A 91149-nucleotide genomic window follows, 5' to 3' on the forward strand; every position below is an offset into this window, starting at 1 on the left:
TACGAGGACTTCCGCCCGGCACGCCGAGAGCACGCACCAGACGCCGCGGAGCCGCCCTTCGGGCGACGACGGGAATGTGACGACAGGACCTAGGGGCCGGCCGTGGTTCAGCGGTTGGTCAGCAGGCCCTGCCGCAGCCGGCCCAGCAGGCGGTTGAGCAGGCGGGACACATGCATCTGGGAGATGCCCAGGCGCTCCCCGATCTGTGCCTGGGTGAGTTCCTCGACGAACCGCATGTGGATGATCAGCCGGTCCCGTTCCTCGAGTTCCGCGAGCAGCGGAGCCAGGCTGTGGATGTCCTCCACGAGTTCCATGCCGGTGTCCTCGGCGCCGATGAAGTCGGCGAGGACGTTCTCGCCCTCCTCGCTGCCGCTGACGGCGGCGTCGAGGGAGGAGGAGGTGTAGCCGTTGGAGGCCACCATCGCGTCGAGGACCTCCTGCTCGGGCAGGTTCATCAGCTCCGCGAGCTCCGCGGTCGTGGGCTTGCGGCCCAGCCGGCTGCCGAGCTCCTCGGTGGCCTTGGCCAACTCGACGCGGGCCTCCTGCAACCGGCGCGGGACGTGCACGGCCCAGGACGTGTCGCGGAAGAAGCGCTTGATCTCACCGACGATGTACGGCACGGCGAAGGACGTGAACTCCACCTCGCGGGCGAGCTCGAACCGGTCGATCGCCTTGATCAGCCCGATCATGCCGACCTGGGCGATGTCCTCCATCTCCTGCGGGCCCCGGCTGCGGAAGCGGCCGGCCGCATAGCGGACCAGGGACATGTTCATCTCGATCAGCGTGTTGCGGGCGTACTGGTGCTCGGGCGTGCCCTCCTCCAGCCTCGCCAGCCGTTCGAAGAACAGGCGTGACAGGGCCCGCGCGTCGGTGGGCGCGAGCTTTGAGGGGTCGGCCACCTCCGGCAGCTCCGTACGAGCCCGCGCCTTCGCCTCCGTGGTCACCGCCATCGTGCGGCCCTCCCTCTCAGCCGGAACATCCTCAGTACGCGTCCACCTTGTTGATCAAGGCGGACGCCGCAGCGCCTACCCCAGTGCGTAAACCTCACACCCACATATTTCCCCCTCTCGCGCCGACGCGCCTGCCGAGCCGGGGTGGGAGAGACCTTCCGGCGGGTGGTGCCGCCCGGGTGCGGCACGGCCGGGTCGGCGCACGGGAAGCGCCGGGCGATCTCCTCCGGGCCGTCGAACAGGAGCGTGTCGGCGGAGACGTACAGCCGCAGGCCGGCGACGGGTTTTGAGCCCGCGGATCGCGTCAACGGGGACTGTATGGGCCGGCCGTGGGAACGGGCGGCGGCCGGGGTACGCGAACGGCAGCCGTCGGAGATGTGGGGCCGCTCCCCGCGGTCGGGCCCGCGCCGCGAACGCGGCCGCCGACGCACCTTGCCGCGGCGCGGGGGCGGTGTTCGACCGTGAGTGGCGGGGAACGCGGCTGGAGCCCGTGGATGCCGACCGCCGGTGCGTGCTGCGGCGTCAACCGGGAGGAGCCTTCGTGAACGAGGAGCCTTCGTGACCAGGGACGCGCGGGCAGGCGGACGCACCGGCGATACGGCGGGACGCGATCCGAGGCGCTGGAAGGCCCTGTGGGTCACGCTCGCCACCGGATTCATGAGCCTGCTCGACGTGACGATCGTGGCTGTGGCACTGCCGTCGATGCAGCGGTACCTGAGCGCTTCGCCGGCCGCCGTGCAGTGGGTCGTCTCCGGCTACGCCCTGTCGTTCGCCCTCGCCCTGGTCCCGGCGGGCCGGCTCGGCGACGCCATGGGACGGCGCAGGATCTTCCTGTGGTCCCTGGCCGGCTTCGTGGTCTGCAGCGCCGGAGCGGGCGCCGCGCCCACGATCTCCTGGCTCGTCGTGGCCCGGATCGCGCAGGGCGCCTGCGCGGGCTGCCTCGCCCCGCAGAACTCGGCGCTGATCCAGCAGATGTTCCGCGGGGCCGAGCGAGGCCGCGCCTTCGGCCTCTTCGGCGCCACGGTCGGCATCTCCAGCGCGGTGGGACCCGTCACCGGAGGCCTGATCCTGGCACTGGCGCACGGTACCCAGGGGTGGCGCTGGATCTTCTACGTCAACGTGCCGATCGGCGCGGTCGCGCTGCTGCTGGGCCTCCGGCTGCTGCCCCGCGTGGCGCGCGGCCGCCGGGAGAGCCTGGACCTGCCGGGCGTGGTCCTGCTGGGCGCCGGGGTCCTGGGCCTGATGCTGCCCCTGGTGTTCGCCGACAGCGGGGGACTGCGCCGGCTGTGGTGGCTGTTCCCGGTGGGCCTGGCACTCCTGGTGGCCTTCGCCCGCTGGGAGGGGTGGGTCGCGGCGCGGGACGGCCGGCCGCTGCTGGATCCACGGCTGCTGACCTGCACGCGCGGCTACGCGGCGGGCACGTCGCTGGGCGCGCTGTACTTCGTGGGGTTCAGCGGGGTGTGGCTGGTGTTCGCCCTGTTCTTCCAGGACGGCCTCGGCTACGAGCCGCTGGACTCCGGTCTCGCGGTGACCCCGTTCGCCATCGGTTCGGCGGCCGCGGCGGTGGTCTCGGGCCGGCTGGTGGAGCGGTTCGGGCGGCTGCTGACCCTCTGGGGGCTGGTCACCGTCGTCATCGGGCTGGGGGCCACCGCGCTGATCCTGCGGTCGGCTCCGCCGGGCGCGGAGGCGTGGTGGGCCGCGCCCGCCCTGTTCGTGGGCGGCGTGGGCAGCGGCTGCGTCATCTCCCCGAACGTGACCATGACGCTGAGTGACGTGCCGGTGCGGATGGCCGGGGCCGCGGGCGGCGCCCTGCAGACCGGGCAGCGGCTCGGGGGCGCGGTGGGCACGGCGGCCCTGCCGGGCCTCTTCTACATGGTGCTCGCGGCGAACGGCAAGGACTACCACGATGCCGTCGCCCTCGCCGTGGGCTGCGCCCTCGTGGCCCTGCTGGGGGCCCTGGCGCTCGCTGTCCTCGACCTCCGCCGCGACCGGCACCCCCGTGGCCGGCGCGATGCGCGTGGGGTCCGCGCAGAGCACACCCGTGCGGGCCACGGCTGACACAAGCCGGTCACTCGTCGTGATCGGGAGCGTGATCGGGAGGTTTGCCCGCCGCCCCGCCGAGCACCCGAAACGTGAGACCGACAGCGATGTGCTTGGAGTGAGCGACAGTGGCTGGTGACCAGAAGGGCAAGGCCAAGAAGGAACAGATGAAGGGCAAGGCCAAGGAGACGGTCGGCCGCGCGGTGGGCAACGAGAAGATGACCGCCGAGGGACAGGCCGAGAAGGCCAAGGGCAACGCCCGCCAGGCCAAGGAGAAGACGAAGGACGTCTTCAAGAAGTGACCCCGGCGGACGAGGACGACGACCCGAGCGCCCTCAGCGGGACCCCTGCTCGTCGAGCGAGGGTCCCGCCGGCGTCTTCCCGGGCAGTGGGGCCGGTCGCAGGGCCCCTTCGTCGGGCAGCCGGTGACGGCCGCGCAGCGCCGAGGCCACCGCGGAGACGAGGGCCATCGCGGCGGCGACGCCGAAGACGATGGTCAGACCGTGGTGGAAGGGCCCGGAGACCAACTGCGGGAAGAACGTGTGCCCGGTCAGGGACTGCTGTTGCGCCGCGGACAGCCGATCGAGCGTTCCGCTCGGTCCGAGCAGGTGCTGCACCGGGTTGTCGCCGAGGAACGTGGCGAACAGCGTGCTCACCGGCGGAAGCGAGGCGGCGTGCTCGGCGGCGGCCGCCGGGACGCCGTGCGCCCGCAGCCCGTCGCCCAACGCCGACGGCAGGGAGGACGCGAGCCCGGAGATCATCAGCGAGAAGAACACGCCGATGGACAGCGCGGTGCCGGAGTTCTGGAAGGTGGAGCGCATGCCCGAGGCCACGCCCCGGTACTCCGGCGGCACGCTGCCCATGATCGACGATGTGTTGGGCGCCGAGAACATGCCCTGCCCGAACCCGCTGACCAGCAGCAGCGCCGCGAACGGCCCGTAGGCGAAGTCCACCGGCAGGGCCAGCAGTCCGAGGAAGGACGCGGTCACCAGCAGCAGGCCGGTCGTGGAGAACAGCCGGGCGCCGAACCGGTCGGAGAGATAGCCGGAGACGGGACCGGCGAGCAGGAACCCCAGCGTCAGCGGGAGCATGAACATGCCCGCCCACAGCGGGGTGTCCTCGAAGTCGTAGCCGTGCAGGGGCAGCCAGATGCCCTGGAGCCAGATGATGAGCATGAACTGCAGCCCGCCGCGCGCGATCGCGGTCAGCAGTGCGGCCAGATTGCCTGCGGCGAACGCCCGCACTCGGAACAGCGCGAGGTGGAACATGGGCTCGGGGACGGGGGTCCCCCCTGCTCGAGCGAAGCCGAGAGCTTGGGGGCGTGTCTCGATGAAGCAGAACAGGATCAGCAGGAAGCAGCCGCCCACCAGCCCGGCGAGGACCCACGGGTTGCCCCAGCCGGTGGCGTTCCCGCCGTAGGGCTGGATGCCGTAGGTGATCGCGGCGAGCAGGATCCCGGCACCCGCGGCGAAGGTGAGGTTGCCCGGCCAGTCCATGCGGCCGCGCCGCCCCGGCGCCGTCTCCCGCAGGCTCAGGTAGGACCAGATGGTGCCGCCCACGCTGATGGGGACGCTCACCCAGAACACGGCACGCCAGTCGACGGTGGCGAGCAGCCCGCCCGCGAGCAGCCCGAGGAACTGGCCGGCCAGCGCGGTGATCTGGTTGACGCCGAGGGCCATCCCGCGCTGCCCGGCGGGGAAGGCGTCGGTGAGGATGGCGGCCGAGTTCGCGGTGAGCATCGAGCCGCCGAAGGCCTGCACCACCCGCCACAGGATCAGCCACAGCGCCCCGGCCCCGGCCCTGAACGGGTCGAGGGACAGTGCGACGGACGCGCAGGCGAAGACCAGGAACCCCAGGTTGTAGATGCGCACCCGGCCGAACATGTCGCCGAGCCGGCCGAGTACGACCACCAGCACGGCCGAGACCAGCAGATAGCCCAGGATCATCCACAGCAGATAGCTGATGTTGCCCGGCGCGAGCGGGTCGAGCCCGATGCCGCGGAAGATCGCCGGCAGCGAGATGATCACGATCGAGGCGTCCATCGTGGCGATCAGCACGCCGAGTGTGGTGTTCGACAGGGCGACCCACTTGTAGCCGGGGCCCACGGCGGCGGGCGTGCGGGGGGTCACAGCCGTTCCGCCAGCCGGTCGAGCAGGGGCAGCGCGGCGGCGAGCGTGCGCTGTTCCCGCGGTGTGAGCTCCGCGATGACGTCGGCGAGCCGGCGTACGGATTCGGTGCGCCGCGCGGCCAGCATGTCGCGCCCGGCGGCGGTGACGGCCACCACGCAACGGCGCCGGTCGACGGCATGGGGGGAGCGCAGGACCAGTTCGCGCTGTTCGAGTGAGGCGAGGGTCGCCGCCATCGCCTGCGGCCTGACGCGTTCCAGTTCGGCCAGCGAGCCCGGCGAGTCCGGGCCGTCGGCGGCGAGCCGGGCCAGCACCGACATGCCGGACAGCGACACGTCACCCACCGCGTGCGCCTGCCGCAGCCGCCGCGTGATCCGGGCGACGACCACGCGCAGATCGGAGGCGAGGGGAGCTGTGCCTTCCGTGCCTTCGGGGCCTGCTGTGTCTTCCGCGCTTTCCGGGGGGCCGGCCGCTGTGCCGGCACCGGCCTGTTCGACGTCCACGTAGTAACAATAGGTTTATCAGTCTGGACTGTTGAACCAAGCGTGGGTAATCGTTGGGCCATGCACGCACATGGGCCGCGGTCAGCGGCCCGTGGCCGCGGGTCCCTTGTCCCCCGAGTGGCACCGCGGGTGCGGATCAGCGGTCCCGGAAGACCTCCGCGGCCTGGAGCCTGCGCAGTTCCTCGACGACGCGCCGCTGCCGCCGGGCCCGTTCGAGCAGGTTGTCGAGCTGGTCGCGGTCCAGGCGCGTGTCGCGGTCGGCGAGCCCGCGCAGGACCTCCCACACGCAGGCCTTGCCCTGCACGCCCATCTGCAGCAGCTCCAGCTCCAGCAGGGAGGTCAGCGGAGAACGCCGGATCAGGCCGCCGTTGCTCTTCAGCCGCGCGGCCCGTTCGCCGAGGCGGCCGGCGTACACCTTGTAGCGCCGTACGGGTATCCGGAGCCGGCGCATGATCTCCAGCAGGCTCCTGCGGTCCTCGGCGATCTCGGCCGCGATCGGGCCCATCGCGTCGCCGATCTCCGAGCCCCGGTACGCCACGGCGAGGTGGCGGGAGCGGTCCGTACCCGCGGTGGCGCCCGCCAGGTGGTCGTTGAGATAGATCCCGAGCAGGTCGTGACCGGACTGCCCGGTGAACACCGGAAGGCGGCCCCCGGCGCGGGCGTTCTCGTTCATCGCGTGTCCTCCTCGTCGCGGGAGCCGCGGTCCTCGCCGTTCAGCCGCGGCCCTCGCCGTTCATGCGCCGTTCCGGGCGGGCAGCCTGGCGCGCAGGCCGCCGACCGCGGCGGCCGGGCGAGCTGTGGCCCGTACCGAGCGGCGCACCAGCCGCGCCTCGCGCCGCAGTTCGTGGGCCGTGTGACGGCCGCGCCACAGCAGGGACGGCGCGCCGCCGGTGTCGTCGGCCGCGATCAGCAGACCGCCCAGCATGGACAGGTTCTTCAGGAAGTGAATGCGCTGCTGGACGCGCCCGGCGTCGTCCTCCGCCTCCCAGAAGCGGTGTCCGGCCAGGGTGGTGGGCACCAGCGTCGCGGCCAGGGCCACGGCCGACAGGCGCGGAAACCGCCCCAGGCCGAGCAGCACGCCCGCCACGACCTGGACGCCGCCGCTCAGCCGCACGACCTGCTCGGTGCGGTCCGGCAGTACCGCCACCCGCTCGGTGATCGGCCGTACGACGGGTTCGGCGGCCGTCGCCACCGCCTCGGGACTGCGGAGGGAGTTCATGCCTCCGGCGACGAACATGGAGGCGAGCAGAGGACGACCGGCCACGCGCAGCAGACTCATGATCCTCTCCCAGGGGTGAGGGGGTGAGGGGGTGAGGGGGTGAGGGGGTGAGGGGGTGAGGGGGTGAGGGGGTAAGGGGCGAGGGGCGAGGGGTGTGACAGGTGTATGCGGCGTCAGCCCGGGTTCCCGGGCCACGCGAGGGCAATCGGGCCGGGCGTGACCCGCGCCCGCTCGGCGGTGTGCCGGCGCCCGACGCGGGAACCCGGCGGCGGTCCAGCGGTACGACCCGCAATGCCCAGCAGCAAGGAGCCCCGCCATGGGACACGGCGGAGACGTCATTCGGGAACTGACCACCGACCACCGCGAGGTGGAGGAGATCTTCGCGCAGATGGAGGCCCTCCCGGTGGGGAACGCGCGGCGCAAGGACCTCGCCGACCAGGCCACCATCGAACTGGTCCGCCACTGCGTGGCCGAGGAGATGTACCTGTACCCGGTGGTGCGTCACTACGTCCGGGACGGCGACGCGATCGCGGACCGGGAGATCGAGGACCACGCGGAGGCCGAGCGGACCATGAAGGACCTGGAGGGCCGCGGCGCGGACGACCCGCGGTTCGACGAACTCGTCGGCCGCCTGATGCGGGAGATCCGCGAGCACGTCACCGACGAGGAGCAGAACATCTTCCCCCTGCTGCGGGAGGCCACCGGGCCCGAGGACCTGGAACAGCTCGGCGAGAAGGTGCGCTCGGCGAAGAAGACCGCACCGACCCGACCGCACCCCGCCGCTCCGGACAGGCCGCCCGTGAACAAGCTCCTCGCGCCCGGCGCGGGACTGGTCGACCGGATCCGGGACTCCGTCACCGGACGCGGCAAGACCGACTGAGGACAGGCGCCCGGCCGGCAGCGCGCAGAACGACCGGCAACGCGCAGACCACCTCGCTCACGGGGCCGTCAGGACCGTCACCGGCCGACGGCCCCGCGGCCATGCCCGTACGCGCGCCTGTGCCACGGGCGCACCCGGCGGGCGGTACTCACGGCCCGTATCCGAGGCCCGCACAGCCCGCACCCGGCGGTCCAGGTCCGCCGCGTCCGCGGTCGTCGCGCCCGGTGTGCGCGGGCCGTGCGGACCCCCGCCGCAGCCGCTACTTTCGACGAAGGCGCGTCGGAATCCGCGGGGAGGGTCCGTTCACCCCCAGGGAGGCGATGTGAGCCCGCATCACGCACAGGAGCACACGGGGGACACGGAGAACACGGGAGACGCGGGGGCGGAGCGCACGGGAAAGGGCTCCGGGCACGGCGGCCCGGCCCGCAGGCAGTTCCTCGGCCTGTGCGCCGGGGCCGGACTGGGCGCGGCGGCAGCCGCCTGCGACCCCACGTCCGCGAACCGGCCGTCCCCCGCGGCGGACAGCCGCCGTCCGGAGGCGGACCGGGGCCGCCCGGGGACCCGGGACTGGCGGATCGGCTCCCTCGGCCCGCCGGACGCGGTGGCCGGCTACACCGATCGGATCAGCGTCACGCCGGGCCAGGCGTGCGGCCTGCACGTGTCGACCACGGCGTCCTCCTTCCGCGTCTCCGCCTTCCGCGTCGGCTGGTACGGGGGCAGCCAGGCCCGGCTCGTGTGGCGCTCCGGTCCGGTGCGCGGACGCGCACAGCCGGCCGCCCGGACGCTGTCGGCCACCCGCACCGTCCGCGCCGACTGGCCGCGCACCCTGGCCTTCGGCACCGAGGGCTGGCCCGAAGGTGCCTACCTGTTGCGCCTGGACGCCGACCACGGCCATCAGCGGTACGTCCCGCTGATCGTGCGCTCCACACACGGCGCCGGCCGCACCGTACTCCTGCACGCCCCGGCGACCTGGCAGGCGTACAACCGGTGGGGCGGTTCCAGCCTGTACTCCGGGGCCTCCGGCGCGTACGCGACCCGCTCCCTGGCCGTCACTTTCGACCGGCCCTACGACGCGAACGGCGCCGAGAAGTTCCTGGTGTACGAATGGGCGGCCGTGGTCCTCGCCGAACGCCTCGGCATACCCCTCGCGTACACCACCGGAACCGATCTGCACGACGACCCCGGCGTGCTGCGCGGCGCCACCGCGCTCGTCTGCCTGGGCCACGACGAATACTGGACGCCCGAGCAGCGCCGGCACGTCGCCGAGGCCCGTGACGCGGGCACCAACGTGGCCTTCCTCGGCGCCAACACCTGCTTCCGCCGGGTCCGCCTGGAAGGGGGCGGGGCGGGGGCCGGGCGCACCGTGGTCTGCTACAAGTCCTCCTACCGGGACGACCCCTGCTATCCGTCTCGCCCGGCCCTGGTCACCACCGACTTCCGGCAGGCCCCGGGCGCCGACCCCGAGTCGTCCCTCACCGGGGTCCTGTACGAGGGCTATCCGGTGGACGCCCCCTACGTCGTGCACGCGGCGGACCACTGGCTGTACGGGGGAACGGGAGCCCGCCCCGGCGAGAGCTTCGACCACCTGGTCGGAGTGGAGTACGACCGGGTCACCCCCGGCTCGCCCGTGTCCGAACCGCTGGAGATCATTGCGCACTCGCCACTGGTGTGCGCCGGCGCCCGCAGCCACAGCGACTCGGCGTACTACACGGTGCCCAGCGGGGCGGGCGTCTTCGCCACCGGCACCATGCGCTGGGTGGAGGCGCTGATGGCCGGCACCCCCGAAGGGGGCCGCGACCACGGCATGGACGCCCGCACCCGGGCCTTCGTCACCCGTACCACGGAGAACCTGCTGCGCGCCTTCGCCGAGGGCCCCGCGGCCCGGCATCGGCCGGCACCCCGCCCCAACACGCGGCAGGTGTACGGGACACCGGGGTGACCCGATCTTTCCGGCCGTACGGGTCAGCGGGCCTCCAGAGCCGCCTCCAGGGTGGGGTAGCAGGGTATGAGCGTGTCCAAGCCGACGAGTTGGAGCACGCGCAGGACGGCCTCCTGCGGTGCGGCCAGGCGCAGCCGGGTGCCACCCGCCTGTGCGGCCCGGTGGGCGGCGATGAGGGCGTTGATCCCGCTGGAGTCCATGAAGGTCACGTCACGGAGGTCGACCACCGTGCCGGGGGCGGTCTCCGGGCAGGACAGCAGGGCGTCGCGGAGCTGTGCGCTGCAGTCGAGGTCGACCTCTCCGGCGAGGGCCACGACGCAGCTCCCGTCGTCGGCCGTGGTACGGGTGATCAGCAGCCGCTCGGGCACCGCCGGTCCCTCGGTCTCTGCCACACTGCCCTCACTTCTCGTGAACATCCGGCCATGGTCAGGGGGGTGTTGGCCATGATGTTAGGGCTTTGTGAAGTCCATGGTGGCTGGACGTTCAGGGAGCCCGGCGGGCATCGACTCTCCACGGCCCGGTGCACCACCCCTCACCTCGGTAAAGAATCCGCTCGGGCAGTCCCGGCGCCGCGGGTCGCTACCCGCCGATGCTCGCCCGCGATGCTGGGATGAATCCGGCAGAACGGGAGAAAGGGGTCGTGGTGGAAGGCGAGTTGGTGTCGGGCCCCGGGAGTGCCGCGACGGACCGCTTCGCATTGGACCGGCGGGCGGTCGCCGCGATCGGCACGACCCTCGACGACCGCAGGACGGCGGCCGAACTCGCCGCCTTCCTGGTCGACGAGCTGTGCGACTCCGCGACCGTCGATCTCTACGGCCCGCAGGAGGGCCACCGTGAACCGGACGAGTCCCTGCGCTCCGCCGCCGTGGCCGGGCGGCGCGACCTCCTCGACAGCCTGGAGAAGGCCCCGCGCGATCAGGTCTCCGTCCGCGCCCTGGACGCGGGCCACCCGATCACGGCCTCGTCCACCCATGGCGGCGCGGCCCTGGTGACCCTCTCGGTGCCGCTGCTTGCCTGGGACCGGGTCTACGGGGTCGTGCTCGTCCTGCGGGCCGGCCGGCCCTTCGACGACCACGAGACGGCGGCCGTCCACTACGCGGCACGGCTGGCCGCCGCGCACATGCGGCACGCGGAGGAGCAGCGCGAGGCAGGCCCGAGGGTGTGGGACCTGCGGAAGGTGCTGCCGGCCGACCCGGAGCGTACACACCCCGACGTGGAGCTGGCGGCCCGTCACATGCCCTGCGGCACGGGCGGGCGCGTGGGCGGCGACTGGTACGAGACGCTGCACCTGCATTCCGGCCGCGTCCTGCTGGTCGTCGGTGACGTCATGGGCCGCGGCCTGGACGCGGCGGTCGACATGAACGCCTACCGCTCGACGCTGCGGGGCGTCGCCTCCACCGACCTCGCGCCGCACGGCATCCTGCGCAGGCTGGACGCCATGATGTCCGCGGAGAGCGGCCGCCGCCCGGCGACCTGTCTGCTGGCCCTGCTGGACCCGGCGGACGGCACGGCCCTGTTCGCGAGCGCGGGGCACCTGCCGCCGGTCCTCTTCCACCACGACGGCACGGCCGGTCCGGTCCCGCTGCGGGTGGGTCCTCCGATCGGCACCGGACCCGGCACCGGGCTCGCCGCCCACGAGGCGACGAGGCTGCCCCTCGCACCGGACGACACGCTGGTCATGTTCACCTACGGGCTGATCGAGCGGCGCGGCGAGGACATCGACACCTCGCTCGCCCGGCTTTCGGGCCTGCGGACGGGGCCCGGTACGGAAGCCGGCGAACTCCTGGACGGCATCGTCGGCGAATTCCTGTGCGCCCCGGGCTCCGGCCAGGCGGGCGACGACGTCGCGGTGCTCGCGGCCCGCCTGCGCCCTCGCCCGTGAGAAGCCCGGCCATGGCCATGGTGACGGTGTCTCCGATGAGGCCGGCCGGACCCGCGTGATGGTCGACGGGACCCGGCGTGATACCCGGGGCGCGCCGTCGCCGGTCCGGCTGCCGGTGGTGGACGCCGCCGTGCCGCCCCACATCGTCTTCCGCCGGGCGGGGGCGCCCGCCGGTTTTTGTTCAGGGCGGGTCCGGCGTGGCGGCCGACTGAGACCGGCGGGGTGGCTGGCGGGACCCGCCGCGGCGGTGGCGTGATGCCCGGGGCGCGCCGTCGCCGGTCCGGCTGCCGGCGGTGGACGCCGCCGTGCCGGCCTGCGAGGGCGCTCTCCGTCCCCGTCCACCGCGAGCGCCGTCAAGGCGGGCCGGCCCGGCCACCGACGCGGAAGGGGAGGCGCGCACCGACGCGCGCACCGGCGCCGCCGCCCAACCGCCGTGGCCCACCGGGGACAATCGACCAGCGTCACCGGTCCTGCCGACCGCCACGCGCAGGATCGCCGGCGAGGCGCGCGGCCCGACCGGCCGCCGATCCGCCGTCGGAGCCGTTGGCTGATGCCGTGCCGCCGTCGCCTGCGACCAAGCCTCCGGCCAGGGGGCGGCCGTCAAGGCGAGCGCGTGGTGCCGGACCGGCCACGGGTTATTGGCCGCCCGTTGGGCTGCCTTCCTTCGCGGGCGGACACTGGAGGGCATGACCGATGGGCAGGAACGCGCGGCACGCCCGGTAGGGCGCAGAGCCGTCCTGCTGGGTATGGCGGGAACGCTGCTCGGGACGGCGGGCTGCACGGGCGCCGCATCGGAACCGAAGTCGGCCGCCTCCGGCACCCCCGCGTCCCCGGCGAACACTGGGGCGGCTCTTCCCCGTACCACCCCGTGGCGCCCCACCTCCGCCGAGATCCACCCGGAGGTGAAACGGCGGGCGGTCGACCTGGTCGCGGCGATCGGCGCCTGGCCCGCCGGCGGGGGCGGCGCGTCCGCGGCCCGTTCCAGAGTGGCCGCACAGGGCCTGCCGACCACTCTCGTGGCGCAGGCGGGGCCGCTGCTGCCGTCCGCCGACGAGGCGGTGGTGCAGGTGGTGGACGCCCAGTACGGGGGGATCCTCGCCGACTCGGCGAGCGTGCTGGTGGTGTGCCGGCAGTGGACGCGGCACGGCGGCGCCGTCCGGGCGGGCGGGACCACGGTCGACGTACGTCTGGCGCGGTCCCGGACCGGATGGACGGCCACCGCGTTGCACCCGGCCCGACCGGGCGCCCCGGAGGCCTCGCCGTCGAGCGGGGTACGGCGGGTGCTGGCGGACTCCCGGATCGTGCTGCCACCGGCGGCGGAGGCCGACCTGCGAAGCGGTCAGGTCCACGACAGCGTGCTCAACGCGATGCTGCGTCTGGCGGGGACGTACCGGATGTATGTCAGCGTGGTCCGCTCGGGGCACCCGCTGGTCGTCTTCGGCACCAGCCGGCCCAGCGACCACCCGCGTGGGCGCGCTTTCGACGTGTGGCAGATCGACGGCCACGCGGTCGTCGACCCGGCCACTTCCCGCCCCCTCGTCGAACGCTTCATGCGCGACGCGGCGGCCGCCGGTTCCTACAACGTCGGCGGCCCCGTCCTGCTCTCCGGCAGCACCCCGAACCAGTTCTTCAGCGACGCCACCCACCACGACCACGTACACATCGGCTTCCGCAGCTGAAGAGGACCCCCGCCGGCCGGGAGAAGCTCAGCCGGCATCCGGCGGCTCTGCTTCTGTCGGTGCGTCACGGCTCACGGTCAACGACCAACGCACCGCTGGGGACGCCTCGACGGCCACGACCCCGCTGCGCTCCACCCCGGAGACGGCGAACTCGTTGGAGATGGTGCTGACCTGGTCAGCACCGCACTCCAGAGGGAAGGAGACGTGCACAGGCTTCACCGCCACAGTGATCTTCCCCTGGCCCTGACAGCTCACCGCGATGGTGAGAGCGTCACCTTTCTTGCCCTGGCTGTAGGGAACGGCGGCGTTCCCCGTCGTCACCTTCTGGCGGCCGGCGAGTGATGCGCCCGGGTCCAGCTCCGGCGGCTTCCGCAGGGAGGACTGCGTGGTGTCGGCCACGGTGCCGGCCGTTGCCGGGCCCGGTGTCGTGGAGGCCTGGGGCCGCGTGGGCTGCCCGGCGTCCGAATGATCCGTGGTGCACGCGGAGACGGACAGGAGCACCGTGGCACACGCGATACTCACCGCCGCGCGGGTTCGGCAAGACATATCAGCTCTCCGAGACAGCCCAGCCGTCGTAAGGCGGCGTGCGGATGATGACGTTGCTTCGCTGTCCGGCCGGCAGCTGTCGAGATCATGTCAGTGCTGCCGGCGAACCACCAGCCTTTCGTCTCCTTTCTGATCAAGACCTGAGCTGGGCCGATCAACCTGCCGCCGCCGTGAGCGCGGTCCCTCGGCGGTCGCGCTCGCGCCGGCCCGCCGGCCGGTCAGGACAGTGCCAGCATGAGTGCGGCCGCCACGGTGAGGGCCGCCAGCGGCAGCATGACCAGGCGTGCGCGCTCCCACCAGGCCGGCCAGCCGACGCCGCTCCGGTGCCAGGGGCGATCGACGCGGAACCCGGCGTCCGGAACGGTGAGGGCCCGGCCGGAGCCGAGCAGCGAGCGGCACCAGGGGCATTCGCCGTCCTCCCACGCTTCCATGCCGCGCTCAACGACCCCCCCGGGGCCGGGCAACGCCCACGCCCACCATCGTGATGCCGCCGTCACCGAGCCGTGAGCAAGCGGTGCCCCGGGCGGTCCGGACCGGGCCCCGGGGAACAGCCCGGCCTCTTCTTCGCCCGGCTTCACAGGCCCGGGAGCCCCCGCGGCACCGGCACCGCGGGGACCGCGGGCACGACCCGCTCCGCCCCTTCCGGCGGCGGCTCTCCGGAACCGACGCCCCAAGGCCGCAGCAACGGCGTGACAGGCTCCCGCCCCGCGGACGCCCCGGCCGGTGGCGGCGCGCCGGCGTCCGCGAAGGACGCCCACTGCACTTCGGACGGTTCGGGCGCGTGCCGCCCGGTGGCCCGCGGTGGCGCCAGGTCCACGGCGCGGGGCGGCGAGTGGACCGGTGACTGGTTCGACGGCCCGCCAGTCGGTTCCGCGCAGGGCTGTTCCGCGGGGAGGTGGCCGGACGAGCGCGGCACGGCCCGAGAAGTGCTCTCCATGCCGGAGCAAACGGTGCTTGCGCCGCTTGCGTACGCCTCTTGCCGCAACCCCTCACCACATCAGGTGAGGACACCGCTCGAACGGCCGCCTCCGCTCATGCGACAAGCAGCCCAGGACGGCAGTCCGACGGGCCCTCCCCGGCCCCCGTCAGTTCTTCCCGGGGGTCAGCTCGGCCAGCAGAAGTGTCCGGTCGTCCGTGACGTCGTCGGCGCCGTCGTGACCGGAGTCGGCCAGCAGCCGCCGGCACAGCGACGGCAGGGCGTCCGGGTGCGCGGCGTTCGGGTGCGCGACGTGCGGTACGTCGTCGGTCCCGGCGTCCAGGGCGCCGGCGAGACGCGCGATGCCCTGGTCGATGTCATGGGTGCGGGACTCGACCAGACCATCGCTGTAGAGCAGCAGCAGGGTCGGCTCGGACAGGTGCAGCACGGTCGGCTCGTAGGGGCTCGTGGCCAGCCCCAGGGGGAGACCGGCGGAGGCGAGGACGACCGGCGCCGCCGGGCGGCCGGGACCGCGGATCAGGGGCGGTGGATGGCCGGCGCCGACGAACGTGCAGGTGTGCAGTTCCGCGTCCCACTCCGCGTAGATGCAGGTGGCGAAGGAGGCGCCGGGCGTCGTGCCGGCGACGGCGTCCAGCCGGTCCATGAGCTCGGCCGGGGTGATGTCGAGCGCCGCGAGGGTACGGACGGCGGTCCGCAACTGGATCATGGCCACGGCGGACTCCGGCCCGTGTCCCATGGCGTCGCCCACGATCAGGGCCAGTCGCCGGTCCCCTCGGGGCAGCACGTCGTACCAGTCGCCGCCGATGACGTTGTCCTGCCCGGCGGGCCGGTAGCCGTGCGCGACCCGGCAGCTCTGGAAGGCCTGCCCGGTCTCCGGGAGCAGGCTGCGGCGGATGGCCAGCGCCGTGCGGCGTTCGCGTTCGTAGCGGCGGGCGTTGTCGAGGGCGACGCAGGCCCGGGCGCCGAGCGACTCCACCGCCACCGCCTCGCCGCGGGTGAAGGGGGCCTTGCCCGGACCGCGTGTGCAGGCGATGAAGCCGACCGCCGCGCCGCGCAGCCGCAGCGGGACGATGAGGAACGAGGCGCTGCGCAGCAGGGCGTCCACGCCGGCGTCGTCCGGGTCGGTGCTGCGCAGCCTCTCGAAGGTGTGCCGGTCGACGCCGTCTAGCAGTTGGGTCTGTCCGGTGGCCAAGGCGCGCGCGTACGGCGTGTGGCGGGGGAAGACCAGCACCTCCCCGACCGGCAGCAGGTGCTCCCAGTCCTCCGAGGTGTCCGACCCTATGCGCAGGGCGAGCCGGCGCGCCTCGATCTGCGGCGGGTCGGCCGCCGTGCGCGAGTGCTCCTCCAGCAGCCAGCGCTGGAGCAGGTACACCGAGGCCGCGTCGCAGAAACCCGGGGCGAGCGCGTGCACGACATGACGGCCGGTCAGGTGCAGGTCGAGCTCGGAGCCGATGGCGTCGGTCGCGGGGGAGAAGTACGAACGGCGGCGGAGCGGCCCTGTGGGGGGTGGATCTTCGGGCCGGCTGCGTTCTGTGTTCCGCAGGATCGTGTGCCTTCCGGGTGGGGCCGGTGGGCCGGAGGTCCGGTGGCGCGGGGACGGACAGGCCGGTCGGACCGGTCGGGCGGTACGGCGTCGTATGCCACTGGCAACCATATGATGCACAGTCAAGGTCGTTTAATAGCAGGGGAGTTGGTCATGCGGGACGGGGACGGACTGCCGCGGGGCGTGGATCCGGGCAAGGCCAGCGTGGCCCGGATGTACGACGCCATGCTGGGCGGCGAGCACAACTTCGCCATAGACCGGGAGGCGGTGGCCGCCGTCACGGCGATCGATCCCCAGGTGCGCACCCTGGCCCGCGCCAACCGTGCCTTCCTGGGCCGCGCCGTGCGGTTCCTCGTGGACGCGGGGGTGCGCCAGTTCATCGACCTCGGCTCCGGGATCCCCACCCAGGGCAATGTGCACGAGGTCGCGCAGGCCGGCAGTCCCGGGGCCAAGGTGGTGTACGTGGACAACGACCCGGTCGCGGTCGCCCACAGCGAGGCCCTGCTCGCCGACAACCCGGACGCGGCGATCGTGGCCGCCGACATCCGTGATCCCGCGGGGATACTCTCCGCGCCGCAGGTGCGCAAGCTCATCGACTTCGAGGAACCTGTCGCCGTCCTGATGATCACGATCCTGCACTTCGTCACACCGCAGGAGGACCCGGGCGGCATCGTGGCCGCCTTCCGGGACGCGCTGCCCGCGGACGGCTGGCTGGCCCTGACCCACGCCACGGACGAGGACCGCCCGGACACGGCCGCGGCCGTCGGGCAGTTGTACCGCGACCGGGCCACCTCGCCGGTCACGGCACGCTCCCACGACGAGATCAAGTCCCTCTTCGACGGCTTCGACCTGGCGGAGCCGGGGCTGGTCTACGTCCCGCTGTGGCGCCCGGACCGGGACGAGGAGATCCCGGAGGACCCGTCCCAGTTCTGGGTGTACGCCGGAGTGGGCCGCAAGGACGCGTGAACGGCGGGTGGGGAGGCTCCGGCTCCCCGGACCTCCCCACCCGTGGCGGCCGTGACGGCTCAGGCCGGCCGTATCGCGCTGTGGATGGCCCGCGGGCCCGCGAAGAAGATCGACTCCTCGCGTATCGAAGCGCCCGGACTCGGGGCGTGGACCATGGTGCCGTTGCCCGCGTACAGGCCCACGTGGCTGACCTCGCCGTAGAAGAAGATCAGGTCCCCCGGCTCCAGTTCGGCGAGCTGGACCGCCGCGCCGGAGCCGACTTGTTCGTGGGTGGTACGGGGCAGGGCCACCCCGGCGGCCCGCCAGGCGGCCTGGGTGAGACTCGAGCAGTCGTAGGAGCCCGGACCGGTGGCTCCCCACACGCACGGCTTGCCGATCTGGGCGCGGGCGAAGGCCAGCGCCTTGGCGGCCTTCCGCTCGTAGGCCGAGACCGGGCTGTCGCCGACGCCGACGCTGGGTCCGGCAGCGGGTTCGGGGCCGGTGGCGGCTCCGGCCTCGCCCGCCGCTCCCGGGCCGCCGGCCTGGCTGGCGTCGAAGAGCGAGTTGCCGTCCAGCGGCGGGGTCGTGTCGAACAGTCCCGTGGCGTGCTGCTGCCACTGGGCCGCCTCCGGCTGAGGCGCGGGCCGGGGCTCCTCGGCCGGGCGCGCCCCCACGACGGCGGGCGGCGGCGCGCTCTGTTGCGCGGCGTGCCGGGACAGCATCTCGCCGGCCCGGGCGAGCTTGTTCCGCGTCCGCTCCTTGGCAGGCCGCTGCTCCGCGGCCTGCCGGTGGCGTGCGACCGGGGCACCCGCCCCGCCGACCGCCTCACGCCCCGCCTCGGCCACGCCCACAAACCCCGCGACGGTGCCCGCGTCCGGGGTCGCAGCGCTCGGGCTTCCGGTGCTGAGCACCTCCATGGCCCCAGTGGCCGACGCCTCCAAGGCCCCGGCGGATAGCGCCTCCATGGTGCTGGTGGGTGGCGCCTGCATGATGTCGGCGGGCAGTACTTCCATGCTGCCGGTGGGCGGTGCCTGCATAGTGCCGATGGGCGGCGGCTGCATGATGCCGACGGGGAGTACTCCCATGGTGCCGGTGGACGGCGCTTCCATGGTTCCCGCCGGGAGCGCCCCTGTGGTCCTGTTCGGCAGCGAGTCCATGGTGCCGGTGGGCGGGGGCTGCATGGTCCTGTTGGGCAACACTCCCATGCTGCCGGTGGGCGGTGCCTGCGTGATGTCGGCGGGGAGGACTCCCATGGTGCCCGTGGGCGGCTGCATGGTCTTGGTGGGCAGTACTTCCATGCTGCCGGTTGATGGCGCCTGCATGACGTCGGCGGGGAGGACTCCCATGCTGCCGGTGGGCGGCGGCTGCATGGTCCTGCTGGGCAGTACTTCCATGGTGCCGGTGGGCGCCGGTCCCGCCGTCCCGGTGGCCGGCGGTTCCATGGAGCGGGCGGTCAGCTCCGCCACGGGGGAGGCGGCCGCGGTGCGTGCGGGGGGCGACTCCGGTGGGGCGGTGTCCCGGACCGCCGCCGGCAGTTCGGGTACCGGGCCCACCGGGCCGGCGGTCAGCTCCGGCCGAGGCGCCCTGCCCGCCTCGAGGCCCAGTCCCTCGCGGACATCCGCCGGACGCCTACTCGGCGCGGTGGCAGGGGAGTTGGCCGGGTTGGGCATACGGTCCGGCGGCAGGACCGCGGGCATGGTCGGACCCAACTGGGCGCGCCCCACGTCGAACCACTTCCTGGCCACCCGGTCGAGCGCCGGATCGGATCCCCCGGAACCGCTCCAGGCAGCCGAACCGCGCCGCGTACGTGCGCTCTTGCTCATCGCGCGGGTGGCGTTGAAATTCCCCGTGGCGTTCTCCGCCTGGTCGTAGAGACTGCTGATCCGCTGCTGGACCTCGGCGCGGCTGGGCCTGTCGTCGCTCGGTCGTTCCCGCGTCAAGAAAGACGCACTCCTCCCATGGGCCGCCTACCGGTTCTGCTCTCGGCATCGGGCGGACGTTCTGTGGAAGGCGTGCCCTACGGCCCTTGTCCGGACGGACAGTTGAGCCGCTTCACCCCGAGGTTGGTCGGTTCCCCGGCTCCGGCCGCTGTGGGGGCGTACCGGACTCGGCGGAGGTCGCACGATCCGGCGCGACTCGCCGGAGGCAATCGTGCGGCCTGTTCGTCAACTTAGCGAACATGTGTGCCTGGTGTGAAGATTGAAGCGTGGAATGTCCGATACGTATTCGTGACCTTCCCGTGAGGTGCCTCACGCTCGTCCGGCCCGGATTCCTTACGGAATGCGGACGTCCGAGGGTGGGGAGGGCTTCGGGGCGGCGCGGGTGTGGGGGGTGGTGTCAGTCTGGAGGCATGCAGGAGTCGTACGAGCCCACGGGTGCCGGGTCCGGCGAGCGGCGGCCGGCCGAGGCGGCGCGGGTGCTGGTCGTCGAGGACGATGCCACGGTCGCCGAAGTCGTCTCCGGCTACCTGGGCCGCGCGGGCCATGTCGTCGACCGCGCCGGGGACGGGCCGACCGCGCTCGCCCGGGCCGCCGCCCACTGGCCGGACCTGGTCGTGCTCGACCTGATGCTGCCGGGCATGGACGGCCTTGAGGTGTGCCGCCGGATGCGCGGGCGCGGTCCCGTGCCGGTCATCATGCTCACCGCCCGCGGCGACGAGGACGACCGCATCCTGGGTCTGGAGGTCGGCGCCGACGACTACGTCACCAAGCCGTTCAGCCCCCGCGAGCTCGTCCTGCGGGTGGAGTCGGTGCTGCGCCGCACCCGGCCCGCCACCGCGCCGCGGCCGCTCGCCGCGGCCGGACTCGCCGTGGACCCGGCCGGCCGCCGTGCCACCAAGGGCGGCACCGAACTCGCGCTCACGCTCCGCGAGTTCGACCTGCTCTCCTTCTTCCTGCGCCACCCCGGCACGGTGTTCAGCCGCGAGGACCTGATGCGCGAGGTGTGGGGATGGGACTTCGGCGACCTCTCCACGGTCACCGTCCATGTCCGGCGGCTGCGCGGCAAGGTCGAGGACGACCCGGCCCGGCCCCGCCTCATCCAGACCGTATGGGGCGTCGGCTACCGGTTCGACCCCACCGGGCACGAGGGGAGCTGACGGTGCGCGACACCCTGTACATCGCCCTGTACGCCTTCCTCGGCGCCGCCGTGGCGGGTCTGGTCGGCGCGGGCGCGCTGCGGCTGATCCGGCGGCGCTCGCTGACGGCCTCGCTCACCGTGGTCGCCGCCGTGGCGGTGGGCGCGATGCTCACCGGCACCCTGGCCGTGGCCCAGGCGATGTTCCTGTCCACGCACGACCTGTCCGTCGTCACCACCGTCGTGGCGATGGCGGCGGTGGTGTCCCTGGCCACCGCGCTGCTCCTGGGCCGCTGGGTCGTCGCCCGCAGCCGCGAGCTCGCCCGCGCGGCCCGCTCCCTCGGCGACGGCGGCGGCTTCGCCGCGCCCCACGGTCCGGCGACCGCCGAACTGGAGTCGCTGAGCCGCGAGTTGGCGACCACCAGTGCCCGGCTCGTCGAGTCCCGGGAACGTGAGCGCGCCCTGGAGACCTCCCGCCGGGAACTCGTCGCCTGGATCTCCCACGACCTGCGCACCCCGCTCGCCGGACTCCGCGCCATGTCCGAGGCGCTGGAGGACGGGGTGGCCGCCGATCCGGACCGCTATCTCCGGCAGATCCGCACCGAGGTGGAGCGCCTCAACGACATGGTGGGCGACCTGTTCGAGCTGTCCCGCATCCACGCCGGCTCCCTGGCCCTCACCCGCTCCCGGATCTCCGTGTACGACCTGGTCGGCGACGCGCTCGCCGGGGCGGACCCGCTGGCGAAGGAACTCGGCGTCCACCTCGTGGCCGACCACGTCGATGCGGTGCCGGTCGAGGTGGACGGCAAGGAGATGAGCCGCGTGCTGGGCAACCTGCTGGTGAACGCGATCCGCCGCACCCCCGCCGACGGCACGGTCGCGGTCGCCGCCGCACGGTCCCCGGGCGGGGTCGTCCTGTCCGTCACGGACGGCTGCGGCGGCATTCCCGAGGAGGACCTCCCGCGCGTCTTCGACACCGGCTGGCGCGGCACCCACGCCCGCACACCCCCCGGCGGAGCCGGCCTGGGCCTGGCCATCGTCCGCGGCATCGTCGAGGCCCACCAGGGCCGGGCCGCCGTACGCAACATCCCGGGCGGCTGCCGCTTCGAGGTGACCCTGCCGGCACCGGAGGCGTGAACCCCACCAGCCCCCATCAGCCCCCGCCAGGAGGGAGCCCCGCCCGCCGCCTCCCCGCCCCGTGAGGCGCTCCCGACCGCGGCCGTGCCGCCGTGGCACCCTGGCCCCATGTGCGGTCGCTACGTCTCCACCCGCGGTCCGGAGGACCTGGTCCGGCACTTCCGGGTCACCGAGTGGCGCCCGGCGGAGGCGCTGGCGCCGAGCTGGAACGTCGCCCCGACCGACGAGGTGTGGGCCGTTCTCGAACGCGCCCCGCGCGAGGACCGCACCGCGGCCGCCGTACGCAGGGAACTGCGGCCGCTGCGCTGGGGACTGGTCCCGTCCTGGGCGAAGGACGTGAAGGCCGGCGCCCGGATGATCAACGCCCGGGTGGAGACCGTGCACGAGAAGCCGGCCTTCGGCCGCGCCTTCGTCAGGCACCGCTGCCTGCTGCCCGCCGACGGCTTCTACGAATGGCAGCAGATCAAGTCCGCCGACACCGGCAGGACCCCCAAGCAGCCGTACTACATCAGCCCCGAGGACGGCGCGCTGATGGCGCTCGCCGGCCTGTACGCGTACTGGCGCGACCCGCACGTGGCGCGGGACGACGACCCCGCCGCCTGGCTGACCACGTGCACCATCATCACCACCGAGGCCACCGACGAGGCCGGCCGCGTCCACCCCCGGATGCCGCTGGCCCTCACCCCGGAGCACTACGACGCCTGGCTCGACCCCCGCCATCAGGACCCCGGCGAACTTCGGGCGCTGCTGAGCCCCCCGGCGGACGGCAGGCTCGGCGCCCGGCCCGTCTCCCCGGCCGTCAACAACGTCCGGAACAACGGCCCCGAACTGCTGGCGGAGACGCCGCCGTGACGGGCCGGACCGCCCCGGCCCACCCGCACCGCGCCGTGCGCCGGACGGGCGCCTGTTCCCCCTGATGCCCCCGATGACCGCCCACCCGGGCGAACTGGACCCCTGCCCCCGCCCGACCAGCCCTTACGGTGCTCAAGAGGGTCCAAGAGGGCTCGAGACGCCTCAAGGGTGCTCACCAGCGCTCGACAGGCGATGTCGAAGGCGGCGCGGTCCGGCGGTCCGGGTGTGACGGCCCGGACGGGACGGCCGGTCCGGAAGGGGAGGCGCGGTGGCTGGTGCGGGCGCTCCGGCGGGCGGGCCGGGCCGCGGGCGCCGGGCAGCGGGCCGGGTGCCCGGCAGCCGCCCGGCGCACTCCGTACGCCTCCCGCCGCGCGCCCGCACCGCTCCCTTGGTCCCGAAGGCCGAGAGCACCGTGCCCTGGCTGCGGGTCGCCGCCGCCTACGCCTGGCGCCTCATCCTCGTCGGCATCGTCGTCTACGGCGTCTTCACCGTCCTCGGCCGCTTCCAGCTCATCGCCGTGGCCCTGTTCCTGGGCCTGGTCATCACCTCGATCCTGCGCCCCCTGGCCGACCTGCTGAACCGCTTTCTGCCCCGAGCCCTGTGCGTGGCCGTCGCCCTGGTCGGCAGCCTGCTGCTCCTGCTCGCCCTGCTGGCGCTCGTGGGCAACGCGGTGGCGGGGGAGTCGGCGAAGCTCGCAGGCGAGTTCGGCGGCGGCATCCACAGGATCGAGCAGTGGCTCCAGCGCCCGCCGTTCCGGCTCAGCCAGGGCAAACTGGCCGACCTGCAGAAGCAGGTCCTGTCCTACCTGTCCGCCCATCGCGCAGGGCTCCTCAGCAGCGCGCTCAGTGGCTTCGGCAGACTCGTCGAACTGATCACCGGGGGCGCCCTGGCGATCTTCTCCTCCGTCTTCTTCATCCACTCCGGCGAGAAACTCTGGCGGTGGGCGCGCGACCAGCTGCTGCCCAGCGGGGCCCAGCCGGCGTGGGACCGGGCCGGGCAGGCCGCCTGGCGGACATTCGCCGGATACACGCGCGGCATCATCATCGTGGCGGCCACCAACGCCGTACTCGTCGGTGTCGTCCTGCTGGTGCTGCGCGTACCGCTCGCGCTGCCGCTGACGCTGCTGGAGTTCTTCGCCACGTTCGTGCCGCTGATCGGCTCACCGGTCGCGCTCGGCGTGGCCACGGTGGTCGCCCTCGCGGGGCGCGGCCCGCTCACCGCGGTGGCCGTGCTCGCCCTCATCGTCGTCATCGGCCAGCTCGAAGGACATGTGCTGCACCCCGTGGTGATGAGCTGGGCGGTGCGCCTGCACCCGCTCGTCGTCGCCGTCTCCGTCATCGCGGGCGGCATCGTCGCGGGCGTGATCGGTGCCGTGGTCGCCGTCCCGTTCGTCTCCGTCTCCTGGGCGGTGCTGCGGGCACTGCGGCCCGCCCCGCCCTGACGTCCCGCCTGTGAGCGGGTTCCGGCGCCGGCGCTTTTCGGCCGCGGCAGAAGGGGCACGCGTTCGTCGTACGACCCCCCGAGCGGAGGAACGGTGCCGTCATGGCCGAGTACGAACGTTCACGCACGATGCCCGCTCAGCCCGAGCACGTCTTCGACCAGGCCGCCGACGTCGGCCGGTTCGAGGCCTGGCTGCCCGGCGAACTGCACGTGCACGTGGAGGAGCCCCCCGCCGTCACGGTGCACGAGGACCACGAGGACCGGGACACCGCCGCCCAGCTGCGTGCCGAACGCGACCAGATGCGGATCGAGTGGGGCACCCGCGAGCAGGGCGGCTACGCGGGCTGGCTCCAGGTCGCGGGCATCGGCAGCGGCGCCAGCGAGGTGACCGTCCACCTGTCGTTCTTCGACGACCGCCACGATCCGGGCGAGCGCGCCGCCTGCGACGCCCTCGACAGCAGCCTGCGCCGCTTGGAGGAGCAGGTACGGCTCCGCACCGAGCACACGGGCGGCTGACCGCCCCGACCGGACCGCGCCCCACGGCTGTCTTCCCGCGGGATTGACGTACCGTCACCCACCGCCCACCGCCCACCGCCCACCGCCCACCGCCCGCCGTCGACGGCTCGCCCCGCGCGCCGAGATCAGGCCCTGTGGCGGCTTCCAGCGGCAGAGGCTGGACGCCGGTTCGCGCGTCGGCATCCCGAGAGGCCGCGTGGCCGGACGGCGGTGACGCGAGGACAGGCCGGGGCGGGCCGTCCGGTCCCGGCCGGGTGTCCGAGCGGCTGCCCGGGGGTGCGGCCGGGCAGGGGGTGCGCGGAAGCCCGACCTGTCGTACGGCGTGTCGTGCGGACGGACGCGGGCACTGGGAGACCATGGGCGGGCGTTGACACCCCCGCGAGGTCGGTCTGTGGACGGAGAGGCCAGGTGGAGCAGCAGGTCACGGGGCAGCGAGCGGGCCAGGAGCCCCATGCGGACGCCCGTAGTTCCGGCCCGACCCGGCACGGTCCGACCGGTCATGACCGTGCGGTGAGCGATGCCCGCCGGCGGATCCCCCGCACCGACGCCGTCCTGCGCGACGCGCGCCTGGTGGACGCGGCGGCGCGGCTCGGGCCGGGCCCGGTGAAGGCCGCGGTCCGGCAGGCCCAGGAGCGGGCACGCCAGGGCGACATCGCCCCCGAGCAGGTGGCGGACACCGCCGTGGCGCTGCTGCCGCGGACGGTCGGCGGGCTGCGTCCGGTGATCAACGCCACCGGGGTCCTGCTGCACACCAACCTCGGCCGCGCCTCCCTGTCCGCGGCGGCTCGGCAGGCGGTGCAGGACGCCGCCGGGCCCACGGACGTCGAACTCGATCTGCGCACCGGCGTCCGCGCCCGCCGGGGCCGTACGGCCCTGGACGCGCTGCGCGGCCGGGTGCCGTCCGCCGCCGCGGCCCACCTCGTCAACAACGGCGCCGCCGCGCTCGTCCTCGCCGCCACCGCGCTCGCCGCGGGCAGGGAAATCGTCATCAGCCGCGGCGAGATGGTGGAGATCGGGGACGGCTTCCGGCTGCCGGACCTGCTGGTCTCCACCGGGGCCCGGCTCCGCGAGGTCGGCACCACGAACCGTACGACCGTCCAGGATTACGCCGACGCGATCGGCCCCGACACGGCGTTCGTCCTGAAGGTCCACCCCTCCAACTTCCGCATCACGGGCTTCACTCGGGCTGCCGGAGTCCGCGATCTGTCGGCGCTGGGCGTGCCGGTGGTGGCCGACATCGGCTCCGGACTGCTCGCCCCCCATCCGCTGCTGCCCGACGAGCCCGACGCCGAGACCCAGTTGGCGTCCGGCGCGGCCCTGGTGACGGCGAGCGGCGACAAACTGCTCGGCGGCCCCCAGTGCGGACTGCTCCTCGGCGACGTGGAACTCCTGCGCACCCTCACCCGGCACCCCCTGGCCCGCGCCCTGCGGGTGGACAAGCTCACCCTGGCCGCGCTGGAGGCGACCCTGACGGGCCCCCGGACCCCGACGGCCGCATACCTGACCGCCGACGCCGCAGGGCTCATGCGGCGGGCCGAACACCTCGCCGCCGAGCTGGCCGCCGCCGGGGTCGAGGACGTCCGGGCCGTCGCCGGGACCGCCACCGTCGGCGGCGGCGGGGCACCGGGCGTGACGCTGCCCAGCGCCGCGCTGTCCCTGCCGGAGCCGTACGCCGCCGTCCTGCGCACCGGGGAGGTGTCCGTGGTGGGGCGCCTGGAGGCCGGGCGGTGCCTGCTGGACCTGCGCGCGGTGCCGCCGCGGGACGACGAACGCCTCGCCGAGGCGGTGCGGTCGGCGGCGGAGAGGTAGGGGTCATGCGAGTGCTGGCCACCGCGGGGCACGTCGACCACGGCAAGTCCGCCCTGGTACGGGCCCTGACCGGGATGGAACCCGACCGCTACGAGGAGGAGCGGCGCCGCGGACTCACCCTCGACCTCGGCTTCGTGTGGACGCCGCCGGACGCCGAGGGCGAGCGCCTCGCCTTCGTCGACGTACCCGGCCACGAGCGGTTCGTGGCCACCATGCTGGCCGGAGTCGGCCCGGTGCCCGCCGTGCTGTTCGTGGTCGCCGCCGACCAGGGCTGGCAGCCGCAGTCCGAGGAACACCTCGCGATTCTCGACGCGCTCGGTGTACGGCACGCGGTGCTCGCCGTGACCCGCAGCGACCTGGCCGACCCCGAGCCGGTGCGCGCCGAGGCCGTCAAGCGGCTGGCCCGGACCTCGCTCGGGACCGTGCCGTCCGTCGCGGTGAGCTCGGTGACCGGCGCCGGACTGGACGAACTGCGCGCCGAACTGGCCCGGATGGCCCGCGCGCTGCCCGTGCCGCCCGCCGACGCGGACGTACGGCTGTGGCTGGACCGCGCCTTCACCGTGCGCGGGCACGGCACCGTCGTGACCGGCACGCTCGGCGCGGGCACCCTGCGCGTCGGCGACCGGCTGGTGAGCGGGGCCGGCGCGCACACGCTGAGGGTGCGCGGGCTCCAGTGCCTGCAACAGGACCGGAGTGATGTCAGCGGGGTGGCGCGGGTCGCGGTCAACGTGCACGGCCCTCTCGCCGGGCGACTGCGGCGGGGGAAGGTGCTGCTGGCGCCGGACCGCTGGCTGTTCACCGACCGGATCGACGTCCGCGTCACCGGCGAGCCGGTAGGCGAGCTGCCCCGGAGCGTCACCCTGCACATCGGCACGGCGGCCGTCGCGGTGACCGTCCGCCCCGTCGGCGAGGACACCGCCCGGCTGACCCTGCGCCCCGCACTGCCCCTGCGCGTCGGGGACCGCGCCGTCCTGCGCGAACCCGGCGGCGGGCGGCGACCCTGCGGTGTGACCGTGCTCGACGTGTGCCCGCCGGACCTGACCCGGCGGGGCGCCGGACGGGCCAGGGCCGCCGCACTGGCCGCGATGACGGACCGCCCCGACGCAGCGGCGGAGCTGCGGCGACGCGGACTCGTCCGCCGCTCCCGGCTGCTGGCCATGGGCATCCCCCTGCCCACCGGGCCGGTCACCGGGGACTGGATGGCGGACGAGGCCCACTGGGCCCGGCTGCGCGAGCGGCTGGCCGCCGAGGTCGCGGAGCACGCACGCCTGCACCCCATGGAGCCGGGGCTGCCGACCGAGGCGGCCCGGCACCTGCTGGACCTGCCCGACCGGGCGCTCGTGGACGCCCTCGCTGCGGCACCGGGCGAGCCCCGCCTGCTGCGACGCGAAGGCCGCCTGTACCGGCCCGACAGCGCCGGTCCCACCCTGCCGCCCCCGGTCCGGGCGGCCGTCGAATCGGTGCGGCGCGACCTGGAGACGGCACCTTTCCGCGCTCCCGAGGCCGATCGCCTCACCGCACTGGGACTCGACCGCAAAGCCGTGGCCGCGGCGGTCTCCGCCGGCGCGCTGCTGAGGGTCGGCGACGGGATCGTGCTGCTGCCGGGAGCCGACGCCGAGGCCGCCGCGGTGCTTCGCCGCCTGCCGCAGCCCTTCACACTCAGCGAGGCCCGCAAGGCCCTCGACACCACCCGCAGAGTCGCCGTGCCGCTCCTGGAGTTCCTCGACGCCCAAGGACACACGGAACGAGTGGACAACCAACACAGACGCTGCCGCCCGGGTATGGAGAACAAATAGATGTCTTTCGGTGTCGCTGGATGACGCTTGGACTCGTCCAGTTGCACTCGGTTTGGCCTCGGCCAAGCGGGCGGGCGGCCTGATGCCTTGATTGCTTCATGCGGTGCTCCGTTCGGGTGCATTGCGGTTACGTGCGGCGCGCCGGGGCGTTAGGCCGGTATGAGCAGGAGTCGCAGGTTGCGGGAGCTGTCAGGGCCGGCAGCGTTCGATCAGTTGCGGGCGCAGTTGGCTCGGGCTGCTGCTGGGGTGGCGAAGGGGGAGAAGTCGCCGCGGCGGAAGTCGTTCGAGGAGGGGCTGCGTCCGGCATCCGCGGAGCCGGACGACGGCGGGGAGTTGCCGCTGCCCGGCTCGGAATGAAGTCCCTCCCCCGTCTTCGCTGCCCTGCGCGGCCGGCCCGACCTCGTCGACTGGCGCATGGGATGCGGTGCGCACGGCCATAGTCGGCTCACGCTCCAGACGGGCGAGAAGCTCACGGTAGGCGGGCGGGGCGGGCTCGTCGGGCGCCGACTCGGGGTGGCCCGTCTCGCCAGTCGGTTCGCCGTAGCCCTCGCAGTGCACGGGGTCCATGCCGGGCTGCGGCTCCCACGAGTGCGCGTCGCGCGGCTGGCGGAGGTGGGCGCGTCCTTGCGCTCCCGCTTCCGGATGCTCGCCATGAGGGGAGGGGAGGGGAGTGCAAGCGGACGCGTTACGCCCGTGTTTGGCCGGGCATTTTGTTTGTGCAGGTAGAAGACGGAGGCGGACGGGAATCGAACCCGCCTGCCCGAGATCCTCGGACACCTCGGTTTTGAAGACCGGGAGGGCCACCAGGCACCCACACGCCTCCACCGGCCGCCACGCTACCGGAAGGCCGGCGGGGACGGCGCGGGCGCGGCGCGTGGCCGGACCGTCGTACGGCGGTGACCGGCGCGCCGGCCCGAACACCGGGACCAGGAGCCCCCCAGACCACCGAGACCAGGAGACCCAGCGTGACCGCCCCCCATGAAACCCCCGTACGGCTCACCCAGTTCGCCCACGGCGGCGGCTGCGCCTGCAAGATCCCGCCGGGCGAGCTGGAGGACGTGCTCGGCGGACTGCCGACGGTGCCGCCGGCCGCCGGGGACACCCCGCTGCTGGTCGGTCTGGCCACCGGCGACGACGCGGCCGTCGTGACGCTGCCCGATCGGGGCGGCGTCGCGCAGGCGGTGGTGTCCACCGCCGACTTCTTCACCCCCGTCGTCGACGACCCCTGCGACTGGGGGCGCATCGCCGCGGCCAACGCCCTGTCGGACGTCTACGCGATGGGCGGCCGCCCTGTCCTGGCGGTCAACCTGCTGGCCTGGCCGCGTGACGTGCTGCCCTTCGAGCTGGCCCGCGAGGTGCTGCGCGGCGGGCTGGAGGTCGCCACCGAGGCCGGCTGCCACGTCGGCGGCGGGCACAGCGTCGACGACCCCGAACCCAAGTACGGCATGGCCGTCACCGGCCTGGCCGACCCCGCCCGGCTGCTGCGCAACGACGCCGGCCGGCCCGGACTGCCCCTGACCCTGACCAAACCGCTCGGCCTGGGCGTGCTGAACAACCGTCACAAGGCCACCGGCGAGCGGTTCGAGCAGGCCGTGGCCACCATGGTGGCCCTCAACCGGGACGCCTGCGCCGCCGCGCTGGCCGCCGGAGCCTCCTGCGCCACCGACGTGACGGGCTTCGGCCTCCTGGGCCACCTGCACAAACTCGCCCGCGCCTCGGACGTGACCGCGGTGATCGACACGGCGGCCGTGCCCTACCTGGACGGCGCCCGCGAGGCCGTACGCGACGGCTACGTCAGCGGCGGCACCCGGCGCAACCTGGCCTGGGTGGAGCCGTTCACCGACTTCGGCGGCACCGACGCCGACACCCGCCTGCTGCTGGCCGACGCCCAGACCTCCGGCGGCCTCCTCATCGCGGGGGAGATCCCCGGCCATCCGGTGATCGGCGAACTGGTCCCGCGCGGGGCCCACTCCGTCGTGCTGAGGTGAGCCCCGCGCCGGCCGCCGGTCAGGGCTCGGTTCCGGTGTGCTCGTCGATGCCCGCCCGCGCCTGGTAGGAGCGGACCAGTTCCACGGCGGCCGCGCCCCTGGGGCGGCGGCCCGGGCGGATGTCGACGCCGAACGCCTTGGCCTCCTGGATGTGGACGTTGGGGTCGAGGGAGAGATGGAGCAGTTCGTTGGCCGCGTCGCCGGTGCTGTAGCCGTTCGGGCCCCAGTGGTAGGGCAGGCCCACCTGATGCAGGGTGCGGCCGTGCACGGTCAGCGGCGGCACCCGGTCGGTGACCAGCACTCGTGCCTCGATGACGGCCCGGGCACTGACGATCGTCGCCCAGCCGGTGTGCTCCAGACCGCGCTCGGCGGCCAGTTCCGGCGACACCTCGCAGAAGAACTCCGGTTGCAGCTCCGCCAGATACGGCAGCCAGCGCGACATGCCGCCCGCCGTGTGGTGCTCGGTGAGCCGGTAGGTGGTGGCCACGAACGGGAACACCTCCGAACCCGGCTCGCCGGCACTGGGCGCGTAGCGGTTGTCCGGGCGCGACCGCGTCACGAACCGCACCGGATTGCGCTGCTGCCCGTACAGCAGGTTCGGGAACGGCGACTCCTGCGGCTCGTAGTGGGTGGGCAGCGGGCCGTCGGTGAGTCCGGCCGGCGCGTACAGCCACGCCTTGCCGTCGGACTGCATCACGAACGGGTCGCCACCGGACAGCGCCTGACCGCCGGTGGCGTCCGGCGGCGCCTGGTAGGACGGGGCCTTGTCCTTGGCGAAGTCGGCGATGTCGTGGCCGGTCCACTGCCTCTCGTCCTCGTCCCACCACACCAGCGCCTTGCGCTCGCTCCACGGCCTGCCGTCGGGGTCGGCCGAGGCCCGGTTGTACAGGACCCGGCGGTTGGCGGGCCAGGCCCAGCCCCACTGGTTGGCGACCCAGTCCTGCTCCCGGCCCGGCTTGCGGCGGGCGGCCTGGTTGACGCCGTCGGCGTACACACCGCAGTAGATCCAGCAGCCGCACGTGGTGGATCCGTCCGGGGCGAGCTGCTCGTAGGAGGCCAGCGGGTCGCCCTTGGCGTCGCGGCCGTTGATCTCGGCGAGGACGCTCTCCGCGTCCGGCTCGGCCTGCTCACCTTTGGTGGGGTAGTCCCAGGTCAGGTCGAGGACCGGCCGGTCCACGGGGTCGGTGGACTCCGCGAGCTTCTGCCGCACCAGTCGGCCGAGGTGGAAGGTGAACCACAGGTCGCTGCGCGCCTCGCCGGGCGGTTCGACGGCCTGGTGGTGCCACTGCAGCAGCCGCTGCGTGTTGGTGAAGCTGCCGTCCTTCTCGGTGTGCGCGGCGGCCGGCAGGAAGAACACCTCGGTGCGGATGTCCTGCGTGCGCAGCTCCCCGGTCTCGATCTCCGGGCCGTCCTTCCACCAGGTGGCCGACTCGATGAGCGAGAAGTCGCGTACGACCAGCCAGTCCAGGTTGGCCATGCCCAGGCGCTGCATCTTGGCGTTGGCGGAGCCCACCGCGGGGTTCTCGCCCAGCAGGAAGTAGCCCTTGCAGACGCCTTCCATCTGGGCCGTCACCGTCTCGTAAGTGGAGTGGGAGCCCGTCAGCCGAGGCAGGTAGTCGAAGCAGAAGTCGTTCTCGGGCGTCGCCGCGTCACCCCAGTACGCCTTGAGCAGGCTCACCAGGTACGCGCGCATGTTGCCCCAGTAGCCCTTGGTCGCCGCCTCGCCCCGGACGAAGGAGTCCAGATCGTCGTCGTGGTGCGCGTGCGGCATCGGGATGTAGCCGGGCAGCAGGTCGAACAGGGTGGGGATGTCCGTCGACCCCTGAATGGAGGCGTGCCCGCGCAGCGCCATGATGCCGCCGCCCGGCCGGCCGATGTTGCCGAGGAGGGTCTGGAGCACGGCGGCGGCGCGGATGTACTGCACCCCCACGGTGTGCTGGGTCCAGCCCACCGCGTAGGCGAACGCGGTGGTCCGCTCGCGCCCGGAGTTCTCGGTCACGAGCTCGCACACCTCGCGGAACAGGTCCTGCGGCACCCCGCAGATCCGCTCGACCATCTCCGGGGTGTAGCGGGCGTAGTGCCGCTTGAGCACCTGGAACACGCACCGCGGGTGGGTCATCGTCTCGTCGCGTTCGGGCCGGCCCTCGCCGATGTCGGGGCCGCCCGCCCCGTGGGCCTCGCCGCGCGCCGACTCGCTCACCTGGCTGCGGCGGCCGTGGCGCCTCTCGTAGTCCTGGTCGCGCTGGCCGGAGGCCGCCCGCATCTCCATGCCCGCGTACTGCCAGCTGGTGTTGTCGTACCTGCGGCCGTCGGGGTCGAGGCCGGAGAACACGCCGTCGAGGTCCTCGGCGTCCTGGAAGTCCTCCCGCAGCACCACGGGCCCGTTGGTGTAGGCCACGACGTACTCGCGGAAGTACTTGTCGTTGCTCAGGACGTAGTTGATGATCCCGCCGAGGAAGGCGATGTCCGAGCCCGCGCGCAGCGGCACGTGCACGTCGGCCAGCGCGCTGGTCCGGGTGAACCGCGGGTCGACGTGGACCAGCTTGGCGCCACGGGCCTTGGCCTCCATCACCCACTGGAACCCGACCGGATGGCACTCGGCCATGTTCGAGCCCTGGATGACGATGCAGTCGGAGTTCTGGAGGTCCTGCTGGAAGGTGGTCGCGCCGCCGCGGCCGAACGAGGTTCCCAGACCGGGAACGGTGGAGGAGTGTCAAATACGCGCCTGGTTCTCGATCTGGATCGCGCCCAGCGCCGTGAAGAGCTTCTTGATCAGATAGTTCTCCTCGTTGTCCAGCGTCGCCCCGCCCAGGCTCGCGATGCCCATGGTGCGCCGGGTGCGGGTGCCGTCGACCTCCCACTCCCAGCCGGCGCGGCGGGCCTCGATCACCCGGTCGGCGATCATGTCCATCGCCGTGTCGAGGTCGAGCCGCTCCCACCGGGTGCCGTACGGGCGCCGGTACAGCACCTGGTGCTCACGCGCGCCGCCGGTGGTCAGCTGAAGACTGGCCGCGCCCTTGGGACACAGCCGGCCGCGGGAGATGGGGGAGTCCGGGTCGCCCTCGATCTGCGTGACCCGCTCGTCCTGGACGTAGACGTTCTGGCCGCAGCCCACCGCACAGTACGGGCAGATCGACTTCACCACCCGGTCCGCGGAGGCGACCCGGGGGGTGAGCCGCGCGCTGGGCCCGCTCTTGGCGGCGGCCCCGCGGCCCAGGGGATCGGTGCCCTTGAGCTGGCGGTAGACCGGCCAGGAGTCGATCCATGTGCGTACACCCATGAGATGGAGCCCTTTCGGTACTGCTGCTCGGTGTCCTCCGGTCGTCCGCGCGGTCCTGTCCGCCGCGCGTTCGCCGCGGGCGCCTCAGCCGGCGCGGCGCGGTGTCACGCGTGCTCCTGCGACACATCCTCGCGCAGCTCGGCGGGGACGGCATCCCCGATTCCGCCGACGGCGGGGCACGGGCCTGGTCTCCTTCCGTCCAGTCATCCGATACGGGGCCCGTCCAGTCATCCGGCTCGGGCCCGCAGTCGCTCCCTTTGCGGCACGACGGTGTACCTGGGGTCCTCCGCGGAGGCCACCCCGGCGTGGAACACGCCGAACCTGAGTGCGGCGGAGCCGGCCAGCAGGGCCACCCCGGCCGCCACGGCCGGACCCCGGCCGCGCAGCCGCCCCGCGACCGCCGCCAGCGCCGCGCCGCCCACCGTGAGCGATTCCGCCGCCCGTAGCAGCCGGTTCGCCGTGCCCTGCTCGAACGGCTCGGCCGCCAGGCCCATCCGGCTCTTCATCAGCCGGAACCCGACCATCTCCAGCGCGGCGCCGAGCAGCGCCATGCGGCGGGCCGGTCCCGCCTGCGCGGCCGGCACACAGGCCAGCGCCAGCCCGGCGGCCGCAGTGGCGCCGGAACCGGCGAACACGAAGGGCATCTCCCGATAGCCCTCGTGCCACGAGGGCACCGCCGTGTCCGAGATCAGTACGGCGGTGTAGGTGGCGACCGCCGGGCCGAGGACGGCGGCGCCCGCGGTGGCGGCGGCGCCCACGGCGCGGTAGCGGCCCGCGACGTCGGTGGCCGCCGCAGCCATGGACAGCGGCGCGTACCCGGCCAGCAGCCAGGAACCCACGCTCATGGGCGAGGTGGGCTTGAAGACGCGCAGCATGTTGACGAAACGGGCGGGCCGGCCGAGGTCGTGCACGAGCGCGACCAGCGACCCGGAGATCGCGCCCGCCGCGCCCAGCTTCGCCGTCCGGGCCAGCGCGGGCCGCCCCGTGGCCTGCGCCCCGGCCGCCAGCAGCGACGATGCCCCGGCGAGGCCGCCGAGGTAGAGGTAGCCGGCGATGTCGACGGACTTCCAGGTCGGCCTCTTCAGGACCGGCCGGCCGTAGTAGGAGGAGAACCGGGCCTCGGGCACCATCGACTGCTCGCCGCGTCCGCGGCGACGCCGGTGCCGTCCTCGTCCGGCTGCGGCGCCGGCGTCCCGACCGGGCCGCGCCCCCTCGACACCGTCACGAGGGGCGTCCGGTCCGGTCATCGGGGCCTCCTGACGAAAGTGGCGACGGCCAGCGCGGTGAGTGACACGGCGGCGGCCGCCGCGTGCTTCCACATAGCGGGCAGATCCCGGGTGGTGACCACCGGGTCGGGCGGCAGGCCGTACACCTCGGGCTCGTCGAGCAGCAGGAAGAACGCGCCGTCGCCGCCGACCCCGTCGTCCGGGCTCTCGCCGTACAGCCGGGCGTCGGTGACACCGGCCGCGTGGAGCCGCGCCACCCGGGCGGCCGCCCGTTCGCGCAGTTCGTCCAGCGGGCCGAACTGGATGGAGTCGGTGGGGCACGACTTGGCGCAGGCCGGTTCCATGCCGACGCCGAGCCGGTCGTAGCACAGGGTGCACTTCCAGACCCGGCCGTCCTCCTTGCGCTGGTCGATGACCCCGTAGGGGCAGGCGGGCACGCAGTAGCCGCAGCCGTTGCACACGTCCTGCTGGACCACGACGGTGCCGAACTCGGTGCGGAACAGTGCCCCGGTGGGACACACGTCGAGGCAGGCCGCGTGGGTACAGTGCTTGCACACGTCGGAGGACATCAGCCAGCGCAGTTCGGTCCGCCCGTCGGGCGACACGCGGGAGATCGAGTCGGCCGGCGCGCCCGCGGGGGACGACTCCGGCGGGGGGACCGCGGCCCCCGGAACGGGGGAGGGAGGGGAGCCGAGCTGCCGGGCGGCCTCGAACGCGTCGAAACCGTGGTCCACCCCCGGCTCCTGACCGCCCAGCGGCTTGCGCTGCTCGATGAAGGCCACGTGCCGCCAGGTGTCGGCGCCGAGCCCCTGGGTGTTGTCGTACGACATGCCGGTCAGCTCGAGGCCGTCCTCCGGCACCGAGTTCCACTCCTTGCACGCCACCTCGCAGGCCTTGCAGCCGATGCACACGGAGGTGTCGGTGAAGAAGCCCATCCGGGGCGGGGCGTCGGCGTATCCGGCTGCCTGGGCCACGTTCGGCTGCGGCCCGTACCACTGGTTCTCCCAGCGGGCGGTTCCGCCCGAACCGGTCGCCGCCGTACCGGCTTCGGTCATGTCCGGACCTCCTCGCTCGCCCTTCCGCCGCGCCCCGACCGCACCGTTCACAGCCGTTCCCAAGCCTGGCACGGGTGCCCGGAGGGCGCGCGCCCGAAACCGCGCGGCCGAGGACACGGGGCGTGCCGGACGGTCCGGAAGCGGAACGCCCGCGTATCAGCCGGTCAGGTGACGCTGGATCCAGTCGGCCGCGGTCCTGCGGAAGGCACGGCGGTTGTCCGCGCGCCGGAAGTCGTGACCCTCGTCGCGCAGGACGAGGAGTTCCGCCTCCACCCCGCGCTCCCGGGCCGCCCGCACGAACTGCTCGGACTCGCCCGGCGGCACGTTGGTGTCGTGCTCGCCGTGCACGGCCAGCACCGGCACGCGCAGCGCGTCGACGCGGCTCATCGGCGACAGCGCGTACAGCAGTTCACGGTCGCGTTCCGGATGCCCGTACTTGTGTGCGGCCGACTGCGCCAGCCACGGCTCGGTGCCCGCGAAGAACGTCGTGAGGTCCGACATCCCGCACACCGGGACGCCGGTGCGGAACAGTTCCGGATGCCACACGAGGGACGCCATCGCCAGATAGCCGCCGTAGGAGTGGCCCATCACAGCCAGCCGGAGCGGGTCGGCCAGGCCTTCCAGGAGGACGTGCGCCGCGCAGTCGGCGACGTCGTCGATCGCCGCGAACCTGCCCCGGCCCAGGTCCGCGTCGACGAAGGAACGGCCGTAGCCGGAGGAGCCGCGCACATCGGGGGCGAAGACGTCAAGACCCCGGCCCAGCAGCTCGTGGTAGAGCGGGTCGAACACCGGGCGCTCCTGCTCCTCCGGGCCGCCGTGCAGATGCAGGACGCAGGGGGCGGGCTCCCTCGGCGAGCGGCCCGGCGCACGGTAGTACCAGCCGCCGAGGCCCAGTCCGTCCCGGGCGACGGGGCGCACCGGCACCGGCCGTACCGGACGGTGGACGCCGGGGGCGACGACGTCCTCGTCGCGCGAGGACCACGGGGTGCGCAGCGCGGCGCCCTGAGGCAGCCACCACACACCGGGCCGCCGCAGCGATCCCGACAGCGCCACGACGGGCGCGTCCGGGTCCGCGGTGACGGCCACCCGGGTGACGACCTCGTGCGGGAGCCGCACGGCGCGGGACGGACCGAGGGCCTCCCCGGGGACCGGGACCAGCGGGGCCACCTCCAGCTCGCTGACCCCGCGCACGTTCCAGGACAGCACGGCGCCGCGGCCGTCGCGGTCCACGGCCAGCAACTCCAGCCCGCTTCCGTCGCGTTGGGCGGCCACCGTCAGCCTGAGCCGCCGCCCCCGCCGGTCGAGGGCGACCGCGTACAGGGCGGCGTGCTCACGGTCGTGGTCGCTGCGCAGCCACAGCGTGCGGCCGTCCGGCGCGAACGTGCCGATCCACGGGTCGCCGTCGGCGACCGGCACCGTGCAGGTCACCCGCAGATCCCGGGTACGCACCACCAGGGCCTCCCGCCGCGCCCGCGGTCCCCGGCGCACCAGCGCCAGCCGCCCGTCCCGGCTGATGTCGCACACGCGCAGGGTGGCGGCCTCCCGTTCGCTCGCCAGCAGTACGGGGGCGGCCGAGCCGTCGGGGTCGACGAGGTACGCCGACAGGGTCCTGGGCGTGGGTTCGGCCGAGGCCGTACCGGGGTCCGCAGCGGCGGGGACGCCGGTGACGCGGGTCGTCGGCGGCGTGGGGCGGGACGGCGTGCCCAGGAGCGTGGCGCGGCCGTCCCGCACGGTCCAGCCTTCCGGGTGGACCGTCGCGGCGGCGTCGGAGGCGAGCGAGACCGGGGAGGCGGCGCCCGTGCCGGGACCGAGTACCCCGCTCAGCCCGGCGCGTCCGATGCCGGCCTCCGCACCGGCCGGGGGAAGGTACGCGGGGGCCTCGGCGACCGTCACGGCGAGCGCCGAACCATCGTGCGTCCAGCAGCCGAGGTACGCCGAACTCCCCGGCTCGCCGCCCGCCAGGACCCGCCGCCCCGTGCCGTCGGGGCGTACACACAGCACGCGGGTGTGCTCGCTGCCGCCCGGCGCGGTGGTGTACGCGATCCACCGTCCGTCGGGCGACCAGGCGACCTCGGTGACCGGATCCAGCTCGGTGTCCAGCAGATGTACGTCGTCGCCGTCGACCGGCCCCGCCCACAACTGCGGCACCCCGCTCCGGTCGCAGATGAACGCGACATACCGTCCCCCGGGGTCGGCCGAGGGGTACCAGCATCCGTGCGAGACGAGCACCCTCGGCACCGCGTCGAGCGGCAGGGCGGTGTCCGGCACCAGTACGACCTCGGGAGCGGCCTGCGCCACGCCGCTCCCCACCCGGCCGGGAACCGCGCGCTCAAGGCCCGTGTCCGATGGCCTTGCCTGCGACTGTTCGGCCACGCCGCCCTCCGACGGGTACGGCCGGTCCGTGACGCCCCCCACCGGGTACGACCGGCCCCCCGCCTGCCCTGCCGAGGGAGTGCGGACGGGATCCGCGTCGTGCTCAGCCGCGTTTCCCTCCCCGGCGGTGCGGGGCCGGTCCCTTCCGTGCTCCGCCGGTTTCGTACGCGGCTGGTTCGCCGCGCCCACTGCCCGGACCGCCCGCCCCCCGTCCGCCGCGGCCACGGCCTGGCGGCTCCACGCGGAGTCCGCTGCCTCCCCGGCCCGGTCGCTCCACGGGAAGCCCGCCTCGCTCGCGGCGTCCCACTCTCCCCGCGAGGGATCCAGGCCGGTCTCGCCCCGACCCCGGGCGGCGAGTGGAGGGCCACCGGTCGCGTTCCCGGCTCGGTGTTCGCGCTCGGGGTCGGGCGCGTGGTCCGTCTGGCCGGGCTCGTCGCGGTCTGTGGTGATCCCGGCCCGGTCGGCCAGGGGGGCCGCCTCGCTTCCGGTGCGGCCTTCCCGCTCGGGGCCCGCCCCGCTCGCGCCGGCCCGCTCTCCCCGGGAGGGTTCCAGGCTGTTTTCGCTCCGACCCCGGGCGGCGGGTGGAGGGCCGCCGGTCGCGTCTCCGGTTCGGTGTTCGCGCTCGGGGTCGGGCGTGTGGTCCGTCTGGCGGGGCTCGTCGCGGTCTGTGGTGATCCCGGCCCGGTCGGCCGGCGGGGGAGCCGCCTCGCTTCCGGTGCGGTCTCCCCGCGCGAGCCCCGCCCCGCTTCCGGTCCGTTCATCTCGCTCGGGGCCCGCCCCGCTTCCGGCCCGATCACCCCGCTCGGGGCTCGCGCGGCCCCCAGTCGGGTCGGTCCCGGAGCGGTCCGGTCCGGTTTGTTCGGGGGGTGGACACCCCCGCGCGTCACTCGGCGGGGCAGCCCCCGTGCTCGGCGGGGCAGCCCGCGTACCCCCCGCGTCCCCGGCCGGGAGCGGTGGTGAGGGTGGGCCGGTCAGCGGATTCCGTGGGTCTGCAGCCATATCTCCAGCAATGCAACCTGCCACAGCGCGTTCGCCCCGCGCTTGGTGCGATGGACGTCGGGCGCGGCGAGCAGCTCGTCGACGTAACTCTGGCGGAACAGCCCGCGGGCCCGCGCCTCGGGGGCGTAGAGGGCCTCGCGGACGCGGAGCAGCACCGGTGCGGCCATGTGCTTGATCGCCGGGACGGGGAAGTAGCCTTTGGGCCGGTCGACGACCTCCCGCGGCAGGACCTTGCGGCCCGCCGCCTTCAGGATGCCCTTCCCGCCGTCCGCGAGCTTGAGTCCGGGCGGGCAGGCGGCGGCCAGCTCGACCAGTTCGTGGTCGAGGAACGGCACGCGGGCCTCAAGCCCCCAGTCCATGGTCATGTTGTCGACCCGCTTGACCGGGTCGTCGACCATCATCACGTGGGTGTCCAGCCGCAGATCCGCGTCCAGCGCCGTCTCGGCGCCCGGCACGGCCATGTGCTCCCGTACGAAGTCGCCGCAGACGTCGTGGCCGGGCAGCACCGAGGGGTCCAGCATGCGCGCGAGATCGGTGTGCGGCCGGTCGAAGTACGTCTCGGCGTACGCGTCGGCCGCGCGGTGCCGGGGCACGCGCGCCATCGCCGGGTACCAGTGGTAGCCGGCGAAGACCTCGTCGGCGCCCTGACCGCTCTGCACGACCTTGACCTCCTTGGCCACCTGCTCGGACAGCAGGTGGAAGGCGACCACGTCGTGGCTGGTCATGGGCTCGCTCATGGCCAGGACGGCACCCTCCAGGGCCCGCGAGACCCGGTCGGAGGGAACCATCAGCTGATGGTGGTCGGTGCCGAAGCCCCGTGCCACCAGGTCGGAGTAGTGGAACTCGTCGCCCTCCTCGCCTCCTTCGGACTCGAAGCCGACGCTGAACGTCGCCAGGTCGCACTGCCCCTCGTCGGCCAGCAGCGCCACGATGAGGCTGGAGTCCAAACCGCCCGACAGCAGCACGCCCACCGGTACATCGGCGACCATCCGGCGCCGCACGGCCGTGCGCAGTGCCTCCAGGACTGCCTCCGTCCAGTCCTCCGCACTCAGACCGGCGTCCTCGGGGCGGCGCGTGTAGGCAGGCTGCCAGTAGCGGTCGTCGCGGTACGTGCCGTCCGGCTCGACGACCCGGACGGTGGCGGGCGGCAGCTTGCGTACGCCGCTCAGGACGGTGCGGGGCGCGGGCACGGTCGCGTGCCAGCTGAGGTACTGGTGCAGCGCGACGGGGTCGATGGAGGTGTCCACCCCGCCGGCCGCCAGCAGCGCGGGCAGCGAGGAGGCGAACCGGAGCCGTCCGGGCGACTCCGCGAGGTACAGCGGCTTGATGCCCAGCCGGTCGCGGGCCAGGACCATCCGCCCGCTGTCCAGCTCGACGATCACGAAGGCGAACATGCCGAGGAAGTGGTCGACGCAGAAGGCGCCCCACTCCAGGTACGCCTTGAGGACCACCTCGGTGTCGGACTCCGAGAAGAACTGATGGCCCCGCGAGGCCAGTTCGCGGCGCAGCTCGCGGTAGTTGTAGACGCACCCGTTGAACACGCCGACGACCCGTGCCCGGGGGTCGGCCATCGGCTGCGCGCCGCTGTCGGTCAGGTCGATGATCTTCAGCCGCCGGTGCCCCAGGGCTACGGGCCCCTGCGACCACAGCCCGCGGCCGTCGGGCCCACGGGGCGCGAGCCGGTCGGTCATGCGTTCCACCGCGGCCAGGTCCGGCTGCCGGCCGTCGAACCGGATCTCGCCGCTGAGCCCGCACATCAGACGGTCCTCCCTTCCGCGGCCTCCATCTCGGCGGCCGCGGGGGGTCTGCCGCCGGGGACGGACGCGTGCGGGACCCGGACGGAGGCCGGGACGGCCGGGCGGTCGGCAGTGGCTGCGGGGACGGGGGCGGGGACGGGGACGGGGGACATGGCGACCACTCTCCTGGGACGGTCGTCGGGCACCGCCGATGGCGGTGGCACGCTGGTCGGGCCGGGATGGGGACGGCCCCTCAGGCTCCGGCACCTCCGGCGATCGGGCTCGGACGGGGGGCACGGACGGGGCGGGCCGGCGCGACCGGGCGCGGGCCTGCGGCGCCGCGGGTCTCGGCGACCAGCAGGTCGATGCTGGCGAGCAGGTCCTCGTCCCCGGCCACCCGCCGCAGCCGGTGTGCGGCACTGCCGCCGGCCAGAGCCCGAGTGAGCAGTTCGTGCACGGCCTCCCAGTCGCCGGACGCCTCCAGCGCGGGCCGGAGCCGGGCCGCCATGTTGCGCAGCACCTCGGGGGCGGGGGCCGCGCGCCGGGTGAACGGGTCGACCAGTGCGCCCTCCAGGCCCGAGCGGGCGGCTCGCCAGGTGGCGGCCCGCAGCCACTCGTGGTGGCCGTCGCACCGGCCGCCGTCCCCGCGGGCCAGCCGGTCGCACGCGTCCCGGACCAGCGCCCGGAAGAGCCCCGCGACGAGCACGACCGTCTCCACGCGCGGACAGGCGTCGCAGATCCGCAGCTCCAGCGTGCGCTGGTGCGCGGAGGGCCGTACGTCGTGGTAGATCATGCCGGCGTCGCCGATGACGCCCGAGCGGATCAGCTCCTCCAGCGCCGCGTCGTACGCGGCGGCGTCGGTGTAGCAGCCGGGTGGCCCGGCGGTGGGCCAGCGCTGCCACAGCATCGTCCGCCAACTCGCGTAGCCGGTGTCCGCGCCGAGCCAGAACGGCGAACTGGCCGACAGCGCGAGCAGTGGCGGCAGCCACGGCGCGACCAGGCACATGGCGCGTACGGCGGTGTCCCGGTCCGGTATGTCGACGTGCACCTGCGCGCTGCAGATGAGCTGTTCGTCGGCGACCCTGCGGTACTCGTCGGCCATGTGCCGGAAGCGGCGCCCGGCGGTGACGTTGCCGGAGCTCACGCGGGCCAGTGGCACGGTGCCGGCGGCCACCGTGACGAGGCCGAGCGACGAGGCCGCCGTGTCCAGCAGTCGCCGAGAACGGGCCAGGTCCGCGAGGAGGGCGTCGAGGGTGTCGTGCACCGCGCTGTTGGCCTCGACCACGGACTGCTGGAGCTCGGAGGTGAATCCGGGCCTGCGTAGCCGGTCCAGTACGGCGCGGGCGCGTGGCACCAGCCGGCCGCTCTCCACGTCCAGCACGTGGAACTCTTCCTCTGCCCCGATGCGCAGCGTCACGTCACGTTCTCCCCTTGCCTGGGTGATCATCCGGCCGTCGCGTCCGGGTCCCACGGGGGACCACTGCGGCTCCGGGACCCCCGAGTGCCCAGGTCGGGACCTTCACAAGCCTCCCGACCGCCTCCGATGTCGCACGGCCCTCCGCCGACCGCGCGCCCCGCGCCCCCATGCGGGGCGGCGCCAGGGAGGTGGGGCCGGGCCCGCGGGAGGAAAATCCGTGGCGCACCGGCGGGCGCGATGCTGGGATGACCCGATGCGGGACCAGACGTCGATGACCGTGGACCGGGGCGGGTACCAGGACGCGGTGACACCGTGGGAGGAAGCGGCCTGGCGGGACGCCGCCCTGGAGTGGGTGGACGGCCGGCTCGCCGAGCGGGGACTACGCGCGGCGGGGGAGTTGAGAGTGCGGCTGCGGCCGTGGTCCGTCCTGGTCCGCGTGCCGGTCGAGGGGCGCGACGCCGTGTGGTTCAAGGCCAATCCGCCGGACAGCGCCTTTGAAGGACCGCTCACCGCGGCGCTGGCGCGCTGGGCACCGCGGTACGTGCTGGAGCCGCTCGCCGTGGACCCGGGCCGCGCCTGGACACTGCTGCCCGACGGCGGAGAACTGCTGCGCACCGTCCTCGACGACGGGCGGGCCGGTCCGCGTGTCTGGGAGGACCTGCTGCGCCGGTACGCCGGCCTTCAGCACACCCTCGTCCCCCACGCACGGCGGATCGAACTGCTGGGCGTGCCCGGCGCCCGGACCCGCGCCCTGCCCGACCTCTTCGACCGGGTTCTCGCGGAGAGTTCCGCGCTGCGGCCGGACGACCGTCGCAGGCTCGACGGTCTCCGGCCGCGTCTTGTCGCATGGTGCGAGGAACTGGCGGCCGTCGGCGTCCCGGACTCCCTCGACCACGCGGACCTGCACGAGGGCCAGCTCTTCCAGCCGGAGCCGGGCCGGTTCATCTTCTTCGACTGGGGCGACGCCGTGGTCTCCCACCCGTTCTGCAGCCTGCTCGTGCCCGCCCGCTCGGCCCGGAACCGGCACGGTCCGGAGGTGCTGCCCCGGCTGCGGGACGCCTATCTGGAGCCGTGGACCGGCGCGGGCCGCACCCGAGCGGAACTCACCCGCGCGGTGGCCCTCGCCTGGCGGCTCGCCGCGCTGGCCAGGGCCTGTTCCTGGGGCCGCGTCTTCCCGCCCGCGTCCGGCGGCGGCGCCGACACGCCGGCCAGCGCGGAGAGCGCGAGATGGCTGCTGGAGCTCTTCAACGAGCCGCCGTTGTGAACCACGCCCACGCGGCGGACGGATCAGTCCCAGAGGGGATAGGTCTGCACCTGCGGGTAGCCCTCCGGCCGCCCCGCCGGGAATTCCAGGCTCATCCGGGTGAAGTGCTGTACCTCCGGGCGCTTCTTCCAGGGTGCCGGGCTGTCCAGCCGCACGATCACCGGGTACTCGTGGAACCTTCCGGCCGCGCAGTAGGGCTTGCAGTCGTTGACGAGGTTGAAGCCCCTGGCCGTCGCGGACCGGTCGTTCCACTGCGACCACCGCAACGCGGACAGGACGCTGTTTCCGTCGCCGCAGGCGAGGATGAACGCGCCGGGTCGCTGCCGCGGCTTCCACAGGCAGTCGACCAGCACCGGCCGCCCGTCCGTCCGCTGCTCGGCGTGTGCCGAGCGCGCATTCCCGTCGGAGGCCGCCGGTGCGGCGGAGGCCGTACCCACACCTGCTGTGAGCAGCCCCGCGGCGCAGAGCGCGACCGCTGTCCTCATTGTGTGTCTGCCCATGTCCGCTCCCGGCCGACGACGTCCTGGTTTCCTAACGACGCTACGGCCGAGTCGGGCGACGTACCACTTGTGCGGGGTGATGCCGTGTTCGTGTCGAGTGACGGGTCGTCGTCCGCGTCCTGCTGGCAGGTGGCGCACAGTTCGTGGTGACCTTCGGTGGTGACGACGGTTCCCCAGCCCAGGCACTGCTCGCAGTCGCGGGCCAGGCCCAGATCGGGGTGGGGAGGAGGGGCGGGGTTGGCGCTGTGGTGGGCTCCGTACGCCATACGGGGGCGGCTCCTCGAAGCGGTGGTGGGGGGATGCGCACCATTTTGTCCCATTTTTGAGATCTGTCCAGACTCTTTTCCCGTGCTTGGGCCCGCACAGGACGTAACGGGCGCTGGATTTGGGGTTGACCCCGGGGCCGGCCGTGGCGTGGTGGCTCTACGAGCGCACCGAGTCGATGGCGATGTTCAGATGGCGCGGTCCGCGCAGCACAGCGTTCTGCCGGTAGGGCGGCGGGTCCTCCACCAGGCGGGGGTTGTCCAGGCGGCGGGTCAGCTCGGCCAGGGCGAGCTGCGCCTCCCGCCGGGCCAGCGGCGCGCCGAAGCAGATGTGGATGCCGCTGCCGAAGCCGAGGTGCTCGATGTCCTCGCGGTCGGGGTCGAACCGGTCGGGGTCCCGGAACCGCTCCGGGTCCCGGTTGCCCGCGGCGAGCATCAGCCAGATCCGCGCGCCCTTGGGAATCGTGACCCCGCGCACCTCGATGTCGGCGAGACAGGTGCGCTGCGGCACCAGCTGCACGGGAGGCTCGTAACGCAGCAGCTCCTCCACGATCCTGACGGACAGTCCCGGATCCTCGCGCAGCCGGTGCAGGTACTCCGGGTGGCGCAGCAGGGTGAGCATGCCGTTGGTGATGAGGTTGACCGTCGTCTCGTGGCCCGCGATCAGCAGCAGCACCGCCGTGCTGAGCACCTCCATCATCGACATGGTCCCGTCCGCGCCGTGACTGGCCGCCAGGTCGGACAGCAAGTCGTCGCGGGGCTCCTTGATGCGCTGCTCGACCAGACCGGCCAGGTACATGCCCAGCTGCATCCGGGCCTCCCGCGCGGCGCGCTGGAAGTCGTCGTCGGTGCGCTGCCGGGTCTCCGGGTCCATGGCGGCGACGATCGGGTCCACCCAGGCGCGGAAACGCGGCTCGTCCTCGCGCGGCACTCCGAGCAGCCGGCAGATCACCGTCACCGGGAAGGGGTAGGCGAACTGGTCGACGACGTCGATCTGCCGGGCGTCGCCGAAGCCGTCGATCAGCTCGGTGATGATCCCGGTGAGTTCCCCGGTCATGGAGTCGATCCGGTCGGGCCGGTGCGGCGGGCCGAAGGAGCTGTTGGCGATCCGCCTCAGCCGGTCGTGCTCGGGCGGGTCGAGCCTGATGAAGCTCGGCGGCAGCCCCGTGGCCTCCTCCGGTCCCGACAGCTCGTCCGCTCCGGCGGCGGTGAGGTTGGTGGCGTCCGAGCTGACCCTCGGGTCGTGGAGCAGCCCGAGGATGTCGTAGTACGAGCTCACGACGTAGGGGCCGTCCTCCTCCTCGTGCAGCACCGGTGTCTTGCGCAGCTCCTCGTAGAGCGGATACGGGTCGGCGCGGTTGGCGTAGTCGGTGATCCGGTGCAGGAGCGAGGCGTGCGTCATGTCGGGTCCTTGGGGCGCGGAGGTCCGGAGATCCGGGGCGGGAGGCGGGGCGCCGGTTCAGTGGCGGGCCGGCGTGAAGACCAGCTGCCGGTCGGCCGGGGAGTAACCGCTGAGGGTCACGGTCGGGCCGTGCGTCGGCAGCGAAGGGTCGGGGAAGTCGGCCGGCACCGGCTTGCGGCCCTCGGGCCGGCGGTCCACCGTCGTGAACTCCACCGGGAACGGCGCGCCCGTCTCGATCAGCCGCTGGTAGAACTCCAGCCACCGCGTGTTGTCGAAGCTCACGGCGGCGATCACGCGGCCCTGGTAGCCGTACACCCCGACGAACCGCCGCTCGGTCAGCGACCCCTGGGTGATCACGACCTCCTCGCCCATGGACGGTACGCCGACCGACTTGATGTTCACGCCGAACTGCGAGGACCAGAAGGCGGGCACCCACATGTGCGGGCGCCGGTCGGCGCTGGCGCTGATCATGTTGTGCGCGGCCACCTCGGCCTGGGCGACGGCGTTGCCCCAGTGCTCCAGGGACAGGAACTGGTAGCCGAACAGCGGATGCGGGGAGCGGGCGACGTCGCCGGCGACGTAGATGTCGTCGGTGACGATGCCCCGGAAGTCGAAGGCCCGGCAGCCCGCGTCGCAGGCGATGCCGCGCGGGCCGGCGCCCAGCCCCGAGCCCACCAGCCAGTCGGTGTTGCGGGTCGCGCCGAGCGAGACCACCACCACGTCCGTCTCGACGACACTGCCGTCGGACAGGTGCGCGGCCCGCACCCGGCCCGTCGCGTCGCCCTCCAGACCGGTGACCATGACCCCGGTGCGCAGGTCCACCCCGTTCTCGCGGTGCAGCTCCGCGGCCACCGCGCCGATCACGCCGCCGAGCGCGCCCACCAGGGGAGCGCCGGCCCGCTCCGCGACCGTCACCGCGATGCCCTGGTCCCGGCACGCCGAGGCGATCTCCGAACCCGTGAAGCCGGCCCCGATGACCAGCACCCGGCGCGGCGGGCCCTTCATCCGACGGTGCAGACGGACCGTGTCGTCCCGGGTGCGCAGCACGAACACCCCGTCCAGTTGGGCCTCGTCCTCCTTCGGCCAGGGCCGGGCGTGCACACCGGTCGCGATCAGCAGCCGGTCGTAGGGCACCTCCTCGCCGTCGGCCAGCCGCACCCGCTTGGCCGCCATGTCCAGGCCGGCCGCCGCGACCCCGAGCCGCCAGGTCGCGTCGATGTCCCGGCGCCGGGGCAGCTCGGTGTGGTCCGGGGACGCCATGCCGAGCAGCACCGCCTTGGACAGCGGGGGGCGGTCGTACGGCTCGTAGGGCTCGTCACCGATCATGGTGAGCGGTCCGGCGAACCCTTCGGCGCGCAGCGTCTCGGCGGCTCTGAGGCCTGCCAGTGAAGCACCCACGATCACGATCCGGCCTTCGCGTCTGAGCCACTCCTCGAACGCCTCAGTGGGCATCGGAGGCCTCCCGCCCGGCGCCGACGGGCTCCTCGTCCGCGTCGTCCAGCCCCTCTGCCGTGATCGCCTGCACCGGGCACGCCGCGACGGCGCGCGCGACCCTCTCCCGGTGCTCCGTGCCGGGCCGCGGGTTGTAGACCAGCGACTCCTCGCCGTGCATGGTGAACACACCCGGCGCGAGGAACGCGCACTGCGCGTATCCCTGGCACTTGTTGAGATCGACGACAAGCCTCATTGGCGACCCGCCCTTCCGGCGGCCAGGTCCTCAGGAACCTCCCGCTCGGCGGGCACCCTCGGACGGCGGTCATCCCACGTCAGGATCGAAGCCCCGGGGCACTCCCCGCGCGTCAAGGCCCGCCGATGGAGTGACAGGGCGGCGCGGCGGAAGGAGCGGCGGAGGCCGACACCGGGGGCCGAGTCAAACGGCCTGCGGCGGCCCGGGCCGCGCCCGGGGGCCGCCGGCCATCAGCGTCTATGCGAAGTGGCGGCCGAAGTCCCGGGCGGCGGGCCCGTCGGAGGCGCCGGGCGAGTGCGCGACCGCGAGCACCGCGCCGGCGGCCGCGGCAGCCCCGAACATGGCGGCGAACGGCACGAGAGCCAGTGCCGCCCGCACCGGACCGCGCCGCGCCGAGTCGGTGGACCCCTGGAAGGTGACCGCTTCCGCGCCCTCGGGAATCCCCAGCCGGATCAGGACCATCGCCGCCGCGAGCAGCAGCGCGAACAGCACCCTGGCGGCCCGGCCGCGCGCGGCGTCCGCAGCGGCGGCTCGGGCACTTCGGTCACTTGAGGTAGCCGAGGATGGTCATCATCCCGGATTCGGAGTGGTACTGGTTGTGGCAGTGGAGCATCCACAGGCCCGGGTTGTCGGCGTAGAAGTCCACCACCAGCCTGTCGTGCGGCAACACGATCGCGGTGTCCTTGCGGGCTCCGCGGCCCTTGGGGCCGGTGATGGCGAAGGTGTGGCCGTGCAGGTGCAGCGGGTGCCACATGCCGGTGTGGTTGAAGAAGGTGATCCGGACCCGCTCGCCCCGGCGGATCGGATGGCGCTGCTCGACCGAGTACGGCCTGCGGTCGAAAGCCCAGTTGTACCACTTCATGTTGCCGGTCAGTTTGATCTGGATCTCGCGGTCCGGCTCGTCGTCGGAAAACGCCACCGAGTCGGCGGGAGCCAGCTCGTAGGCGGACAGGAAGCGGCCGTCCAGCTCGTCGGGGTGGACGGAGGACGCGGGCAGGTTCTTGGACTTTCCGGTGTTCAGTACGGCGAGTGCGCGCGCGTCCTTGCCCTCGGCCAGCGCGACCAGGGGGAACACCCCGTCCTTGGCGGTGATGACGACGTCGTAGCGCTCGGCCATGCCGATCACCAGCGCGTCCGTCGTACGGTGCTCGACCGGGTAGCCGTCCGTGTGCGTCACCGTCATCTCGTGACCGCCCAGGGCCACTCGGAAGGCGGTGTCGGCACCCGCGTTGATGAACCGGACCCGGATGCGGTCGCCGGGACGGGCCCGGAAGACCGACGGAGCGTGCGGGGCACGGCCGTTGACCAGGTAGTAGGGGTAGTCGACGTTGCCGCCCATGCCTTGCAGGATGCGGCTGCCCCCGCGCCGCAGGATGCGGTCGGGGCCGTGGGACGAGCCCTGCGGGGCCGAATGCCCGCCGTGGCCGCCGCCGTCCATGTCCATGCCATGCATGCCCTTGGGAATGGGGCCTTTGACCTTCTGCAGTTGCGCGAGCACGCCATCCGGAGTGGAGCCGGCCAGGCCGTCCAGCCAGTCGTCCAGGACCACCACCCACTCCTTGTCGTACGACAAGGGCTCCTTGGGGTCGTCGATGATCAGCGGTGCGTACAGGCCGCGGTCGAGCTGCATGCCCTCGTGCGAATGCAGCAGGTACGTCCCGGGGTGGGACACGACAAAGCGGTAGTTGAACTCCGAACCGGGCTTGATGGTCCTCTGGGTCAGTCCCGGCACGCCGTCCATGTCGCAGCGCAGGCGCACACCGTGCGAGTGCACCGTCGTCCCCACGGGCAGGCGGTTGACGAGCGTGAGGTCGAGGATGTCACCCGCGGTGGCCCGGACCGCCTCGCCGGGGATCCTGTCGCTGTACGCCCAGGTCTTGACGGTTTTGCCGGACACGTCGAACGACGTCTCACGGGTGGTGAACTTGTACTTGCGCACCCGCCCGGCCCCGCGCTTGCGCTCGGCGGCCAGGACCTCCGGGTCGGACGGGTTCACGTACCCCTTGGGCCCCTTGGGAACGAACGGGCGGAAGCCTTCGATGGTCCCGGGGCCCTGCGCGGACCCCGAGCTCTGCCCAGAGCTCCGAGCGGACCTCGAGTCGGAGTCGGCCCCGTGGCAGGCGGTCAGGAGTCCCGAAGTGGCAGCCGTGACCGAGGCGCTGAGCAAGGTGCGCCGCGTATATGTGTGCATGACTCGAATAACACACGTTTTGCGCCGATATGTGGGAGAACTGGCGCGGCGCGTCTGGTGATCTCGGCAACCATTGCCTTGGCGGCGGGGCGATACGGGGCATGGCCCGCGCGGCGACGTGCCGGGTCCGGGTATGTGCGCTATGCTAGATCTTGAGCGAGTCACCGGAACTCCCGGTGGTCAGCTGTGCGTTGGTGGTCCAAGGAAAGACGCCCCGCTTCCTGCGGGGAGATGCAGGTGCAAGGCCTGCCCGGCGCTCGTGGACAAGCCTCACTCCCGTGACGGGAGTGGGGCTTTCGTCTTGCCCGCCGAACGGGCGTTCGCACCACACGCCGATCCACGAGGCGTTGATCGTCGCCGGCCGTGCGATGCGGGGAATCCGCGGGGCGCTTGAACATCCCCGGGCCGAACTCCGTATGGGGCGGGGGGATTCACATTCCTGGCCGGTCACCATGCGTAGGAGAAGTTCGGTGAGACGCAACACGCGCAGACGACCCACGGGCCCGCGACGCGCCACGCTCGGCGCGATGGCGCTCATCCTGGGCGGAGGCGGGCTGATGGTCGCCAACGTGTACGCCTCCGCCACCGAGGACACGTCGACGGTGCGGTCCGCCGGGGAATCGGGCCGCGACCAGAGCCCGGCGGCGGGAGGTGCCACGATCGACTGCCCGGACGTCGGAGCCGGGCTGGCCGCGGTGCCGCAGGAGGCGAAGGCGACCGTCGACGAGCAACTCGCGGTTCTGGACCAGCAGATCGCGAGCGCGTACCAGCAGATGCAGGACGCGGTTCAGGACGGGCGGCTCGACGTCGGTGCCGTGGAGAACACGATTGTCAGTCCGCTCAAGGAGCAGCGGGCCGCGACGATCGGGACCATCGCCGACGCGATCGAACGGGCCGGGGAGCGGCCCGAGGGGCTCGACGGCCTCGCGGCCTGCACCTTGCGCACCTCCGGCATCCAGGACGGCGGCGGGGAGGCGGGTCAGGAGCAGGCCGGCCAGGAGCAGAGCCCGCAGGGGGACGGGCAGCAGGAACCGCAGCAGGGCGCCGACGGCGGAGGCCAGGCCGGCAACGGCCCCGTGGCCGCGGACTACGCGGACATCACCACCGTGCAGCCCGACGCGCGAAAGCCCCGTGAGGAGGCGGACGCCGCACGCGGCAGCTTCGCCTCCAGTTGCGGAGTGAACGAGGGCGGCCTGTTCAACTCGGACAACGTGATCGTCGCCCCCGGCGTCACCAACGGCGCCCACCACTTCCACGACTACATCGGCAACCAGGCCAACAGCGCCTTCGCCAGTGACCAGGACCTGGCGAACGGTGACACGAGCTGCGCCGACAAGGGCGACAAGTCCACCTACTACTGGCCCGTGCTGCGCCTTCAGGACGGAACCCGGGAGCGGGACGCCGACGCCCCCGGCGGCGGGACCGAGGGCAACGCGGGCAGGATCGTGACGCCGAAGCAGGTGACGCTGTCCTTCGAGGGCAGTCCGCGCGGCAAGGTGACGGCGATGCCGCGCTTCCTGCGCATCATCACCGGAGACGCCAAGGCGTTCGTCAACGGCCCCGCCAACGCCAACGCCTCCTGGTCCTGCACCGGTTTCGAGGACCGGCAGCTGAAGGACAAGTACCCGCTCTGCCCCGGGGGCAGCGACGTGGTGCGCACCTTCAGGCTCCAGAGCTGCTGGGACGGCCGGAACACCGACAGCGCCAACCACCGTACGCACGTGGCGTTCGCCGACGCCGACGGCAACTGCCCGGACGGATTCCGGGCGATCCCGCAACTCGTGCAGCGCATCGTCTACGGCGTCGACGCCCCGAGCCTGGACGATGGTGGCGCAACCACCCCGCTGTTCGCCGTGGACTCCTTCCCCGAACAACTGCACAAGCCGGGCACGGACCACGGCGACTTCATCAACGTCTTCGACGACGACCTGATGCGCAGGCTGGTCGACTGCGTCAACAGCGGCCGCCAGTGCGGCGCCGGCGCCGACCAGGGCTCGGAGTCCGGCGAGCAGCCGGAGAAACCGCAGGAGCCGCAGAAGTCGCAGGAGCCCGAGGCAAAGCCGACGCAGACCTCGGGCACGCGGCCCGGAGGCGGCGCCGACAAGAGCGCCGACAAGGGCGCCGACAAGGGAGCGAGTACGGGCGCGGGCCGGACCGACAACGGCGCCACGACCGGGACGGACACGGGCGACGCCGGGGGCGAGAAGTCCGCGGAGCCCGCGGGCGGTGCGGTGGAACCGAAGGCCGATACCTCGGGCGCGGCCGAGCGGAGTGCCACGGGTGGCGCGTCCACGAGCGCGACCGGTGCCGCGAGCGGCGGCGAGGTGGGCACGCCCGCCTACACACCGGCTCCCGGCGGAAACGGCCAGGCGGCCGGCGCGCAGACCGAACCGCAGGCCGTCAGGGGCAGCCTGGCCGAGACCGGCGCCCGGTTGTGGCCCGCGGCCGCCGGGGCGGTGCTCGTGACCGCGGGCCTCGTGCTGCTGCGGCGGATCAGGCGCGGCGCCGTCTGACGGCGCCACAGGCCGCGAAGGGGACGGCGGTGGGACCGGTCTCGTGGTCCCACCGCCGCCCCTTGGTCTCACTCGGCGCGGGCGAGGCCTCTTCGGGCGTTGTTGTAGATGCGCATCAGGTGCTTGGCCACAGCGCATGGAATGTCACGCGCATGACATTGCCGACACGTCTTGATGTGCTGTTCGTAGTCGGAATGCGCTTGCTGCAGAGCAGCGTCTGGAGACGGCATGGGGATCCTTCACACGGGGTGTCGGGCGGCACGGTGCGCCCGATGTGACGGGAGAGAAAAGCCCGGAGCCAAAGTTGATCACGTTACTTCGGGTAGCGGAAAGCGCCATCGGACCACCTGGTACGACGGATCGGACGGCTCCCCGCCTCACGCGCTCCCGGGGTTCTGCCGCCCGGAATAGGCCCACCAGCGGCCCTCGTGCCGGTTCACCGCGATCGGGCGGCCGAAGCACGCGGTCAGCCAGGGTCCGGTCAGCACGTCCTCGACGGGTCCCTGGGACAGGATCCGGCCCTCGCGCAGCAGCAGGGCGTGGCTGACAGCGGGGGACAGCTCCTCGAGGTGGTGGGTGACCGTCACGGTGGCGAGCCGCGGCCGCCCCTGCGCGAGCCGGTGCATGGCCTCGACCAGATCCTCGCGGGACGGCAGGTCAAGGGCGTTGAACGGCTCGTCGAGGAGCAGCAGCGCCGGTTCGGCCATGAGGGCCCGGGCGATGAGGACGCGCGCCCGCTGCCCGCCCGAGCAGACCCCGTACGGCCGGTCGGCCAGGTCCTTGATCTCCAGCTCGGCCAGCAGCTCGTGGGCGCGCTGCCGCACCTCCTCGTCGTACATTCGCCACAACGGCTGCACCGTGCCCGTGTGACCGGTCAGCACGACGGTGTGGGCGTCGAGTTCCCCGGGCACGCGCTGTGCCGTGGTGACGTGCCCGATGCGCGCGCGCAGTTCCCGCACGTCGACGCGGCCCAGCAGCTCGCCGAGGACCTCGACGCTGCCGGTCGTGGGGTGCATCAGGGCGCCCAGCAGCCGCAGCAGTGTGGTCTTCCCGGCGCCGTTGGCGCCCAGCAGCGCCCAGTGCTGTCCCGCCCGCACCGTCCAGTCGACGCCGTCGAGGATCACCTGCCCGGTCGTGAAGCGGCGGACGTCCACCTCGCGAAGGGCGACGACGGTACCGGGCTCCCGCGTCGTCCGCTCCGCGGTGTCCTCGGCCATTCTGGGCTCCCCTCGGCGTCGAGGCCGTCGCTCGACCGGCACCACGAACGGTAGATGCATCCGGCACCTTGTCGCCGAGCTGTCCGGGTCGTGGACGCGGCGAGGCCGCCGCCGGATCACCGCCCGGTGGGCCGCGCCGGGCGGTCGCCCCTGTGACGAAGCCGACACGAACACCGCACGCGTGCCCGGCGGGAAGAGGGGTATGCGCACGCCGTGAACAGGGCGGTGAAGGCGGTTGGGATGGAATCCGTCCTCCTCGGTGACGAGGAGCCGACGCCGGACACCGGCGTGATACGCGTGGCGGCGGCCCTCGACGGCGACGGCGCGTGCATCGCCGAGGCCCGCCATCTCGCGGCCGAATTCCTGGGCCGGGCGCGGACCGGCCACGGGCTGACGGTCTCGAACCGGGCCCTGGACCTGACCCAGCTCGTGGTCAGCGAACTGGTCACCAACGCCCGCAAGTGCGCCTCCGGCCTCATCCTGATGGACCTGCTGATCGCCGGTGACGCCGTGGACATCGCGGTCTGGGACAGCGATCCGGTGCTGCCCGTGGCCCGGGCCGCCGATCCGGGGCGGGTGGGCCAGCACGGTCTGGAGATCGTGATGGCCGTGGTGGAGCGGTTCGAGGTGCGGCGCGAGCCGGTGGGCAAGCGCGTCATCGCCCGCGTCAACCTGCTCGACGCCGCGCGCCCCTGAGGCGGCACCGGCCGGCGGTCGCGCGGCGTCAGGTGTCGAGTTCCGCCTTGTCCCCCATGACTACGACCGGGTGCTGACGCGGGTCGAGGGAGCGCAGTAGATACCGCATCGCCGGCTTGGACAGGGTCACGCACGCGGACGTGCCGCTGCCGTGGTCCATGTGCAGCCAGATGCCGCCGCCCCTGGACTGTCCTTCCGGCCGGGTGGGGTCGTTGGGCGGCGTTCCCTTGACGCGGTTGAAGTCGATGGCGATGACGTAGTCGAAGTCGTGCCAGGCGTTCTTCGTCCAGTACCGGGGAGCCTGGAACGCGGCGGACCGGGTGTACGGCAGCCCGGCCCCGGGGTCCTCGAGCACGCCGCCGGCGTCGCTCAGCGTGAACACCCCCACCGGTGTGCGCTGGTCCCCCTCGTGATGGTCCGTCGTCCAGCCCTTCCTGCCGTTGTGGGCCGGCCAGGAAGCCGTCCGCTCCCAGCGCGAGCCGTGCTCGGTGAAGAGCTCGACCGTCGAGTCGGGGGAGTCCGGGCCCGCGCCGTAGACCGCGATCACCTGGCGGGACCCGGCCGGCACCCGATGCCACATCCTGTCACCGATGCCCGGCACCCGCCTCGTGGACGCGTCGCGTCCGGGCGCATGCTCCGCCTGCCCGCCGTGGCCGGTCGCGCGCCGGTGGCCCGGGTCGCCGCAGGCCGTCAGGGACATCGCCAGCGCCCCACCGGCCGCTACCACGGCCGCCGTCCGCAACGCTCCGCCTTTTCGCATGGGCTCCATGATGGCACCGCCCCCGGCGCGTTTTTCACCTGAATGGCCGCCCGTGGCTGCGTGCGGATGGCCCACTCGGTATCTCCTTGAGTGAGAGAGGCGTCCATCGAGGGAGTGGAGCCGATCATGTATGAGATGTGTGCAGGAGTAGAGACGCCCGGTGGGGCTGTGGTCTGGCACGTCATGGCCAAGCACACGACCACCACGCTGTGCGGCCAGAAACTGGGTCAGCACGTCGACGGCGCGAGCGCACAGCGGGCTGGACACTGTTCCACCTGTATGGCGTTGTTCGGGAAGCTGATGACCGCACCACCCGCGGTCGGCTCTCCGGCCGCCACGGACCGCTAGGTCCTGAACACCCGGCTCCCGTCCTCCGCCGCGAGGACGGGAGCCGGGTGTTCGTTCTCCCTCTCGTCGAGGCCCGCGCGGTGCGGCCGGTCAACGCTTCGACCAATTTTTGGCAACGTGCCCCCATATCGCATTCCGGCACCGGTCGATGGGTAACACTGAGCGGCGGAGGGGGGAGACGTGCGGCGGTGCTCTGCCGGCGCGCACATCCCGGAGTGTCGCGCCGGCCTTGGGGAAGGCGGCGAGGGGATCAGCGGGGGGATGCATGACGCAGTCGCTTCCAGGGCAACGGCCTGCCCGCGGGGGAGCGCAGCGGGGGCGCCGGGCGTTTCCGGTCGTGGTGGTCGGGGCGGGGCCGTACGGGCTGTCGGTCGCCGCGCACCTGCGCGGAGCGGGGGTCCCGGTGCGGGTCTTCGGGGAGGTCATGGGCAGTTGGCGGCACGCCATGGCGACCGGGATGTTCCTGAAGTCGACGCCGGACGCCGTCGATCTGTCCGCACCGGAGCCGGGCGGGCGGCTGGCGGACTTCCTCCAGGTGCACGGCGAGCCGGAGTTGACCGAACTGACGCCCATCCCGTGCGAGGTGTTCGTACGCTACGGACAGTGGTTCCAGAAGCAGTACGTCGGTGAGGTGGAGCCGGCCCGGGTGGCGGCCGTCGACCTGGCCGCGTCCGGTACGGGGTTCGCCGTACGGCTGGACGACGGACAGGAACTCGCCGCCGCCGCCGTGGTCGTGGCCACCGGCCTGAACGGACTGGCCCACATACCCGGCGAGTTGCGCGGCCTCGTGCCCGAAGGCCCGGGGCCCGAGGCGCCGGTGTCGCACACCAGCCAGCACACCGACCTGTCCCGGTACGCCGGTTGCCGGGTCGCCGTGGTCGGCGGGGGCCAGTCCGCCCTGGAGAGCGCCGCGCTGCTCCACGAGTCCGGTGCGCGGGCGCAGGTGCTGGTCCGGGAGAGCGACGTGCTGTGGGGGACGGTGCCGGAGCAGGCCAGGTCCTGGGCGCGGCGGATCGGCAGGCCCGCCTCGCCCCTGGGCACGGGCTGGATCCTGGCCGCGGTCTGCCGGGCCCCCGGCGCGGTACGGCATCTGCCGGCCGCGGCCCGACTGCTGCTGTTCCGGCGCGCGTTGCGGCCGTCGGGCGGCTGGTGGCTGCGGGACCGGGTCGAGGGCGTGGTGCCGGTGCGCACCTCGCGCCGGGTCGTACGGGCCGAGACCGCCGGGTCCGTCGTACGGCTGGACGTCGCCGGGCCGGGCGGCGTTGCGGAGGTGCTCGACGTCGACCATGTGCTGGCCGCCACCGGCTACCGTCTGGACCTGGACGCCGTTCCGTTCCTGTCGCCGGCGGTGCGCCGTGCGCTCAGGCAGGTGCCGGGTTCGAGGGCACCACGGCTGAGCCCGGGGTTCGAATCGTCGGTGCCGGGACTGTACTTCACCGGATCGCTCGCCGCCCCGATGTTCGGGCCGATGATGCGCTTCGTCGCCGGCACCGGGTACGCCGCGGCCCGGGTCGCCCGGGACAGGGCCCGCAGGGTGGCCGACGCCGGATGACCGCGCCCGCCGTCCCCCGACTGCGCGCGCGGCCCGTCGCCTCGCCGCGAAGGGGGTTCCGGCCGAGCCCGGCCGGAACCCCCTCGTCAGTGCGGGTCAGGCGGTGTGCAGGGTCAGTCCGTAGCGGTTGAGGATCTCGTTGACCGGCTGGAACCAGGTCTCCCCGCCGCCGGAGCAGTTGCCCCAGCCTCCGGAGGTGACGCCCTGGGCCTGGTCACCGCTGATGAACGAGCCGCCGGAGTCGCCCGGTTCGGCGCACACGCTGGTCTTCGTCAGCTGGTGCACGGCGCCCTGGCTGTAGTTGACCGTCTCGTTGTGCGCCAGCACGGTGCCGCAGTGCCAGTGCGTCGTCGAGCCGGAGCGGCAGACCGAGGCGCCTACGGGTGCCACGGCGGAGCCGCGCACCAGCTGGTCCGGGACGGTGCCCCAGCCGAGGACCACCGGTACCGTCCACCAGCCGCTGCCGACGCTGACCCAGGCGTAGTCGTTGTCGGGGAACGAGGACCCCTGGAAGGTGCCGATGTACGAGCCGTCCCAGCCGCTCACCCCGGCGCCCGGTTGGCCGCAGTGTCCGGCGGTGACGAAGCCGCCGTACACCGAGAAGCCGATGGAGCAGCGGACGTTGCCGGTGTAGTAGGGGTCGCCGCCGACCGTGCCCGCCGCGAAGGTCCGCGGCGGTGCGGAGACCGTGCGGACGGTGACGGGGCCGGCCGCGCGGGCCTGGGAGAGGAAGCGTTGGACATCGTTGTCGGAGCGCGCGGCGCGGACGACGTCCACGACCACCGTGTTGGCCTTCGGGTCCACCCGCCAGCCGCTCACGCCCTGGGGTGCCGACGTGCCGTCGAGGCGGGCCTTGGCCGTGTCCAGCTGTCGTGCGCTGTGCTGGACGGTGCGGACCGTGGCGCCGGTGGTCCGGACGGCGCGCAGGGTCGAGTCGGAGGCGCCGGAGGTGACGGCCACGGTGAGCCGGCCGGTCTCGTCGTCGAACCACGAGCCGCCGTAGGCGGATCCCGCGGCCGCGCGAGCCTTCGGTTCCGCGGCCGTGGCGGTCCGCTCGGCCGCCAGCCGCGCCTCGGCCTGCTGCGCGGAGAGTCCCAGGTCCCGCTGCATCGCCTGGAGCAGGCCGGGGGAGGTGGCGGGTGCGGCGGCGGGGGTCGCCGCTCCGGCCGGCGAGGTGCCCGCCACGGCCCAGCTGCCGAGCAGTACGAGTGCGGCCACGGTCACGCGGTGGAGTCTGGTGCGTCTCACAGGGGTGCCCTTCGTCGTTCCAGCGAGGTGGGGGTGGAACAACCGCGACCTGAGAGCGCTCTCAACCGGGTCGGGGAGCAGCTTAGCGGGACCATGTGATCAGGTCCATGCCAATAATGGGATTCGCGCCGGGCTTGTCTGCGGCCCTGTTTGCCTAATGGGCTTAGGCAGATATTCAATGGCTTCAGGTTCTTGGAGGCTCGGGTGGGAGGAGCGGCATGGCGCGTGCGGGGTTGACCACGGAACGCCTGGTCAGGGCGGGGGCGGAGCTGGCGGACGAGGTCGGCTTCGAGCACGTGACCGTCTCGGCTCTCGCCCGGCGGTTCGACGTCAAGGCCGCGAGCCTGTACTCGCACCTGAAGAACTCCCAGGACCTCAAGACGCGGATCGCCCTGCTCGCCCTGGAGGAACTCGCGGACCGGGCCGCCGACGCGCTGGCCGGGCGGGCCGGCAAGGACGCCCTCGCCGCCTTCGCGAACGTCTACCGCGACTACGCCCGGGAACATCCCGGCCGCTACGCGGCGGCGCGGCTCCGGTTGGACCCGGAGACCGCCGCCGTGAGCGCCGGGGGCCGGCACGCGCAGATGACCCGCGCGATCCTGCGCGGCTACGACCTGGCCGAGCCGGACGAGACCCACGCCGTCCGGCTCCTGGGCAGCGTCTTCCACGGCTACGTCAGCCTGGAACTGGCCGGCGGCTTCGCCCACAGCGCCCCGGCCCCGCAGGAAACCTGGACCTGGATCCTCGACCGCCTCGACACGATGCTGCGCACCTGGCCGCCGAAGTGAGCGCCCCCGCCGCGACGCGCGCGGGCCACGTGCACGTGGGCGCCACGCACCCGGCGGCGAGCGGCACGCCTGCGGTGTTTCCGCGCTTGCGGCACGTGTCCGTCTGCGGGCCGCGTATGTCCGCGGGGCCTCCGCGTCGGTTGTGCGAGGTCACGGCTCGTGTGGGCCTGCGGCCCGCGCTGCCTGCCCGGTCCTGGGGTCGGGCCGTGTGCGGGTGGTGCGTGATTGACGGCGGGCCGTACACGTCTGCGGGCCGCGCACGCCCGCGGCGCCTCCGCGTCGGTTGAGTCGGGGCGCGGGCGGGGGGCGCGCGTTCGGCGGCGGGCCGCGCACGCTTGTGGCTCCCGCATGCCTGCGCGCCTCAACGTCCGTTGTGCGGGGATGTGGCTCGTGTGGGGCTGCGGCCCACGCTGTCTGCCCGGTCATGCAGTCCGTGGACCGCGTGCGGTGAGTCGGCCTGCGTGCGTACGCCTGCGGTGCTTCCCTGTCTGCGGCACGTGTCCGTCTGCGGGCCGTGTATGTCGGCGGGGCCTCCGCGTCGGTTGAGTCGGGTCGTGTGCGGGTGGTGCGCGTTCGGCGGCGGGCCGTGCAGGCTGTGGCTCCTGCATGACTGCGGTGCCTCTTGTCGTGTCGTGCGGGGTTGTGGTTCGTGGGGGGCTGCGCGCTGTACTGCCTGCCCGGTCGTGCGGTGCGGTGAGCCGGCCTGCCCCTGTATGCCTTCGGCGCCTCCACGTCGGCCCGGGCCGCCTGTCGGGCTATGGCGTCCGCAGGTCGCGTGCGGGTGGGTGCGCGTCTGGTGGCTACCGCGCGGGTGGAGCGTAAGCCCGCCCCGGTACGGCTGCGCCTCGCGCATGCCGATGCGCTTGCACGCGACCATGCGGGGCCGCGCCCCTGCCGACTGTCCGGTCATGGAGTTCGCGCGGGCCCCGTGCTGATGAACGTGCGCCTGCTGGTCGCTCCGCGCGCAGGTGCGGCGGGTGTAGGTCTGCACGTCCAGGGGGCGCGCGGCGGCCTGCCTGTGCGTGACGTCGCGTTCGGTGCTTGCTCGGGATGTCCCGAGTGCGGCCCCGCTGAGCCGGTGCTCCGGCGTCGGCCTCTGCGTCCGCCCCCGCCCCAGCGCGCCCCCTCACCGATGGTCTGCTGCGAGTCGACGCCGACCGTGTGGCCGGTGCCGTTCACGGCGCCGTCCGCCCGGCCGGTCGGCGAGGGGGGCGAGGTCGCTACGCTCCGTCGCCGCTCGCGGACGGTCCGCTCCCGCATGCCGAGGTCCACCGCCGCGTCGGCGACCGCCTCTCCGAATTCGTTCTCGCTGTCGTGGACAGCGCTTTCACCTGCCCCAACGCCTGAGATCCGCGGGTTCCCCGCACGGTTCGCGCAGGGGTCCCGCTGAACGATCAATCGTGGAAGTCGTGACGATGGGGGAGGGTGGATGTTACAAATGCCGGATGGCAGACCGTTTTACCCGTCTTCGACGCATATCGCTGCGCTCGCTGCTGGGAAAGAGCCCGCGAAGCGTCGCCGGACAGGTGTTCGTTCTGCAGGTGGCGCTGGTGGCGCTGCTTGTGGCTTTCGCCGTCTTCTCCCTCGTCCTTCAGTCGCAGCGCGACGTCAACGACGAGGCCAAGCGCCGTTCCGTGGCGGTGGCGCAGACCTTCGCGCACTCCCCGGGCGTCGTGAGCGCACTGCGGACGCCTGGCCCGTCGAAGGTGCTCCAGCCCCTCACGGAGGCGGCGCGCAGGTCCGCGGGGGTCGACTTCATCGTCGTCATGGACAGGAACGGCATCCGCTACACCCACCCCCTGCCCGACCGCATCGGCCACCGCTTCGTCGGCGCCATCGAGCCGTCGCTGGCCGGCAAGGTCTACACCGAGAGCGTCAACGGGCCGCTCGGCGACGAGGTACAGGCCACCGTTCCCATCAGGGACGGCGACCGCGTGGTGGCACTGGTCTCCGCCGGGCTCCAGGTCAAGCACGTGACCAGTCAGGTGCACCGGCAGATCCCGATCATCCTGGGCGCCGGCGCGGCCGCGCTCGGTCTGGCCACGGGCGTGACGGCGCTGGTCGGCAGGCGGCTGCGGCGGCAGACCCACAGCCTCGCCCCGGACGAGATGACCCGCATGTACGACCACCACGACGCGGTGCTGCACTCCGTACGCGAAGGAGTGCTCATCGTCGGTGACGACGGTCGGCTGCTGCTGGCGAACGACGAGGCCAAGCGGCTGCTGGAGCTGCCGTCGGACGCCGAGGGCAGGCAGGTGACGCAGTTCCCGGCGCTGGAACCCGAAACGGTAGAACTGCTGACCTCCGGCCGCATGGCCACCGACGAGGTGCACCTCGCCGGATCCCGTCTGCTGGCGGTCAACCAGCGGCCCACGCACAGCGACGGAGGCGGGCGGCGAACGGTGGTGACGCTCCGCGACTCCACCGAACTCCAGGCCATCTCCGGCCGTGCCCAGGTCGCCCGGGAACGGCTCGAACTGCTCTACGACGCCGGCCTGGGCATCGGCACCACCCTCGACGTGTCCCGCACCGCCGACGAACTCGCCCAGGTCGCCGTCCCCCGCTTCGCCGACTACGTCTCCGTGGACCTCGCCGAGGGCGTACTGCGGGGCGAGGAGCCCGCCGGCACCGCGACGGGCCTGCGCCGCATCGCCGTACGCGGTATCCAGGACGACGCGCCGCTCTACGAGAAGGGCCGGCTGATCGACTTCCTGCCGTCCACGCCCCAGGCCCGCAGCTACGACACCGGCCACGTGGAACTGGTGACGGACCTGTCGTCGGCGTACGGCTGGCAGGCGCAGGATCCGGAGCGCACCGAGGCGATCGTCGACTACGGCATCCACTCGCTGATCTCGGCCCCGATCCAGGCTCGCGGTGTCGTGCTGGGCATGGCCAACTTCTGGCGCTGCAAGGAGCGCGGCCCGTTCGACGAGGAGGAGCTGTCCCTGGCCGAGGAGCTGGTGGCCCGGGCCGCGGTCAGCATCGACAACGCCCGCCGCTACGCCCGCGAGCACGCGCTCGCGGTCACCCTCCAGCGCAGCCTGCTGCCGCGGGCCCTGCCCGAGCTGAGCGCGCTGGAGGTCGGCTACCGCTATCTGCCCGCCCAGTCGGGCGTGAGCGGTGACTGGTTCGACGTGATCCCGCTGCCCGGCGGGCGGGTCGCCCTGGTCGTCGGGGACGTGGTCGGGCACGGCCTGCACGCCGCCGCCACCATGGGACGGCTGCGGACCGCGGTGCACAACTTCTCCACGCTCGACCTGCCCCCCGACGAGCTGCTGAGCCACCTGGACGACCTCGTCGGCCGTATCGACCACGACGAGGCCTCCACCGGCGCCGCCGCGGCCGTCGTCGGAGCCACCTGCCTGTACGCGATCTACGATCCCGTGACGCGTCGCTGCGCCATGGCGCGTGCCGGTCATCTCGCGCCCGCGCTGGTCAGCCCGGACGGCAGCGTCACCTTCCCGGATCTGCCGCACGGGCCGCCGCTCGGCCTGGGCGGCATGCCGTTCCGGACGGCCGAGCTGGAGCTCCCCGAAGGCACCCAGCTCGCCCTGTACACCGACGGCCTCATCGAGGACCGCAGGCGAGACCTGGACGTCGGCATGGAACTGCTGCGCCAGGCCCTCGCGGGCCATCCCGGCCGCTCGCCGGAGCAGAGCTGCCAGGCAGTGCTGGACGCGATGCTGCCTGCGCGTCCCAAGGACGACGTCGCCCTGCTGATCGCCCGGACCCGGGCGCTGCCCTGCGACCGGGTCGCCGAGTGGGACGTGCCGCCCGACCCGGCCGCCGTCGCCCGGGTCCGCGTCGCGGCCGCCCGCACACTCGACGAGTGGGGCCTGTCCGAGCTCGGCTTCAGCATGGAACTCGTGCTGAGCGAACTGGTCACCAACGCCATCCGCTACGGCGGCGAGCCGATCCACGTCCGGCTGATCCGCGACCGCACGCTGATCTGCGAGGTCTCCGACGGCACCAGCACCTCCCCGCACCTGCGCTACGCCGCGACGACCGAGGAGGGCGGCCGCGGTCTGTTCCTGGTGTCGCAGATGACCGAGCACTGGGGCACCCGCTACTCCCCGCACGGGAAGGTGATCTGGGCGGAGTTCGCCCTGCCCGAGGGCGTCGAGAACCCGGGTACGACCGTGTCCGGGACGGTCGCGCACCCCGCCGACGGCTGGCCCGCCGCCCCACGGACACCAGTGCTCCCCGGCCAGCCGGCGGGCGACCGGGCCGGATGACAGGTGATCCCCGGCGCGCGGCGCACTGCGTAAGGCGCACGGGCGCGGTCGATCGGTCGGCCTCGAAGCGGTGACGGCGCGGGCCCGCCCGGTGGGCGGCCCCGCGCCGTCGCGAAGGGTGAACGGACGCGTCAGGCGGTGACCCCGGCGGCCTCCGGCTGCGGAGCGTGCCGCGGCAGGGTCAGCACGGCCAGGAAGCCGAGCACCGCGACCGCGGCGAAGAAGTAGAAGCCCCACGGGTGGCCGATGCCGGAGGCGACCAGGGCCCCGGTGATCGTCGGGCCGACGATCGAGCCGATCCGGCCGATGCCGGAGGCCGAACCGAGGGCGGTCCCGCGCACCGCGGCCGGGTAGAAGTGCGTCACGTAGGCGTAGACGAGCACCATGGCGGAGAAGACGAACACGCCGGTGAGGAAGACGACGACGTTGAGCAGGATGTCGCTGTTCATCTTGACGCTCAGGCAGCCGAGCATGACCACGGACACCGCGAACCAGCCGAGGATGGTCCCCTTGATGCCCCGCCGGTCGGCCACGAAGCCGCCGACGATCAGGCCGACGACACCGCCGACGTTGAGCACCAGGAGCTGGGTGACGGCCGTGGGGACGGGGTAGCCGGCGTCGTTCATCAGCTTGGGCAGCCAGGTGTTCAGGCCGTAGACCAGCAGCAGCCCCATGAACGAGGCGACCCAGATGCCGATGCCCGCGCGCAGGTAGGCCGGCTTGAGCAGCTCGGTGAACGGGACCCGCTGCGCCCCGGTCGCCTGCTTGGCCCGCATGAAGGCCTCCGACTCCGGCAGCCGGAACCACTGGATGCCGGCGACGACGAGGCCGGCCACGCCGAGGACGTAGAACAGGATCTGCCAGTTGTCGGTCACCTGGAGGGCCAGCAGGGAGGTGATCACGGCACCGGTGTGGTAGCCGGTCATGGTCAGGGTGCTGGCCCGGGCCCGCCGGCTGGCCGGCATGTGCTCGGCCATCATCGTGAGCGACACCGGCATGCAGGCGCCGAGGCCCAGACCGGCGATGAGCCGGAGGACGGCGAACATGGTCACGGAGCCGGCCAGCGGCACCACGATGGTGAACACCGAGAACACCACCACCGACGCGATGAGCAGCAGGCGGCGCCCCAGCCGGTCGGCCAGCGGGCCGACGCAGACGGCGCCGATCGCGACGCCGACGAGCGACAGCGTCGCGATCATGGTGGCGTCGCCCGCGGTCATGCCGAGGTGGCGGGTCTTGAGCAGGGTCGGGATGATGGCGCCGAGGACGACGAGGTCGTAGCCCTCCAGCATGACGGTGATCCAGCACAGGACCACGGTCCAGGTGCTGCGCCCGGCGGTGCCGGACTGCACGGTCGTCTGGGACGAGACGGCGGATGTCATCAGGACGTTCCCCCCTGGGGACGGGAGCGGACGGGCGGGGACGGACGAGGTCAGAACGGGTAGTCGGCGATGTCGGGCCGGACGGTGACCCACTGGGTCTCGGTGAAGGCCTCGACGTTGGCGGCGGCGCCCCCGAACCGGGATCCGGTGCCGGAGGCCTTGACCCCGCCGAAGGGGGCGTTGGGCTCGTCGCTGACGGTCTGCTCGTTGATGTGGACCTTGCCGGAGTCGATCCGGTCGGCGAGCTTCATCGCCGTCCCCACGTCGCCGAGGATCCCCACGGACAGCCCGTACTCGCAGTCGTTGACGATCCGCGCGGCCTCCTCCAGCGTCGAGAAGCCGATGACGGGCGCGACGGGCCCGAAGATCTCCTCGCGCCAGGCCGGCATGTCGGTCGTCAGGCCGCTCAGCACGGTGGCCCGGTAGCCCGCGCCGACGATCTCGCCGCCCGCGGCGAGGGTCGCGCCCGCGGCGACGCTGTCGGTGACGATGCCGTGCACCCGCTCGAGCTGGCGCCGGTCGATGATCGGCCCGAGCGCGACGTCCTCGCGGGCCGGGTCGCCGACCGGCAGGGCCGCGGCTTTCGCGGCGAGCGCCGCGGTGTAGTCCTCCAGCAGCGACTCGTGGACGATGTGGCGGCCGGTCGTCATGCAGATCTGGCCCTGGTGCAGATAGGAGCCGAACGCGCCGGCGGAGGCCGCCTTCGGCACGTCCGCCCCGGGCAGCACGACCAGCGCGTTGTTCCCGCCCAGCTCCAGGTGGGCCCGCTTGAGCAGGCGTCCGGCCTGCTCGCCGATCGCCCGCCCGACCGGGGTCGAGCCGGTGAAGGAGACCACCCGGACCTCGGGCGCCTCGACGACCGCCCGGCCGACCGAGCCGTCGCCCGGCAGCAGGTGCAGCACCCCGGCCGGCAGGCCCGCCTCCTCGAAGACGCGCGCGATGACGACACCACCGCTCACCGCGGTGCGCGGATCCGGCTTGAGCAGCACCGCGTTGCCCAGGGCGAGCGCCGGTGCCACCGAGCGCAGGCCCAGGATGAGCGGGAAGTTGAAGGGCGCGATGACACTGACGACACCGGCGGGGCGGCGGCGGGAGAGGGACCAGCGGGCGTCCTCGGAGGTGAGCACCTCGCCCTGCGGATGCGTCGGCAGGCCCGCGCACTCGAAGCACTCGCCCACGGCGAGCTGTGCCTCGAAGGCCGCCTTGGCCCGTACGGACCCGGCCTCGCGTACCAGCCAGTCCTCGATCTCGGCGGCGTGCTCGGCCAGCAACTCGCCCGCCCGGCGCAGTACGGTGGCCCGCCGCTGCGGGGAAGTCGTCGCCCAGTCGCGCTGCGCCTCGGCCGCGCGGGCGGACGCACGCCGTACGTCCTCGGCGGTGGCCAGGCCCGCCGTCGCGAGCTGTTCGCCGGTCGCGGGTTCGACGACCGGCTGCTCGCCGGAGGCGTCCCTCCAGCCGTCGCTGAAGAGCTTCTTGCCCCAGACGTCGCTGTCCAGGAGTGCCATCGCGTTTCCTCTCTTCTTTACAGGGGCGGATCAGGACGGGGTGGTGAGCGCGGTGTCCACCTGGAGCAGCCGCGGGTGGTCCGGGCGCTCGGCGAGGGCGGCCCGCAGCTCCTCGGCGTCGCCGACGTGCCGGGCCCGGACGCCGTATCCCTCGGCGATGCGGGTGAAGTCCAGGCCGGGGATGTCCAGGCCGGGGGCGTCCGGCACCCCCAGCAGGCCGCCGAACCAGCGCAGTGCCCCGTACGTGCCGTTGCGCAGCAGTACGACGGTCAGTGGGATGCGGTGCTGGGCGGCCGTCCACAGGGCGGTGATGCCGTAGTTGGCCGAGCCGTCCCCGATGACGCCGACCACCGGCCGGCCGCGCTGCCCCATGGCGACCCCGACCGCGCCGGGCAGCCCGAACCCGAGTCCGCCGGCCGCCGGGAAGTAGTAGGAGCCGGGCCGGCGCAGGTCCATCTGGCGCCACCAGGAGGCGTTCGTCGACGTCGACTCGACCACGTAGGCGGTGTCTTCGGACAGTTCGTCGCGCAGCGCGGCGAAGACCTGCTCGGGGTGCAGCCGGGAACCCTCGCCGGTGGGCGGCTCGGGCGCGGGCCGGAAGGCGCCGGCGGGTGCCTCGCGGCCGTCGAGCAGTTTCAGGAGCAGGCCGATGACGGCTCCGGGGTCGGCGACCAGCGCCTCGCCCATCGGCGCCCGCGCGGCGGCGGAGGCGTCCTCGGTCACCTGGATCAGCCGGGTGCCCTCGGGCAGGTACCGGCCGGGGAGGTGTTCGTGGTAGCGGAACACCGGCGCGCCGAGCACCAGGACCAGGTCGTGGCCCTCGAACGCCTCGCAGACCGGCGCGATCCCGGCGGGCAGTACCCCGCGGAAAAGGGGGTGCCGGTTGGGGAAGGGCAGCCGGAACTGTGAGGGGGCCGCCCACACCGGGCCGCCCAGGCGCTCGGCCAGCCGGACGGCGTCGTCGAACAGGCCGGCCGAGTCGATGTCCCCGCCCAGCACCAGCGCGGGCCGCCGGGCGGAGGCGACCTGCTCGGCCAGCCGGCGGCCCTGCTCCCCGTCGGGGACGGAAGCGCGGCCGACCCGACGGTCGAGGACCGCCAGGGCGTTGTCGCCGGCGTCGGCCGCCCAGTCGTCGTAGGGGACGGACAGGTACGTCGGGCGCCGCTGGAGCTGCGCCTCGAAGACGGCCTGCGCGAGGGCACGCGGCACGTCCTGGGCACACGCCGGCTCGGCCGCCCAGCCGACGAGCGGCCGCATCAGCGCCGGGGCGTCCACGTTGGACAGGTTGGCCTCCGGACCGACGGCGGAGCGCACCTGCTGGCCGGCGACGATCACGAGCGGGGTGCGGGAGGCCACGGCGTTCGTCAGCGCGCCCATCGCGTTCCCGGAGCCGGACGCCGCGTGCAGATTGACCAGGACGGACCGGCCGGTCGCCTGCGCGTACCCGTCGGCCATGCCGACGACGGCGCCCTCGTGCAGGCCCAGGACGTAGCGGAAGCCGGCGGGGAGTTCGGCGAGGAAGGGCAGCTCGTTGGAGCCGGGGTTGCCGAACACGGTGGTGAGGCCCTGGCGCTCCAGGAACTCGTGGGAGAGGCGGCGTACGGAAGGCACAGACGTTCCTTTCGGAGTGACGCACGCCACGCTAGGCAGGCGCCGACATGAGCACCAATAAATCTTTTACCTTCGCGATATAGAGTCCTTCGATATGAGGACCTTCGACCTCAACCTCGCCCGCGTCTTCGTGCTGCTGTACGAGACCGGCAGTGTCACGGTCACCGCCGACACGCTCCACGTCACCCAGCCCACCGTCAGCTACAGCCTGGGCAAGCTGCGCCGGCACTTCGGCGACGAGCTGTTCCGGCGCACCGGACGCGGACTGACGCCGACCGCCGGCGCCCGCCGGCTGTACGAGCCGTTGCAGCGGGCCCTGGCCGACATCGACAGCACGGTCCGCCAGGCCGACGTCTTCGATCCGGGGGCCATGTCCGGGCGGTTCACGCTGGCCCTGTCCGACCTGGGCGAGGTGACCCTGCTGCCGCGTCTGCTGGCCGCGGCCCGCGAGCGGGCGACCGGGGTGTCCTTCACCGTGCGGCCGCTGGACGTCGACGAGGCGGAGCACCAGCTCCGCCGCGGCGACCTCGACGCGTTCGTGGCCACCCCGGTGCTGACCTCCCACCGGACCGTGCGGATCCCGCTCTTCCACGAGCGCTACGTCGGCATGGTCGCCGCCGACCACCCGCGTGTGCGGGGCGAGTCGGTCACCCTGGCCGAGCTCGCGGCCGAATCCCACGCCACCGTCTTCGGCCCCAGCGGGCACGTCGTCCCGCGTGCCGTGCTCGCCGCGCACGGGCTGCTGGACCGGGTGGTGGTGGACGCCACCCGCTTCTCGATGCTGCCGTACCTGCTGGAGCAGACCGACCTGATCGCCATCGTCCCCGAGTACGTCGGCGAGGTCTTCGCCTCCTCCCACCAACTGCGCATGGTCCGGCTCCCGTTCGACACCGAGCCGATCGAGGTGGCGCTGTACGCCCGGCACGAGTCCTCGCGCAGCCCCTCCCAGCGGTGGCTGGTGCAGTTCATGTCCGAGGTCCTGGGGGAGCGGGTGAGTCCGGCCCAGCTGCCCCCGTCCGCCGCCCCGTAGGCCGCGTCGCGCACCGTACCCGCCATCGGCGTGAGGCGCGTAGGCCAACCGGGTGCAATGCGCCGGGTGTTACTCCGTCTCAGCGACGACTGCCTCCGCTTCGGAGGCGGCAGGCGGAAGGATGGAGGCCGGGCCCTGCGGGACACCGCGTGGACCTTCACGTATCCATCTCCTGAGAGAAAGCGTGTCACGGGCCGCATGACAGACGTCCAGCACACCACGCGGGAAACCGCCGCTCCCCGTCGTCACCTGCGGCCCGGTGCCGTGGTGGTGAAGTGGGCGACGACGACCGATCACAAGACGATCGGTTCGCTGTATCTGATCACTTCCTTCACGTTCTTCCTGATCGGCGGCATCATGGCGCTGCTGATGCGCGCCGAGCTGGCCCGCCCGGGCCTGCAGATCCTGACGAACGAACAGTTCAACCAGATGTTCACGATGCACGGCACGATCATGCTGCTGATGTTCGCGACGCCGCTGTTCGCCGGGTTCACGAACTGGATCATGCCGCTGCAGATCGGCGCCCCGGACGTGGCCTTCCCGCGGCTGAACATGTTCGCCTACTGGCTGTACCTGTTCGGCTCGCTGATCGCGGTGGCCGGCTTTCTCACCCCGCAGGGCGCCGCCGACTTCGGCTGGTTCGCCTACGCCCCGCTGAACGACATCATCCACACGCCGGGCCTGGGCGGGGACCTGTGGATCCTCGGCCTGGGCATGTCCGGCTTCGGCACCATCCTCGGCTCGGTCAACTTCATCACCACGATCGTCTGCATGCGCGCCCCGGGCATGACCATGTTCCGCATGCCGATCTTCACCTGGAACGTGCTGCTCACCAGCGTCCTGGTGCTGCTGGCCTTCCCGGTCCTGGCGGCCGCGCTGCTCAGCCTGGAGGTGGACCGCAAGTGGGGTGCCCACGTCTTCGAGGCGGCCAACGGCGGTTCGCTGCTGTGGCAGCACCTGTTCTGGTTCTTCGGGCATCCCGAGGTGTACATCATCGCGCTGCCGTTCTTCGGCATCGTCAGTGAGATCATCCCGGTCTTCGCCCGCAAGCCGATGTTCGGCTACATGGGCCTGATCGGCGCCACCATCTCGATCGCGGGCCTGTCGGTGACGGTGTGGGCGCACCACATGTTCGTCACCGGCGGTGTGCTGCTGCCGTTCTTCTCCTTCATGAGCTTCCTGATCGCGGTCCCGACCGGGGTGAAGTTCTTCAACTGGCTCGGCACCATGTGGAAGGGCTCCCTGAGTTTCGAGACACCGATGCTGTGGGCGACCGGCTTCCTGGTGACGTTCCTCTTCGGCGGTCTGACCGGTGTCCTGCTGGCCTCGCCGCCGCTGGACTTCCACGTCTCGGACTCGTACTTCGTGGTGGCCCACTTCCACTACGTCGTCTTCGGCACCGTGGTGTTCGCGATGTTCGCCGGCTTCCACTTCTGGTGGCCGAAGTGGACCGGCAAGATGCTCGACGAGCGCCTCGGGAAGATGACCTTCTGGACGCTGTTCGTCGGCTTCCACACCACGTTCCTGGTGCAGCACTGGCTGGGCGCGGAGGGCATGCCGCGCCGGTACGCCGACTACCTGGCGACCGACGGCTTCACCACGCTCAACGAGATCTCCAGCATCGGGTCGTTCCTGCTGGGTCTGTCGATGCTGCCGTTCTTCTACAACATCTGGAAGACGGCCAAGTACGGCCAGAAGGTCGAGACCGACGACCCCTGGGGCTACGGCCGCTCCCTGGAGTGGGCGACCTCCTGCCCGCCGCCGCGGCACAACTTCGTCACCCTGCCCGTGATCCGCAGCGAGTCCCCGGCCTTCGACCTGCACCACCCGGAGGTCTCGGTCACGGACAAGCGGGAGAACCTGGGCCTGCCCGGATGACCGACGCGGCGAAACGCCCGGACGGGCCCGCCGGACTGGTCGAGCAGGTCGAGGGCTATCTGCTGTGGCAGGCCCGCGTCGTCGAGGCGGAGGAGCGGGCCCGTTCCTTCACCGAGCCCATGCAGTGGCTGACCACGGCGCAGCGCGAGGAGATCGAGGAGCACTACGTCTCCGACTGCCTGCTGCGGGCCCGGGCGGACCTCCAGCGGGTCGCCGAGCGGTGCCGGTCGCTGCGCGGCGAGTACGAGGAGCGCTACCGCCAGTTGCGGGCACGGTGCTTCGCGTTCGTCCTCACCGCCCTCGCGGTGCTCGCCGGGGCCGCGGTCCTGGCCATGGCCCTCGTGCGGCCCTGAGAGCACGGATCCGTCCCGCCGGGCCTGTGCCCAACCGACTCGGGCCGCCCTCCTCGCGGGGGCGGCCCGAACTCGTTGAGCCGGCCCACCGGGCAGGCGGTCGTGATCACGGGAGCGTCACTGCGGCGGCTGGTCCTGGCCCGGGTCCGGCCGGCCGAGCTGCTCCTTGAGCTTGTCCTGACCGGTGTCGACCTGGCTCCGGTACTTTCCCTGGGTCCGCTCGTCGACGTAGTCACCGGCTTTGTCGATGCCCTTGCCGGCCTGCTCCTCGTGACCTTTCAGCAGTCCCTTGAGCTTGTCCAGCATGCTCATCGCATACTCCTTAACGCCGTGGTTCCTCTCAGGATGGCCGACGGCGACAGGGACTGCATCCGCAACCGGAAGGCGGGGATCACCTGCGGAAACCCCGGCTTCGGGTCAGCGTGCGCACAGGTTCTCGGCCGGTGGCACGCCGTCGAGCAGCCGGCGGCCGTCCCGCTCGGTGATGTGCCAGGCCGTGCACACGGAGTCGCCCTGCGCGGAGCGCAGCAGCAGGAAGTCGTGGCCGCCGCGGTGCTCCACCCGGGCCTGCAGCCGGGGGGCGTGCTCTCCCAGCCGGTCCAGGTAGTCGGCGGCGTAGTCGTCGGAGACGGTGTCCTCGTCGAACAGGGTCTGGAAGCCGTCCGCGTCCCGGTCGGCGGTGGCCTTCTGGACCCTGTCGGCCAGCGCGGTCACGTTCGTCGCGCCGGGCGGGGCTTCCGTCGCGATCGAATAGCACACAAAGCCCAGCCAGGTGCCGAGACCGACGATCAGCGCGATCACCGCGAGACGCGACTTGCTCGAACGCTTCGGGCGACCTTCCGGCACTGCTCTTCCTCCCGACATGCCCTGTGTAGGGGACCACTCTCCCATGGCGGAGGTCCGGGGTGAGCACGAGGCCTTGGCATGGACGGGTCCCTAGGCCCTGTCGTCACATTCCCGCCTGCCCCGCGACGCCTGCCCTCGCCACACCGGGCGAAAGCCCAAGTACGTCCAGTACGAGGACTTCCGCCCGGCACGCCGAGAGCACGCACCGGACGCCGCGGAGCCGCCCTTCGGGCGACGACGGGAATGTGACGACAGGACCTAGGCCCCGGACGTGTTCCGGGCGGCTTGGTACAGGGCCTGCGTGGTGGTGAGCAGTTCGCGCCGCTCCCGCGCGGAACCCACCATCGGCCGGGAGCCGCTGAGCGGCACCTGCGCGCGCTCCGGCAGGAACCTCACGGTCACCAGGCCGATCACGCCGGCCAGCATGAGGTAGAAGGCGGGCATCATGTCGTTGCCCGTGACGTCGATCAGGGCCGCGGTCACCAGCGGGGTGGTGCCGCCGAAAGCGGCCACGGCGAAGTTGAAGCCGATGCCCATGGCCGCGTAGCGCACCGCGGTCGGGAAGAGCGCGGGCAGGGTGGCGGCGCTCGGCGCGGCGAAGCAGGCCAGCAGGGTGGACAGGATCAGTACGCCGCAGACCGGCGCCCAGGTGCCCTCCGCCTTGATCAGCAGGAACGAGGGGACGGCGAGGACGATCATCGCGGCGGCCGCGACCCCGTAGACCGGGCGACGCCCGACGTGGTCGCTGAGCCGGCCGATGAAGGTGATCAGCAGCACGATCCACACCATGCCCAGCAGCACCAGCAGGTCGGCGGAGCTGCTGGAGCGGTGCAGGGTCTCGGTCTGGTAGGTGGGCAAGTAGCCGGTGATCATGTAGTTGGTGACGTTGTAGAGCAGCACCAGGCCCATGCAGATCAGCAGGGCGCCCCAGTGGTCCTTGACGATGGCCCGCAGCTCGCTGCCCGCCGACTTCTGGGCCAGGCTCCGCTCGTGCTCGTCCAGTTGCTGCTGGAAGGCGGGAGACTCCTCCAGCCGGAGCCGCATGTACAGGCCGATCACGCCGAGGGGACCGGCGATCAGGAACGGGACCCGCCAGCCCCAGGAGATCATCTGGGCGTCGGTGAGGAGCAGGTTCAGCCCGGTGACCAGGGCGGAGCCCAGCGCGTAGCCGACGAAGGTGCCGAAGTCGAGCCAGCTGGAGAGGAAGCCGCGGCGGCGGTCGGGGGAGTACTCGGCGACGAAGGTGGTGGCGCCGCCGTACTCGCCGCCGGTGGAGAAGCCCTGGACCATGCGGGCGAGCAGCAGAAGGACCGGGGCGGCGATGCCGATGGTTCCGTAGCCGGGGATCAGCCCGATGGCGAACGTGCCCACCGCCATCATGATCATCGTGGTGGCGAGCACCTTCTGCCGGCCGATGCGGTCCCCGAGCGGACCGAACACCAGGCCGCCCAGCGGCCGCACGACGAACGCCGCTGCGAAGGTCGCGAAGGAGGAGATCACCTGGGCGCCCGGCGAGGCACCGGGGAAGAAGACCTTCCCGATGGTGGCGGCGAGGTAGCTGTAGACGCCGAAGTCGAACCACTCCATGCAGTTGCCCAGGGCGGAGGCGCCGACCGCGCGCCTGAGCAGTGGCGGCTCGACGATCTGCACGTCCTCCTCGCGCAGCGCGCGCTTGGCGCGCCGCAGCCGGCGGGTCAGCTCCTGGCGGACCTGCCGCGGCAGCCGCACGGCGGCCTCCCGCGGCCCGGGCGGGCCGGAGGAACCGGCCTGCCCGTCGGGTGTCACGTTCACCACCGCGTCACCTTGCCCTTTTGTGCGTATATAAGAGGTATTGGCATTCTGCGGAGAATCGGCTCCGGGTGCGTGTGGGAGCGGCTGCCCCGAACGGCGTTCTTCACGCTTGCGGCCACCGGCCCGTGACCCGGGACCGGCGCGAGCCCGAGTCGCGTCCCGCGCACGGGGGAAGATGACATCGCGAGCGGACAGCGGACGCACGAGCGACGCGGAGGAGCGTGGGTGCCATGCAGCACGAGCGAGCGGGCAAGCCGGCCGGACCCGAGGACCTGATCGACGTCGCCCGGCTGGTGACGGCGTACTACACGCTGCACCCCGACCCGGCCGAGGCGGGACAGCGCGTGGCGTTCGGAACCTCCGGGCACCGCGGATCGTCACTGGCGACCGCGTTCAACGAGGACCACATCGCCGCGACCAGCCAGGCCATCTGCGAGTACCGCGCACGGCAGGGCACCGACGGCCCCCTCTTCCTGGGCGCGGACACGCACGCCCTCTCCGAGCCCGCGCGGATCACCGCGCTGGAGGTCTTCGCCGCCAACGACGTCACCGTCCTCATCGACACGGCGGACGGCTACACCCCCACCCCGGCCGTCTCCCACGCGATCCTGACGCACAACCGCTCCCGCACCACGGGCCCCGCCGACGGTGTCGTCGTGACCCCGTCGCACAACCCGCCCGGCGACGGCGGCTTCAAGTACAACCCGCCCAGCGGCGGCCCGGCGGGCTCGGAGGCGACCTCCTGGATCCAGGACCGGGCCAACGAGATCATCGCGGACGGCCTCAAGGACGTACGGCGCGTCCCGTACACGCGCGCGCTGGCCGCGCCCGGCACCGGCCGCCACGACTTCCTCGGCGCCTACGCCACCGATCTGCCGAGCGTGCTCGACCTCGACGCGATCCGGGACGCCGGCGTGCGGATCGGCGCCGACCCGCTGGGCGGAGCCTCCGTCGCCTACTGGGGCCGCATCGCCGAGCAGCACCGCCTCGACCTGACCGTCGTCAATCCGCTCACCGACCCCACCTGGCGCTTCATGACGCTGGACTGGGACGGCAAGATCCGTATGGACTGCTCCTCGCCGTACGCGATGGCCTCGCTCATCGGGCAGCGCGACCGCTTCCGGATCGCCACGGGCAACGACGCCGACGCCGACCGGCACGGCATCGTCACCCCGGACGCCGGGCTGATGAACCCCAACCACTACCTCGCCGTGGCCATCTCCTATCTCTACGCCCACCGCACCCGGTGGCCCGGCGAGGCGGGCGTGGGCAAGACACTGGTCTCCTCCGGCATGATCGACCGGGTCGCCGACGACCTCGGCCGCCGGCTGGTCGAAGTGCCCGTGGGCTTCAAGTGGTTCGTGGACGGGCTGATCGACTCCTCGCTCGGCTTCGGCGGCGAGGAGTCCGCCGGAGCGTCGTTCCTGCGCCGGGACGGCTCGGTGTGGACCACCGACAAGGACGGCATCGTCCTGGCCCTGCTCGCCTCCGAGATCACCGCCGTCACCGACCGGACGCCGTCCCAGCACTACGCGGAACTCACCGCCCGCTTCGGCGAACCCGCCTACGCCCGCGTCGACGCGCCGGCCTCCCGCGAGGAGAAAGCCCGCCTGGCCAAGCTGTCCCCGGCCCAGGTCACCGCCGACACCCTCGCCGGGGAGCCGGTCACCGCCGTCCTCACCGAAGCGCCCGGCAACGGCGCGCCCATCGGCGGCATCAAGGTGACCACCGAGAACGCCTGGTTCGCGGCCCGCCCCTCGGGCACCGAGGACGTCTACAAGATCTACGCCGAGTCGTTCCGCGGCCCCGACCACCTCTCCCAGGTCCAGGAGGAGGCCGAACGCGTCGTCCACGCGGCACTCGGCGGGTGACGACGGCACCACGACAGCGGCGGGAGCGCGGGAGACAATCGGGATGAGTGGCCCGGCTCACATGGCATGACGAGGGCATGCCCGACACCATGGTCCTTTCACCGGCAGGCCGAAGGGATAGAGCATGTTCCGCAAGGTGCTGGTCGCCAACCGCGGCGAGATCGCGATCCGCGCGTTCCGCGCCGGCTACGAACTGGGCGCGCGAACCGTGGCCGTCTTCCCGTACGAGGACCGCAATTCGCTGCACCGGCTGAAAGCCGACGAGGCCTACCAGATCGGCCAGCCGGGGCACCCGGTCCGCGCCTACCTCTCCGTCGAGGAGATCGTCCGCGCGGCACGCCGGGCGGGCGCGGATGCCGTCTACCCCGGCTACGGGTTCCTGTCCGAGAATCCCGAACTCGCCCGCGCCTGCCAGGAGTCGGGCATCACCTTCGTCGGACCGGACGCCGGCACGCTGGAACTGACGGGCAACAAGGCGCGCGCGGTGGCGGCCGCCCGCGCCGCCGGAGTGCCGGTGCTCGGTTCCTCCGCGCCCTCCACCGACGTCGACGAACTGGTCCGCGCCGCCGAGGACATCGGCTTCCCCCTGTTCGTCAAGGCGGTCGCCGGCGGGGGAGGGCGCGGCATGCGCCGGGTGGAGGACCCCGCCGCGCTGCGCGAGTCCATCGAGGCGGCCTCCCGGGAAGCGGCGTCCGCGTTCGGCGACTCCACCGTCTTCCTGGAGAAGGCAGTCGTCGACCCCCGCCACATCGAGGTGCAGATCCTCGCCGACGGCCAGGGCGACGTCATCCACCTGTTCGAGCGTGACTGCTCGGTCCAGCGCCGCCACCAGAAGGTCATCGAGCTCGCCCCTGCGCCGAACCTGGACCCCGCGCTGCGCGAGCGCATCTGCGCCGACGCGGTCCGCTTCGCCCGGGAGATCGGCTACCGCAACGCGGGCACCGTGGAGTTCCTGCTCGACCGCGACGGCAACCACGTCTTCATCGAGATGAACCCGCGCATCCAGGTCGAGCACACGGTGACCGAGGAGGTCACCGACGTCGACCTGGTCCAGGCCCAGCTCCGTATCGCCGCCGGCGAGACCCTGGCCGACCTCGGGCTCTCCCAGGACACCATCACCCTGCGCGGCGCCGCCCTGCAGTGCCGGATCACCACCGAGGACCCGGCCAACGGCTTCCGCCCGGACACCGGCCGCATCAGCGCCTACCGCTCCCCGGGCGGCTCCGGCATCCGCCTCGACGGGGGAACCACCCACGCGGGTACCGAGATCAGCGCGCACTTCGACTCGATGCTCGTCAAACTCACCTGCCGCGGACGGGACTTCAAGGCCGCGATCGGCCGGGCCCGGCGCGCCGTGGCCGAGTTCCGCATCCGCGGGGTCGCGACGAACATCCCGTTCCTCCAGGCCGTACTGGACGACCCCGACTTCCAGGCCGGGCGGGTCACGACGTCGTTCATCGAACAGCGCCCGCACCTGCTGACCGCGCGCTCCTCCGCCGACCGCGGCACCAAGCTGCTCACCTACCTCGCCGACGTCACCGTGAACAAGCCTCACGGCGAACGGCCCGAGGTGATCGACCCCGTCACCAAACTGCCGCCGCTGCCCGCGGGCGAGCCGCCCGCCGGCTCCCGGCAGAAGCTCGTCGAACTCGGCCCGGACGGCTTCGCCCGCCTCCTGCGCGAGTCGCCGACCATCGGCGTCACCGACACCACTTTCCGCGACGCGCACCAGTCGCTGCTCGCCACCCGGGTGCGCACCAAGGACCTCCTCGCCGCCGCCCCGGTCGTGGCGCGGACCCTGCCCCAGCTGCTGTCCCTGGAGTGCTGGGGCGGCGCCACCTACGACGTCGCCTTGCGCTTCCTCGCCGAGGACCCCTGGGAGCGCCTGGCCGCCCTGCGCGAGGCGGTGCCCAACATCTGCCTCCAGATGCTGCTGCGCGGCCGCAACACCGTGGGCTACACCCCGTACCCGACCGAGGTGACCGACGCCTTCGTCCAGGAGGCCGCCGCCACCGGCATCGACATCTTCCGCGTCTTCGACGCCCTGAACGACGTCGGCCAGATGAGGCCGGCCATCGACGCCGTACGCGAGACCGGGACGGCGGTCGCCGAGGTCGCCCTGTGCTACACGGGGGACCTGTCCGACCCCTCCGAGCGCCTGTACACCCTGGACTACTACCTGCGTCTGGCCGAGCAGATCGTGGCCGCCGGAGCGCACGTCCTGGCCGTGAAGGACATGGCCGGGCTGCTGCGGGCGCCCGCAGCAGCCCGGCTCGTCTCGGCGCTGCGCCGCGAGTTCGACCTGCCGGTCCACCTGCACACCCACGACACCGCCGGCGGTCAGCTCGCCACCTACCTCGCCGCCGTCCAGGCGGGCGCCGACGCCGTGGACGGTGCCGTCGCCTCCATGGCCGGCACCACCTCCCAGCCGTCGCTGTCGGCGATCGTCGCCGCCACCGACCACTCCGACCGGCCCACCGGCCTGGACCTGAAGGCGGTCGGCGACCTGGAGCCGTACTGGGAGAGCGTCCGCAAGATCTACGCTCCGTTCGAGGCGGGACTGGCCTCGCCGACCGGCCGCGTCTACCACCATGAGATCCCCGGAGGTCAGCTCTCCAACCTGCGCACCCAGGCGGTCGCGCTCGGCCTCGGCGACCGCTTCGAGGACATCGAGGCGATGTACGCCGCCGCCGACCGCATCCTGGGCCGCCTGGTCAAGGTCACCCCCTCGTCCAAGGTGGTCGGCGACCTCGCCCTGCACCTGGTCGGCGCCGGTGTGGCGCCGGAGGACTTCGAGGCGGCACCGGACCGGTTCGACATCCCCGACTCCGTGATCGGCTTCCTGCGCGGTGAGCTGGGCACCCCGCCCGGCGGCTGGCCGGAGCCGTTCCGCACCAAGGCGCTGAGCGGCCGCGCGGACGCCAGGCCCGTCACCGAACTCACCGCCGAGGACCACGCCGGCCTGGAGAAGTCCCGCCGCGCCACGCTCAACCGGCTGCTCTTCCCCGGTCCGACACGGGACTTCGAGGCCCACCGCCAGGCCTACGGCGACACCAGCGTGCTGGACAGCAAGGACTTCTTCTACGGGCTCCGCCCCGCCGACGAGTACGCCGTCGACCTCGAGCCCGGCGTACGGCTCCTCATCGAACTCCAGGCCATCGGCGAGGCGGACGAACGCGGTATGCGCACCGTGATGTCCACGCTGAACGGCCAACTGCGCCCGATCCAGGTGCGCGACGCCGCAGCGGCCTCCGACATTCCCGTGACCGAGAAGGCCGACCGGGCCAACCCCGGCCATGTGGCGGCACCGTTCGCCGGTGTGGTGACCCTCGAGGTGGCCGAGGGCGACGAGGTGGCGGCCGGTGCGACCGTCGCCACCATCGAGGCGATGAAGATGGAGGCCGCCATCACGGCCCCCAGGGCGGGCCGGGTGACCAGGCTGGCCATCAACCGCATCCAGCAGGTGGAGGGCGGCGACCTGCTCGTCGAGGTGGGCTGATCCGACCCGCCGCGGCAGGCGTGGCACGGCGCACCACCGGCCCTACCGGTGGTGCGCCGTCCGGTTCCCGCGCCCCGACCCCGGGCGGACGGCCGCCGACCGGAGCTGAGCGGTGTCGGGCGTGGGTGGCTGCGCGCCGTGTGCCTGGATCGGCGCTGGGCGGTGGGTGGCGTGGGTGGTTGTGCGCCGGGACCGGCACCTTGTCGGTGTTGGCCGGGGTCGGATGAGCGCCGTGCGCCTGGACGGGCACTGGGTGGTGGTCGGCGTGGGCGGCGTGCGTGGCTGTGCGCCGGGCGTCCGGACCGACGCTGGGCGGCGTCGAGCGCGGATGGCTGAGCACCGTGAGCCTGGACCGGCACTGGGTGGCTGAGTAGCGGGCGTCCGGGCCGGCACCTTGTCGGCGTCGCGCTGGTGGTTGAGCCCTGCGTGTCCGGACCGTGCGCCCGGGCCGCGCGTCCAGGTCGGTGAGCGCCCGTTCGTCGTGCCGGGATTGTCTACGGGCCGACCGTTACCGGTCGTCTGCGTCGGAGGGTGTCCGTGTGGGCGTCCGTGCGGGATGGCTGCGCGACGCGGGCGGACTGGGGGCGTGGCGTGCCGTGCGGGTGAGCGGTGGTGCCGGAACGGGCCAGCCACTCCTGATAGGCCGGCGCCTGATGGGCCGCCTCCCAGTAGGCCTCCTCCAACTCACTGTAGACATGGTCGAGTTCGACCTCGGTGCGGGCTGCGAGCAGGAGCCGTACCCCTATCGGGTCACCCTCCAGCGGCCGGATGGCGAGTTCGGCGCGCGGGCGCGCGGTGGGCTGACTGACCGTCACCACCTCGCCGGTGGCGGCCAGGGAGTACGCGGTGAGGTAGTCGCCGTGCAGCATGTCGGCGTCGAGCCCCGCCTCGCGCAGCACGCGGCACAGGGCGTCCCATTCCCCGTCCACCGTGGAGTCCACCATCCAGCGGTCGCCCGCCAGGTCGGCGAGCCGCACCTCGGGCAGCGCGGCGGCCGGATGGTCGGCGGCGAGGGAGACGAACTGCGGTTCGCGCTCGACCAGTACGCGCAGACAGAGCCCGGGCGGGATGCGCAGCGGGCTGCCCTCGACCTCGTGCACGAAGGCCATGTCCAGCCGCCCCGCGGCGACCAGGCGCAGCAGGCAGTTCGCGGAGGCGTCCATCTGGAGGGTGGGTTCGGTCCGCGGCACGCGGGTGCGCAGCCGGCGTAGCCAGCCCGGCAGGGCCCGGCTCGCGGTGGCGCCGATACGCAGCCGTGTTCCGCCGGCGGCCCGGGCCGCGGCCGCCCGCGCCTCGGTGACGATGGCGGCGAGTTCGGCGACGAGGGGTCTGGCCCGGCTCAGTACCGCGTGTCCCAGCGGTGTGGGGCGGCAGCCCGCACGGGTGCGCAGGAAGAGCTGGCCGCCGAGCGCGTGCTCGATGCGGCGCAGCTGGGTGCTCAACGAAGGCTGCGCCATGCCGAGTTGCCGAGCCGCCTGGTGCAGACTGCCGTAGTCGGCGATGGCGCACAGCACACGCAGGTGCCTCACCTCGAGCTCCATGGGAGGGAGCGTAGGGGCGCGTGTGACGCCGCACCAGACGTTCAAATCCCAACGGAACCAGCGGAATCGTACGAGTCGGCCCCGATAGCTCGGCGCTATCCCCGGTTGCCATCATCCGCAGGCCCGTTGGTGTGCCCGAAACTCCTGCGTGACCGATCGTTCACCACCCCACACGAACGAGTAGGAGCCCCCCACATGAAGGCGTCCCGCACGACCTCCACGTCCGCGAAGACCTCCAGGAAGCTGGTGGCCCTCGCGCTCGGCCTCGGTCTGGCCTCCGCCGCTCTGGGCACCGCGAGCCCGGCGAGCGCCCGAACCGACGACTCCGCGCCGTCCGCCTCCGCCGCCTCCGCCGCGTACGCCCGGTACGCCGGTTCGGCGGAGAGCGCCGCCAACAACAAGGCGTTCTTCGACGCCGTGCTGAAGTCGGTCGCCGAGAAGCAGGCCGCCCATCCGACCCTCCAGGCGGTGACCGTCTCCTACAACGCGTCCCAGGCGCCGAGCTTCGCCTCGCAGATATCGAACGCGGCGTCCATCTGGAACGGTTCCGTGTCCAACGTCAAGCTCCAGGCGACCTCGGGCAGCGCCGACTTCGCGTACTACGAGGGCAACGACTCGCGGGGCTCCTACGCCTCCACGAACGGCCACGGCAAGGGCTACATCTTCCTCGACTACGCGCAGAACCGGCAGTACGACTCGATCCGCGTCACTGCCCACGAGACCGGCCATGTGCTGGGCCTGCCGGACCACTACAGCGGCCCGTGCAGCGAGCTGATGTCGGGCGGCGGTCCCGGCACGTCCTGCACCAACCGCTATCCGGACGCCAACGAGCGCGCCCGCGTCAACCAGCTGTGGGCCAACGGGCTCGCGAAGGCCCTGAAGGAGCTGGCCAAGACGAACTGACGTCCCGCCCCCCACTGGTGCGGGCCGCCCACCCCACAGGGCGGCCCGCATCGCGGGATCAGGCCGCCGCCCTGCTCCAGCGGGCGGCCATCACCGCGTAGACGAGGACGCCTGCGAACAGGAACACCACTCCCTGGTAGACCGCCGCGTACCCGGCGCCCGCGACGAGCCACAGCGAGAAGGCGGCCGCGCCGCCCGCCACCACGGCGTCGCGCACCAGGCGTGCCCGGTCGACCCGTTCGCGCCGCCCCGAGACGAGGTGGAAGATCTGCGCGGCGGTGGCCAGCAGGTACGGCACGGTCGCGGTGAACGTGGTGACGAGGACCAGGACCTCGAAGACCTTGGCCTCCTGGCCGGTCGCTGCGAGCGACTGGTCGTTTCTGACGAGTGCCGGTGTGGGAGCGGGCAGATAGTGGGTGATGTTGCGCCAGGCGCGCTCGATGTATTCCTCCTTCTCGCCGCCGCACCGCCTACGCCTACGTCAGCCCCTCCACACTCCTGCACACACTCGTCACCGACACCACCGCACCCGCCGACGAGGTGACCGCGCGCGAAGGCGCCGGCACCACCGTCAAAACCGCCTGACCACTCCGCTGCGCGGGCGCACCACACCGGCACGCAACGGTCGGCGTCACGAACAGCCGGCTGCGCTCCCGCGGGAAGACGACCACGTGCCCGGGTGCTCGCCTCCGCCAGCTGGCCCTCGCAGCAGTTCGCGGTACACCTCCGACCAGCCCTTCTACGCCAAGGACAACATCGCCACCGCCGACGGCCGCCTGGGCTCGCACTACCTCGCCGCCTGGACCATCGCCCGCCTCGAGGGCAACGATGCCGCCGAAAGCGCGCTGCACTATGTCGCCCGGCCGAGCTTGCTGCCGAACAGAGCCACCGGATCCACGGAACGCCCGGACGGACACTGTCGGGACAGCCGACGACGACCGTCCTGACGCGGGATCCTGGTGGCAGGGAAGCGGGCGGCGCTTCGTGGTCTGTGGCCAGGCATGTGCGAGGGCTCCGAGGGCAAAAAACAGTCCCCGGTAGTGCTGCACGTGTCCTGAAGCTTCAGTCGTCACTATCGCCTCGGTATCGCGCCGGCTTGCCGGGGGCCTAAACCACATCCTGTCGAAGTCACTCCACCGACTAGACATCCTCATCGACTTTGTAACCTTTTCGGTGTTATGGCCTAGAAATAACCATCCACGCTTTGTGTTCAGAGTCAATAGGCTTTGGGTAAATTTCTAGCGGCCGGTGGGTGAAGGCGTCGTGGGCTGGGCGCTGCTCGGCGCCACCGAGGACCACAGCGTCCGCTTCCACCAGTACCACCTGGAGGACATGGGCCGGGTGCGCGGGCGCAAGGTGTGCGAGGTGGAGGACCGCGAGGTCACGCAGGATGAGATTGGCAGGGGCTACGAGTGGTCGAAGGACCAGGTTGTCCCCATCAGCGACGACGAACTCAGCGACCTGCCGCTCCCTACAGCGAAGGCCGTGGAGATCGAGGCCTTCGTGCCCCTGGAGTCCGTCGACCCGAAGGGGATCGGGGAAGGCTACTACCTGCCCCGGACGGGCAGGTCGCAGCCAAGCCGTACAAGCTGCTACGGGAGGCCCTCGGCTGCGACACGTACACCGAGGCCCTGGAGCAGATCATCGAGGCCAAGCGCGAGCATGGATCGCCGCCGGAGATGCCGGAGCCGGAGGCCGAGCCGGGCCAGGTCCTCGACCTGATGGCTGCACTGAACGCGTCTGTGCAGAGGGCGAAGGCCTCTCGCGGGGAAGGCGAGGCCGACGTGCACGAGATGCCTGTGCCGAAGAAGAAGGCCGCGAAGAAGCAGCCGGCCCGCAAGCCGCGCAGCGCCTAGGGTGGTCGAACGGCAGGGCGCGGAGTGCGTAGCTGATCCTCGACGTTCTCAACGCTCCCCAGGGCTTGTGGTTACGTCGGTCCGTCTGCCGTGGTCTTTGCGCTGATGGTCGTCTTTGTGTGTGGCCCGGTGCTGGTTGCCGCGGCCCTCGTCCGCTTCACCACCAAGATCAGCCGAAAGGTGCTGGACAGTGCCTTACTCGCAGGCGTCGCCGCCCTCCTCGTGGCCAGCCTGTACGCGGAGCTGTGGGGCGTCGCTACCCTCGCCGGCGTCGTATTCGACCTCGCCGCCATGGCCCGGGTGATGGATCTGGTCGAGGCGCCGCGGCGGTAGCGACGACAACGCAGACACACGACGAGGCCCCCGCCGAACTCCTCGGCGGGGGCCTCGCGCCGCACAGCCCGAAGTCAGGTCAGTGCCGACTGACCTTGGTAATACGGCACTTCAGCCCATCGGGCGCCTTGGCGAGCCCCCCCCCGGGCCTTCTCGTTGGCCTTCTGGCCCGCCGCCAGGTTGTTCACCATCGCCACGCCCTCGCTGGAGCGCGTGCCGGAGCCGTCGACGAACTCGACCTGCACCATGTATCAGCGGCTACGCGAGTCGTGATTCTCGATGGTCAGCTCGGCCTGCGGGAAGCCGGCGAGATTGTCGGTCGACGAACACTTCGTGATCTTGATGTCGTCCTCGGGCTTGTGGACCCCGGCCGGCTTCGACTCCGCCTTGGTTTCGCCGCTGCCCCCGAGCTGGTGCCGGTGCTGGTGCAACCCGTCAGTACAGCCGCAGCAGCGGCCACTGCCGCCAGCCAGATGCGCGTACGCATGTTGTGAGTGCCTCCCCCTGATGCACCTACGAACAGCAGAACGTAGCGGCCCGATCCCGGTCGGTAGACACCGAACCCGGCGGTACGCACCCCAACGAGGCAGCCGTCGACAGCCTGACCGACGCTTGATCAAAATGCGCCGGGCCGGAAACCCGTCGCCCCTACTCCAGGAAGCCGAGCAACGTGTCCGGACGGCACTGTGTGCACGCCGTTACCTGCTGCCGCGGCCTCTAGCCGAATTCGCCGTCACGCACGCCCCGTTGGAACGCCGCCCATTCCTCTGCGGTGAATCGCAGCGGCGGCAGTTCCCTGTTGTTTGAATCGCGGACCGCAACCGCTCCGTCGCCGAGGTCTGCGACCTCCACACACGTCTTTGTCCACCTGTTGGTGTAGCTGCTGCTGGCCCAGTGCACATCAGTCAGGTCCATTGCGTACAGCTCAACCTTTGCTGCGTCCACCATTGGATCTCCTGTTGATATCGAATCGGACGTTCTCTTTTCAGCATCACCCTGATGGTCCAGATGCGCACCGGAAACGGCAGCAACCCGACAAAACGCCGCCAGCTCGCGCAGGTGTCGACCGCCACGCCGGAACGTGAGCAAGCCGTCGACCTTGCCAAGGGCGCAGTCCAGCGGCGGCTGGCCGCCGGTTCCCAGATCATCGGCCCCGTTGGGTCGGTGTTCTGGCATCTTGGCGAGTTCGGGGAGGGTGAGGAGTGGCGCCTGCTGCTGACCACGCCACAGGATCGAGGCCGAACCCGTAAAGATCACCATCGACGACCGAGCCAGACCGGCCAGCGACGAGCAGTAACAACGAACCGCGACGAGAGCGCGAACCCACCGAACGAACGAAGCGCCCCCGCCGGGATCGTCATGGCGGCCGACGCGGGCTCGTGGAGCCCGGGGCGGGTACGAGCTGGTCAGGGCACTACGCGTTCACGGTTTCCGCGCGGTGTTCCCGAGGGAACACGACGGCGGGCTGAAACGGCCTGAGGTGGGCCAGGGCGGGGCGCCACGGACCGACCCGGTGGCTATTCGTGCAGGTCGGAGGGAAACCGCAGGTCAGGCGCAACGTGAGGAGCCTTCTGCAGCCTTGTTCCGGCGGGCGGCCATCACCGCGTAGACGAGGACGCCTGCGAACAGGAACAGCACTCCCTGGTAGACCGCCGCGTACCCGGCGCCTGCGACGAGCCACAGCGAGAAGGCGGCCGCGCCGCCCGCCACCACGGCGTCGCGCACCAGGCGTGCCCGGTCGACCCGTTCGCGCCGCCCCGAGACGAGGTGGAAGATCTGCGCGGCGGCGGCCAGCAGGTACGGCACGGTCGCGGTGAACGTGGTGACGAGGACCAGGACCTCGAAGACCTTGGCCGAACCCGACGTGTAGTTGTAGACGGTGAGCAGCGAGGCGAGGACGACGGTGACGGCGACGCCGAAGGTCGGGACGCCGCGCCGCCGGCGCGCGAATGCGGCGGGGAACAGGCCGTCCCGGGCCGCGGCGTACGGGGTCTGCGCGCTCAGCAGGGTCCAGCCGTTGAGGCAGCCGGTCATCGACACCAGCGCGGCGAGCGCTACGGCCCATCCGCCCCAGGAGCCGCCGAACATGGCGTTCACGGCGTCCGAGAAGGGCGCGGTGGACTTCACCAGGCGATCGTGCGCCACCGTGCCGAACACCGAGAGCGTGCCCAGCAGATAGACGAGCGCCGCGCCCGTGGTGCCGATGACGGTGGCCCGCCCCACGTTGCGCCGGGCGTCCTTGACCTCGCCCGCGCTGACGGCCGCGGACTCCACGCCGAGGTAGGAGAAGAGCAGGATCGCGGCGGCGGCGGACACCGCTCCGATCGTGCTGCCGCCGCCCTCGTGGAACGGTCCGAGGTTGCGCGGGTCGAAGAAGAACAGCCCGCCGACGGCGACGAGCAGCAGCGGCACGAACTTCAGCACGGTGGCGACGAGCTGTACGGCGCCCACGTACCGGGTGCCCGCGAAGTTGGCGAGCGCGGGCAGCCACTGGAGGGCGAGCGCGGCCAGACAGGCCGTCCAGCGGTGGTTGTTCACCGGGACCAGCACGTCGAGGTAGCCGACGGCGGCGACGGCGAGCGCCGCGTTCGACACCCAGGTGGTGATCCAGTACGCCCACGCGGCGAGGAAGCCGGCGAACTCGCCGAAGGCCTCGCGGGCGTAGACGTAGGGTCCGCCGGTGCGCGGGTTCCGCTCCGCGAGGCGGCCGAAGACCAGCGCCAGAGCGATGGCGCCGAGGGTCAGGACACCGAAGGCGACCAGGCTGACCGTGCCGTACGGGGCGACGGAGGCCGGGAGCAGGAAGATCCCGCCGCCGATGATGTTGCCCATGACCAGGGCGGTGGCGACGGGCAGCCCGAAGCGCCGGGCGTGCCGGCCGGAGTTTTCGGTGGGGTCTTCGGCGGGGGTGTGGTCCGCGGGGGTCTCCCGCGGTGCCGGAGCCGACGGGACGGTTCCGGTGACGTGCATGGGGTGGTGCGCCTCTCTTCGAACTGATGCCCGGGATTGCCGGGACGGACCCCATGGTCGGTCATGGCCCGACACGACACCAAATCACACACTTTTATCCCGTATGGCGCTGCCCGCTACCGCAAAAGATGCCCCTTTGTGCACCCCGAGCCGCGAATCGTCCTGTGCTGCTCCTGTCTCCCGGCGCGGTCGCGGAACCCCGGTACGGTCCCGGCCGAACCCGAACTCGTCGCCACCTGGCCGGGACAGACCTTGATCGGCGACAAGAGCTACTTCGGCCGGACTTCGAGCGCGGGCTGGCCGAGCACGGCATCCGGCTGATGCGGCCGACCCGCAAGGGCGAACCGGAGCGGCCCGGAGCCGAGCTGTTCAAACCACTTCGGCAGGTCATCGAGTCGGTCAACGAGACTTCAAGGGCCAGCTCGACCTGGAACGGGCTGCACACGCCCATCAGGGACAGGGGCACGCCGGGGGCTGTCCAGAAGTTGTCCCAGATGCCCCAGTCGTATGACACCGATCCCTTCTGGACCTGAGCGAACACGCGAGTGGCGCGCTGATCATCGTCGCCCAGGGCATCGCTATTGCTCCGCACGCGGAGCAATTTTCTGTGTCCTGCCAGCCCTGCGGCCTCACCCGATCCGCAGGGAGCAACGGCCCAGCTGCCTCAGGCAATTCACTCCGACTCATCGGCCCGGCACGGAAAATCAGAGCAGTAGAAAGCCCCGCTTCCTCGGTTCGAGAAGCGGCGCTCCGTGGGTGTCGGGCGAGCGGAGAGCGGCCGGGCATCGTGCCCGCGTATGGGCTCGCAGTGGCCCGGGACGTATCCCAGGTGTGTTCCCAGGGTTGATGCGTTCTCAGGTTTCGAGATCGAGTAGTTGGAGTGCGTGGTCGGTTCGTGACCGGTAGTGGTCGGTGGCGGCGGTGATGTTTGTCCAGCCGGCCTGGCGGATGAGGGCGATGGCGAGGTTGCGGAGGGTCGCCATTGCTCGGGGTGCGGTGCCGGTGCGGATGCGGGAGGCGTCCTCGGCGAAGGTTACGTCTCTCACGTGGTGCAGGGCCTCGACCTGCCAATGCCCGCGGATCAGTTGTGCGAGTTGGGCCGGGGTGGCCTGGGTGGGGGTGAGGCTGGTGATCGCGTAGATCGTCTTGACGGCCGTTTTGCCGGTCTTGCGGTTCGTGCGGCGGCGCTTGATCTCGATGGCCTGCGTGCGGGAAGAACAGGTCGGGTTGGACGGTGCAGACCTTCAGACGGCGGATCTCGCGGCGGTCGTGGTTCTTGTCCCGGGTGCGGTGCTGGAGGGGAATCTCGCACCAGGGCAGTCGCTGCAGTTGTCGGCGGAGCTTCTTCTGGTTTCCTTTCACGACCAGGATGTAGTGGGCGCCCTGGGCGCTGATCTGCTCGGCGTGATCGGTCTGCGTGTGCATCACGTCGGCGGTGATGACGTGTCCCCGCAGGTCGAGCCGTTCCAGCAGCGGGGCGAAGGCGGGGATCTCGTTGCTCTTCGCGGCAATCTGCCGCTGTGAGATCACCGTCTGGTTCTCATGCAGGACGGCGGCGAGCAGGTGGATGGCGCTCTTGCCGCCGTCGCGGCTGCGGCGCACGGCTTTGCCGTCGACGGCCTGTCCCACCAGTTCGGGCGGACCGGTTTCGACGGGGTCACGGGAGTGCCGGGCAAGCCAGGCGCACACAGCGTCATCAAGGGCGTCGCCGTCGACGCGGGAGAGAAGGCGGCCCAGGGTGGTGGCACGCGGAAGACGCTCCAGCCCGATCCGTTTGCGCACCTCAGGGGTGGAGTCGATGGCGAACCGTGCGATGCCGGCCAGTGTGGTGGCCCCGCCGAGGACCGCGATCAAGCACAGGGCAAGCAAAGAGCCCAGCCGGTAGCGGCGGCCTCTTACGCGCCGCGGATCGGAAAGCCGGTCCAGGACCGTCGACAACGAGGTCAGGTCGGACAGTTCGGCGGGTGTGCAGGACAAGTCGACGTCCTCGCGGTGGCGTTGCAGGACACCGATCAGGGAGGATGACACGCGAGCGCGATTCCTTTTCGTGATCAAAGGCTTCGACAACCTTGATCATCGGGGGTCGCGTTCGTCGCCTCCAGCCTGGACACCTCGGACCGCCTCAGTACGCACGCGCCTGATCAGTCCATCTCGCCAAGCGGGAACCATCAGTCCTGGTGACGCACCCACCAGCCATCGTCACGTGCCCGCGATCAGCACGTCTATAAAGATCAACCCGACTGTGAAATCGCTCTGTCAGCGGGGAAACTTCATTTTCGGGCTGCAGAGTTGGCGGTGGTGACCTCGGGTTTCACGGGGTGAGTTGTTTGGCGATCTTCAGGAGTTCGGCCGTGGTGCTCACGATGAATGTGTGGGTGCCGTTCGTCCATGTCGCGGTGCTATTGGAGTGACGAACATCGCCGCCGCCACCGACCACTACCGATCACCGACCGACCACGCACTCCAACCACTCGATCTTGAAACATGAGAACACATCAGCTCTGTCCAGGCACGTGCCTCTCATCAGCGGAAACGTCTACGCGCAGGACTTTGCGGCAACCCTGGGACATCAACACCCCCCCGTAGAACTTGATTGCTTCCTTAGGGTGAAAAGAGGAGGAGGTGGAGAGGTGCGCAAGAGATCCGGGTACTCATGTCTACCAGCAGTTAATAATCAAGGAATCCACTTCAGGTGCCCTTATGTGAATTATCGCTTCGTCTGAAATCAGGGATCCTGTCCACTTCTAGCCGAGAGCAGCATCGCTATGCCTGATGGTTATCACTGGTCGAGGCCGCAGTACCTCCATGAGGCCGTAACCAACCCCAACATCCACGTGACAGGAACCCGCAGTTACTACAGCCACGCCTGGTCCGGCGACTTCGAGGGGTCCGTGGTGCGTTACCTCCACGGAGATGCCTACAGCCGAGCGAACCGGAACTGGACGCCACCCTGGCCCATCGACCAACTATATATCGGCGACTACGTGTGCATTGGAGCCGAAGCTGTAATCCTCATGGGCGGCAACCATCTTCATCGCGCAGACTGGTTCAGTCTCTATCCTTTCCGTGACGTTCGCGCCGACGCTTACCAGGGAAAGGGAGACACTGTGATCAAGGACGGTGCCTGGATTGGCATGCGTGCCATGATCATGCCTGGCGTAACACTAGGCGAAGGCGCCGTAGTCGCTGCTCAAAGTGTAGTCACCCGCGATGTGTCGCCCTACACCCTTGTGGCCGGCAGTCCTGCACGGGAAGTCCGGAAGCGCTTCGATCCGGAGGTCATCGACCGGCTCCTCGCACTGGACATCTACAAGTGGAGCGACGAGAAATTCGACTCTCTGCGTCCGGTTATCTGCGGATCAAGTATCGACGCCCTTGAGGAGATGTCCCAGGCGTGGGATGTCTCAAGCTCAAAAGTTCATAGAAATGCAGCCGCTGACCCTGTGGCATAACCCAACCAGTAAATGCATGCAGCCGGAATCGGAATCGCCGAGTGCGGGTCTCTTTAAGGCCCCGTATTACGTTAAGGAGGAAACGGGAATGTTCCAGAGTCCTTACTCCCGTGTCGCCCTCGTCACTGGCGGGTCCGGCGGGATCGGCCGCGCCATCGTCAGACGGCTGGCGGAAGACAAGTTCTGTCTAGGCGTTCACTATGCAGAAAACAAGGAGACGGCCTACAGCCTGGTGGAGGAGATCACGTCGAGTGGCGGTCGGGCGATCGCAGTCGGCGGCGACGTCGCTGATGAGGACGCGATGGCCGCAGCCTTCGATGAAGTCGAAGTTGAATTCGGGGGAATCGACGTCCTCGTGCACACCGCCGGTATCATGCGGCCTGGACCAATCGCGGCCCTGGACCTGACTGAGCTCGACCAGATCCACCGCACTAACATCCGCGGCACGTTCGTCGTCGACCGGCAGGCGGCCCGACAACTACGCGCCGGCGGAGCAATCATCAACTTCTCCACCTCCATGACCCGCACACAATTCCCCGCCTACGGTGCATACGTCACGAGCAAGGCGGCTGTCGAGGCAATGACCCTGGTGCTCGCCCGCGAGCTGCGCGGCAAGGACATCACGGTCAATGCTGTCGCCCCCGGCCCCACCGCCACCTCGATGCTTTTCGGTGACAAGAACGAGACAACCATCGGCAACCTCGCCAAGGCCGCACCGCTCGAGCGTCTGGGACGCCCCGAGGACATGGCCGAGATCGTGGCCTTTCTCGCAGGGCCGGCACGCTGGGTAAACGGCCAGGTAGTGTTCGGCAACGGCGGTCTTGCCTGAACTGAATCCTTCCCGATCACACAGCAATCACAAGATCGCTGGTCAGGCGTCTCTGATCAAACCTCAGAGGATCTGCACCCTTTTCGGATTACAGGAAAGTCTCGTGAAGGGTGAGGGTCAAGACTCGGTGTTGAACGTGCGCATCACGCCTGGTCACCGATGTCTTTAGCTGAAGCTGCATCAGGACAAAGTGTGGCTCGCACCCCTCCGACCTGCAGGAACGTGAACCTTCCGCTGTAATGTCAGTCAATTGATCGGGAAACTCGAAATGCAAGCCCCTCAAAGAAGGGTTAGGGCATCAGAAAGTGAACAAAACGAGAACCATTAGCGTGGTCGCTAGTGCGGCATTTGCTTTGATGGGCGTGCCGGCCACCGCCTCGCCAGGAACAGCTGCTACCAGGGATGTCGGTACAGAGAAGCTATACCTGACGGTCACTGGAACCACGCAGTACGGGTATCCGTTTACATCAAAGAAGGCGGGGGACGAATTCGGCGGCAGCGGGAAAGTTAGTGAGAGGAACGCCGGAGTAGGCGACGGAAAATTCTCGTACTACTGCAAAATCACTGCTGTCAGTACCGCTCCCAACACGCTCACCAGCATCTGTCACGCCGCGCTGGACCTGCCAAAAAAAGGTCAGATCATGCTGGAGGCACTGGTCACCCAAAAGGCTGGCACTTCGGGTTTCCGGATGGCGGTCACGGGTGGAACAAACGACTACGAATTTGTAAGGGGTCATGCTGACTTCACTGAAACACCACCACCCGCGAGAATCGTCGTCGCTCTGGTCCATCCAACGAAGACGCCGGTGGTAGCGCCCGGCGTGGCAGCACCTCGCTGACCGGCACTGTCAAGTCCCTTCAGTTGTAGATCACGGCCCTTGTGGTACTTCTGCGGACGCGTGCGGTGGGGGCTGGTGCATGTGTCGTCGTGCGTGGGTGCGGCGGTG

Annotated in this window: 73 protein-coding genes, 1 tRNA gene, 4 pseudogenes and 1 riboswitch; of the genes and pseudogenes, 36 read left to right on the top strand and 42 right to left on the bottom strand. The window is 72.1% G+C overall.

Translation table 11 applies throughout. The annotated features are described in order from the left end of the window. Positions 1-107 precede the first annotated feature (107 nt). Complete coding sequence (locus tag ACIQFZ_RS29680; protein WP_402692634.1) at positions 108-950, bottom strand: SigB/SigF/SigG family RNA polymerase sigma factor; 843 nt, start codon at positions 948-950, stop codon at positions 108-110. Positions 951-1508: 558 nt separating this feature from the next. On the opposite strand from ACIQFZ_RS29680, the gene ACIQFZ_RS29685 reads away from it, so the two are divergent. Continuing rightward, positions 1509-3008 carry an MFS transporter gene (locus tag ACIQFZ_RS29685; protein ID WP_402692635.1) on the top strand — a complete coding sequence of 500 codons (1500 nt, stop codon included), beginning with the start codon at positions 1509-1511 and terminating at the stop codon, positions 3006-3008. Positions 3009-3118: 110 nt separating this feature from the next. After that, complete coding sequence (locus tag ACIQFZ_RS29690; protein ID WP_365429237.1) at positions 3119-3292, top strand: CsbD family protein; 174 nt, start codon at positions 3119-3121, stop codon at positions 3290-3292. A gap of 33 nt (positions 3293-3325) precedes the next feature. On the opposite strand, the gene ACIQFZ_RS29695 is transcribed toward ACIQFZ_RS29690, so the two are convergent. The 4 genes from ACIQFZ_RS29695 to ACIQFZ_RS29710 all read right to left on the bottom strand — a co-directional run bounded on the left by ACIQFZ_RS29695 (position 3326) and on the right by ACIQFZ_RS29710 (position 6898). Then, positions 3326-5032, bottom strand: coding sequence for an MFS transporter (locus ACIQFZ_RS29695; RefSeq protein WP_402692661.1), 1707 nt, complete (start codon positions 5030-5032; stop codon positions 3326-3328). Between the two features lie 83 nt (positions 5033-5115). After that, the gene (locus ACIQFZ_RS29700) at positions 5116-5619 is read right to left on the bottom strand and encodes a MarR family winged helix-turn-helix transcriptional regulator (protein WP_383059635.1); all 504 of its coding nucleotides are present in this window, start codon (positions 5617-5619) and stop codon (positions 5116-5118) included. A gap of 136 nt (positions 5620-5755) precedes the next feature. Beyond that, complete coding sequence (locus ACIQFZ_RS29705; protein ID WP_365429231.1) at positions 5756-6292, bottom strand: hypothetical protein; 537 nt, start codon at positions 6290-6292, stop codon at positions 5756-5758. A 60-nt stretch (positions 6293-6352) separates the two neighbouring features. Beyond that, positions 6353-6898, bottom strand: a complete 546-nt coding sequence (locus ACIQFZ_RS29710; RefSeq protein ID WP_365429228.1) for a DoxX family protein — start codon at positions 6896-6898, stop codon at positions 6353-6355. 256 nt (positions 6899-7154) lie between these two features. Here ACIQFZ_RS29710 and ACIQFZ_RS29715 point away from each other — a divergent pair, with 256 nt between their 5' ends. Then, complete coding sequence (locus tag ACIQFZ_RS29715; RefSeq protein ID WP_365429225.1) at positions 7155-7718, top strand: hemerythrin domain-containing protein; 564 nt, start codon at positions 7155-7157, stop codon at positions 7716-7718. Positions 7719-8040: 322 nt separating this feature from the next. Next, positions 8041-9657 carry a N,N-dimethylformamidase beta subunit family domain-containing protein gene (locus ACIQFZ_RS29720; RefSeq protein WP_402692636.1) on the top strand — a complete coding sequence of 539 codons (1617 nt, stop codon included), beginning with the start codon at positions 8041-8043 and terminating at the stop codon, positions 9655-9657. A 23-nt stretch (positions 9658-9680) separates the two neighbouring features. Here the strand turns inward: ACIQFZ_RS29720 and ACIQFZ_RS29725 are convergent, their stop codons facing one another. Continuing rightward, positions 9681-10073, bottom strand: a complete 393-nt coding sequence (locus tag ACIQFZ_RS29725; RefSeq protein ID WP_402692637.1) for an STAS domain-containing protein — start codon at positions 10071-10073, stop codon at positions 9681-9683. 194 nt (positions 10074-10267) lie between these two features. Here ACIQFZ_RS29725 and ACIQFZ_RS29730 point away from each other — a divergent pair, with 194 nt between their 5' ends. Both ACIQFZ_RS29730 and ACIQFZ_RS29735 read left to right on the top strand, forming a co-directional pair. Continuing rightward, positions 10268-11539: a PP2C family protein-serine/threonine phosphatase gene (locus ACIQFZ_RS29730; RefSeq protein WP_365429217.1), complete on the top strand. Its 1272-nt coding sequence runs from the start codon at positions 10268-10270 to the stop codon at positions 11537-11539. A 686-nt stretch (positions 11540-12225) separates the two neighbouring features. Further along, positions 12226-13218 carry a hypothetical protein gene (locus ACIQFZ_RS29735; protein ID WP_402692638.1) on the top strand — a complete coding sequence of 331 codons (993 nt, stop codon included), beginning with the start codon at positions 12226-12228 and terminating at the stop codon, positions 13216-13218. Positions 13219-13245: 27 nt separating this feature from the next. On the opposite strand, the gene ACIQFZ_RS29740 is transcribed toward ACIQFZ_RS29735, so the two are convergent. From ACIQFZ_RS29740 to ACIQFZ_RS29750, 3 genes are all read right to left on the bottom strand, one after another. Next, complete coding sequence (locus ACIQFZ_RS29740) at positions 13246-13617, bottom strand: hypothetical protein (protein WP_402692639.1); 372 nt, start codon at positions 13615-13617, stop codon at positions 13246-13248. A gap of 365 nt (positions 13618-13982) precedes the next feature. Then, a complete protein-coding gene (locus ACIQFZ_RS29745) occupies positions 13983-14195 on the bottom strand; it encodes a hypothetical protein (protein ID WP_365431212.1) in 213 nt (70 codons plus the stop codon). Positions 14196-14849: 654 nt separating this feature from the next. After that, positions 14850-16355 carry a PP2C family protein-serine/threonine phosphatase gene (locus tag ACIQFZ_RS29750; RefSeq protein WP_402692640.1) on the bottom strand — a complete coding sequence of 502 codons (1506 nt, stop codon included), beginning with the start codon at positions 16353-16355 and terminating at the stop codon, positions 14850-14852. 42 nt (positions 16356-16397) lie between these two features. Here ACIQFZ_RS29750 and ACIQFZ_RS29755 point away from each other — a divergent pair, with 42 nt between their 5' ends. After that, positions 16398-17210 (top strand): SAM-dependent methyltransferase, encoded by an 813-nt coding sequence (locus ACIQFZ_RS29755; protein WP_402692641.1) that lies wholly within the window; start codon positions 16398-16400, stop codon positions 17208-17210. Positions 17211-17269: 59 nt separating this feature from the next. Here ACIQFZ_RS29755 and ACIQFZ_RS29760 read toward each other — a convergent pair whose 3' ends face one another. Further along, the gene (locus ACIQFZ_RS29760) at positions 17270-19129 is read right to left on the bottom strand and encodes an NlpC/P60 family protein (RefSeq protein WP_402692642.1); all 1860 of its coding nucleotides are present in this window, start codon (positions 19127-19129) and stop codon (positions 17270-17272) included. Between the two features lie 8 nt (positions 19130-19137). After that, positions 19138-19312: riboswitch (cyclic di-AMP (ydaO/yuaA leader) on the bottom strand. Positions 19313-19539: 227 nt separating this feature from the next. Here ACIQFZ_RS29760 and ACIQFZ_RS29765 point away from each other — a divergent pair. From ACIQFZ_RS29765 to ACIQFZ_RS29795, 7 genes are all read left to right on the top strand, one after another. Then, positions 19540-20286: a response regulator transcription factor gene (locus tag ACIQFZ_RS29765; RefSeq protein ID WP_365425533.1), complete on the top strand. Its 747-nt coding sequence runs from the start codon at positions 19540-19542 to the stop codon at positions 20284-20286. 2 nt (positions 20287-20288) lie between these two features. Next, on the top strand, positions 20289-21401 hold the full coding sequence (locus ACIQFZ_RS29770) for a HAMP domain-containing sensor histidine kinase (protein WP_365425535.1): 1113 nt from the start codon (positions 20289-20291) through the stop codon (positions 21399-21401). 108 nt (positions 21402-21509) lie between these two features. Beyond that, entirely contained in the window at positions 21510-22253 is a 744-nt protein-coding gene (locus ACIQFZ_RS29775) for an SOS response-associated peptidase (protein WP_402692643.1), read from the top strand. A gap of 268 nt (positions 22254-22521) precedes the next feature. Beyond that, positions 22522-23694 carry an AI-2E family transporter gene (locus tag ACIQFZ_RS29780; protein ID WP_365425539.1) on the top strand — a complete coding sequence of 391 codons (1173 nt, stop codon included), beginning with the start codon at positions 22522-22524 and terminating at the stop codon, positions 23692-23694. Between the two features lie 101 nt (positions 23695-23795). Beyond that, positions 23796-24209, top strand: a complete 414-nt coding sequence (locus tag ACIQFZ_RS29785) for an SRPBCC family protein (RefSeq protein WP_365425541.1) — start codon at positions 23796-23798, stop codon at positions 24207-24209. Positions 24210-24719: 510 nt separating this feature from the next. Further along, on the top strand, positions 24720-26018 hold the full coding sequence (gene selA / locus ACIQFZ_RS29790) for an L-seryl-tRNA(Sec) selenium transferase (RefSeq protein ID WP_402692644.1): 1299 nt from the start codon (positions 24720-24722) through the stop codon (positions 26016-26018). A 5-nt stretch (positions 26019-26023) separates the two neighbouring features. After that, positions 26024-27814, top strand: a complete 1791-nt coding sequence (locus tag ACIQFZ_RS29795) for a SelB C-terminal domain-containing protein (protein ID WP_365425545.1) — start codon at positions 26024-26026, stop codon at positions 27812-27814. A gap of 730 nt (positions 27815-28544) precedes the next feature. Here ACIQFZ_RS29795 and ACIQFZ_RS29800 read toward each other — a convergent pair. Beyond that, positions 28545-28637: transfer RNA gene (locus tag ACIQFZ_RS29800), tRNA-Sec, on the bottom strand. Between the two features lie 142 nt (positions 28638-28779). On the opposite strand from ACIQFZ_RS29800, the gene selD reads away from it, so the two are divergent. Next, positions 28780-29802 (top strand): selenide, water dikinase SelD, encoded by a 1023-nt coding sequence (gene selD, locus ACIQFZ_RS29805; RefSeq protein WP_365425547.1) that lies wholly within the window; start codon positions 28780-28782, stop codon positions 29800-29802. 19 nt (positions 29803-29821) lie between these two features. Here the strand turns inward: selD and fdh are convergent, their stop codons facing one another. The 7 genes from fdh to ACIQFZ_RS29840 form a co-directional block, all read right to left on the bottom strand. Next, entirely contained in the window at positions 29822-33082 is a 3261-nt protein-coding gene (fdh, locus tag ACIQFZ_RS29810; protein ID WP_383059618.1) for a formate dehydrogenase, read from the bottom strand. 227 nt (positions 33083-33309) lie between these two features. Next, positions 33310-34329, bottom strand: a complete 1020-nt coding sequence (gene nrfD, locus ACIQFZ_RS29815; RefSeq protein WP_383059616.1) for an NrfD/PsrC family molybdoenzyme membrane anchor subunit — start codon at positions 34327-34329, stop codon at positions 33310-33312. Next, positions 34326-35363 (bottom strand): 4Fe-4S dicluster domain-containing protein, encoded by a 1038-nt coding sequence (locus ACIQFZ_RS29820; protein ID WP_402692645.1) that lies wholly within the window; start codon positions 35361-35363, stop codon positions 34326-34328. Before ACIQFZ_RS29820 ends, nrfD begins: the two co-directional genes overlap by 4 nt. A 156-nt stretch (positions 35364-35519) precedes the next feature. Continuing rightward, the gene (locus tag ACIQFZ_RS29825) at positions 35520-37661 is read right to left on the bottom strand and encodes a S9 family peptidase (protein WP_402692646.1); all 2142 of its coding nucleotides are present in this window, start codon (positions 37659-37661) and stop codon (positions 35520-35522) included. Between the two features lie 1046 nt (positions 37662-38707). Then, positions 38708-40492: an N-acetylglutaminylglutamine amidotransferase gene (locus tag ACIQFZ_RS29830; RefSeq protein ID WP_383059612.1), complete on the bottom strand. Its 1785-nt coding sequence runs from the start codon at positions 40490-40492 to the stop codon at positions 38708-38710. Further along, positions 40492-40644, bottom strand: a complete 153-nt coding sequence (locus ACIQFZ_RS29835) for a hypothetical protein (protein WP_376652910.1) — start codon at positions 40642-40644, stop codon at positions 40492-40494. The genes ACIQFZ_RS29830 and ACIQFZ_RS29835 overlap by 1 nt, the downstream gene beginning before the upstream one ends. A gap of 80 nt (positions 40645-40724) precedes the next feature. Further along, a complete protein-coding gene (locus ACIQFZ_RS29840) occupies positions 40725-41888 on the bottom strand; it encodes a YbdK family carboxylate-amine ligase (RefSeq protein WP_376652911.1) in 1164 nt (387 codons plus the stop codon). A gap of 253 nt (positions 41889-42141) precedes the next feature. Here ACIQFZ_RS29840 and ACIQFZ_RS29845 point away from each other — a divergent pair, with 253 nt between their 5' ends. Further along, positions 42142-43152: an aminoglycoside phosphotransferase family protein gene (locus ACIQFZ_RS29845; RefSeq protein WP_383059608.1), complete on the top strand. Its 1011-nt coding sequence runs from the start codon at positions 42142-42144 to the stop codon at positions 43150-43152. A gap of 23 nt (positions 43153-43175) precedes the next feature. On the opposite strand, the gene ACIQFZ_RS29850 is transcribed toward ACIQFZ_RS29845, so the two are convergent. The 7 genes from ACIQFZ_RS29850 to ACIQFZ_RS29880 form a co-directional block, all read right to left on the bottom strand. Further along, positions 43176-43652, bottom strand: coding sequence for a hypothetical protein (locus tag ACIQFZ_RS29850; protein WP_365425072.1), 477 nt, complete (start codon positions 43650-43652; stop codon positions 43176-43178). Further along, entirely contained in the window at positions 43634-43918 is a 285-nt protein-coding gene (locus tag ACIQFZ_RS29855) for a hypothetical protein (RefSeq protein ID WP_365425070.1), read from the bottom strand. Before ACIQFZ_RS29855 ends, ACIQFZ_RS29850 begins: the two co-directional genes overlap by 19 nt. Positions 43919-44075: 157 nt before the next feature. After that, the gene (locus ACIQFZ_RS29860; protein ID WP_402692647.1) at positions 44076-45317 is read right to left on the bottom strand and encodes a cytochrome P450; all 1242 of its coding nucleotides are present in this window, start codon (positions 45315-45317) and stop codon (positions 44076-44078) included. Positions 45318-45374: 57 nt separating this feature from the next. Beyond that, positions 45375-46769, bottom strand: coding sequence for an NAD(P)/FAD-dependent oxidoreductase (locus ACIQFZ_RS29865; RefSeq protein WP_402692648.1), 1395 nt, complete (start codon positions 46767-46769; stop codon positions 45375-45377). After that, positions 46759-47004 (bottom strand): ferredoxin, encoded by a 246-nt coding sequence (locus ACIQFZ_RS29870; protein WP_365425066.1) that lies wholly within the window; start codon positions 47002-47004, stop codon positions 46759-46761. Before ACIQFZ_RS29870 ends, ACIQFZ_RS29865 begins: the two co-directional genes overlap by 11 nt. A 237-nt stretch (positions 47005-47241) precedes the next feature. Then, positions 47242-47496 carry a hypothetical protein gene (locus ACIQFZ_RS29875; protein WP_365425064.1) on the bottom strand — a complete coding sequence of 85 codons (255 nt, stop codon included), beginning with the start codon at positions 47494-47496 and terminating at the stop codon, positions 47242-47244. A gap of 52 nt (positions 47497-47548) precedes the next feature. Beyond that, positions 47549-49195: a multicopper oxidase family protein gene (locus tag ACIQFZ_RS29880; protein WP_402692649.1), complete on the bottom strand. Its 1647-nt coding sequence runs from the start codon at positions 49193-49195 to the stop codon at positions 47549-47551. 527 nt (positions 49196-49722) lie between these two features. On the opposite strand from ACIQFZ_RS29880, the gene ACIQFZ_RS29885 reads away from it, so the two are divergent. Continuing rightward, the gene (locus ACIQFZ_RS29885) at positions 49723-51708 is read left to right on the top strand and encodes a DUF1996 domain-containing protein (RefSeq protein ID WP_402692662.1); all 1986 of its coding nucleotides are present in this window, start codon (positions 49723-49725) and stop codon (positions 51706-51708) included. Between the two features lie 377 nt (positions 51709-52085). Here the strand turns inward: ACIQFZ_RS29885 and ACIQFZ_RS29890 are convergent, their stop codons facing one another. Next, positions 52086-52925, bottom strand: coding sequence for an ATP-binding cassette domain-containing protein (locus tag ACIQFZ_RS29890; protein ID WP_365425059.1), 840 nt, complete (start codon positions 52923-52925; stop codon positions 52086-52088). Between the two features lie 240 nt (positions 52926-53165). On the opposite strand from ACIQFZ_RS29890, the gene ACIQFZ_RS29895 reads away from it, so the two are divergent. Next, complete coding sequence (locus ACIQFZ_RS29895) at positions 53166-53621, top strand: ATP-binding protein (protein ID WP_383059602.1); 456 nt, start codon at positions 53166-53168, stop codon at positions 53619-53621. Positions 53622-53649: 28 nt separating this feature from the next. Here ACIQFZ_RS29895 and ACIQFZ_RS29900 read toward each other — a convergent pair whose 3' ends face one another. After that, entirely contained in the window at positions 53650-54381 is a 732-nt protein-coding gene (locus ACIQFZ_RS29900; protein WP_402692650.1) for a L,D-transpeptidase family protein, read from the bottom strand. 135 nt (positions 54382-54516) lie between these two features. Between ACIQFZ_RS29900 and ACIQFZ_RS29905 the strand changes: the two genes are divergently transcribed. Beyond that, positions 54517-54729: a hypothetical protein gene (locus ACIQFZ_RS29905; RefSeq protein WP_365436667.1), complete on the top strand. Its 213-nt coding sequence runs from the start codon at positions 54517-54519 to the stop codon at positions 54727-54729. 340 nt (positions 54730-55069) lie between these two features. Beyond that, on the top strand, positions 55070-56281 hold the full coding sequence (locus ACIQFZ_RS29910) for an FAD-dependent oxidoreductase (protein ID WP_365436673.1): 1212 nt from the start codon (positions 55070-55072) through the stop codon (positions 56279-56281). Between the two features lie 96 nt (positions 56282-56377). On the opposite strand, the gene ACIQFZ_RS29915 is transcribed toward ACIQFZ_RS29910, so the two are convergent. Beyond that, positions 56378-57529, bottom strand: coding sequence for a S1 family peptidase (locus ACIQFZ_RS29915; protein ID WP_383059598.1), 1152 nt, complete (start codon positions 57527-57529; stop codon positions 56378-56380). Between the two features lie 218 nt (positions 57530-57747). Here ACIQFZ_RS29915 and ACIQFZ_RS29920 point away from each other — a divergent pair, with 218 nt between their 5' ends. Both ACIQFZ_RS29920 and ACIQFZ_RS29925 read left to right on the top strand, forming a co-directional pair. Continuing rightward, the gene (locus ACIQFZ_RS29920) at positions 57748-58317 is read left to right on the top strand and encodes a TetR/AcrR family transcriptional regulator (RefSeq protein WP_361413838.1); all 570 of its coding nucleotides are present in this window, start codon (positions 57748-57750) and stop codon (positions 58315-58317) included. Between the two features lie 1445 nt (positions 58318-59762). Then, a complete protein-coding gene (locus ACIQFZ_RS29925; protein ID WP_402692651.1) occupies positions 59763-62552 on the top strand; it encodes a SpoIIE family protein phosphatase in 2790 nt (929 codons plus the stop codon). Between the two features lie 131 nt (positions 62553-62683). Here ACIQFZ_RS29925 and ACIQFZ_RS29930 read toward each other — a convergent pair whose 3' ends face one another. The 3 genes from ACIQFZ_RS29930 to mdlC are packed head-to-tail and all read right to left on the bottom strand — an operon-like array spanning position 62684 to position 67050. After that, complete coding sequence (locus ACIQFZ_RS29930; protein WP_376652920.1) at positions 62684-63934, bottom strand: MFS transporter; 1251 nt, start codon at positions 63932-63934, stop codon at positions 62684-62686. 50 nt (positions 63935-63984) lie between these two features. After that, a complete protein-coding gene (locus ACIQFZ_RS29935; protein ID WP_383061515.1) occupies positions 63985-65439 on the bottom strand; it encodes a benzaldehyde dehydrogenase in 1455 nt (484 codons plus the stop codon). 30 nt (positions 65440-65469) lie between these two features. After that, a complete protein-coding gene (mdlC, locus tag ACIQFZ_RS29940; protein ID WP_383061513.1) occupies positions 65470-67050 on the bottom strand; it encodes a benzoylformate decarboxylase in 1581 nt (526 codons plus the stop codon). Between the two features lie 94 nt (positions 67051-67144). Here mdlC and ACIQFZ_RS29945 point away from each other — a divergent pair, with 94 nt between their 5' ends. The 3 genes from ACIQFZ_RS29945 to ACIQFZ_RS29955 all read left to right on the top strand — a co-directional run bounded on the left by ACIQFZ_RS29945 (position 67145) and on the right by ACIQFZ_RS29955 (position 70311). Further along, the gene (locus ACIQFZ_RS29945) at positions 67145-68080 is read left to right on the top strand and encodes a LysR family transcriptional regulator (protein ID WP_365428144.1); all 936 of its coding nucleotides are present in this window, start codon (positions 67145-67147) and stop codon (positions 68078-68080) included. 198 nt (positions 68081-68278) lie between these two features. Continuing rightward, a complete protein-coding gene (gene ctaD, locus ACIQFZ_RS29950; RefSeq protein ID WP_365775627.1) occupies positions 68279-69958 on the top strand; it encodes a cytochrome c oxidase subunit I in 1680 nt (559 codons plus the stop codon). Beyond that, complete coding sequence (locus ACIQFZ_RS29955; RefSeq protein WP_365437217.1) at positions 69955-70311, top strand: cytochrome C oxidase subunit I; 357 nt, start codon at positions 69955-69957, stop codon at positions 70309-70311. The genes ctaD and ACIQFZ_RS29955 overlap by 4 nt, the downstream gene beginning before the upstream one ends. Positions 70312-70428: 117 nt before the next feature. Here the strand turns inward: ACIQFZ_RS29955 and ACIQFZ_RS29960 are convergent, their stop codons facing one another. The 3 genes from ACIQFZ_RS29960 to ACIQFZ_RS29970 form a co-directional block, all read right to left on the bottom strand. Next, a complete protein-coding gene (locus ACIQFZ_RS29960) occupies positions 70429-70623 on the bottom strand; it encodes an antitoxin (RefSeq protein WP_365437215.1) in 195 nt (64 codons plus the stop codon). A gap of 105 nt (positions 70624-70728) precedes the next feature. Continuing rightward, on the bottom strand, positions 70729-71157 hold the full coding sequence (locus ACIQFZ_RS29965; protein ID WP_402692652.1) for a hypothetical protein: 429 nt from the start codon (positions 71155-71157) through the stop codon (positions 70729-70731). A gap of 258 nt (positions 71158-71415) precedes the next feature. Beyond that, positions 71416-72951: an MFS transporter gene (locus ACIQFZ_RS29970; protein WP_402692653.1), complete on the bottom strand. Its 1536-nt coding sequence runs from the start codon at positions 72949-72951 to the stop codon at positions 71416-71418. A 227-nt stretch (positions 72952-73178) separates the two neighbouring features. Here ACIQFZ_RS29970 and pgm point away from each other — a divergent pair, with 227 nt between their 5' ends. Both pgm and ACIQFZ_RS29980 read left to right on the top strand, forming a co-directional pair. After that, positions 73179-74819, top strand: coding sequence for a phosphoglucomutase (alpha-D-glucose-1,6-bisphosphate-dependent) (pgm, locus tag ACIQFZ_RS29975; protein WP_402692654.1), 1641 nt, complete (start codon positions 73179-73181; stop codon positions 74817-74819). 124 nt (positions 74820-74943) lie between these two features. Beyond that, positions 74944-78318 (top strand): pyruvate carboxylase, encoded by a 3375-nt coding sequence (locus ACIQFZ_RS29980; RefSeq protein WP_402692655.1) that lies wholly within the window; start codon positions 74944-74946, stop codon positions 78316-78318. Between the two features lie 494 nt (positions 78319-78812). Here the strand turns inward: ACIQFZ_RS29980 and ACIQFZ_RS29985 are convergent, their stop codons facing one another. Next, entirely contained in the window at positions 78813-79859 is a 1047-nt protein-coding gene (locus ACIQFZ_RS29985) for a LysR family transcriptional regulator (protein WP_402692656.1), read from the bottom strand. Positions 79860-80054: 195 nt separating this feature from the next. Between ACIQFZ_RS29985 and snpA the strand changes: the two genes are divergently transcribed. Next, the gene (snpA, locus tag ACIQFZ_RS29990; protein ID WP_365430446.1) at positions 80055-80762 is read left to right on the top strand and encodes a snapalysin; all 708 of its coding nucleotides are present in this window, start codon (positions 80055-80057) and stop codon (positions 80760-80762) included. Between the two features lie 58 nt (positions 80763-80820). On the opposite strand, the pseudogene ACIQFZ_RS29995 reads toward snpA, so the two are convergent. After that, positions 80821-81120: pseudogene (locus tag ACIQFZ_RS29995) on the bottom strand (amino acid permease); the annotation flags it as partial. Positions 81121-82094: 974 nt separating this feature from the next. On the opposite strand from ACIQFZ_RS29995, the gene ACIQFZ_RS30000 reads away from it, so the two are divergent. The 3 genes from ACIQFZ_RS30000 to ACIQFZ_RS30010 all read left to right on the top strand — a co-directional run bounded on the left by ACIQFZ_RS30000 (position 82095) and on the right by ACIQFZ_RS30010 (position 82951). Then, a complete protein-coding gene (locus ACIQFZ_RS30000) occupies positions 82095-82484 on the top strand; it encodes a Ku protein (protein ID WP_402692663.1) in 390 nt (129 codons plus the stop codon). After that, complete coding sequence (locus ACIQFZ_RS30005; RefSeq protein ID WP_402692664.1) at positions 82442-82618, top strand: hypothetical protein; 177 nt, start codon at positions 82442-82444, stop codon at positions 82616-82618. The genes ACIQFZ_RS30000 and ACIQFZ_RS30005 overlap by 43 nt, the downstream gene beginning before the upstream one ends. Before the next feature lie 105 nt (positions 82619-82723). After that, complete coding sequence (locus ACIQFZ_RS30010; protein ID WP_402692657.1) at positions 82724-82951, top strand: hypothetical protein; 228 nt, start codon at positions 82724-82726, stop codon at positions 82949-82951. Between the two features lie 74 nt (positions 82952-83025). Here ACIQFZ_RS30010 and ACIQFZ_RS30015 read toward each other — a convergent pair whose 3' ends face one another. The 3 genes from ACIQFZ_RS30015 to ACIQFZ_RS30025 form a co-directional block, all read right to left on the bottom strand. Further along, positions 83026-83199: a hypothetical protein gene (locus ACIQFZ_RS30015; protein WP_402692658.1), complete on the bottom strand. Its 174-nt coding sequence runs from the start codon at positions 83197-83199 to the stop codon at positions 83026-83028. A gap of 3 nt (positions 83200-83202) precedes the next feature. Beyond that, the gene (locus ACIQFZ_RS30020; protein ID WP_383061505.1) at positions 83203-83382 is read right to left on the bottom strand and encodes a hypothetical protein; all 180 of its coding nucleotides are present in this window, start codon (positions 83380-83382) and stop codon (positions 83203-83205) included. 286 nt (positions 83383-83668) lie between these two features. Beyond that, a complete protein-coding gene (locus ACIQFZ_RS30025) occupies positions 83669-83899 on the bottom strand; it encodes a DUF397 domain-containing protein (protein ID WP_365775630.1) in 231 nt (76 codons plus the stop codon). Positions 83900-83959: 60 nt separating this feature from the next. On the opposite strand from ACIQFZ_RS30025, the pseudogene cutA reads away from it, so the two are divergent. After that, a pseudogene (cutA, locus tag ACIQFZ_RS30030) lies at positions 83960-84187 on the top strand (divalent cation tolerance protein CutA); the annotation flags it as partial. Between the two features lie 312 nt (positions 84188-84499). On the opposite strand, the gene ACIQFZ_RS30035 reads toward cutA, so the two are convergent. Beyond that, positions 84500-85921 (bottom strand): amino acid permease, encoded by a 1422-nt coding sequence (locus ACIQFZ_RS30035; RefSeq protein WP_402692659.1) that lies wholly within the window; start codon positions 85919-85921, stop codon positions 84500-84502. A 216-nt stretch (positions 85922-86137) separates the two neighbouring features. On the opposite strand from ACIQFZ_RS30035, the pseudogene ACIQFZ_RS30040 reads away from it, so the two are divergent. Beyond that, positions 86138-86393: pseudogene (locus ACIQFZ_RS30040) on the top strand (IS982 family transposase); the annotation flags it as partial. Positions 86394-86775: 382 nt separating this feature from the next. Here ACIQFZ_RS30040 and ACIQFZ_RS30045 read toward each other — a convergent pair. Further along, positions 86776-87120 carry a transposase gene (locus ACIQFZ_RS30045; RefSeq protein WP_383134297.1) on the bottom strand — a complete coding sequence of 115 codons (345 nt, stop codon included), beginning with the start codon at positions 87118-87120 and terminating at the stop codon, positions 86776-86778. Positions 87121-87211: 91 nt separating this feature from the next. After that, positions 87212-87949, bottom strand: a pseudogene (locus ACIQFZ_RS30050) (ISAs1 family transposase); the annotation flags it as partial. A gap of 737 nt (positions 87950-88686) precedes the next feature. On the opposite strand from ACIQFZ_RS30050, the gene ACIQFZ_RS30055 reads away from it, so the two are divergent. The 3 genes from ACIQFZ_RS30055 (at position 88687) to ACIQFZ_RS30065 (ending at position 91041) form a co-directional block, all read left to right on the top strand. After that, positions 88687-89373 (top strand): CatB-related O-acetyltransferase, encoded by a 687-nt coding sequence (locus tag ACIQFZ_RS30055; protein WP_365437000.1) that lies wholly within the window; start codon positions 88687-88689, stop codon positions 89371-89373. Between the two features lie 88 nt (positions 89374-89461). Beyond that, complete coding sequence (locus ACIQFZ_RS30060) at positions 89462-90202, top strand: SDR family oxidoreductase (protein ID WP_383061517.1); 741 nt, start codon at positions 89462-89464, stop codon at positions 90200-90202. A 305-nt stretch (positions 90203-90507) separates the two neighbouring features. Further along, positions 90508-91041: a hypothetical protein gene (locus ACIQFZ_RS30065; protein ID WP_402692660.1), complete on the top strand. Its 534-nt coding sequence runs from the start codon at positions 90508-90510 to the stop codon at positions 91039-91041. The last annotated feature ends 108 nt before the right edge of the window (positions 91042-91149 follow it).

The sequence above is a fragment of the Streptomyces sp. NPDC093064 genome, assembly GCF_044754605.1.
GTDB lineage: Bacteria > Actinomycetota > Actinomycetes > Streptomycetales > Streptomycetaceae > Streptomyces.

Excerpts from the sequence above, each read along its gene's own strand:
- ACIQFZ_RS29680 (WP_402692634.1), bottom strand. The coding sequence starts at position 950 with ATGGCGGTGACCACGGAGGCGAAGGCGCGGGCTCGTACGGAGCTGCCG.
- ACIQFZ_RS29695 (WP_402692661.1), bottom strand. The coding sequence starts at position 5,032 with ATGGACGCCTCGATCGTGATCATCTCGCTGCCGGCGATCTTCCGCGGC.
- ACIQFZ_RS29705 (WP_365429231.1), bottom strand. The coding sequence starts at position 6,292 with ATGAACGAGAACGCCCGCGCCGGGGGCCGCCTTCCGGTGTTCACCGGG.
- ACIQFZ_RS29710 (WP_365429228.1), bottom strand. The coding sequence starts at position 6,898 with ATGAGTCTGCTGCGCGTGGCCGGTCGTCCTCTGCTCGCCTCCATGTTC.
- ACIQFZ_RS29715 (WP_365429225.1), top strand. The coding sequence starts at position 7,155 with ATGGGACACGGCGGAGACGTCATTCGGGAACTGACCACCGACCACCGC.
- ACIQFZ_RS29725 (WP_402692637.1), bottom strand. The coding sequence starts at position 10,073 with ATGTTCACGAGAAGTGAGGGCAGTGTGGCAGAGACCGAGGGACCGGCG.
- ACIQFZ_RS29730 (WP_365429217.1), top strand. The coding sequence starts at position 10,268 with ATGAATCCGGCAGAACGGGAGAAAGGGGTCGTGGTGGAAGGCGAGTTG.
- ACIQFZ_RS29735 (WP_402692638.1), top strand. The coding sequence starts at position 12,226 with ATGACCGATGGGCAGGAACGCGCGGCACGCCCGGTAGGGCGCAGAGCC.
- ACIQFZ_RS29745 (WP_365431212.1), bottom strand. The coding sequence starts at position 14,195 with ATGGAAGCGTGGGAGGACGGCGAATGCCCCTGGTGCCGCTCGCTGCTC.
- ACIQFZ_RS29750 (WP_402692640.1), bottom strand. The coding sequence starts at position 16,355 with ATGGTTGCCAGTGGCATACGACGCCGTACCGCCCGACCGGTCCGACCG.
- ACIQFZ_RS29755 (WP_402692641.1), top strand. The coding sequence starts at position 16,398 with ATGCGGGACGGGGACGGACTGCCGCGGGGCGTGGATCCGGGCAAGGCC.
- ACIQFZ_RS29765 (WP_365425533.1), top strand. The coding sequence starts at position 19,540 with ATGCAGGAGTCGTACGAGCCCACGGGTGCCGGGTCCGGCGAGCGGCGG.
- ACIQFZ_RS29775 (WP_402692643.1), top strand. The coding sequence starts at position 21,510 with ATGTGCGGTCGCTACGTCTCCACCCGCGGTCCGGAGGACCTGGTCCGG.
- ACIQFZ_RS29785 (WP_365425541.1), top strand. The coding sequence starts at position 23,796 with ATGGCCGAGTACGAACGTTCACGCACGATGCCCGCTCAGCCCGAGCAC.
- ACIQFZ_RS29795 (WP_365425545.1), top strand. The coding sequence starts at position 26,024 with ATGCGAGTGCTGGCCACCGCGGGGCACGTCGACCACGGCAAGTCCGCC.
- nrfD (WP_383059616.1), bottom strand. The coding sequence starts at position 34,329 with ATGACCGGACCGGACGCCCCTCGTGACGGTGTCGAGGGGGCGCGGCCC.
- ACIQFZ_RS29820 (WP_402692645.1), bottom strand. The coding sequence starts at position 35,363 with ATGACCGAAGCCGGTACGGCGGCGACCGGTTCGGGCGGAACCGCCCGC.
- ACIQFZ_RS29830 (WP_383059612.1), bottom strand. The coding sequence starts at position 40,492 with ATGTGCGGGCTCAGCGGCGAGATCCGGTTCGACGGCCGGCAGCCGGAC.
- ACIQFZ_RS29835 (WP_376652910.1), bottom strand. The coding sequence starts at position 40,644 with ATGTCCCCCGTCCCCGTCCCCGCCCCCGTCCCCGCAGCCACTGCCGAC.
- ACIQFZ_RS29845 (WP_383059608.1), top strand. The coding sequence starts at position 42,142 with ATGCGGGACCAGACGTCGATGACCGTGGACCGGGGCGGGTACCAGGAC.
- ACIQFZ_RS29850 (WP_365425072.1), bottom strand. The coding sequence starts at position 43,652 with ATGGGCAGACACACAATGAGGACAGCGGTCGCGCTCTGCGCCGCGGGG.
- ACIQFZ_RS29855 (WP_365425070.1), bottom strand. The coding sequence starts at position 43,918 with ATGGCGTACGGAGCCCACCACAGCGCCAACCCCGCCCCTCCTCCCCAC.
- ACIQFZ_RS29860 (WP_402692647.1), bottom strand. The coding sequence starts at position 45,317 with ATGACGCACGCCTCGCTCCTGCACCGGATCACCGACTACGCCAACCGC.
- ACIQFZ_RS29865 (WP_402692648.1), bottom strand. The coding sequence starts at position 46,769 with ATGCCCACTGAGGCGTTCGAGGAGTGGCTCAGACGCGAAGGCCGGATC.
- ACIQFZ_RS29870 (WP_365425066.1), bottom strand. The coding sequence starts at position 47,004 with ATGAGGCTTGTCGTCGATCTCAACAAGTGCCAGGGATACGCGCAGTGC.
- ACIQFZ_RS29880 (WP_402692649.1), bottom strand. The coding sequence starts at position 49,195 with ATGCACACATATACGCGGCGCACCTTGCTCAGCGCCTCGGTCACGGCT.
- ACIQFZ_RS29885 (WP_402692662.1), top strand. The coding sequence starts at position 49,723 with ATGGCGCTCATCCTGGGCGGAGGCGGGCTGATGGTCGCCAACGTGTAC.
- ACIQFZ_RS29890 (WP_365425059.1), bottom strand. The coding sequence starts at position 52,925 with ATGGCCGAGGACACCGCGGAGCGGACGACGCGGGAGCCCGGTACCGTC.
- ACIQFZ_RS29895 (WP_383059602.1), top strand. The coding sequence starts at position 53,166 with ATGGAATCCGTCCTCCTCGGTGACGAGGAGCCGACGCCGGACACCGGC.
- ACIQFZ_RS29900 (WP_402692650.1), bottom strand. The coding sequence starts at position 54,381 with ATGCGAAAAGGCGGAGCGTTGCGGACGGCGGCCGTGGTAGCGGCCGGT.
- ACIQFZ_RS29905 (WP_365436667.1), top strand. The coding sequence starts at position 54,517 with ATGTGTGCAGGAGTAGAGACGCCCGGTGGGGCTGTGGTCTGGCACGTC.
- ACIQFZ_RS29920 (WP_361413838.1), top strand. The coding sequence starts at position 57,748 with ATGGCGCGTGCGGGGTTGACCACGGAACGCCTGGTCAGGGCGGGGGCG.
- ACIQFZ_RS29925 (WP_402692651.1), top strand. The coding sequence starts at position 59,763 with ATGGCAGACCGTTTTACCCGTCTTCGACGCATATCGCTGCGCTCGCTG.
- ACIQFZ_RS29930 (WP_376652920.1), bottom strand. The coding sequence starts at position 63,934 with ATGACATCCGCCGTCTCGTCCCAGACGACCGTGCAGTCCGGCACCGCC.
- ACIQFZ_RS29935 (WP_383061515.1), bottom strand. The coding sequence starts at position 65,439 with ATGGCACTCCTGGACAGCGACGTCTGGGGCAAGAAGCTCTTCAGCGAC.
- ACIQFZ_RS29945 (WP_365428144.1), top strand. The coding sequence starts at position 67,145 with ATGAGGACCTTCGACCTCAACCTCGCCCGCGTCTTCGTGCTGCTGTAC.
- ctaD (WP_365775627.1), top strand. The coding sequence starts at position 68,279 with ATGACAGACGTCCAGCACACCACGCGGGAAACCGCCGCTCCCCGTCGT.
- ACIQFZ_RS29955 (WP_365437217.1), top strand. The coding sequence starts at position 69,955 with ATGACCGACGCGGCGAAACGCCCGGACGGGCCCGCCGGACTGGTCGAG.
- ACIQFZ_RS29960 (WP_365437215.1), bottom strand. The coding sequence starts at position 70,623 with ATGAGCATGCTGGACAAGCTCAAGGGACTGCTGAAAGGTCACGAGGAG.
- pgm (WP_402692654.1), top strand. The coding sequence starts at position 73,179 with ATGCAGCACGAGCGAGCGGGCAAGCCGGCCGGACCCGAGGACCTGATC.
- ACIQFZ_RS29980 (WP_402692655.1), top strand. The coding sequence starts at position 74,944 with ATGTTCCGCAAGGTGCTGGTCGCCAACCGCGGCGAGATCGCGATCCGC.
- ACIQFZ_RS29985 (WP_402692656.1), bottom strand. The coding sequence starts at position 79,859 with ATGGAGCTCGAGGTGAGGCACCTGCGTGTGCTGTGCGCCATCGCCGAC.
- snpA (WP_365430446.1), top strand. The coding sequence starts at position 80,055 with ATGAAGGCGTCCCGCACGACCTCCACGTCCGCGAAGACCTCCAGGAAG.
- ACIQFZ_RS30000 (WP_402692663.1), top strand. The coding sequence starts at position 82,095 with ATGGGCCGGGTGCGCGGGCGCAAGGTGTGCGAGGTGGAGGACCGCGAG.
- ACIQFZ_RS30005 (WP_402692664.1), top strand. The coding sequence starts at position 82,442 with ATGCCGGAGCCGGAGGCCGAGCCGGGCCAGGTCCTCGACCTGATGGCT.
- ACIQFZ_RS30010 (WP_402692657.1), top strand. The coding sequence starts at position 82,724 with ATGGTCGTCTTTGTGTGTGGCCCGGTGCTGGTTGCCGCGGCCCTCGTC.
- ACIQFZ_RS30015 (WP_402692658.1), bottom strand. The coding sequence starts at position 83,199 with ATGGTGCAGGTCGAGTTCGTCGACGGCTCCGGCACGCGCTCCAGCGAG.
- ACIQFZ_RS30025 (WP_365775630.1), bottom strand. The coding sequence starts at position 83,899 with ATGGTGGACGCAGCAAAGGTTGAGCTGTACGCAATGGACCTGACTGAT.
- ACIQFZ_RS30035 (WP_402692659.1), bottom strand. The coding sequence starts at position 85,921 with ATGCACGTCACCGGAACCGTCCCGTCGGCTCCGGCACCGCGGGAGACC.
- ACIQFZ_RS30055 (WP_365437000.1), top strand. The coding sequence starts at position 88,687 with ATGCCTGATGGTTATCACTGGTCGAGGCCGCAGTACCTCCATGAGGCC.
- ACIQFZ_RS30060 (WP_383061517.1), top strand. The coding sequence starts at position 89,462 with ATGTTCCAGAGTCCTTACTCCCGTGTCGCCCTCGTCACTGGCGGGTCC.